Genomic DNA, 97,843 nt, shown 5'->3' with positions numbered 1-97,843 from the left:
GGCGATTCAACAACAAGACATACATACCAACGCCCACGGCTATCCTCTACAAATGAACCTGTTTTTAACGTGTATTTGCTTAAACCGTAGCTATCCCAAAGCTTAAATTGGTGTTTTCCATACTGGACATATCCATTGGCATATTTGATAGCCACCTTTTTAAAGGGAACCCATCCCAAAGAGCGCCTTGCTGATTTTTTATTGCTGACACGCCATTTCAGCTTTGCTTTTTTAAATTGCTTTCTTCGGGTGACTAATTCTTCAGTTACAGCCTGAATGGTTTGACTATGTAAATTACATTCTTTGGATGTGCCTTTCGTATATTTGGCAATATCAAAAGCAGAGAGAAATTCACCTTTCCGCTTCAAATGCCTAAACCCTAAATCATTGACATAATTCCAGACGAAGTTCACTTCTGATGCTAGTTGGTCTAACACCTTGCAATGTTTGTCTTTTATACGTAATTTAAGGGTTTTCATGTACTTATATTAACAATCAAAACTCAAGGAAAATAGTCCTTAGTTAAATCAAACGACACTTCATGTCGTGTCGCTTATATCTCTGACCTGAAGGACAGAGTTTTACGCTCCATTTGATAAAACAGCTGTGCCATCACGGCATTCTGTCTTGAAACAAAATTTTTCCGCTCATTAATCTGTAAACTGGCCTGCTCTCGTATAGCATCATATTCTGCCGTTGTGAGTTTTCGCTGATTCTTCCAGTGCGCATCAGGTACATAACCTGTTCCATAATGTACATTCAACAATGGCAATTCATGAAAATATTTTGCCGTCGCACGTTTTTCTTTGGCTGTTAAAATATTCAGATGAATCCATTCACTGCCAAGATGAATCGATGGATCACGCTTCATACCTTCAGCAATCCATTTTTTGGCTAGTGAAATATTGCCGATCAACTCATAAGCTGTGCCTAAATTCACTGCCGTCTTCGGTAAACCTGGATGCTCATTTTCAATTGCACGTAAAACCTTAATGGCTAAATCGTAACGGCCTGCGTAGATCTGATGTACGGCATAATCATTTTCTGCCTGATAGTCTATTGGGCTAGGATGCCTTGAGACAAAGTTCTTCAATTTTTCGTCATGATGTTCTTCGTGTTGATTTTCTTTTTCTGAATCAGATGTATAAAAATCTTCTACATAGGTATTTAAACATGCCCAACTTGGCATAGTGATGAGTAATATGCTGCTCAATAGCATGATTTTTTTATTATATTGTGTGTATAGACTGGACTATCCAATGTCATTTTCAAGCTTAGTTTTATCATCTAGTTATAATTCTGTGTGTTATTGGGTATTTTTAAATAATGACCATTCAAACATAAAAAAGCCACCCGAAGGTGGCTTTTTTCATTCAGCGAACTGAATTATTCATCATCTTTTTTTGCTTCGTCAGTAGGAGGTAAGTCCTTGACCGCTTCCGCAATTAGACCAAACATATAGTTGCCATAAGCATTTGTTTTGTCGTAATGGAAACGCAAACGTGGCGTAATACGTGTTTTGATACGACGGCTCAGTTCATGACGCAAGAAACCAGATGCTTTATTCAAGACATCTAAAGTTTCTTTATTTGCGGCTTCACTTTGCTCATCGCCTAGCTCACGACCCATTACAGTCACATAAACTTCGGCATATCCTAAGTCTGGGCTCACCTTCACGGCAGAGATGGTCACAAGACCACCTAAGCGTGGATCTTTCAGCTCCTGACGGATCAGTTCTGACAACTCACGTTGTACTGTATCCGCCATACGCTTCAGACGTTGACTACCCGCCATTAAAGACTCCGTTTAATCAATTGAACATCGTACACTTCAATCTTATCTTGTGCTTTGATGTCTTTATAGCCTTTCACCGCAAGACCACATTCCATACCGGCACGAACTTCTTCAACCACATCTTTGTAGCGACGAAGAGATTCAAGCTCACCTTGGAATACCACCACGTCATCACGTAATACGCGAATCGGTTTATTACGGTGTAATGTACCTTCAAGTACCATACAACCTGCAGCAGCACCGAATTTACTTGAGTGGAACACTTCACGTACTTCAGCAACACCAAGAATTGTTTCACGGTGTTCAGGCGCTAATTTACCGCTCATCGCATCTTTCACATCATCAATTAATTGATAGATGATCGAGTAGTAACGAATGTCGATACCATCAGCATCAGCTTTTTGACGTGCAGTATTATCAGCACGTACGTTAAAGCCGAGAAGAACCGCTTCTGATGATTCAGCAAGTGTTACGTCAGACTCAGTGATCGCACCAACACCTGAACCAATAATACGTACTTTCACTTCATCAGTTGCAAGTTCAGCAAGTGCAACGTGTAATGCTTCCAAAGTACCACGTACGTCTGTTTTCAATACCACGTTGACAATAGGCACATCTTTCTTGCCCATAGACGCCATGATATTTTCAAGACGCATCGCAGATTGACGCTCAAGACGTTTTTGACGTTCACGATCCATACGCGCATCAGCAACTTCACGTGCTTTTTTCTCGTCATTTACAACAAGAACTTCATCACCCGCCATTGGCGCTTCTGGTAGACCCAAGATTTCCACAGGAATCGAAGGACCAGCAGATTTAATACGTTGACCATTTTCATCTGTCATTGCACGTACACGACCGTATGACGAACCTGCAAGAACAAGGTCACCCACTTTCAATGTACCGTTTTGAACAAGAATCGATGTTACCGCACCACGTCCTTTGTCTACACGTGCTTCAATTACAACACCTTGTGCCGCACCCTCTTCAGATGCTTTAAGCTCAAGAAGTTCGGCTTGAATTGAGATCAAGTCAAGAAGTTCGTCGATACCTGCACCGCTGTGCGCAGAAACCATTGCCACTGGAACGTCACCGCCCCATTGCTCAGGTACGATTTCTTTCGTCGTCAACTCATTCAATACGCGATCTGGATCAGCAGATTCTTTATCCATTTTGTTGATAGCAACAATAATTGGCGTACCTGCTGCACGTGCATGGTCAATCGCTTCCGCAGTTTGTGGCATAACACCATCATCCGCTGCAACAACCAACACTACGATATCTGTAGATTTCGCACCACGTGAACGCATTGCAGTAAATGCTGCGTGTCCCGGTGTATCTAAGAAAGTAATAATACCTTTTTCAGTTTTCACATGGTAAGCACCAATATGCTGTGTGATACCACCTGCTTCACCTGCAGCCACTTTAGAGCGACGAATACGGTCAAGAAGTGATGTTTTACCATGGTCAACGTGACCCATAATTGTCACAACTGGCGGACGAGTGGTTTGGACACCACGCGCTTCTTCAGCTGCTTCAAGTAAGTTGTCTTCTGCTTGTGTATCCGAAACAAGTACTGGATTGTGACCCATTTCTTCAACAACAAGTGCTGCAATTTCTTGATCAATCGCTTGGTTTTGAGTAACCAATTCGCCCATTTTCATGAGTGATTTGATAACTTCGCGAACTTTAACCGCCATTTTCGCAGCCAAGTCAGCAACAACAATTGTTTCACCAATTTCAACATCATAAACTTGTTTTTTAACTGGTTTTTCAAAGCCATGCTTGTTCGCTTGACTTGTTTTTAAACCACGTTTATGTGAGTTATCACGGAAAGATTGCTCTTCACCACGACGACCACCTTTTTTAGGTGAACGTGAATTGTTGGTATTGGTACCACGTTTAATTTCACGGTCTTCTTTCGCAAATGAATCTTCATATGCCTGACCTACAAGGCCGGCAGCAAGCGGAGAATCATCTACAACACGAATGGTCGCAGTAGTGTCTTCGTTAGAATACTTAGACGCCATTTGACGCATTTGCTCAAGCGTACGTTGTTGCGCTTCTTCAGCGGCTTTACGACGCGCCGCTTCTTCTACAGCTTTCAATTGTGCTGCTTGAGCTTCACGTGCTTTTTTCTGTTCTAGAGTTTCAACAGGTTTTGTAATTGGCTTGTTGTTTGACTTACGTTTTACAACAACCGCAGCTTTCGGTGTTTCTTGCTTCGCATGTTCTTGCTTCGCAGCAGCACGCATTGCTTCTAAAGCTTGTTTCGCTTTAGATACTGGTTGTTGCTTCGGTTCTTCAGCTTTCGCTTCAACCTTAGGTTCCTGTTTACGTGCTTGTTGGTCAGCTTGTGCTTTCGCTAATGCTTCAGCTTTAATTTGCTCAGGATCCGGTTTAACAAATGTATGTTTCTTACGAACTTCTACATTAATCGTTTTTGCCTTGCCCGATGTACTCGCCACTTTAGCAGTACTGGTAGTTTTACGTTTCAACGTGATTTGTCCTGCATTGCCCGCATCCTGACCATGAACTTTTTTCAAATGGTTAACGAGGGCATTTTGTTGTTCAGTGGAGATAATATCTTCAGGTTTAGTTTGTGTTAAACCTGCATCACGAACCTGTTCCAGCAGCTTCTCAACTGGACGACCCACGCTGAGAGCTAACTCCTTAATCGACTTGTCCGTCATATATTACCTCCTAGTTAAACCATGATTCGCGCGCTTTCATAATAAGTTGACCTGCTTTTTCAACACCTAAACCTTCAATATCAGAGATATCGTCAGTGGCTTGATCTGCAAGATCATCTACAGTTACCACACCGCGAGCGGCAAGCGCATACGCGATTTCTTTAGTCACGCCTTCCATTGCAGCAAGCTCTTCGCTTGGCTCTTGGATGTTCTCTTGTTGTTTCAATGCATCAGCCAATGCAACTTCTTTTGCACGACCTTGTAGCATTTCAACAGTTTCAGCATCAAGTTCGATCTCATCGAATGTTTCCGCAGGAACATACGCGATTTCTTCTAATGATGTGAAGCCCATTTCAACCAACGCCATCGCTAAGTCTTCATCAATATCTAGACGTGTAACAAACATATCTAAATATTGTTGCGCTTCGTTTTGTTGGCGTGCGTGATATTCTTCTTCAAGCATCATATTGAGCTTGTAACCAGTCAATTCAGATGCTAAACGTACGTTTTGACCTTGAGAGCCAATTGCACGCGCTAACTGATCACTCGTTGCAAAAATAATATCTGCAGTACGTTCTTCTTCATCAATCACGATACCTGATACATCAGCAGGCTCTAAAGCACTTGCAATGTACTGTGCCGCGTCATCCGACCAAACGACTACATCAATACGCTCACCATTTAACTCTGACTGAACCGCTTGGATACGTGTACCACGCATACCAATACATGCACCTACAGGATCAATACGGTGATCGTTTGTTTTCACAGCGATTTTAGCACGAACGCCAGGTTGGCGTGCAGCTGCCTTAATCTCAATGATTTCTTCAGCAATTTCAGGAATTTCTTTCTTCATCAATGCGATGAGCATTTCTGGTTTAGAACGAGAAAGTAATAACTGAGCACCACGGCCTTCACGGTTCACATTAAACAAAATCGCGTTTACACGTTGTTTAGGACGTAGAATTTCTTTAGCGATCATTTCTTCACGCGCAAGATATGCTTCTGCATTGTCACCTAAGTCAATGATAAAGCCATCTTTGGTTTGTTTTTTCACTTCACCGTAGATGAGTTCACCAACTTTAGACTCGTAAGCATCTGCAATTAATGCACGTTCTGCTTCACGAATTTTTTGAACAATCACTTGTTTCGCAATTTGTGCCGCAATACGACCGAAATCAATCGATTCAACTTCAAGTTCACGAATATCGCCAATTGCCCATTTTGCAGGATCTACATCAGAGATCGCATCTTGGCATGCTGGCATTTCGTGATCTTCGTCGGCAACCACTTCCCATTGACGGAAAGTACGGTAATCACCAGTACGACGGTCGATTTCTACACGTAGACGAGCTTCTTCCGAGTGAGTTCCCTCATAGAATTTCTTCTTAGTCGCTGCAACTAAAGCTTGTTCAAGCGCTTCAAAAATTGCATCACGACTTACACCTTTTTCGTTACTAACCGTTTCTACTACGGTAAGAATTTCACGAGCCATAAGTCACCTATTCGTTCAGATTCTTATTTATTAAATTAATCTTGGAAAACCAGATTTGCTTTATCAATATTGTGGCTGTCAATATCCAACACTTGTTGCTTTTCAACTTCAACCTGAATCATTTCGCTTTCAAGGTCTACGCTTACAAGTTTGGCTTGGAATTTACGACGATTATCCACAGCACTGATCAAACGCAAAGCGACTTGCTGACCAATGTATGCCGTCATTTGTTCCAATTTAAAGAACTGACGATCCCAACCTGGAGATGACACTTCCAATGCATATTCGCCTGAAATTGGATCATGTACATCCAACATCGCACCCACTTGCTGAGTGACACGAACACAGTCCTGCACACCGATACCACGGCCTTGCTCAACTTCGCCATCTTCATTGATGACAGGTTCTGCATTTTCATCAACTTCACGGTCGATATAAATACGTAACAGTGAACGTTTTCCTTGAGGTTGGAAATCAATCCCCCAAAGTTCTACATCACATGCTTGCACCGCTGGGGCAATTAAGTCCTGAAGTGCTTGAGTTTTATTTGATAGCTTCATTTACTCTCGTCAAATTTGTGCGATTCGATGGTCGAAATGACCACTACAGACCAATGCAAAACTATAGTAGTAGTGAAACATGACGGTTTGACCAAAATACTGTCGACACTACACGATAGCCAATAAAAAAGGGCGTAAATCGCCCCATTATTACACAGAAAACCATAGTCCACTGTGCAAAAAGGCCCACCTAGTTGTGAGCCTCTTTTAGAAACTTGGTAGCGGGAGCTGGATTTGAACCAACGACCTTCGGGTTATGAGCCCGACGAGCTACCAGACTGCTCCATCCCGCATCAACATGCAAAAATTATATACAATTTCTTGGTCATTTTCAATCTAAAACAACCTGAAGAATTGCCCTACTGAGTTGCATCTCAGAGGATTGGTAGCGGGAGCTGGATTTGAACCAACGACCTTCGGGTTATGAGCCCGACGAGCTACCAGACTGCTCCATCCCGCATCAACATCACAATGACTTTCAGACAAACTGCTTATATAGATTGTGCGCTATATAAGATTGGTAGCGGGGGCTGGATTTGAACCAACGACCTTCGGGTTATGAGCCCGACGAGCTACCAGACTGCTCCACCCCGCATCAATATGCAAATAGTTCTCTCAGCTTTAAAAGCTGTCCATTTAAAAGTTTGCATCTTAAAAATAGAATTGATTGGTAGCGGGAGCTGGATTTGAACCAACGACCTTCGGGTTATGAGCCCGACGAGCTACCAGACTGCTCCATCCCGCATCAACAGAGTTTTGCTGCATACACCAACTTATGTTCTGGATTATAAGTTGGTGCGGAAGGGGGGACTTGAACCCCCACGCCCGAAAGCACTACCACCTCAAGGTAGCGTGTCTACCAATTCCACCACCACCGCAGCTGTGACGCATTCTAGTCGCAACACATCAAAAAAGAAAGCGTTAAATAAATTATTCAGAGCTTTTTGGTGCAGTTGGCGAAGTTTCAGCCGATTTTGCTGGCGCAGTCGGTACTGAAGAAATCGCATTCAGACTATAAGCATCTGTCGTTTGTTTCTTTGCAAACACAGCAAGTGTCAAGCTCGTAACAAAGAACAAAGCCGTTAAAATCGCAGTCAAACGGGTCATAAAGTTACCCGAACCAGATGCACCAAATACAGTTGCAGCACCGCCGCCACCAAAAGATGCACCCGCATCTGCGCCTTTACCATGCTGAACTAAAATCAGCACGATCATTAAAATCGCTAAGATAATATGTACCACCAGCACAAACGTATGCATGCTGAACTCCTAATTATTTTGTATTTGCAAATGCTTGAGCAATTTTATAAAACGACTCTGCATTTAATGATGCACCACCGACCAGCGCACCATTGATATCCGGACAGGCTGCCAACTCTACTGCATTTTCAGGTTTTACACTACCACCATAAAGAATCGCAGTATGAAGTCCCATTGGGGTGATTTGGCTTAAACCTTCACGAATTTTAGCATGCATCGCTTGTGCATCTTCAGGTGACGCTGTTTTACCTGTACCAATGGCCCAAATTGGCTCATAAGCCACCACAATTTGTTTCCACTGCTCTGCTTGTACGACAGCAGCGATATCACATATTTGTTGTAACACAACCTGTTCTGCTTGACCGCTTTCACGTTGTTCTAAGCTTTCACCCACACAATAAATCACAGTCAAACCTGCGTTTAATGCATTTTTTACTTTTTCATTAATGATATGCGGTTGATCAGCAAAAATTTCACGGCGTTCTGAATGACCAATCAGTACAAATTCAACACCATAATCTTTTAATAGCTCAGCACTGAGCTCACCCGTATATGCACCTGTACCTGCAACGCGAGAAACGTCTTGTGCAACAGTCATGATGTTACGGCTAGCTTGTGCTAATTCATTTTGCACCGTGGTCAGAGCAATAGCTGTTGGTGCAACCCCAATATGGCATGCCGCTTCAGCAATATTTTGTTCATTTAATAATTGCTTAAAATTCTTAAGAAGTGCGCCAGCATCGGCTTGCAATGGGTTCATTTTCCAGTTACCCACTACCCAAGGCGTAATCGTCGAACCCGACATATTTATCCCACATGACAAAGATGAAATCGGGCACATTCTACACGTAATTCATAATTTTGAAGATAAATTTCAACACATTTGCATCTTCGAACCACACCAGTCATTCCAAGATCTTCACTTTTCTGTAAAAAATTAAGCAGATTTAAGGACTGGTTCATGCTTTTTACCAATTCTTAGCTAGTGACAACACTTTAAGATATGGTATTTTTGTGCAACAAAAGTATAATTTTGCTATACCAATTATAAACAGACTGAAGCATAGGCAAGTAAAAGCATGACAGCAGTTCAAGGTTCTTCAAGATTTACGGGGTTTATTCGTCGCTTAGTTGACGAAGGGCATCTGTCTGCCGAAAAAATGCAAACAGCGCTGCAAAATTCAAAAAAGGCTCATCAAGATATCGTGCCGCATTTGATTCAGGAATATCAACTTTCAGCACGCCTGATCGCTGAAACCATCTCGATAGAGTTCGGTGAACCGGTTTTTGATATTTCGACTTATGACACCTCCTTAATTATTCGTGATGAATTTGAAGATAAGTTAATTACCAAGCATCGTATTTTGCCCATTTTTAAACATGGCAATTTATTATTCGTTGCGATCAGTAATCCCACCAATATTGAAGCAGTGGATGCCATTCGGTTTGGTAGTAAGCTGAATACCGAAACCATTATTGTTGAACATGACAAACTTGAAAAGTTAATTGAACAGAACTTCGCTGAAGAAAGTACTTTTGACTTTGATGATGACTTTGATCTTGATTTAGATAGTGAAACACCCGATCCATCTCAAGAAGATGAAGATGAGGCAACGGGTGATGAAGCGCCGATTGTTAAGTACATCAATAAACTACTAGTCGACGCAATTCGCATGGGTGCATCTGACTTACATTTCGAACCCTACGAAAAGACCTATCGCGTCCGCTACCGTGTCGATGGCGTGTTAAGAACAATTACAAATCCGCCCTTGCAGCTCGCTACTCGACTCGCTTCACGTTTAAAAGTCATGTCACAAATGGACATCTCGGAAAAGCGTATACCTCAAGACGGTCGTATCAAGTTAAAGCTTTCAAAGAACAAAGCTATCGACTTCCGTGTGAACTCTTTACCGACATTGTTTGGTGAAAAACTTGTTCTACGTATCCTTGATCCATCTAGTGCGATGCTAGGGATTGATGCGTTGGGTTATGAACCGGATCAAAAAGAACTGTTCATGCAGGCTTTAGAAAAACCACAAGGCATGCTACTCATTACCGGTCCAACGGGTTCCGGTAAAACCGTATCTCTATATACAGGTTTAAATATTCTCAACCGTGAAGATACCAATATTTCAACGGCCGAAGACCCTGTGGAAATTAACTTAGAAGGGATCAATCAGGTCAACGTAAATAATAAAGTCGGCCTCACCTTCTCTGCAGCCTTAAAATCATTCTTACGTCAAGACCCTGATATTGTGATGGTCGGTGAGATTCGAGATTTAGAAACGGCTGAAATTGCAATTAAAGCGGCTCAAACAGGTCACATGGTGATGTCTACACTGCATACCAATAGTGCACCTGAAACACTGACACGCTTACGCAATATGGGCGTGCCTTCATTTAACATCGCGACATCCGTGAACCTTGTCATTGCGCAGCGACTTGCGCGTCGCCTATGTTCACAATGTAAAGAAACAGTAGAGGTACCAAAACAAAGTCTACTGGAACTTGGTTTTACTGAAGACGATTTAAATACACCAGAATTTCAAATATACCAACCTGTTGGTTGTGCCGAATGCCGTGAAGGCTATAAAGGTCGTGTCGGTATATATGAAGTCATGAAAGTGACACCTGAAATTTCAAGAATTATTATGGAAGATGGCAATGCCTTACAAATTGCCGAAGCTTCAAATCAAGCAGGTTTTAACAATTTACGCCGTTCAGGCTTAATTAAGGTCATGCAGGGGGTGACTTCACTTCAAGAAGTCAATCGTGTGACCAGTGAGTAAGTGAATTAGTATTTAAAAATAAGGATAAATTCATGGCTGTAAAAAAAGCGCAGATGATGCCAACCTTCAGTTATGAAGGCGTGGATCGCAAAGGGGCGAAAATCAAAGGGGAAATGCCTTCGCGTAATATGGCTTTAGCCAAAGTCACTTTACGTAAGCAAGGCATCACCATTAAAACCATTCGAGAAAAACGCAAAAATATTCTCGAAGGCTTGATGAAAAAGAAAGTATCCACTTTGGATATCACGGTATTCACGCGCCAACTTGCAACCATGATGAAAGCCGGTGTACCGCTCGTTCAGGGTTTTGAAATCGTGGCGGAAGGCCTAGAAAACCCAGCCATGCGTGAAGTGGTCTTGGGGATCAAAGGTGAAGTTGAAGGCGGTAATACCTTTGCTGGTGCGCTGCGCAAATATCCGCAGTATTTCGATAACCTATTTTGCTCCTTGGTTGAATCAGGTGAACAGTCGGGTGCATTGGAAACCATGCTAGACCGTGTTGCCATTTACAAAGAAAAAAGTGAATTGCTTAAGCAAAAAATCAAAAAAGCCATGAAATACCCAGCAGCGGTCATCGTTGTCGCTGTTATTGTGACGATTATTTTGATGGTAAAAGTGGTTCCCGTATTCCAAGACTTGTTTTCATCATTTGGTGCAGACTTACCTGCCTTTACCAAAATGGTGGTCAACATGTCGGAATGGATGCAAAAATATTGGTTCTTCCTCATCATTGGAATTGGAGCTGTGATTGCTGGTTTCATGGAAGCGAAAAAACGTAGCAAGGCTTTCCGTGACTTCTTGGACAAAGCTGCACTGAAAGCACCAATTTTTGGTGATTTGGTTTATAAAGCAATTATTGCCCGCTATAGCCGTACCTTAGCAACAACCTTTGCCGCAGGTGTACCCTTAATTGATGCGCTTGAATCAACTGCAGGTGCAACCAACAACGTGGTCTATGAAACAGCGGTCATGAAAATTCGTGAAGATGTCGCGACTGGTCAACAACTGCAATTTGCTATGCGTGTCACCGATAAATTCCCATCTATGGCGATTCAAATGGTGGCTATTGGTGAAGAGTCTGGTGCTCTAGATGCCATGCTAGATAAAGTGGCAACGCATTATGAAAACGAAGTAGATAACGCCGTAGATGGTTTAACCTCGATGATGGAACCCTTAATTATGGCGGTACTGGGTGTCCTCGTTGGTGGTCTTGTGATTGCAATGTATCTTCCAATCTTCCAAATGGGTTCTGTGGTTTAATGCAAGAATTAATAACATATTTAATCAATACCCCAATTGCGATGTATATCGCAGTTGGGATTTTTAGTCTTTGCATCGGTAGTTTTTTAAATGTGGTGATTTACCGTACGCCAAAGATGATGGAACAAGAATGGCGCACGGATTGCCAACTGTTTTTACATCCAGACCAACCGATTATTGATGAAACAAAGATCACCCTGAGTACACCTGCTTCAACGTGTCCAAAATGCAAAACACCTATACGTTGGTATCAAAACATTCCAGTCATCAGTTGGATCGTGTTACGCGGAAAATGTGGAAGTTGCCAAAACCCGATCAGTAGCCGTTATCCACTGATCGAGCTACTCACCATGATCTGCGCGCTGATTGTTGTTGCTGTTTTTGGCCCAACCATCCAAATGCTGTTTGGTCTGGTGCTGACTTATGTCTTGATTGCATTAACATTTATTGATTTTGACACCCAACTTTTACCTGACCGTTATACCCTTCCTTTAGCTGCACTCGGGCTTGGCGTGAATAGCTATGCCATTTATACCTCTGCAACCTCAGCCATTTGGGGATATATCATCGGCTTCTTATGCCTATGGATCGTTTACTATTTATTTAAAATTATCACTGGCAAAGAAGGTATGGGCTATGGTGACTTTAAGCTTTTAGCTGCCTTGGGTGCATGGATGGGCCCTTTCCTGCTTCCACTGATTGTATTACTCTCTTCACTAGTGGGTGCAATCATTGGGATTATTTTGCTCAAAGTTCGTAAAGAAAACCAACCTTTTGCATTTGGTCCCTATATTGCCATCGCCGGATGGATCGCTTTTTTATGGGGTGATCAAATTATGAAAATTTATTTGGGTCAGTAAGGTCGTTGTATGACATTTGTCTTGGGTTTAACAGGTGGTATTGGTAGCGGTAAATCTGCTGCAAGCAATTGGTTTGAACTCCAAGGCATTCAAGTCGTCGATGCTGATATCGTTGCACGGGAAGTTGTCGAACCTGGTAAACCCGCACTGAATCAAATTCAGCAACAATTTGGTGATTGGGTTTTACTTGCAAATGGTGAGTTAAATCGGCGTGCATTACGCGAGCATATCTTTAAAGATCCTACAGCACGTCAAGCACTTGAAGCCATTACCCATCCAGCAATACGCCAGTCCATTATCCAACAATTAAACGAAGCCACCAGCCCCTATGTCATCTTGGTTTCGCCGTTATTATTTGAAACCAATCAACATGAATTGGCCAATCACACCTTGCTGATTGATGCCACAGAACAATTGCAAATTCAGCGTGCATCACAGCGTGATGGTCAAAATATCGAGCAAATCCAAAAAATTATTCAAGTTCAAATGTCACGTCAGGAAAAGCAAAAAATTGCAGATGATATCGTGCTGAATGATGGTCATTTAGATCATCTTTATGCGCAGCTTCGGCCGTTGCATCTCAAGTACTTAGCGCACGCTGAAAAAAGCTAAAGAAAAAAGCAGTCTTACTCAGACTGCTTTTTTTGTTGTTCGAGTTGCTGCTCTAGACTATCCTTTCGTCCCAACCATTTCCACGGTTGAATCGCTCCAATCCCCATCCCGACCAATCCACACACAATTGCAAAACTTAAGGGTTCATTCAGCAGCGGTACCGCTAAAATTGCAGCAATAAAAGGTGCCAAAGTTACGATGCTTCCGGCTTTAAATGCACCCAAGCGCTTGATCGCCTCTACATACGTTAAAGTCGCAATAATCACCACAAAAACACCGTGAAAGATGACTTGCCCAACGAGCTGCAGCGGCTCTGGTTCGGACCAATGTTTTGGGAAAAATAGTAGGTAAATTGGCACAAATACCACGGCGGACCAAATTGCAACCCCCGCCATGGCATGCCAAGCAGAGAGCTTCCATTGTTTAAGCAATACCGTAAATATCCCCCACCAAATGGCACTGATAAAAAACAGCAAATCACCGAGACCAAACGCTACACCGGTTTCCACATACATCAAATAGCTCATTAAGCTAATGGCAGAGACCATAATCACTACACTGATCCAGGTATGCTTATCGAGCGGCTGCTTGAAGATCAGAAATGCAGCTATAGCCGTACATAAGGGAATACAACCATTGAGGAAAATTGCCGCATGGGCCGCAGGAGCATAATGAAATGCACTATAGGCCGTTAAACAATAGGTCACCCCACCGAGCATAGCGAGGATAAAAGGCTCTTTCTTCCATAAAAAAGCCGTATCTTTTTTATAAATCAAAATTGGCATTAAGATGCAAAATGCCAAAGCAAACCTGAGCGCCGTGATATCCCAAGCACTGATTCCCCAATTGGCGCTTAAACGCGCCGTTAAGGTAAATCCACCCCAAATACACATGGTAATGAACACATATAAATAACCTTGCTTTTGAGGAGACATCATCACTGCTATTTCAATTTATTATTACGTTGACGGCATGCTTCATACAATGCCATACCGGTTGCGACACTGACATTTAAGCTTTGCAAATTACCAGCCATTGGAATGTAAACAGTTTGATCACATTGCGCCTGCGTAATAGGACGTAAACCTGTATCTTCAGCGCCCATCACCACACATACACCCGTACCTGTGAAGTCAAAATTTTGAATCGGCAAAGCTTTTTCATCTAGCATGGTGCCGACCACAAGTACATTAAAGTCTTCTTTGATTTGAGCCAAGGTACGTGCCAAGTTCGTCACCTGAATAAACTTCACTTTTTCAGCACCACCTGCAGCAACTTTACGGGCTGTTGGGGTAAGCGTCGCTGAACGATCACGCGGTGCAATCACAGCTTCAACACCCATGGCTGCCGCTGTACGAATGCATGCACCAAGGTTATGTGGATCTGTAATATGATCTAATGCCAATAGCAACGCATTTGGATTGGCTTGTAATAAAGCCTCTAAATCTTTTTCGTTCAAGACTGGATGTGGGCGTACAGCCGCAACCACACCTTGATGGAACGGTTGTCCCGCAAGTTTTTCCAAACTATCACGACTAGCTTTTTGAATGCTGACACCAAACGGTTCTGCAAGCTCAAAAATACGTTTTAAACGCTGATCATCACGTCCTTTTAACGCAAATAAAGTTAAAACGCGTTCTGGCTCAAGTTCCAGTAATGACTCCACTGAATGAACGCCATAATAATATTCCGGTTTCGCCATGAACGACCTCTAAATTGCAAACTTCGATAAACTTTTGAACAGGGTATGATATCCCTAGAGCACAGCATAGGCTGCCAAAAAGAAAAATCCTGCAAAGCAAGCTTTACAGGATTTATGCTATGACACATAGTTTAACCGATTTGAGGTTAAAAAACTGTGCCTAAATGGATTGAATCATTAGCCTTCTAAGTGGCACACATAATCCAACACTTCGTCTGTTTCAATTTTAAATCGGCTATTACCTGGCACGTAGAATGATTGACCCGCACGGAATAATTCGCTTTCTTCGCTATCTGCAATTTGAACACGACATTCACCTGAAATAATTTCCATACGTTCAGGTACATGGGTTTCAAAAGTCAGCGCTTGTTCAGTTGGAAGCAACACACCCAGTGTTTTCTTGGTTCCATCTTCAAATTGCACAGTGTGGCTGATACATAGACCGCCAAAATAAACATTTGATTTTTTGATGACTGATACATGATCAAACTGTGCTGACATGCGTTTTCTCCAGATAAAGCATATTTATAATATTTTGATCGATGTAGTTTAATTGTGCTGCAAAAACTAATCAATCAGTGTTGAAAATTTTGAGATAGATAATTACAAAAATCTGAGAAGTGGATATGTCCCAATACCATCTCACTATCTTGACATTGAGAATCTAAAACAAACTGTACTTTTGTACAAAATACTTTTTTTATTTCATCCACTAAAGTCCTAGTTAGGGTCTATAGAAACGCTGCAAAATCATTTCACAGATATACATGGATAATGAATTATATGGACGGATTTAAGAGACCAAATCATGACGTTTTATGGCAATAACACGCTAGATTAAATACAAGAATACATACACAAACGTGTTTTGTGAGGACTTGGCAGGACATTTGATGGTTTCAGCTCACGTTATGCAAGATCACCTACTCTTTACATCACAACACTGCATGGATACAGCGGATAAGAAACTAATTTCTTGTTAAACTGAAATTTAAGATAGAATTATGAGGTTTTTCGTCATCTTAAAATAAAACTTGTCTTGTGACCAAAACAAAACTTAATTATCTTTAACTAGAACTTTTCGCAGCTCGGATGCGTTTATGCTGACACATTTAACTCTGATCAATTTTGCATTAGCCGACCATTTAGCCATCGACATTGAACAAGGCTTTAATGTCCTGACGGGTGAAACGGGTGCAGGTAAATCTTTACTTCTAGACGCATTATCAGCTTGCTTAGGTGAACGTACAGACACCAACTACGTGCGCTATGGATCAGACAAAGCCGATGTGACAGCGACCTTTAGCTATCAAGAGCACAGCCCTGAAGCGCTTTGGCTCAAAGAACACGAACTAGATGATGAGTCTGGCGAAATCCATTTACGTCGCGTGATTTTTGCAACAGGTCGCAGCAAGGCATGGATAAATGGACGTCCGAGCAGCTTGTCCGAGTTAAAAGAAATTGGCCGCTTATTGGTACAACTTTATAGCCAACACAGCCAACAACAACTCTTAGAACCACCCTATCCAAAGCATTGGTTGGATCGTTATTATAATTTTTATCAGCCTGCTCAAGCCGTGCGTGATGCTTATAGCAAATGGCAAAAGGACATTCGTCAGCACCAAGCAGCACTCGACGCCCAAGCCACACGTAAGCAACGGATAGAAACGCTTGAACTTCAATTGGAAGAACTTGAAGACGTTGTGCAAACGGACTACAAAGAAATCGAGCAAGAATTTGACCGTCTCAGTCATCATGAACATATCATGCAAGATTGTAGCTATGGTCTAAATGCCCTCGATGACGCCGAGCAAAATATCAATCAAGAAATGGGCGCGATCATTCGTCGGATTGAATCGCATGCAGGACGTAGTGAACAACTTTCTGAAATTTATACGTCGCTACTGAACGCTCAAAGTGAAATTGAAGATGCGACAGCAAATTTACGTCAGTTTATTGATCGTCAAAGTTTCGATCCTGAACGTATGGACGAATTAAACACTAAACTCGAAGTTTTTCATCGCTTAGCGCGTAAATATCGTACTCAGCCTGAAGATTTAAAAAATGATTATGATGCGTGGCAACTTGAGCTAGAACAATTACATCAACTTGAAGATCCTGAAACCTTAGCTGAACAAGTAGAAGTGTCTCATCAAGACTTTTTAGCCAAAGCACAGCATTTGGATGATATTCGTCGTGAAGCGTCTACCCCATTGGCGAAGCAGTTGACTGAACAAGTGAAGCAGCTCGCGCTCCCAGAGGCTCATTTTGAATTTAAATTTGAGCCTCTAGAACAAGCTTCAAGTGAAGGTTTAAGCTTTATTCAACTGCTGTTCACCGCAAACAAAGGGATTCCTGCTCAGCCTTTAGCACGCGTGGCATCGGGGGGTGAATTGTCACGTATCGCCTTAGTCATGCAAGTAATGAATGCTGAAAAAACTGAATCCGAAGTCTTAGTCTTTGATGAAATTGATGTCGGGATCAGTGGCGGAACGGCAGAAATTGTCGGGCGCTTATTGGCTGATTTGGCACAGCATGTTCAAATTTTATGTATTACTCACCAAGCCCAAGTCGCTGCCCAATCTGACCAACATCTTTTAGTGAAAAAACGCCAAACGGATCCTGCAAGCAGTACCATTATCGAATTAGAAGAAGATGATCGGATTCAAGAGCTGGCTCGAATGACTGGTGGTGTGGAGATTAGTCAAACGACCTTACAACACGCAAAACAGTTGCGACAATTAAAATTTCAACATAGTTAATTTTTGATGTGTTCAAAAAAGCCTGTGGATTCAAAGTACACAGGCTTTTTTCTTAAACACACTATTTGACAGTCCCCTGATACACAAAGGCTTTCGAGCCTAAGCTATAGCGTAAATATTTATACTGCGGCTGATGTTGTTGATTGAGCAACATTACATCCACGTGTTTCGGACTGATTTTGAGATATTCATTACTGCTACGACGATCGGTTTCATAATGGCAGTCATAATCTACCGAGATTTGATCTAGTTTCTTTTGCTTAGTTTGAAATACATAAGATTTAAGTAACTGTTTTGGTCCAACTTCAACAGCTCTTAGATGATGTAGTCCACTGCAATTATCACCTTTATAATAACTCTTCACCAAATATACGGTTTTATTTTGGATGTTGACCGGCAAAATTTGATTGATATAGCCTGAGTCAAATTGATCTAAATGTTGCGTTTTTCCCGTTGCATATTGCACATAGCTGCTCCACTCCCCCATGGTGCCTCCGCCAGACACATCAAAACTATAAAATTTTAGTTTTTTATCTGGTGAATATTGCACATGAACAAAACCTTGCTTTTCGAGTTGCGTAAATCCGTAGTGAAAACTGCTCGGATCTGCCGCAATGACATCCACAATTTCACGTTCTATCGCTTCATTGACCTCATAAAAATTTAAGTTTTTATATTTTTTAATCACCTGAGATTCATGTTTTTGTAAGTCAGCGCTTCCTGCAAAGCCTGAAATAGGTAGGCTTGCACAGAGTGCCATCCCTATTATTTTTGAAAAATGTGTCATTGTTTTACCCTCAGTTTATCCTGCTATTTTAAGCAATCTCAGTCATCAATCACGTATATCTTCTCCTCGCTTTTGTACAGCTGTTGTTCAAATCACCAATCATCGCTTCACGATTCACCGCATTGTAGACCTGCCTTTACGATGAAGATTTTGATCATGTCCCTCACCGGTCGAGCATGACAAATATTGAATTTGCAGAAAAACTCATTGTTGAAAACTTGTGAGTCTAGTATGTTGATAAATACAACGTTATTCGAATGCAATTCACCCCAAGAATCAAACTTACCCCAATAAGGAGAAGCCATTAGGTGACTAAACAATACCTCACACACCGCTGCCTGATTGCTCCACCCGAAATGAACGATGAATTCTTTGCCAATACGGTGATTTATTTGGCGCGACATGATGAAGATGGCGCTCAAGGCATCATTATTAATCGTCCTTCAGGTTTACAGATCAAAGAACTCTTGAATGATTTGGAAATTGAGGCAGATAATGTGCATCCTCATGAAGTGTTGCAAGGTGGACCTTTGCGCCCAGAGGCAGGTTTTGTTCTTCATACCGGTCAACCGACATGGCATTCATCTATTGCTGTGGGTGAAAATGTCTGTATTACCACGTCTAAAGATATTTTAGATGCGATTGCACACAATGAAGGTGTGGGTCGTTATCAGGTGGCTCTAGGCTATGCCAGTTGGGGTAAAAACCAATTAGAAGAAGAAATTGCTCGGGGTGATTGGCTCATTTGTGACTCAGACATGGATTTAATATTTAACTTACCTTATGACGACCGCTGGGACGCTGCCTATAAAAAAATGGGCGTAGACCGCATGTGGTTATCATCTGAGATTGGACATGCCTGATTTACCACAATATCAAATGATTATGGCCTTTGACTTTGGCACACAAAAAACAGGAATGGCTGTGGGACAAGCCCTGATTGAAAGTGCAAATCCCCTACCACTCTTTCCCATGAAAGATGGCATTCCCAATTGGGATAATCTACTCAAGATTGTGAAACAGTATCAGCCGGATTTGTTTATCGTGGGTCTACCGCTCAATATGGATGATAGCGAATCTGAACTCTCCACACGTGCGCGTAAATTTGCACGACGTCTTCGCCACCAAACCAATATTGAAACCTTGATGGTCGATGAACGCTTAACGACACGTGAAGCGCGCGATGAATTAGATCATTATCAAGCCCAAGGCCGTGCGAAGAATCTTTCTGCCGACAGCCTTGCTGCAGCATTGTTTATTGAAAGTTGGTATCGAAACCCAGTGGGACTAAAGCCTTAAGCGCTTTCAACAAACAGGCAAATAAAAAAGCATCCGAAAAAGGATGCTTTTTTATGCGTAAAATTGATCACTCAATGCTACGCAAATGAAATGATTGGGGATAACTTAGTTTTTATCCACAATATGAATCGTGGTGGTTCGACCCGCGACAAAAGCCAACTGATCATGCGGCACTTCATCCAGTACAATTTTCACTGGTACACGCTGTGCCAAACGGACCCAACTAAAGGTTGGATTGACATTAGCCAGTAAACCATCAGTCGAGGTACGTTCACGGTCTTCAATCCCTGTTGCAACGCCTTGTACATGGCCTTTATAAACTTCAGAACTTCCCATCAGTTGGATTGTTGCTGGAGCGCCAACATAGATTTTATCCAGTTTGGTTTCTTCAAAATATCCCACAACATATAACTGTTGACGGTCAATTAAGGCCGCTACGGCTTGTCCTACTTTGACGTAATTCCCTGCTTTGAGTTCAAAGTTAGACAAAGTTCCATCTGTTGGTGCAACCACTTCTGAACGTTTTAAATTCAACTCAGCCAAATGCAAACTGCTATTGGCCGCTTCAATCAGGGCTTTTTGCTGCACCACACTGGCTTTGGCTTGTTCAATCGCTGCCTGAGTTTGTTCATGCTCTGCATGTGATTGATCACGTACTGCAAACATTTGATCTTGTTCTTGTTTTGAAATTGCACCGTCCATCAAACTTGCATAACGATTTGCATTTTTATCTGCAAGGTTGATATTGGCTTGTGACTTCACTAGATTTGCTTTGGCTTCAGCAAGCTGTGCTTCAGCCCCTGCCAGTCCTGCTTTGGCTTTCGCCAAGTCAGATTTGGCTTGCTCAACATCCAAGGCTTGACGTGCCACATCTATACGAAACAGCACTTGGCCTTTTTTCACTTGTTGGTTGTCTTGAACTAAAACGTCTGTGACCAAACCTGAAACATCCGATGACACTTGAATCACGTCACCACGTACCCGTCCATCACGCGTCCATGGTTCCGAATTGTAATAGTCCCAAATATGTTTCAGCGCAAGTAATGCGCCGCATAGCACGATTATCAACAATACAGGCCGAACATATTTTCGGACATTCAAATTGGTCATACGATTACCTCAATCATTTCATTTTTTTAGGGGCTTAGAACTGGCAGAAAATAAAGATTTCATGCACCAGCCAAAGCAACATCACAAATACACCCAAATAAAAAATATTGGGCATCGGCACCCAATCTTGCGCCATCCATCGGTCAAGCAAACGCATGATGATCCGCAATAACAGATAGGCCAATACCGCTTGAATCAATAGAATGGGCACATAGACGCCATACACATTTAGCTCACCCATGTTGTGCCTCGACCTGTAAATTATCTGGTGTTTGCTGTGTTAGGACATGACACAAACTGCTTTGAATATTGTTCAGTGAATACTGAATACGATGTAAAACATCATCATTCTCAATACCCTGAACGGCCTGATTCAATCGTTGAATTCGCTCTACAATTTGCTGTTTCAAGCTCATAGACACATTCTTTTGCCCTTGTTCCATGGCACGAAAATAGTCATCTAAATCTTGTTGTAACTCTTCGAGTTCGCTGAGCAGTGCATCATTCGGATCGAGTTTATTCATCAGTTCTTGCAAGCGGGTCAAATCAATCACCGCACTGGCTTCCACCAAAGCCCACTCGATCTGTTGTTTCAAGTTCCCTGATTGCACCATTTTGCTATTTAGGATGCCGATTCGGTCCAACATACTGCGTAAATGCACCCGAAACGGTAAGCCGTATGGCAGATATAAAGCCTGACGCAGTGCCTTGTAATGCTGTGAAAGTATGCGTTGGGCCGTCATATCTGGTGACATTGCACGCACTAAATGAATAATAAACACCGAAATAATGGGTCCCAAAACCGTCCCAATCGATGCATCAAAGAAAAACACCTGATCGAGGCTAAAGCGGTTTTGAAAATTCAGTCCCATGATGGTGCCCATCAAAAGCGGCAAGCTGATCCCAATCAAAGGCGGATGTAAAAACAGCATCAAACAGAACATCACAAACGGTGCTAACACCACGATCAACTGCCAAAAGGCGGTCACATGCGGGAAAATGCCATAGGCGTAGATAAAGACCACGACCGCTGCATACATATTCGCGCGAATAAACATTTTCAATGCAGGAACAGGATTATCCATTGCCGTTAAAATACAGGCACTGATCGCAGCCATTTCAGCCATCATAAATCCAGCTTTCCAACCACTAACGATCCAAAAACCCGTGGAAATTAAAATAATTAGACAAGCAGACACTCCGCCACGAATAGCAACCCCCGCATCTCGGTGCAAAGTCGGATAATGACTATTGCTCAAGGCGGTCAGTGTGGCTGGTAAAGTTGAGTCGCCTTGCTGTACCCGCTGCCAAAGCAAGCGAATCGCACGGATATTCTGAATAAAATGGCGAATATCCATTTTTAGACTGCCCAAAATCACCTGCTGTGATGGCAATGCCTGTGCATGAATGTGTTGAAAATCTTGCTCAAATTGTTCAGGTAATTGATTAAGTTCACTTTCCTCAATCTGATGTTGATCTAATAAAAACGCGACAATATGTTCATGGGCTTGCTTGAGTGCCGTCCGATAATGTGTGTCCAGACTGTCTAATTGTTTCATCTGTTCAGACATGGCCACCAAGTTACTGACCAACAAACTCAACTGATGCAAGATTTCCTGCAATGGACGTGTCATGCCTTTTAAGGTGGATTTTTCATAAGACAAATGCACCGCCATGACATGTATATCCGCGATATCTCGTGCAATATTGCCAAGATTTTTAGAATAATTTTCTAGCTCAGCAGGCTCTAATAAAATCTGATCAAAAATTTCTTTGGTATCGGCAAAGGTTTTGCTCACGCGTGTTTCGACTGCAGGGCCAATATGCATTGGAAATAATGTCGTGGTCACGATGGCACTACAGACCACACCCACCGTAATTTCGAGAAAACGCCCCAAAGCCATATCGAAAATCGAAGCGGTATCAATAAAATGCACCACGTTAAAACAGATAATGACCGTGGTATAACCCGCCAACATGGAAACATAACTACGAGGCGTACGGTCTAGCAGTGACAAATACAGGCAAAACCCAACCCAAACCGCCAAAAACACTGTAAACAGTACTGGCATATGGATGAGATGTGGCAGTGCCACCACCGACACGGCCGCCCCTAAGAACGTCCCTAATACACGATACAAACTTTTTGAAGACGTCATGCCTGAATATGGATTCGCGATCACGAAAACGGTGCCAATCGCCCAAATCGGATATGCCAAATTCAGTACAAAGGCCACATACAATGCAAGCATGCCCGCGATGAACGTTTTGGTCGCAAAAATCCAGTCCATTTTATTGGGCCGAAAAGCGAGTATTTGTTTCGTCAGCAGCATGATGGATCTCGGTGGCTTGCTTCTTTTTAGTGAAAACGGCCTCGTATCGAATGCTTAAACATTCGATAGCATAACCTGTATCACGGCACAGGAATGACTAGAAATTTCAATAAGTAAAGAAGCGATTCAAATCGTGTTTCAAACCATTTGAATACAAAAAGTAATGTACAACATTGCCTGCGCATCGAACAGATGGGCAATATTTATTCAATATAGGATATTTTCATAGCAATTTTGCTAAAAAAACAAACCGAAGTCAATGAAAATATCTTATTTTGATAATTCAACTATATTTTAAATGAGTATTTCAGGTTTTTACTATGCTTTTATCAGGATGACCCAAGAAACCCTGTGATATTTCAGATTTGTTTCATTTCCAGTGTAGAAAATCGCAACATCAGGCCGAGCAATTTGTTATAAAGTAACTTAACGATTCATTTTTTATTGTGACCAAGCAGGTTCTTATGGCGCTTTCCAGTTTTGGTAAAATTCTCACCGTACTCGACTTATTTTCAGTTGCTCGTCCCATCATCAATGTCGACATTATTAGTGAAGAATTAGGCTTATCTAAACCAACGAGCTATCGCTATTTAAAAGAACTGGTTTCTGCTGAATTATTGCAGCGCCTCAGTGGGACTTCTGGCGATTACACACTGGGTTCAAAAATTGCTGTGCTTGATTTTATTTCTCGCACCACCGATCCATTGGTGCAAATTAGCATTCCCTTCATGAAAGAAATTGTGGAACGCACAGAGTCTTGTTGCTTATTGACGCATCTGAATATCGACTCTTGTATTGATGTGCATCATGAACTTTACAAAGACTATACTGCCTTGGCTTATGGTCGAGGTAGCCCGCGTCCGATGTATAAAGGCTCATCATCTAAAGTGATTTTGTCCCAGTTACCCAAGCAACGGATTTTAGATTATTACCACCGTTTTGCAGATGAATTATCTCAAGTTGGTTTTGCGCATAATGAAGAAGAATTTATGCAGCAAATGAAAAAGATTAAAAAGCAGGGTTACTATTTTTCCAATGGTGAAGTTGACCCGAATATGTCGAGCCTATCGATTCCGATTAAGTTTTCCAGTAAAGAACCCCCACTTGCTTTGACCCTATTGGCGTCTAAAAATCGTTTTGAATTTATGAATTTTCAAAAAGTCGTAGAAATGATGCAAGACTGTACAGCGCGTATTGAGAAAAAATACAGCAGTATGATGGAAGAATCGGACGCCATTTAAATCTGATCTGTTTGCGCATAACTGATGCAATATTGTAAAGATGCTATTTAATTAATCTGATAAATCCATGTTGTTAATTGAATTTATTAATTATAAACTCCAGAAAGATTATCATAATATGATTATTGTTCTTTAGCAGTCATCTCAATCATGTGTTCCATGATTTCAGTTGATTGTCGCTATACTCTTCCTCAGAGAAAGAAAAAAGCTCATCTAGATATGGGCTTTTTTTATGGCTGTTGATCATAGAAATAACGAAAGGTTAAATTCACCCTCGGCTCGGTCACGTTCATCGACTTCATTAGGGCATGCTTCCAATACCGTTGGGTTTGCCCACGCATCACGATCAACTGTCCACTTTGCAGTAAAAGCTGTACTTTCTCTTGGGTGCTTTTATGTTTAAAGCAAAACTTTCGGCTTGCGCCAAAACTTAAAGATGCGATCACCACCTGCTGTGTGGGTGAAAGTAAAGACGGCTCATCATCACTATGCCACCCTACCGCTTGCGTACCATTTTCGTATAAATTGGCCAAACAGGAATTAAACGCCTGACCCACCCGTTGCTCAATATGTTGCTTTAAGCGTAGTAAAGCTGGATTCCAGATCAATGCCTGCTTTTGCATGCCTGAATAGTGATACTCATAATGAGCATCTCCATACCAAACCACTTTTCGTTCCGTTTGAAAATACTGTCCATGCAAAATGACTTCATCATGCTGCCAAGCCAACTGCGTGAGGAAATAGCGTAAATATTTTTCACTGTCTTCAGCATTGAAGATCAGTCCATAATCTTTAACTTCACCATCATAGGGCAGCAGATTTGCATGCGGTTCAGGTGCAAATAATTCAAAATTCATCGGTTCAACTCAACACTGTTAGGCGCAGCACCGTGATGCTGATGTCGTGAATAAATTTAAAAATATCTTAGCTGAAAAACGCTCGTCACAAATCAAAACATTGTCATCGCTTGTCGCATTGAATTTTCAGTCTTAGACTAAAGCTCATATTCACAATAAAAATAATTGCTTATGAACCTGTGGCAACTTTTCCAAAAATTACGCCCATTTGTACAGCCATACCGCTGGCTGGTGGTCGTGACGCTGATCTTGACCTTAATTGGCTCACTCACGGCACAGGTGAATGCCCTGACACTCAAATATGCCGTAGACAGCATCAATCAGCTTTTACAACAAGGCCTCGGTCTAGCCAATGGTTGGCATATATTAATCACCATCACCGTAGTCTTACTGGGAAAAGAAGTCATCAATGCCATCGTGCAATTTGGACAAAAATCGTTTGGTGAAAAGTTACGTATTTTAATTTCTCAGGATTTGTCCCAAGGCATTATTGAAAAATTTATCACCTATCGATTGGCATTCTTCGATCAACAAGACAACCAAGCAGGTAAGCTCCAAACTCGAATTGATCGGGGTGTCAGCTCGCTCACACGACTAGTTCAAATCTTTTTTATTGATATTTTACCATTATTTACCAGTGCCATTATTGCACTGGGCTTAATGTATTATGCCAATGTTTGGGTTGGTGTGGTGGCCACAATTATCGTGCCGATTTATTTTTGGCTGACCTTCAAACAATCACAAAAACTGGCAGGCAAACGCCGTGCCCTACGCGATAATTTTGAAAAGAAAAATCAGGGTATTCTGAGTATTATCAATTCGATAACGGTCATTAAATCTTTTAACAAAGAAGCCGTCGAATCGAAAAAACAATTAAATCTGCAAAAGTCGCTGACTGAAAACCAAATGCAGACACGGCAAACCAGTTATATCTTTGACGGACTCAAAACCTTTATCGAACAGGTCGGTGTGGTACTGATCATCATTCTGACAGCCTATTTTGTTTTGGATGGGCAAATGAGTATCGGGATGATTATGTATCACGTGTTGTTATTTAATAACGTCTCTGCCCCGATTCGCTCGCTGCATCGTATCTATGATGAAATTAACTCTGCGATGATTTATTCGGAAAGCTTCTTTAATATCTTAGAAGCGGATCATGAAATTGAAACCAGTGGCACTGCCCAACCTACGATTCAAGGTCAATTTGAATTGAGCAATGTCGACTTTAGCTATCCCAATGGTTTTCAGGCATTGCACCGCATCAACATGACCATCCAACCGAATAAAATCACCGCATTGGTTGGTTTATCTGGCGCTGGTAAATCGACATTAATTAGCTTATTAGATAAGTTTTATCATCCTCAAGCGGGCAATATCAAACTCGATGGCATCGACCTAGAACAAATTGATACGCAGTATTTACGTGAAAATATTGGTTTGGTTTTACAAAAAAATCATATTTTCCCAGGTTCAATTTTTGAAAATATTCGCTATGGCAAAAGTACAGCCACAGAGCAAGAAGTCTTTGATGCAGCACGAAAAGCCTCGATCCATGATCAGATCTTAAAACTTCCACATGCCTATGAAGCCGATGCCCTACTGCTTTCGGGTGGACAACAACAGCGCATTGCCTTAGCACGCATGTTCCTGAAAAATCCACCGATTATTTTCTTGGACGAACCGACGGCTAGTTTAGACGCGATCGCTGCTGAACAAATTAAAAATAGTCTGGATCAAATTAAACAAGGGCGTACCGTCATCATGATTTCACATAGTTTGTCGCAAATTATCGATGCCGATTACACCTATGTGATGAAAGACGGACAAATCGTAGAACACGGGGAGCATCATGATTTGTACCATCAAGAAGGTGCCTATAAGCAAATCTTCGATGCGATGGCGAAAAGTTTAAATATTGACAAAATTGCCCGGACTTTTGAGGAAGACGAAGAAACACATAGTTAATTTTAGACCGAAAAAAGCCCATCGTTTGATGGGCTTCGTTCATATTTGTTTTATTCAATTAACGCTGAACTTTTTGCTCAATTTCTTCAACACTGGTGTGACGGACATCTAGACCTTTCACCATATAAATCACCTGTTCAGAGATATTTCGAGCATGGTCACCAATACGTTCAAGTGAACGCAGCACCCAAAGTACATTCATCACCCGAGTAATATGGCGTGGATCTTCTATCATATACGTCATGAGGGTACGGGTTGCCGATTGATACTCGCGGTCAATATCAGCATCGGCCAAAAGGACACGTAAAGCCTGATCTACATCCAAACGTGCAAAGGCATCAAGCGCATCATGAATCATCACGCGGACTTGGTTGCCAATATGACGTGTTTCCATATAACCACGCGGTGAACCACCCTCTTCACACAAGCTTTGTGCAATACGGGCAATTTTTGCCGCTTCATCACCAATCCGTTCTAAATCGGTGTTGGCTTTCGACATCGCAATCACCATGCGTAGATCAATCGCAGCAGGATGACGACGCGCCAAAATTAGGGTGAGCGCTTCATCAATTTCAGTTTCCATACGGTTCACCGTATTGTCTTGAAATTGAACATCAATCGCCATCGTTGCATCCGTATCCAATAAGGCATGAATGGCATTTGCAACCTGTTGCTCCACCAAACCACCCATGGTCATAAATTTGGTATGCACATCCTGCAACTCTTCATTGAATTGCGAAGAAATGTGATGATTTAAAACAGGATTATTAGGCAAAGCGAGTCTCCACTACAACGTGAATCGGCAGATTTTAGTGCCATATTAAAGCATATTGATTGTGAAACTTTTATGACCATGGATTATTTCTTTAGTAGGATCGATGGCTGATTTTTCTGATCGACCAACCATGCATTCATTTCCACTAAATCAGCTTCCGTTAATTTCCCAACGGAGGCTTTGAGTTGTAATACATGTATTAAATAATCGTACTTGGAATTTAAATAATCTTGACGGGCTGAAAAGGCATTACGCTGTGCCAGTAGCACATCAACCATAGTTTTCAGACCTTCCTGATACTGGGCTTGTGATGCTAAAGACACTTGCGCGGAAGAATCCATCGCGGCTTTACGTGCCTGTAATTTACTTTGATCCGTTTCGACTTGCATATAAGATTTTTTTACATCGGTTTGTGCTTTTCGAATTGCTGCATCCACCTGTGCTTGGCTTTTTTCAACATTGATCGCTGCTTGCTTAATGGATTTCTGTGTCCGTCCGCCATTAAACACATTCCAGTTCATTTCAATCCCCACCTGATCAAATTGACCATCTTGCGACATGATGGATTGTGGACTTTGCTTGTTATAACCATAGGTCCCTACCGCTTCAATCTGAGGATATAAGGCAGCTTTTTCGACGCGTTTGCCATCTTCCGCATAACGTTGTTGCATACGCGCTTGTAAAATGCCTAGGTTCTGCTCCTGAGCCAGTTCTTCCCACGCTTGTACATTGTTTGGAATCGGTTTTTCAAAATGAAAATCTTCACGTAACACCGCCAAATTTTCTCGATATGGCCCAATCAACTGTTGTAATTGTTCCTGCGCCAAAACCAATTGAACATTAGTCGCCATGCGGTTGGCCCGAGCATTTTGATATTGAGCATTGGCTTCGCTGACATCACTTTTTGCCACCAAACCTTCTTTTAATTTAGCATTCATCATGCGCAGCTGTTCAGATAGCGCCTGTTCTTCTTGTAAGTTGGCAACCGTCAATGCTTGCTGACGTAGGACATTAAAATAAGCTTCGGATACATTTAAAATATGATCTTGTTTTTGAATCCGCAGATTGATTTCACTTAAATTAATCGAGGTCTTGACTTGCTTCAGCCCTTCCCATGCATCCCAACGAAAAATGGGCTGACGGGCAGTAAGCGCAATTTGTCTTGTTGTGGTGCTGTCTGGCATGATCAGCCCGGCTTGAGCGCCACTTTGGTTGGAATTTTGATTTTTTCGGGTCACATTTCCGGAGATTGTTACCGTCGGGAGTAAGTTCCCATTGGCAATCCCCAAATTCAATTTATCCGCTTCATATTGTAGTTTATTGGCTTGCCAATTGGGGTCTTCTTGTTTTGCACGTTCATAAGCTTGCACAAGGTCTAGCGCACACGCCCATTGACTCGTGAAAAGCAAACAAAGACCCACCACAACTTTTTTGTTCATTTTTTTTGTAAATTCCTAATATTCAAATACCCGAGATTGAATATTCAAGCCTAAAACTAAGCAGATACTAATCATATCCTTGCAAATTTCCGTATGATTTTTATTAATTTTTTATATCAAATGCGACAAAACCGGATAATTTCAGTCGTTTTCGGACACTACTCACAACGCTATAACAAAGAACTGTACAATAGTACACATATTGCACGTGTTTCATCTATAAAATAGTCGTCATTCCATCGGACAATACCACTTCTATAGCGCATCGAGTTCCTGTGTCAAAATTTTTTCAGCTGCCTGCAAAGTTTAGTGCAATGTTTTTATGTTTCAGTATGTTGAATGGATGCCAACAACAGCCTGAACCTGAACCTGCACCAGAGTTTCCCAACAATAAGACTGTTCAAAAAGAAGCAGTCGATTTGTCTTTGCTATGCAAAAAACTTGAAAAAAATATGCTGGAAATTGATGATCAACGCACAACTTTCGCTTTAGAACAAATCAACCAAGATCTCAAAGTCTGTCTGCCATTGTTAAAAGCGGACGAACAAAAAAAATTACTGCGCTTGTCCAATCAAATGTATCGCAACTTTTTACATGTTGAACGTACGGCTCAACAGCAAATGGCGTTCGAACAATTTGCCTTTGATATGGCTCAGCATCCCACCATTCAACAAAATCATTATGAGCAGCTCACCGCCCGAGATCAGTATTTACTGAAACATAAAGGCCAAGCCTATGTGGAATTGTTCGATGCAGGTGAAGGACAGTTACGCTATCGCCGTAGTCCTGAATATTTAGCCAAAATTTTTGCGCCTTATATGCAAGAATCTGAGCAAGTCTTTATTGAAAAACTGGCTGAACAAAATGCACAACCTGCCTTGCTGCAACAAAGTTTAGCCATTGAGCCACAAGAGATTGCGACACGTGCAATTTTTTGGGAAGACTATCTCAAACAATATCCAGATAGCCCCTACAAAAAAGATGCACAACAATTACTATATCAATATAGCCAGTTGTTATTTATTGGTTCGGCACATAGCCCAGTTTCTAATGATTTTTCAGACCGCCTCAGTATTCAAGCCAGTTCTTTAGAAGAAATTGAACGCTTGGCTCAATTAAAAAACTCCAAATTGGCAGATCAGGCGCGTTTATTTTTAAAATTATTAGATCAAAATACTGCTGCATCTAATCAGCGATCAGAAGCGCAGCTGTTGAATTTAATTGGTGTCCGCAATCCTGATCCGCATTATAAGAAAGACTGTTTTAGTGACGCCATCTGTGTAAATCAGTCCTCTACTTAGCCAATGCAAGTTCAATTGCACATGTGCCTAGCCAAAATTCTGCACTGCAAAATCGATGAAAAATAACACTGTTTTAAAACAGCCTTCATGCTAATATCCGCACAAAGCTTGACGGAGCGCAGGTAATTTCCTGCTGAGATCATCTAAATTTAGTTCGCTAAATTTAAGGATGAGTACCGTTGAACCTGATCAGGTTAATACCTGCGTAGGAATCAAGCCATCTAAAAACTTAAGCCCTTCTTATCTCTTGGTTTTACGCCTTTATTTTCAGGTGAATCCATCAGATAAACTGCCACGTTTTTGGTCGTGCTTGATTCGTTGATGTCATTCATAAGGATCATTGCAATGAACCAATTAACGAATCTCACCGCTTCAGATCGCGCTGCTCAACATGAACAAGATGCTAAAGATCTCACTCGTATTCTCCCTGCGTCAAAGAAAGTCTATATCCAAGGCTCACGTCCAGATATTCGCGTCCCAATGCGTGAAATTAGCCTTACAGATACGCCTACAGGTCTGGGTGGAGAAAAAAATCTGCCGATCATGGTTTATGACACCTCTGGTGCTTATACCGACCCCAATATTCAAATTGACCTGAATCAAGGTCTACCTAATGTCCGTGAATCTTGGATCGAGTCTCGAAATGATACGGAAATACTCGATACCTTAACTTCAAAATTTGGACAAGAGCGTCTTCGAGATATTCGTACTGCAGAGATTCGTTTTGCGCATATTTCAAAACCCCGTCGCGCTCGTCGTGGACACAATGTCTCTCAAATGCACTATGCCAAACAAGGCATCATCACCCCTGAAATGGAATACATTGCAATTCGTGAAAATCAGCGCCAGCGTGAAGGTGTTGATATGCGCCAACATGCCGGTCAAAATTTTGGCGCACGCAATTTAACTGAAATCACCCCAGAATTTGTACGTCAAGAAGTGGCTGAAGGTCGTGCCATTATCCCTGCCAACATTAACCACCCTGAATGTGAACCGATGATTATTGGTCGTAACTTCTTGGTGAAAATCAATGCCAACATTGGTAACTCAGCGCTCGGCTCAAGCATTGATGAAGAAGTGGCAAAAATGACGTGGGCAACTCGTTGGGGCGCTGACACCATTATGGATTTATCGACAGGTAAAAATATCCATGAGACCCGCGAATGGATTATTCGCAACTCACCTGTACCGATTGGCACCGTACCGATTTACCAAGCTTTAGAAAAAGTTGATGGTGTCGCAGAGGACTTAACCTGGGAAATTTTCAAAGACACACTGATTGAACAAGCCGAGCAAGGTGTCGATTATTTTACGATTCACGCAGGCGTACTGCTTCGTTATGTTCCACTCACCGCCAACCGTTTAACAGGTATTGTGTCACGTGGCGGATCCATCATGGCGCAGTGGTGCTTAGCGCATCATGAAGAAAACTTCCTGTATACGCATTTTGATGAAATCTGCGAAATCATGAAAGCCTATGATGTGTCATTCAGTTTAGGTGATGGTTTACGTCCGGGGTGTATTCAAGATGCTAACGATGAAGCTCAATTTAGTGAATTACGCACCTTAGGTGAATTGACTCACCGGGCATGGGAACATGATGTGCAAGTCATGATTGAAGGCCCAGGCCATGTCCCAATGCACATGATCAAAGAAAATATGGATCTACAACTCGAGGTTTGCAAAGAAGCACCTTTTTATACCCTTGGGCCGCTCACCACCGATATTGCCCCGGGCTATGACCACATTACCTCTGCGATTGGTGCGGCAATGATTGGTTGGTACGGCACCGCGATGCTGTGTTATGTGACCCCGAAAGAGCACCTTGGTCTACCAGATAAAAAAGACGTCAAAGATGGCATTATCACCTACAAAATTGCAGCCCATGCCGCAGACCTTGCCAAAGGTCATCCCGGTGCGCAGGCCCGTGATAATGCATTGTCGAAAGCACGCTTTGAATTCCGCTGGGAAGACCAATTTAATCTGAGCTTAGACCCTGATACAGCACGCAGCATGCATGATGAAACTATGCCGAGAGAAGCACATAAATCGGCCCATTTTTGTTCCATGTGTGGACCTAAATTTTGCTCGATGAAAATCACACAAAATGTGAGAGATTATGCAAAAAATCAGCAAGATATGCAGCTTTCTTCAGAATCTAATCCTGAAATTGAGACAGGTTTACAAAGCATGAAAGCGGCCTATCATGAACATGGTCAAAAGTTGTACCATAAAGTGTAAAGCTTAAAAAAAATCTTTTGTATTCAACAAAATCTCGGTTAGGATGAAATGGAAGATTTCATCCTAATTAGCGCTTATGAATATTATTAAACAGGCCACATATAACAAAAAAGATTACAGCATTGAAGGGCGTGAACATCTTTATAAAGGCTTTATTCAAGTTGAAAAAGTTCTGCTTCGACACCGCTTATTCCATCAAGACAGCATGATTCCAACCATTCAGCGTGAATTGATTCATCGTCCTGAAGCAGCAGGTGTGCTGATCTATAGTCATCAACAACAAAAATTTGCCTTAATTGAACAATTCCGCATTGGGGCGATTGATGATGAAACTTCGCCATGGCAACTAGAGATTATTGCCGGCGTGCTCGATGGTGATGAATCTGCTGAAAGCTGCATCCGCCGTGAAAGTTTGGAAGAATCAGGCTGTGAATTAGATGCACTACAGCATTTATTTAGTTTTTATCCCTCTGCGGGTGCCTGCGCGGAATTATTCCACCTTTATAGTGCTGAAGCAGAACTGCCTGAACATGGAGGAGTCTTTGGCATGCCTGATGAAGGAGAGAATATTCAATTGCATATCTTAAACTATGCTGATATTCCTGAATTATTAACCAATGGTCGGCTAAAAAACGCACCTGTCATTATGGCCTTGCAATGGTTACAACAACAAATACATACTACAAGGAATGTCTAAGGGGAAGGACATGACTTTAAGGGATACACCACAATACGACTGGACACTGATCCAGATCTCGGACACACATTTAATGGATCAGGAAGATCTTGAATTTGTCCGCATGAATCCAGAGCAGAGTTTTCACGATGTGATTCAACAAATTCAGTTGAACCATCATCACATCGATACGCTTGTCCATACTGGCGATCTTGCACAAGTGCCGGTAGAGCGTACCTATGCGCGTTATCTCGAATATATGCAACAGCAGCCGTTTCCGTTTTATCAGATTCCGGGGAACCATGACGAAACGTCTTGCTTCCCATTTCATCAACAGGAAGATCGTGCTCACTGCATCGCATTAGGCAATTGGTGTCTGATTTTACTGAACAGTGCGGTTAAAGGAAAAGTGGATGGTTGGGTATCACAACAGCAGTTGGAACAATTAGATCAGTTACTCACAGCACACCCACAGCAACACATCATTGTGGCATGCCACCACCACCCTTTTGCCATGCAATCGCATTGGATAGATCAGCATAAACTAAAAAATGCTGAACATCTCATAGATGTGCTTTCACGCCATGACAATGTCAAAATTGTACTATGCGGACACGTACATCAAGACTCGTCTAATCAATGGCGCAATATTCAGTTTTTATCGACGCCTTCGACCAGTGTTCAGTTCAAACCGCATAGTGAAAATTTTGCCTTAGATGAGGCTTTACCAGGGTATCGTGCACTCTATCTGAATGATAATGGTGAATTTAAAACTGAAGTTGTTCGGGTCAAATTGAAACAACCTCAAATTAATGTTGAAATTTCAGGTTATTAACTTTTCAATTTGATTTTTTTGCTTTACTTTATGCCTTCTAAAGGAAAAGTGATAGTTAGAATCCAAACATCAAAGACTATCAATAAGCAGAAAAAGTCTATATGATGACGACCCCCACAGAAGGAAACTCTGTGTTGGGTGGATAAAAAACTTGCATATCACCATATTTTTTGCGTATAGATATATGCATATGATGAGGAATGCCCTATATGGCGAATGACAACCAAAATCAAGTCTTAGACGAACAAACTGATGTAGTAGACGAAAAGTCTACCAAACGCGTGCGCAAATCAAAGCCAAAGGCGACTGAAGGTGGTTCTACTGCAAGCTTATTTGGTATTGAACCTTATCAGCCTAAAAAGAATGAAGAATACATGTCTGAAGGGCAACTTGAGCATTTCCGCCACATTTTATTGGCGTGGAAAGCTGAGTTAATGTCAGAAGTAGACCGTACTTTGAATACCATGCAAGACGAAAATACTGCGCTTCCAGATGTGAACGACCGTGCAACGCAAGAAGAAGAATTTGCGATTGAACTTCGTACACGTGACCGTGAACGTAAACTGATCCGTAAAATTGAACAATCAATTGAAGCGATCAAAAATGATGACTATGGTTTCTGTGAAACGTGTGGTATCGAAATTGGTTTACGTCGCCTAGAAGCGCGCCCAACAGCGACTTTATGTATCGACTGCAAAACACTTGCAGAGATCAAAGAGAAGCAAAATAACGGTTAATTGTGACTGTCGATGATTCCTTAGCTGAGCCTAGCTCAGCTCTTGCGCAGCGGCGAAACGATGTTTCGCTGACTCGCTACTCAGGTCGGTTTGCGCCATCGCCAACCGGCCCTTTGCATTTTGGCTCTTTAATTACAGCAGTCGCAAGCTACTGCGATGCCCGTGCCCATCAGGGGCAATGGGTGGTTCGTATCGAAGATACCGACATTCCACGTATATTTCCCGGCAGCGAAGAACACATCTTACGTTGTATTGATGCATTTCAATTCGAACCAGATACCGAGATCATTTTCCAAAAAGACCGCCTTGAAATCTATGAGCAAGTCATTGCGCATTTGCATGCCCAAGACTTGGTCTATGCTTGTCAATGCACCCGAAAAATGCTCGGTTCGAATCATATCTATCAAGGTACATGTCGTAATCTTGGTCTTCCCCTTCAGGATCAGGCCATTCGAATTAAAGTCGATGCACAGAACATTTGTTTTACCGACCGCTTACAAGGGACGCATTGCTCCAATCTGCAGCAAGATTTAGGTGACTTTATCTTAAAACGCCGTGATGGCATTATTAATTATCAACTTGCTGTCGTGGTGGATGACTACCTACAAGGGATGACCCATGTCGTACGTGGGGCTGATCTTTTGGACAATACCGAACGTCAAATTTGGCTCGGACAGGTTTTGGGTTATCCGCGCCTTGAATACATGCACTTGCCATTGGCAATGAATGATCAGGGACAAAAACTGTCAAAACAGAATATGGCTCAAGCTCTTGATTTAAGCCAAGCGGCACCTTTATTACAACAAGCATTGCAAGCCCTACACCAACCGCCAGTCGACTTGGATACGCCACGTATTATGCTACAACAGGCGATTGCGCAGTGGGATATTCAACAAATTCCCCATGGCACAGCATTGCCTCAAATCTATCAATAAACCCACATCCCTATCTGCGCCAATCACTCGATATTCAATTGAATTATGCTTTAATAAAGTGATCAATCGACCATTGGAGAGCCTAATGTTTTTTATTTTTGGATTTGGTCCGAAAACCAAAGTCATTGAAAAGAGCCAATTTACTTGCCCTGTGTGCCGCAGTAGAACTCAGTATGAGTTAAAACAGCAACGTAATTATTTTTCTTTATTTTTTATTCCATTGATTCCACTATCTAAAGCCAAGGCGAGCTTGGTCAAATGTCTCCATTGTGGAACGGAGATGCCGGCGAGTGTCCTCCACCATGCATCTCCCGATCCGCAACGAGATACGAATTTAGAAGCTTGATTCTTCTTTACTTGGGTTCACTTCTTTGGTCGTCGCATCGATCTTTAAGATCAGACTCACCATAACCGCACAGATAATCAGAGAAGACCCCCCATAACTAATAAACGGCAAGGTCAAACCCTTGGTTGGAAGCATGCCCATGTTCATGCCTGCATTCACCAAAATTTGCAGCAAGAAGATAATACTGATGCCATAAGCCAAGTAGCCTGCACGTAAGTATTGATGACGCAAGGCACGATGACCAATGCGAATACAGCAGACCAACATCACAAATGACAGCGTCAATACAGTCAAAATCCCAAAGAAGCCAAATTCTTCACCCAAAACCGCCAACATGAAGTCGGTATGTGCCTCAGGTAAATACGACATTTTTTGAATACTATGACCTAAGCCGACACCAAACCATTCACCACGACCAAAAGCCATTAATGCATTCGACAATTGGTAGCCTGCACCTAATGGATCATTCCATGGATTTGAGAACGACATCAACCGCTCTAAACGATAAGGTTCAAATAAAATCAAGAACACAAAGGCCATGATGATCGCACCAAAGGCAATTGCGAACTGAATCAACGGTGCACCTGCGAGGAAGAATACCCCTAGCATGGTTAAGGCAATCACCACCGTCGCCCCTAAATCAGGCTCTGCCATGACCAAACCGACAGTTGCAGCCATAATCACTGCCAAACGCACCAAGCCCTTAATATTATTACGGACTTCTTCGGCACGCCGTACCACATAGTCTGCGGTAAATATCGCCATCATGACTTTGGCGACTTCCGAAGCCTGTAAGGTGAAACCAGCGATCCGAATCCAACGCTTAGAACCATTGACTTCAGTACCTACCGCCAAAACGGCAGCTAACAGGACAATGGTCACAATCCATAAAAAGAAGGTGTTGTTAAACCAGACATTTAACGGCACTTTATAAGCGATATACGCAGCCATGGCGGCAGCGGCAATCGAAATCCCGTGTCGTGAAATGTAATGGAAGGCATTTTCATGCATACGCTCTGCATAAGGCATCGAAGCAGATGCCACCATGATCGAACCAATACACAACAATGCCAAAACACAGAACATTAAAACATTGCGCACGTTGACCTCGGCAGGTAACCGAGGAATCCAACGCTCTACAACTTCATTTATTCTATTTATGGTCGTCTGAGCTAACCCAGCCATACAACTTTCCTTATCGTTCTTTTAAACGAGTGCATTCACACAATCAACAAATTGGTGCCCACGCTCACTGTAGCCTTTAAACATATCAAAACTTGCGCACGCTGGAGACAATAACACCACATCATTGGCTACCGCATTTTGTTGGCACAGCTCAACCGCTTGTTTCAAACTTTCAGCATGAATCAGCGTGGTTGTCCCTTCAACCGCTTTTTCAATAATTGGACGATCTTCACCAATCAACACCGCAACTTTGGCATATTTTGAAAGTGAATCACGTAGCGCAGTAAAGTCCTGCCCTTTGCCTTGACCACCTAAAATAATCGCCACTTTACCGCCTTTGGCTTCAATCGCGGCACCTAGACCATCAATCGCAGCTAAAGTCGCACCAATATTAGTGCCTTTAGAGTCGTTATAATAACGAACACCATGCACTTCTTTCACAAATTCACAGCGGTGTTCTAAACCTTTAAAGGTTTTCAAAGTTTCCAACATGCCTTCTAGTGGCAAACCAATCGCTTCACCCAAAGCTAAACATGCCAAGGCGTTTGCCACATTATGTGTCCCTTGGATATACATGTCTGCACTTTTCAGTAAACGCTCACGGCCACGTGCCAACCAAATTGTGCCATCAGTATCGCGTAAAATACCGAACTGATTCATATCTGGTGCATTTAAGCCAAAGCTTTGCATTGGAGTAATATCTGGAACCAATGGACGTGTTAATGAGTCATCACGGTTATACACGACTTTTTTCACCGCTTGGAAAATACGATGCTTCGCAGTGTGATAGCCCATCATATCGCCATGACGGTCCAAATGGTCTTCACTCATGTTCAACACAACAGCCACTTCTGCGGCCAAGTTCGACGTGGTTTCTAATTGAAAACTTGAAAGCTCTAAAACATAAAGCTCTGGATCATCTTTGGTGAGATCCAAAGCTGGACGCCCTAAGTTGCCACCCACTGCCACTTTTTTGCCTGCATCTGCTGCCATAAGACCAAATAAAGTCGTTACGGTACTTTTCGCATTCGAACCTGTAATTGCGACAATCGGCTTATCTGTCGCACGACGTAAAATTTGAATTTCTGAAACCACAGGAATGTTGGCTGCAATGGCCGCCTGAATTTGCGGTAATTTTGGATCTAGCCCCGGGCTGATAATAATTTCTTCTGCTTGGAGTAATAAATCTTGGTCCAACTGACCGAAACTGGTTTGTACATCACTTGGAATTTGATCATGACCCGGTGGGACTGCTCGTGAATCGGTGACTGCAACGCGGTAGCCATGGCTATGTAAGAAATTCACTGCGGAAACACCAGAAATCCCTAATCCGGCAACAACCTTCAATCCACCACGCTGTATTAACATTTTCGCCCCATTTTTTGGTCGGTTTTTAAATCTGACAAAATGTTAGCACTTTGCTGTTTTGAATGCTTTTTATGTTTTCACTTTCTCGCAGTTTTTTTGTGTCCGCTCGTAAAAAAACCGCCCATCTTGGGCGGTTTCTTCAAGCAATTGACGGTGAGCTTATTTCCATTTCACCGCTTGTACTTCAGCTTTTTTTGCAGATGGATTATCCGAAGCTGAACATCCACAACCGCCTGCACAGCCTGCGACCATTTTGGGCTTTAACCATTTGGCTAAACTGTTCCAACCACGGTTTGCACAGTGCTCAGATAAAGTTGTGAAGACTGAGTTTGATGTTTTTGGAAATACCTTCTTAAACACCACGACAGCACTCCAAATCACCAATACCGCAATAATTATTGATTCAAGCATGTCTCTCTCCTTTGTTCAGCTTTTGCCATTCAAGATTCACTATCCAAAATAGCGTGTTGCAATTTGATACGTGATGAATGCCATTAAATAAGCCAAACCAAATAAATAGATGGTCATGAAACTCACCGTCTTCAAGGAACCAGTTTCACGTTTAACTGTCGCCAGTGTCGCCAAGCAATGTGGCGCATAAATAAACCACACCAATAATGATAGACCGGTTGCCAATGACCAACCCAATGACCCATCGCTACTAATTAAATTTGCCAGACCTTGAGACATGGCATCCTCATCTGTTGCAGACAAGGCATACACCGTACCCAATGCCGCTACAACAACTTCACGTGCAGCCATCGCTGGAATTAAGGCAATACAGATCTGCCAGTTAAAACCTAATGGTGCAAAGATCGGTTGTAGCACATGCCCAAGCATACCTGCCAATGAATAATCAATATCCGGCAAGGTTGCGCCTTCTGGCGGTTGCGGGAAGGTACACAAGAACCATAACAAAATCGATAAAGCGAAGATGATGCCACCAACACGTTTCAAGAAGATCTTGGCACGGTCCAGTAAACCAATCCAAACACTCTTAATATCTGGGAAACGGTAGCTTGGAAGTTCCATCAATAAGGCATGCTGCGATTTATCTTTTTGGAAGAATTTCAGTACTGTTGCCACAATTAAGGCACTCACAATCCCGGCTGCATATAATGCAAATAACACCAAGCCTTGTAAGTTAAAGACGCCCCAGACCATTTGCTGTGGAATAAATGCCGAGATCAACAAAGCATAAACCGGTAAACGTGCCGAACAGGTCATCAATGGAGCAACTAAAATCGTTACCAGACGATCTCGAGGGTCTTGAATACTCCGGGTTGCCATGATGCCCGGTACAGCACAGGCAAAGCTCGACAGCAAAGGAATAAAAGCACGTCCACTCAAACCCGCTTTAAACATCAGCTTATCTAGCAAGAATGCTGCACGTGGTAAATAGCCTGATTCTTCTAAAACCAAAATAAAGAAGAATAAGATAATAATTTGTGGGAGGAAGACAATTACGCCACCCGCACCTTCAATAATCCCTTTAACAACCAAGCTCTGTAGTAATGGATTGGAAATCATGCCACCTGCGGCTTCACCAACCCAATCCTGCACCCATTCAATACCTTCCATAAACGGCGCAGCCCACGCAAACACCGCTTGGAAGATAATAAACATCATCACCGCTAAGGTAATTAAACCAAAGACTGGATGTAGAAAAATTTTATCAAGGAAGTCTGAGCGTTTATCTTCATGATCAACAAACATCACCACGTCTTTTAAAATTTGTTCAATTTTTTCGTGGTTAGTTCCAGAAAGATTGGTATCACTTAATGACGCATCTGGTTTTCTGAAACCTTCAGCATCCAAAGCACCCATTAAGTTTTCAATACCCGCATTACGTACAGCAACGGTTTCTACAACAGGAACGCCCAAACGCTGAGACAGCTTTTGGGTATTGATTTGCATGCCACGACGGCGTGCTTCATCCATCATATTGAGGACAAGTAAAATTGGACGACCCAAATCGATCATTTCCATGACCAAACCGAGGTGCAATTTTAAGTTTGTCGCATCAACTACACATAAAAAGACATCTTGATGCCCTTCTTCTGCAATTTTACCTTGCACGACATCACGCGTAATGGCTTCATCAGGACTCGTCGCTTCTAAGCTATACGTCCCCGGCAAATCCAAAACTCGAACAGATTTACCCGATGGCAACGTAAATTGACCAACCTTGCGCTCAACCGTTACCCCAGCATAGTTCGCAACTTTCTGACGTGTACCCGTTAAATGATTGAATAATGAAGTTTTACCACAGTTTGGATTACCAACGAGGGCAATACGTAACGCATCACTCATGCTGATGCCCCTTCCATTGCTATTTCCACTTTTTCAGCTTCTATTTTTCGCAGTGCGAAACGAGTAAACCCAACTTGAATTAAAATCGGGTCACCACCAAAAATACCTTTGGTAATCACCTGTACTTTTGTTCCGGGAACAAAACCCAAAGTCTCTAAACGGCTAGCGACTAAATCAGCCGGAGCATTGTTGCCATTCTGGTTACGATGTACCTTATGAATGACTGCGCTTTGTTTCACTTTCAAATCAGATAATCGCACGCAACTAACCCTAAAAAATTTTGAATATTATACAAACAAATGAGAATAATTAACAAATCGGATTCGATTTCAATTCTCATTTAACAATCTAGCATCGACACGACTATTTTTTTAAATTACATTGCATTAAACCATTGTGATTTCTTGGTTTAATTTCGAAAATGAGCAGCACATGTTAAATAAAAAACCACGTATTCCAACCCCTGTCCAAATTCCAGAATCACTCAGTTTTTTACACGGATATCGTGATGATTTAATAGCTCAAACCGTCAGTCCACACACTCGAAATGCATATTTATCTGATTTAATTCAATGCAGTGGGTGTCATACGCATGTCATGACTGATTGGAGCAGTGACGACATTTCAGATGTCTTGCTTAGCCTGACTAAACAAGGAAAAAGCCCTCGCTCGATCGCCCGCTCACTTTCTGCACTGCGTTCATTTTTCAAGTTCTTGCGTGAACAAAAAATACGCAGTGACAATCCTGTTGCAATCCATAAAACACCCAAATTGGGTCGTGCCCTACCAAAGGATTTATCTGAAGCAGATGTTGAAGCCCTGATTAATGCCCCAGACCTCAACACCGCATTGGGTCTACGTGATCGTGCCATGCTCGAAGTGCTGTATGCCTGTGGTTTACGTGTCTCTGAGTTATTAAATTTAAGATTAGAACTGATCAATCTGAAACAAGGCTATTTACGAATTACCGGTAAAGGCAATAAAGAACGCTTAGTCCCTTTAGGTCAAATGGCGGTGGAATGGATCGAGAAATATTTAGCCGAAGCGCGCCCCGTCTTATACAAAAGCGCAACCGATGCTTTATTTCTCACTCAACTCGGTGGAATGATGAGTCGCCAAAACTTTTGGTACGCGATTAAACGCTATGCGCTCATTGCAGGCATTCAAGCCGAATTATCACCACATACCTTACGCCACGCCTTTGCCACGCATTTGCTCAACCACGGTGCCGACTTACGTGTAGTGCAGATGCTGCTCGGCCACAGTGACTTGTCTACCACGCAAATTTATACCCATGTCGCGCAGATTCGTATGCAAAAATTACATGCAGACTATCATCCGAGAGCTTAACGGCAGGAAATATCAGACCAAGAAGTTCTATCGTGGCCGATATTTTTTGCTATGCTTACTCACCTGTTTGATAAAGCTAAAAGAAAAGGGTTGTTTATGTTATTTACCCGTTCAAAAATTTTTCTCGCATCGACACTTGTTGCCAGTATGGCGTTAGTGGCTTGTTCTAATTCAAATAATGACGAAAAGAAAGACGCGACATTAACGGCAAGTACACCTGCAACTGGTGAAGCTTCGAATTTATCTGAACGTAATGCTCAGCAGCGTTTAATTGATACTTTGCAATCCAATTTGCAAAAAGCCAATATCAATGCCAAAGTCACTGGGGTGAAAGCGACTGAAGTTCCTAATTTGTTTTGGGTGAGTTTTGAAGGCATGCCTGCAGTCTATGCTACAGCTGATGGTAAATACATTTTCCAAGGCGACGTGGTTCGTTTGGGTGAAAAACAACTCTTTAATGTAGGCGATACGCTACAAGCAGACGCCAACAAAAAACTATTTGATCAATTAAAAACCGAAGACTTACTAATCTATAAAGCCAAAGGTAAAACCAAACACGTGGTTTATGTGTTTACCGATGTCAGCTGTCCTTATTGCCATAAGTTACATGAACAAATGGATGATATTAATGCCCGTGGCATTGAAGTCCGTTACATCGCTTGGCCACGTGGTGAACAACACATGCCAATGATGGAAACTATCTGGTGTAGCAAAGACCGTCGTGCCGCATTTGATAAAGCCATTGCCGGTGAGCAAATCGAGCCAGCATCATGTAAAAACCCAGTGCGCAGCATGTATGAAATGGGTCTAAATATTGGTGTGAATGGTACGCCAGCGATCTATAACGCAGAAGGCAAACACATCGGTGCTTACATGTCGGCTTCCGAACTTGAAAGTGCGCTTAAATAACTAATTTTTATAGGCTAAATGAATGTTTTTTATGGGTGGGAATAAAGTGATTTCTACCCTAGAGTCCGAACGTTTTTTTAGCTATGATCTAAACTCACTTAAAGCAATGATGAAATAAATGGAGTGTGACGTGAAACCAGTTCGTCTGGCAATCCTCGGTCTTGGTACTGTGGGTGGTGGTGCCCTTAAACTACTAAAAGAAAATGCTGCTGAGATTAAACGTCGCACCGGTCGTGAAATTGAAATTACCCATGTGGGTACGCGTCGCCCTCGTCCTGATTTAGAACTACCTGCTTCAGTGAAGCAAAGTGCTGATTTATTAGATATCGTCCGTCAACCCGATGTAGACGTTGTGGTTGAAGTTATGGGCGGCATTCACCCTGCGTATGAAGTAATTCGTGAAGCAATCGTTCATGGCAAACAAGTGGTTACAGCCAACAAAGCTTTATTAGCTGAACACGGCAATGAATTATTTAAATTGGCCGATGATCATCACGTTCAGATTGCTTATGAAGCAGCTGTCGCAGGCGGTATCCCAATTATTAAAGTCCTCCGTGAAGGTTTGGCAGCCAATAAAATTGACTGGCTTGCAGGTATTATTAACGGTACAGGTAACTTTATCCTGACTGAAATGCGTGAAAAAGGTCGTGCCTTTGCAGACGTTCTCAAAGAAGCGCAAGAACTCGGTTATGCCGAAGCAGATCCAACTTTCGACGTCGAAGGAATCGATGCAGCGCACAAGTTAACATTGCTGGCTTCTATTGCTTTTGGTATCCCACTCCAGTTTAACAAAGTCTTCACTGAAGGCATCAGCAAAGTCACTGCGCAAGATGTCAAATATGCAGAAGACCTTGGTTTCCGTATTAAACATTTAGGTATTGCACGTCGTGCTGCAACGGGTATTGAGCTTCGTGTTCATCCAACGCTGATCCCTGAAGACCAACTGATTGCCAATGTAAATGGCGTTAAAAATGCTGTATTGGTTCAAGCCAATGCTGTTGGTCCAACGCTTTACTATGGCGCAGGCGCAGGTGCAGGCCCGACAGCATCAGCGGTGGTTGCTGACGTTGTCGATATTGTCCGTGACATCTCATATACCGAAGATGGCGCAGGTACAATTCCACAGCTTGCTTTTGAAGCACTGACCGATTTACCAATTCTTCCACGTGAAGAAATGACCACAGGATACTACATCCGTATTAATGCCGAAGATCAAACTGGCGTTCTTGCTGATGTCACTACGATTTTAAGCCGTGCAGGAATCAGCATCGATGCGATCATGCAACAGCCGCGCTTAAAAGACCTTATTCCTATCGTGATTCTGACTGATCCAGTCAAAGAATCTAAAATGGATGAAGCCCTTCAACAAATTCAAGCATTGCCTGTCATTCATGGCGAAATTGTACGAATTCGTTTAGAATCGCTTGATAATTAATCGGGTCGAGGGGAATATTTCAGTTCCTCTCGCCAAGCTCTACACACAATTGGAACATCATCATGTCTAATGCCAATCGTTATACTGGTTTAGTTGACCGCTATCGCGACCGTTTACCCGTATCTGCAACTACTCGCGCAATTTCTTTGGGCGAAGGTAATACGCCACTGATTAAGCTTGAGAACATTCCACGCATTATTGGCAAAAATGTTGAAATTTATGTGAAGTACGAGGGCTTAAACCCGACTGGTTCATTTAAAGACCGTGGTATGACCATGGCCGTAACAAAAGCAGTGGAAGCAGGCTCAAAAGCGATTATTTGTGCCTCTACAGGTAATACATCTGCTGCCGCAGCGGCGTATGCTGCACGTGCGGGTATTAAAGCATTCGTGTTAATCCCAGAAGGCAAAATTGCCATGGGTAAAATGGCACAAGCGATGATGTATGGCGCAGTAACGATGCAAATCCACGGTAACTTCGATGACGGTATGCGTCTTGTAAAAGAAGTTGCGGATCAAGCACCAGTTACGATTGTAAACTCAATCAACCCATACCGTCTGCAAGGTCAAAAAACCATTGCTTACGAAATCGTTGACGAATTAGGTCGTGCACCAGACTACCACTGCCTACCTGTAGGTAATGCGGGTAACATCACAGCACATTGGATGGGTTATACCGAAGCTGTGGCGAATCAGCCTAAAGAAGAATTTGTACAAGTAGTTTATGATCCTGAAACTGATCAATTCACAGGTCCAAAACCTGCGGGTCTACCAACAATGGTGGGTTACCAAGCTGCTGGCGCGGCACCATTCCTACGCGGCGCACCTGTAGAAAACCCTGAAACTGTAGCAACTGCGATCCGTATTGGTAATCCACAAAGCTGGAACCATGCTAAAGCCGTAGTCCGCGACTCAGAAGGTTGGTTTGACGAACTGCAAGATGCTGAAATCTTAGAAGCACAGCGTCTACTATCTATGTACGAAGGTGTATTCGTAGAACCTGCTTCTGCAGCTTCTATCGGTGGCGCGATTCGTGACATCAAAGCAGGTAAAATTGCTGAAGGTTCTGTGATCGTATGTACTGTAACAGGTAACGGTTTAAAAGATCCTGACACTGCCATCAAGCAATGCCAAGATGCCGTAATGTTGTCGATTGATGCAACTATGGATCAAGTTCGTGATTCAATTCTGTCAAATATGTAATTTATATGCTGACTGAATAAAAAAAAGCCCTGCTCTTGCAGGGCTTTTTTTATATCTTGCATTCACTTCAGCATTTAAACGTTGAGTAAATCTAAATACTGAAAGAATGAAAAATCTGAAATCTTGTTAAATACGTTTTGGTAACTGGCTCGCCCAGTTCATTAAACGAGTCGCATCATTGGTTCGTGCCACTGAAGAATCCGCACCCAATAACACCACCACCGCTGGACGGTTATTCAGTGTGGTATGCATCACAACACAGCGCCCTGCTTCATTAATAAATCCTGTTTTTGAAATATTAATATTCCAACCACCATTACGCACTAACGCATTGGTATTGTTTGATTTCAATACGCGGTAACCCAAATTAAAGTCATAACTTGGTGTGGTTGAAAATTGACGAATCAAACCATACTGCGAAGCGGTATTCACCAAAATCCCCAAGTCACGTGCCGAAGCGACATTACCAGGGTGCAAACCTGTCGATTCCATATAATGTGTCGAATTCATCCCTAATGAGCGTGCTTTCGCATTCATCGCTGAAATAAATGCAGAACGACCACCTGGATAAGTACGTGCTAATGCCGAAGCCGCTGGGTTTTCAGATTTCATCAAAGCAAATAGCAAAGCTTCTGCACGGTTCATACTGTCGCCAGCACGCAGCGTTGAACTTGAACTTTTACAGCCTGAACATGAAAAATCAGCCTGTTGTAAGGTAATCTTTTCAGACATGTTTAATCGGGCATCTGAAATCACTACTGCTGTCATGAGTTTGGTAATTGATGCAATCGGTAAAGCGGTATTGCTATTTTTGCTATATAGCACTTCACCAGTTTGACCATCCATAACCAGTGCTGCACGCGCATTTACAGAGGGCTGTCCTGCGTATTGATTGGTATCAATAATACGGACCGTTTTCGATGGTGCTGTCTGTACCACACCGCCTGTACTACGTACAGAAGTAGTCACTTTCGTTGACCCTTGAGGAGATGGCTCTTCAGCGCTATAAGACACGTCACCGTTGAGTAACTGGTTTGCATCTTCAGATGACCAGCTAATATTTGACTGCTGATTTGCAGCACTATTCATCACAATTTCAGCAGAACTGAAACTGCTCATACTGAATAAAATTGACATGCCCAAAACGTGCATGAAGGATTTATTTAATTTTTTCACCATTGCTCACTCAACTCAGGATACTAAACATTTGCGCAAGACCAGCAATATGCCGTACATTGGTCACAACTACGAACATTTTTTGCTCACACATTGTGTATGAAGTTTTTCATTTCATATAAGAATAGGATTGCTAATTTTGTCGTTTCATTGCAAGCTTATTTTGCTTTATGTAACAAAAAAAACAGATTTTGATTTGAGGGAGAGTGTAGGTGATCACAGTTTTGGTGGTAGATGACCATGAATTAGTCCGTACTGGTATTTGCCGTATGCTCGAAGACCATGCAGATGTCCAAGTCATTGGACAAGCCGAATCTGGTGAAGATGCGATTACACTTGTTCGCCAACACCATCCAAATGTTGTTTTATTAGATGTCAATATGCCAGGTATCGGGGGTGTAGAAACCACACGTCGCCTACTTCAAACAGCGCCAGATACAAAAGTCCTCGCAGTCAGTGGACTTGCTGAAGAACCCTATCCGTCTTTATTGTTAAAAGCAGGTGCCAAAGGCTATATCACCAAAGGTGCACCAGTCACTGAAATGGTCCGTGCGATTAATAAAGTGATGCAAGGTGGCAAATATTTCAGTGCAGACATTGCGGAACAACTGGCCAGTTCATATTTGTCTGATACCCAACAATCACCTTTTGACGCCCTGTCTGAGCGTGAAATGCAAGTTGCCATGATGGTGGTCAATTGTATTAGCGCACAAGAAATTTCCGATAAATTATTCGTTAGCGTTAAAACAGTGAACACCTACCGTTACCGCATTTTTGAAAAACTGAATATTGATAGTGATGTCAAACTAACTCACTTGGCGATTCGCTACGGGTTAATCAAACCTTAACACAACGTACATCCTGTTACTTATGACACAGCGTTCAATCCATAGTGAATTGAACCAGTATCATTTGGGCCTTTGGTACAGTGCTTATCGCTTTATCATCAGTGCCTGTCTGTTACTGGTCTTTTTACTGACCTACACTCAATTCAGTTCAGATTATGAATACCCACGTTTATACCTATATGTATTGACGATTTATTTGCTGTTTACCAGCATTCAATTCATGTCACTTGGACGTTTCAAAGTCCGGATCCCAAACCAGTTACTACTGTTATTCATTGTAGATGTCATTTCGCTGAGCTTACTGACCTTAGCCATCGATGGACCTAATTTACATTTGAGTTTGCTGTTTGTGATTACGATTTTTGCAGCATCCCTGTTATTAGATGCCCAAAAAGCTTTGGTCATCACCCTCATCGCTGTGATTTGCGTGGTGTATCAACTGTTTTTAGGTTCAATTCTTGAATTTACCTCACTCAAAAATTTAACCAACAGTGCGATTTTGGCTTTTTTATTTTGTGTGGTGTATGGCAGTGCGCAAATTGCCGTGAAACGTTTCCAGTTACTAGAAAATCTGAATTTTTCGCAATCCTTAGAGCTACATCGACTACAAAACATTAACCGCTATATCTTGGAGCAGATTGATACGGGCTATTTGGTGTTGGATGAAAACTGTCATGTGGTGCTGAGTAATCCTGCTGCTTGCCATTTACTCGGCATGCCAAATTTTTATCATCATGATCAATATCCACTGTATACCACGCAGCCCGATTTATTTGAATTACTCAAATTTGAAGATTTAAAAAGCGGTGAAAAATTCCAATTTGAATCCCAACAAAGCCAATACCACATTCAGGTACTCGTACAAAAACTCGTTGTGCCGCATCAAATGCTGACCTTGCTGATTTTACAAGATGCACAAAAACTCAATCAGCAAGTGCAACAACTAAAATTAGCCGCTTTAGGGCAACTCTCCGCCAGTATTGCACATGAAATTCGTAATCCTTTAGCGGCGATTGTGCATGCCAATGATTTATATCCGCAAAGTGATACCGAACAACAGCACATGTTGAATCATATGATTTCACGTCAAGCGGTGCGGATTGACCGAATTATTCAAGACACCCTAAATATGGTGCGCAATAAGGAAACCCATCCGACTCGTCTGAATCTAGAGCAATTTTTACCGTTGTTCCTGCAAGAAGATCTGGCAGACATTCAACAGAACATTCGGCTCAATGTACAAGCCAAGACTTTAATCGATTTTGATGAGGCACAGTTCAGACAAATTTTAATCAACCTAATTCGTAATGCGATTCGCCATAACAATCCGGACATGTCGTATATCGAAGTGGTGGCGCGTACGGATCAGAAAAAAGTCCAGATCGATGTCCGAGATTTCGGTCATGGGGTTGCTTTACAAAACCGCGCACAGTTATTTCAACCATTTTTTAGTACCGAAATTACTGGAACTGGTTTAGGATTATATCTTGCTCATAGCTTCTGTGAAGCGAATCAAGCACAGCTTTCCTATGTAGAACAAAAACAGGGAGCTTGCTTTAGGATTGAGTGCTTACAAGCTGTTATTTAATTGTTTTTAGGGGAAAACTGTGGATTCACAACCACTGGTATTGTTAGTTGATGACGAAGAAGACTTATGTATGCTGATGCAGATGTCTTTATCAAGGATGGGGGTTAAAACGCATGTTGCACATCGCCTCGACGAAGCTAAAAAAGCCTTGTCTACCTATAGCTACGATGCCTGCCTAACCGATCTCAACTTACCCGATGGTAATGGTCTACAGCTCTTAGATTGGATGAATGAACACTGTCCTGCCCTACCCGTTGCTGTGCTTACAGCCTATGGCAACATGGACATTGCCATTGCCGCATTAAAGGCGGGAGCATTCGATTTTGTCAGCAAACCGATCAATCCCAAACATCTTGAACAACTGCTACAAAAAGCCCTGAATAAGCCATTGGCCGAAGACATTACTTCGCAAGATGCTTTAGAACATAAAATGTTGATTGGTGAATCGCTTCCAATCCAGCAATTGCGTCGAACTCTAAAGAAAATTGCACGTTCACAAGCACCTGTTTTTATTACGGGTGAATCTGGTACGGGTAAAGAGGTCGTGGCCAATTTGGTTCACCGTTTAAGCAACCGTAATGAAGGACCCTTTATTGCCATTAACTGCGGGGCAATTCCCACAGAGTTAATGGAAAGTGAACTTTTTGGCCATAAAAAAGGCAGCTTTAGTGGTGCCACCCAAGACAAACAAGGTCTGATTCAATCTGCACATGGCGGTAGCTTATTTTTGGACGAAATTGCCGAACTACCTTTAGCCATGCAAGTTAAATTGCTACGCGCAGTACAGGAAAAACGTATTCGTCCTGTAGGTTCAGACTGTGAAATTGACGTTGATTTCCGTGTGATCAGCGCCAGCCATCAGGACTTAGAAGCACTCGTCCAACAAGGTCGCTTCCGCCAAGATTTATTCTTCCGCATCCATGTGATGGATTTAGTGTTGCCTGCCTTACGTGAACGTGGCGACGATATCCTCTTATTGGCTCAACATTTTATTCAAAAAATTAGCCATGAATGGGAAATTGCCACTAGGCCTCTAACTGAACGTGCGAAGAGTTTCCTGCTCAGCCAATATTATCCAGGTAATGTGCGTGAACTCCGCAATATTATCGAACGCGCTATGACCCTCTGCGATGATGATCAGATTGATCTTCAACATCTGCAAAGTGCGCCATTAAGACAACCAAGTGCTCAGTTCAATTCCGCTCCAACAACGAATGAATCCGCTCAGCTAGGTGCAAACAGCAACGAACAGAGTGTGGTCCCTCGCAAACTACCTGAAGAAGGCTTAGAGCTCTTTTTAGAAAATATCGAAAAAGAAGTGCTCATGAATGCGTTGAACATCACCCACTGGAACCGAACCCTTGCCGCAAAAAAATTAGGCATGTCATTCCGTTCATTGCGCTATCGTTTGAAAAAATTCGGTTTAGATACCGAAGACGAAGAGTAAAAGCTTTCCAGCGTATTGCTGTTTATTTTTGATTCAGCAATAACTCTGCAACATGATCGACATAGTGATCTTCACGTGCATCATGTTGCAGCGGATAGTTATAGTCTGGCTGCACCCCAATTCCTTCAATCATTTTGCCATTCGGTGTCAGATATTGCGACACAGTCATTTGTAAAGCCGCACCATTACTCAATGGAAATAGTTTTTGAACCACACCTTTACCATAACTTTTCTCACCCGCTACCCATGCACGTTTATGCTCTTTTAATGCTGCGGTAAAGACCTCTGCGGCAGAAGCAGAACGATTGTTGATTAAAATACCAACTTTCATATTTTGAAATTCAAAACTCGGTAAAGCCTGAAACTGTTGGTCACCCTCAGATCGACTTCGAGTCGACACAATAATGCCCTGATTCAAAAATAAATCGGCGGACTCCACTGCTGCGGACAGTAACCCCCCAGGATTATTTCTTAAATCAAACAATACGGCTTTGACACGCGAACCATGACTTTCAATTAAACGCTTAATTTCATTGGCAGTATCTTGTTGAAAAACTTTTACGTGTAAAACTAAAACCTGATTATTTAATAATTTAGATTCTATATCTGTTTCAACTTTAGTGTTTCTGACCAAATTGATCGGTTGACTTGCAGTTATCAGCTGTAGATTCAGCGTTGAGCCTATACTGCCGGTGAGTAGGTGTCGCACTTGATCTTGATTGAGTTTTTTGAGTTCTTGATCATCAATTTTAAACACCGCCGCGCCATTTTTCAGACCTAGCTTTGCTGAATCGGCATCAGGCTTTAAATTGGTGATGACCCATTGCTGCAAACCTGCATCAAAGCGCAAATTGAAATCGACACTCGCAATATCCCCTTCGGTGTATTGCAAAAGCTGCTTATAGTCTTCAGGTGAAAGATATCGTGAATAACGGTCTAAACCACTGACCATGCCTTTGATGGCTTGTTGGAATAATGCATCGTCATTTTTTTCAACTACATAATTATCTTTGACAATGCCGTAGATTTGAACAAATTGTTGAATCGATTCGACAGGTACTTCGGCATAACTTTGTTCATAGCTGCCATCAAACTCATCGAAAGCCGACTTTGCTTTGTCGGCTCCCCATGTCGAATGACTAGAACACAGCAGCAAGGCTGTAAGGCTTACAACTGACGTCCAGTGTGCTTTAGTCATTCATGCTTCCTTACATTTTAAGCTTCAAGAGTAATCAAGTTACGACCTTGCATTTCTGTTGGTACAGGAATGTGCATAAGCGTTAACATTGTCGGCGCTACGTCAGCCAAAACACCACCTTCTGCAATTGTTGCATGGGTCGGACCAACATAGATAAATGGCACAAGTTCAGTGGTATGTTGAGTATGCACCTGACCACTTTGGTAATCCTGCATTTGCTCTACGTTACCATGATCGGCAGTCACTAGCATGTGACCTTTATTTGCCATCACAGCTTCATATACACGGCCTAAGCACGTGTCTACAGCTTCAACCGCTTTGACTGCTGCATCAAATACACCAGTATGACCAACCATATCACCATTGGCATAGTTCACCACGAGTAAGTCGTACTCACCTGAATTAATTGCGGCAACCAACTCATCAGTGACTTCATAAGCACTCATTTCTGGTTTTAAGTCATAAGTCGCAACGTTTGGTGATGGAATCAAAATACGTTTTTCACCCGGATATTCATCTTCACGACCACCACTGAAGAAGAAAGTCACGTGTGCATATTTTTCAGTTTCGGCAATACGCAGTTGTGTTTTACCCAAATGAGACAGGTATTCACCAATCGAGTTATGCAACGCTTCTGGCATATAAGCCACAGGTGCATCAATTGTTGCTTGGTAACGTGTCAACATGACAAATTTTGATAAAGCAGGAACCACTTTACGTTCAAAACCTGCAAAATCTTTTTCCACAAAAGCTTTGGTAATTTCACGCGCACGGTCAGCACGGAAGTTCATGAAGACAACGCTATCACCATCTTGAATCGGTGCTAAATCACCAATACGCGTCGCTTTCACAAACTCATCTGATTCTTCAGCAGCGTAAGCCTGCTCTAGACCTTCAACAGCAGTCGCTGCTGTACGCACAGCTTCACCTTCAGTTAAAAGACGATAGGCTTGCTCAACACGATCCCAACGGTTGTCACGATCCATTGCAAAGTAGCGACCAATCATGGTTGCAATACGACCTTGACCCGGATACTGAGCAAACAGCGCATCTAATTTTTCAAGCGAAGGTTGTGCGCTTTTTGGCGGTGTATCACGACCATCAAGGAATGCATGAAGATACACTTTTGCACCACGTTTTAATGCCAATTCAGCCATCGCCACAATGTGATCTTCATGTGAATGCACACCACCTTCAGACAACAAGCCCATAATATGTACAGCACGGTTTGCAGCTTTGGCTTTTTCAACCGCATCGACTAATACATCATGTTCAAAGAAGGCACCGGTACGAATATCTTTGGTAATACGAGTAAAGTCTTGATACAGCACACGTCCTGCACCAAGGTTCATGTGGCCCACTTCAGAGTTACCCATTTGACCATCAGGTAAACCAACGTCTTCGCCAGAGCCTGAAATCAATCCATGCGGATGCTTTTCCTGCATTGCAGTCAAGTTTGGTCGTTTTGCTGCTAAAAAGGCATTGTCCTCGACCGCTTCGCGATGACCCACACCATCCATAATTACTAATACGTGTGGGATTTTGCCAGCAGTTGCATCCGTCATAATGAACACTCTTTCGTTTATAAATTAATCATACTATCTTACCGAATTTTCGGTGAAGACTCTATGTGACAACCATGGTTTATCTAGGTCATCAACATTGTTTTACTCAATCTTGCATGCACTTAACGTGCGCGGTGCAGCAGGTAGCCACCCGCTACAAACATCAAAATAATTGGTATAAAGACGAACCATGCAGGCGATGGCGCGTACACCAAACTTGCATAACCTAAGAAATCTTGTAAGTAGTAAAAACCCAGTCCAGCAAATAAGGCAATCACCAAGCGAAAACCCATCGACTGTTGACGTAAAGGTCCAAAAATAAATGAACACGCAATTACCACCAAGGCAATTAAAGCAAAGGGCGAACCAAACTTTTGCCAAAACGCCAATTGGTAAGTTTTCGGGACTTGGCTATATTCATGCATATAGCTCATAAAGCTCACCAATTGACTCGGTGATAAATCTTCAGGGTCAATGGTAACCATATGCACATATTTAGGTTGCAAGGCCAATGAAAGCGGCTGTTCAGCATTTTGCTTCGCCACGGCATCACCCGTCGCTAATAGATCCACTTGGGTTGAATTTTGCAGCGACCAAGAGCCATTTTTGACAAAATTCCCTTGCTCCGCATCCAAAGTGCCTCGCAAACGATATTTTTCATCAAAATCAACAACCTGAACATCTTTAATTTGACCTTGTGAATTGGCATAGTCAATATAAATAAAGCGCTGGCCTTCACGTGACCAATAGCCTTTGACTTCGCCCAGTTCAGCCGCAGTGCGGTGACTTTTGACGCTTTTGGCTTGTTCATTGGTATAGGGAATGACCCATTCGCTTAATGCAAAGGATAAAACCACCAAAATGAGTGCCGAACGAATCACCCAGCCCACAATCCGCCAAAGGCTGATGCCGACCGAACGCATCACAATCAATTCACTGTTTGAAGCTAGAGTCCCTAAACCCAGTACCGCTCCAATCAAGGCTGAAATTGGTAAAATTTCATATAAATAATTCGGTGAACTCCATAACACATACTGCAAAGCATTCCATGCGTTATAGCCTTCTTTCAGCGAGCCCAATTCACCTAAATAAGTAAAAAGCACTTGTAAGCCAGCCAATACCGCGGTCGCACCAAGCATGGCTAAAGCAGTAGTTTTGGTCACATGTTTTGCAACTATACGACGTGCCAACATTTTAAGACCTCACTCGCTGAATTTGTTTCTTAATTTTGGGCGCTAATTTTTGTTTACGCGAGAACAATGCTGCTGCAATACCGTAAATCACTAAGACCAGTGGATAAGCCCAAATCCCCATTTCATCTTTACTGATTCGCGTTTTGATCGCCATTAAAGCTACGATTAAACTGGCAAAAATAAGTAAGGCTGGGAACAGTTTTAGGTAACGCCCTTGACGAGGACTTACCTCAGACAAAGCGGTGGCAAGCAATAACGCCACCAAAATAGCGAACGGCACAAAAATTCGCCAACCAAGTTCACTGGCAACCACAGGATCATGACGGTTATCCCATAACTTCGAGGTTGGCAAAGCTTCTACTTCGGTACTTTCAAATTTTGCTTCTTTATCATTTTCTAAACGTAAACGATAGTTTTGGAATTCAGCTTGAGAATAGCGTGGTTGTCCCGGATAGATTTCGTAACGGCGACCTTCAACTAAATCAACAACATTGGCATTATCATTGGGCACTTCGACGCGGGTCGCTTCTTTTGCCAAAATAATGACATCAGGCTTACCCTCTTTTTCTGCACGCTGATAAAAGAAAATATCTTTTAAGTTTTTACGGTCTTCTGACAAGTCCCCTGCATAAATGGTATAGGGCCCAGAGGAAATAAACTCTTTTGGTCGAACCAAGTCAAAGCCTGTTCGTACCGCTTGCGAAGTCGTTAATGCTTCAAACTGACGGATGCCCCAAGGCGACGCCCACAGCATCAAAAATGCTTGAACAGCCATAAAGACCACAGTCATCGGCACCAATAAACGTGACAATTGATTTCGACTGACACCACTACCATTAAGCACAGCCATTTCATGATCGACATACAGACGACCAAAGACCAACATCAGACCAATAAAGAAACCGAGCGGAAGAATTAAGGTTAAAAATTCAGGCAAACGGTAGCCAATAATGCTAAATAAAATACTTGCATCTAAACGACCTTGCGCCGCCACACCAAAGTACTTGATCAAACGACCACCCATCATGATCAAGGTCAATAAGGCAATCACAACCAGTGATGTCGACACCACTTGCTTGACCAGATAACGCCGAATAATCAAATTAATTCTTCCAAAAATAGGGCCAATAAAAACTAGCGTTAGTTTACCCGAATGTAGAAAATATAAAACCTATACCCTTGTTGCTCATTGAAACTCTATTCATATAAATGTTTCAATGGTTTAATGGTTTATAAATTTAAAAAGGCATAAATACCGCACATGAAACTTTCTATTAATACGTCATTCCAAGCGAATGCGTCCAGCCAATATTTGTTGATATTAGTAGATTCTGAGTACGTTACAAATGCAGCTACTTCATATCAAATCAATGATTTAGATAATTTAATTGAAGCGACTCAATTTAAAGCAGCACTCAATGAAAGCCTGCCTTTGGTGGCGAACATTGCCGCTTGTCGCAATAGCGCTCTTTTAGGCCTCGGCAAAGTTGCTGAATTACAGGTCAATAAATTTGCAAAAATTGCACAAACCATTATTAAAGCGTCACAAAAAAAATTCAAACAGATCAGTGTCGATATCTCTGCCCTACCACAAGAACAACATTATTTATTTGCACTTAGCCTGACGCAAGCGGCTTATGCATTTGATGAATACAAGTCTAAGAAAAATGAATTTGTTTTGGAGCAGATCCATTTAATCGCTGCTGAAAGTCCATTAACCACTGCACAGCTTGACTTAATTTCTGCAGTACAATCAGGTCAAAGTTTTACCCGTGACCTAGGTAACCGTCCGGGCAATATCTGTTTCCCTGAATATTTAGCCGAACAAGCTCAAGCGCTTGCAGCTGAATTTCCGGATCAACTCAAAGTGACTGTACTCGATGAACAGCAAATGGCTGATCTCGGTATGGGTGCTTTCCTTGCTGTGAGCAAAGGTTCTGACCGTCCAGGCCGTATTATTACCATCGAATACCTTTCAAACCGTGAAGAAGCACCTGTGGTGCTTGTTGGTAAAGGCGTGACTTTTGATACGGGTGGTATCTCACTTAAACCGGGTGCTGGCATGGACGAAATGAAATTCGACATGTGCGGTTCTGCATCAGTTTTGGGTACCATCCGTGCGCTGTGTGAAGCGAAATTACCAATTCATGTTGTCGGCGCAATTGCTGCTGCAGAAAACATGCCGTCTGGTCATGCCACTCGCCCGGGTGACATCGTGACAACCATGAGCGGTCAAACCGTTGAAATTTTAAATACCGATGCCGAAGGTCGTTTGGTTCTGTGCGATACCTTGACCTATGTAAAACGCTTTAACCCTGCACTGGTGATTGATATTGCAACCCTCACTGGTGCATGTGTTGTGGCATTGGGTTCAGTCCTTACTGGTATGTTCACTCCGGATGATGAACTTGCGGCTGAATTGACTGCTGCAGGTCAACATAGCTTTGACCGCGTATGGCGCATGCCCGTAATTGAAGATTATCAAGAACAACTTGATTCTCCATTTGCAGATATTGCCAACATTGGTGGTCCAAAAGCAGGTTCTGTAACAGCTGCATGTTTCCTTCAACGCTTTACGCGTGAATATCGTTGGGCGCATTTAGACATTGCTGGTACTGCATGGAACTCAGGTGCAAATAAAGGCGCAACAGGTCGTCCTGTGCCATTATTAATGCAATTCTTAGCGAATCGTGCTCAAGCGAATGGCTAAAGTTAGCTTTTATTTATTTGAAAAAAGTCCTGAACGACAAGTCGAAAGCACTTGTCGTTTATGCCGTAAGATTCTGCGTCAGCCTGTACGTATTTGGCTACATTGTGCTGACCCAGACTTACAGCAACAACTTGATGAACGCCTGTGGAGTTTCGATCACACAGGTTTCATTCCCCATGGTATCGATCAAGCCGAGGCAACGGTCTGTATTTCTGCCCAATTGCCTGAGCAAGCCGACTGGATTGTGTTTAATTTTAACGATCAAGCACTTGAACAGTTCGCAAGTTTTAGTCACATTATCGAAATTATTGAAAATAACGAACCCGCTAAAATTATCGGGCGTGAAAAATATAAACAATATCGACGTTTGGGCGTTCAACCACAGACCCACAAACTTTAACGTGATATTGGTTTTACCCTATTTGCAAGGAGATGCACCATGGCATTGAATGTCGGTCCAGACTTTAAACAGCGCTGGTTAAAAGTACCTGAAGCTATTCGTCAGACCTTTATTGATGACCTTGGTCGCGTTTGCGATGTCCTCAATCCCAGTACAGACATTCAACACTGGCTGGTCAATGACCAACAGCAACAGCAAGTGTCTTTTGACAAAATTGAGTCTGCCTATGCAGATTTAAAAGCACAGTTGATAGAAGATGCTCGTATTCGTAAACAATTGGCTTTAGAAAAAGCCTTAGAAGAAAAACGTGAAGCTGAACAAGCCTATGCAGAACAACTGAAACGTGACGAAGAGTTACGCTTTGCTGCACAAACACAAGCGCTCACCATGATGCAGCATAATCTTGATCGTGAAGTACAACACTATGCCGCTCGCTATCATAAAAACCCTGAAACGGGTTTAGCGGGATTAAGTCAAAGCTTATCGGTCAGCGAAGGACAAATGTTGTCAGAACTTGAAAGTGTACGCGTGCGTTTGGAACTTGAGGCAGAAACGCAAATCGAAATAGCCGTCAGTGATTTCCGTGCAAAATTGAAAGCTGCCGCACAAGAAGAAATTGACTATATCTTAGAAAATTCTAATTTTTCGACAGAATCTACATCATCCCAAGCATCGTAAGCTGTCGATCGAAGTCTGGTCACTGTCATTAAACTGACATGTATTTGCAACATGATGTTCATATGGCTGAAGCATTGTCCCTCAAAACACAATGCTTCAGCCATCCTAAAAATATAATCATGCATCCAGATGGGAATTCAATATGGACATCATTCACCAGATTACCCAGAAAATATCCTCTCTATCTGCTGGAGAACAATGGGACATTCGTGCCAAAGATCTTTGGCTGAGTCATTCAGACTTTCACAGTATTTCGGTGTATCTCAGCCGAGAATCAGAAAAAGGGGGTTTTAGCATTCAGCAACCGCCCCAAAGCTCGATTTTTCAAACTCTTGATGTGGTGACCGTTACAAAGCACTAAATTGTCATCTACTCCATAAAAAAAGCCCACAACTGTGGGCTTTTTTTATGTTTAAGTTTGGCTTAGACCAAATCTGCAACTGCAGAAACGGTATGTCCTAGGAAATAACCGATACCGAGTAATAATCCAATCCAGATAAAACCACCTAGCACATTATAAAACATAAATGTGCCAAGACTCATGCGTGCAGATCCAGCGGCAAAAGGCGCAAAAGAACGTACAAAAGGTACAAAGCGTGCGACTAAAATCGTTTTACCGCCATGCTTCATAAAATATTTATTGGTTTTGACCATATATTCGGGCTTAAAGTAACGTGTGTGCTTATTAAAGTACTTAATGCCTAACACGCTGCCCGTATAGTAATTGACGCAGTAGCCCAAGACCGATGCGACAAATAACATCAGCCCCATGGTGTGTAAATGCACCACTTCCGTCGTTGAGCATAATGCGCCAATGGCAAGCAACAGGCTGTCTCCCGGCAGGAAGAACATAAATACTGAACCCGTTTCTGAAAATATCACCAGAAATAAAATGGCATAAATCCACACACCATAATTTTCCAATAACATGGGTAACCACTGTTCCAGATTCAGTAAGAAATCAATCATTATCACCTGTCTGATTATTCATCATATATGTCATTCCGCGACGCATTATCACCAAAAATAAAAAAACAGTCTAATTTTTCAATCAGACTGTTTGGTTTTCTTCGGTATCAACTTATTTCAAGAAGCCATTTTCAGCGAGAAAATCTAAGCTAATTTTAGATTGCGCTGTGGTCTCAGCGGCTTTATCACCAAGCAATAAACGCTCAATATAACGTGCTAAAACATCCACTTCTAAGTTCACTTTAGCCCCAGCCTTCCACGTACCGATATTGGTTCGTTCAGCCGTGTGCGGAATTAAATTTAAGCTCAGCACATTGCCACGTAAATGGTTAATTGTCAGGCTAATACCATCCACGGTCACAGAGCCTTTTTCCGCTAAATAGCGTGCAATTTCTTTCGGTGCGGTCACTTCAAAATAAATAGAACGCGCATCTGAACGAACTTGAGTGATTTCACCCACGGCATCGACATGACCACTGACAATATGTCCACCAAAACGCGTAGTCGGCAACATGGCTTTTTCCACATTCACCGCCTGCCCTGCTTTCCAGTGCTCCAAGGTGGTCCGATTTAAACTTTCACGTGAAACATCGGCTGCATACCAATTACTGCCAAAGTCAATCACGGTTAAGCAAATGCCATTGGTGGCAATAGAATCCCCCAAATGCACATCCGACATGTCTAAATCTGTCTGGATACGTAAGCGGACATCGCCACCCACGTTTTGAATGCTTTCAACTTTACCTAGACTTTCAATAATGCCTGTAAACATGTTCAATCCCTGAAAAATATGGGGCGATGATTTTTACCACAAATCAAGTTGCGTACTCACACCAGAGGTATCGACACCACCCAATTCTGCAAAATGGTGCAATTGACTCAACAACTGACGGATCGGTGGACCTGATTTGGCATGCGTATCCGTGATGACAATAAACTCTAGTACGCGTGCACGTTCAGACTGACGCTGCTTACTCACGCGGTAACGTGGTACATCTTGCGTCAATAAGCTTACTCGGCCACGTTTTAAATTGGCTTGTAACAAATCTGTGGCGCTGATATTACCATCGGTTGAATAGCTCGTCAGGATGTAACGTGCATTGATGGTTTCTAATAATTTTTCATAAGCTTCTTTCGCATGCTTCGAAGAATTATATGGACTTGGACGTTCTTTACGCCATGCACGATCGATTCCGCTCTTAAAGCCTTTGGTGTCTGGTGTTGGTAAATCCACCTGATCCCATAACGTTAAGGCATTCAACACATGGTAGTTACTGCTGTAAGCGTGCTGGTTATATGGTGGATCGAGATAAGCCACATCTACTTCAAAGCCACTCATTTGATTAGCCAAATGCTGTGCGTCGACACACCACATTTCCGCGGCGGGTTTTTTCGGATCACCAATTTCACAAAAACGACTTGGGGTCAGCCATAACAATGAACCGATACGATCTAAGGCTGCTTGGGTTTTACCACCCCAACCATGATGAAAGCTTTTAAATACACCGCTGGTATTGCTGACAAAACTTGCTGAATACAATAACGGTGCCAACAAAGCACTCATTTCCACATCATCAATCGCGCCTTGAGCCTGCCAAGTTGCAATTTGCTGACGAATCGCATCGATACGCATACCATTACGACGTTTAAAGAATAAACGGTCACGTGCCGGATCGTAGATTTCATCATTACGTGGACACAAGTTATGGGTCACCCAACCTTTAACTTCTGGCAAACGGTTCAGATAATCAATCGCTTTCTGATAGCCACCCAACTCTTTAAAAGCAGGTGCTTCAACGCAAGAGAGAATCGCGCTGTTCAAGGCATGGCTGTAGGGTTCCCAGTCATTGGCAATAACACGATAGCCGTTTTGACGAGCCAACCGTGATACCACACCCGAACCTGCAAAAAAGTCTGCAAATATCGGCGCACGACCATCTTCGCGTTTTAAGGTTCCCGTTTGCTCAAGTGCTTCTAAAATCAGATGTAATAGGCGGCGTTTGTTTCCCAAATAAGGAACCAACTGATGGAAAAGATATTCGTCTGTGGTACGAGCCGCATGACGACGTTTGTGATAAACCGTAGACTCTGAATTCATAGCGTCTCTTGAGAAGGGATTAACCTTAAGCGAATGTCATCACCCAATTGAGTGACATCTTTCAGCTTAAATCGAAGCTGCTCTGCCATGCGGTCAAATTCCGCATTAAACATCGCACGTGCTGACTGACCCAACAAGGTCGGTGCAACATAACTGATCATTTCATCGATCAAATGTTCTTGTAAGAAAGCGGTCGAAAGTGTCGCACCGGCTTCCACAAGGACATCATAAATTTGGAACTGTTGAACGCATGCTGCTAACAGATCGGCCAAAGGCTGAATTTCAAATTGTACCACGCCCAAGTCAGCAAGTTCCTGACGATATGGCCCCATGACCATCACGGTTTCAGGTTGCTGCAATATTTTTGCGCTTAATGGCAAGCGGCCTTGGCGATCTAGCACGATACGTTTCGGCTGAACCACGCTTCGCATATCAACAGCATCATCGAGTTGACGTACGTTGAGTAAGCAATCATCTGCTAATACTGTTTCCATCCCAGTAATCACAGCACCTGATATCGCACGCCAATGCTGTACATCTTGTCGCGCCATTGCACCGGTAATCCATTTAGACTCACCCGAGGCCATGGCAGTACGCCCATCCAGGCTCGATGCGACTTTGAGCCGGACATAAGGCATGCCCGTCGCCATGGCTTTTAAAAAGCCCAAGTTCAATTGATGCGCTTCTGCTTCACAAATACCTGTGATCACTTCAATGCCAGCATCACGTAGGATTTGTACACCTTTACCCGCAACCAATGGATTCGGATCGGGACATGCTACAACGACTTGAGCAACACCTGCTTCTACCAAACCTTTGGCACAAGGTGGCGTACGTCCATAGTGTGCGCAAGGCTCTAAAGTCACATAAGCGGTTGCGCCACGTGCGGCCTCACCTGCATCACGCATTGCAAAGACTTCAGCATGTGGTTGACCCGCTTTGGGATGAAAGCCTTCACCAACCAATTGACCGTCTTTGACAATCACACAGCCCACATTGGGATTGGGACGAGTGCTGTATTGCCCCTGCTGTGCCAATGCAATTGCACGCCGCATCCACTGTTGATGCTGCTGCAAAGTCACTTGATCTAACTCAGACATGTAATCACTCATGATAAAAATGGAAGCAGATGTGCATTAGTGCTCACGCTGCTGCATTTGTTCAATTTGACGACGAAAAGCTTCTACATCTTGGAAGTCTTGGTACACAGAAGCAAAACGTACATAAGCCACATGATCTAAAGCAAACAATGACTGCATGACAATTTCACCAATGGTGCGTGATTTCACATCACGTTCACCCAAACGGCGAATTTGCAATTGAATATCACTGAGTACCGTTTCAATTTGCTCTTGCGTTACTGGACGCTTTTGCAAGGCATGCATGAGCGAGCGGCGTAACTTGGCTTCATCAAAAGGTTCGCTCTTTGAATCAGACTTGATGACACGCGGCATCACCACTTCATAGCTTTCAAAAGTTGTAAAACGTTCACCGCAACTAATACATTCACGGCGGCGGCGTATCTGACAGCCTTCAGCAGCAAGACGTGAGTCAATCACTTTACTGTCTTCAGCGTTGCAAAATGGACAATGCATAGCGGTTAAATTGAACAAATCCGAATGGATTTAGAGTGTAGCAAAAATTTTGAAATTTGTAGAGCTTTACGCTAGATATGGAAAAAAAACAGCCCTTTCGGGCTGTTTTACACAATATATTGATTTACTGTGATCTTATTATTCTACACGTTCGCCATGTTGACTTAAGTCTAGACCCATACGTTCGTCATCAGCTTCAACACGGATGCCAATCACCAGATCAATCACTTTCAAGATAATGAATGTCATCACAGCTGAGTAAGCAATTGTCGCTATTACACCTTCGACTTGAACCCATAATTGATGCATTAAGTTACTCGGTGCATTGTCACCCATGATGAATTCGCTGGCAAAGAATGCTGTAAGGATCGCACCCACGATACCACCGACACCATGTAGACCAAACGCATCCAAAGAGTCATCCGCTTTCAACGCACGTTTCAGTGCAGTAATACCCCAGAAGCAAACCACACCACCAATCAGACCCATCGCTAGAGCGCCGCCAACTGTTACAAAACCAGCCGCAGGTGTAATCACCACAAGACCTGCTACCGCACCAGAAGCACCACCCAAGACAGACGCTTTACCACGAACTACTTTTTCAGTAATTAACCATGCCACTGCTGCTGCCGCTGCTGCAACTTGTGTTACCACCAATGCATAACCAGCCGAACCATTTGCACCCAGTGCAGAACCACCGTTGAAACCGAACCAACCTACCCACACAAGGCTTGCACCGATGACGGTTAAAGTTAGGTTATGTGGTGCCATAGATTCACGGCCAAGCCCCATACGTTTGCCAAGCATGTACGCTGCAACGAGACCCGCAACACCTGAGTTGATGTGAACTACTGTACCACCCGCAAAATCAAGCGCACCGTCGTTACCTAACCAACCACCACCCCATACCCAGTGAGTAATTGGTGCATAAACCACGACACTCCAAATTGCGATAAAAGCAACAAAAGCACCGAATTTCATACGTTCTGCAATCGAACCACTAATAATGGCAACGGTAATGATGGCAAATGTCATTTGGAAAATAACAAAAAGAATCTCTGGAATCGTACCCGTCAACGCTTCTGTAGTGATACCCGACAACATAAATTTGTCTAAGCTACCGATAAAGGCATTGCCTTCACCAAATGCTAAGGTATAACCCACAATCACCCACGTTAAACTCACGACACCCGCAGCAACAAAACTGTGTGCCATGGTGCTGAGTACATTTTTCTTACGGACCATACCGCCGTAAAACAATGCTAAACCGGGAATTGTCATAAGTAGAACAAGTGCAGTGGATACTAAAATCCATGCTGTATCACCTGTATCGAGCTTAGGTTCTTCTTCTGTAGGTGCTGGTTCCGCAGGTGCTGGCGCTGCTTCAACTGGAACTGCAGCTTCTGTTGTATTTGCAGTATCAACTACTGTGACTTCTTCTGTAGGTGCTGTTGCGCTTTCTTCAGCCCACGCAACAGAACCACCTAAAAGTGCACTGGACAAGCCGAGTGCAATTAGCATTTTTTTCATTCGTATCCCCCGACCTGATTTTCTGAGTTATTAGCTACTCAGCAAACTTCATGCCAATTTTTTAAACGGCATCTGCACCTGTTTCACCAGTACGGATACGGATGACTTGTTCCAGATTGCTTACAAAAATTTTACCGTCGCCAATTTTTCCTGTGCTTGCAACACGAGTAATTGATTCAATTACGGTATCGACCATTTCATCACTGATTGCGATTTCGATTTTTACTTTTGGTAAGAAATCAACCACATATTCAGCACCACGATAAAGTTCAGTGTGACCTTTCTGGCGACCGAAGCCTTTAACTTCAGTGACAGTGATCCCTTGAACACCATTTTCAGAGAGTGCTTCACGCACGTCATCTAATTTAAAAGGTTTTACAATTGCAGTTACGAGCTTCATGTTTTGTTTTCCTTCGGCTTATTTCACCTGTAAGGTTTTATGTTCAATTTTCATGCCAATATGACTACAGTCGGGGGAAAATAGTCAGCCCAGCATGAGATTTCTTTATAACCTATTTTATACGGATAATCTTGCGTATGCTTATAAAAATAGACGTTTTTACTAGAAGAATTACGATTTTACTGATCGATTAAACGCATATTTAAATAAAAGCACTATGGTCATGAATGTGGCGATGTTAAACTGCTGCCACCAATTCACTGAGGATGGTCAAAACAATGATTGAAACCTTATTACAAGCGATATTAGAACAAATCGATCAGCCGAAAAAAGACGTCGAACATAATCTTCGCAGCTTACTCAATGAAGCTGTGAGCAAAATGGATCTCGTATCTAAAGAAGAAATCGAACGCCAACGTACTGCACTGAATAATGCCAATTTACGTTTAAATGAATTGTTGAAACACGTCGAAGAACTCGAACAAAAAATTCAGAACAAAAAATAAGCACCTTTTTAGTGCAACAAAAGACGCATAACGATTAAAAATAATGCACCATAACGGAACAATAATATGTCTTTTGCCAAAATCTATACTCGGGGTTTGCTCGGCTTAAATGCACCCCAAATTGAAGTTGAAGTTCATGTCAGCCAAGGCCTGCCTTCATTGACCATTGTGGGCCTACCTGAGGCCGCCGTCCGTGAAAGTAAAGACCGTGTCCGCTCTGCGATTATTAATAGCGGCTTTCAGTTTCCGACCAAACGTCTGACCATCAATCTTGCACCCGCAGATTTACCCAAAGATGGTTCACGTTTAGATCTCGCCATTGCTTTAGGGATTCTGATCGCGTCGGGACAACTTCCTGAAAATGCAGCAGATGGTTTTGAATTTATTGGAGAATTGGCACTTGATGGTTATTTACGACCTGTCAGTGGCATCTTAAGTATAGCCATTGCCTGTCAGCATATCGGGCATCATCTGATTCTACCGGCACTCAATGCCGATGAAGCGGCGCAACTGCCGGAGTTCCAAGTCTTTCCTGCTCAGCATCTTAAGGATGTATGTGAACATTTGAGTCGTTCAGCCTTAATCAGCAGCCACCCTTCAACATCGTCAGCTAATCAACACAGTTACCCTTTTGATTTATCTGATGTGAAAGGTCAACTGAGACCACGTCGTGCTTTAGAAATTGCGGCGGCTGGCGGTCATTCCCTGCTATTTCGTGGCCCTCCAGGCACAGGTAAAACTCTACTCGCCTCGCGTTTAGCCAGCATTCTTCCGCCCTTAGATATGCAAGAAAATTTGCAAGTCGCGAGTATTTATTCCATTGCAGGTGCAAATCATCATTTTGGGCAACGTCCATTTCGTGCGCCACACCATACGGCATCTGCGATTGCCCTCGTCGGTGGAGGATCAAATCCTAAACCGGGTGAAATCACCTTGGCACATTTAGGGGTTTTATTTTTAGATGAGCTGCCTGAATTTGATCGAAAGGTGTTGGAGGTATTACGGCAACCACTCGAATCCAAAGAAATTGTGATTTCACGGGCTTCTCGTCAAATCACCTTCCCTGCGAATTTTCAATTGATCGCAGCAATGAATCCTTGCCCATGTGGCTATGCCTTTAACCAAGACAGCCGTTGTCAATGTAGTGCTGAAAGTATTAAACGCTATCAAAACCGTATTTCAGGTCCATTATTAGATCGTATTGATTTACATATAGATGTCCCGCCACTGGCAGCGCATGAATTACAAAGTTCGCAAGAGGTTGAAAGTTCAAGTACAGTTAGGCATCGTGTCATTCAAGCTTATGAGTTACAAATAGAGCGTCAGCAAAAATCCAATATGGCGCTCACGCCGACGCAATTGGAGCAACAAGCGGTTTTGGATGCTACTGCGCAGAATATTTTACAGTTAGCACAGCAACGAATGAATTTATCTGCGCGTGCTTATCATCGCGTATTACGTGTTGCCAGAACCATTGCCGACTTAGCTCAAAGTGAACACATTCAAGCTCAGCACGTTTCTGAAGCACTGTCCTATCGAAGCCAGCTCAATACTTAAAAAAATGGCGACCCTAGGTCGCCATTTTTAATGCTTTTTAACATTAGAATTCGTATTTCAAACCAAATACGACTTTATTCTTTTGTTTTTCATCCGCACGGTCATAACCACCAACTGTGTAATTCATGCTTGCGGTAACACCTGTATCTGCTAAAGGCTTGCTTAGACCAATATCAAAGTGACGGAAACCAAAGCTTTCTGTTGTTCCTAAATTATCTTCAAAATCACCTGAATCTTGATATGCATATAAACCAAGCGCGGTATCTAGACTGAAGTCTTTAGGAAGTGCATAGCTATATGATGCTTTGATATAAGTATCACCTGCATTACCCCATGAAACATCTTCAAGCAAAGTTTGCGCTGTTAAGCCAAAATCTTTATAGCTTAGCCCAAGCATTGTTTCTAAACCGTTTGCATCACTTGTATCAATATCATAGTAATAGTAGTAAGTTAGACCTGCTGTGTAACCAAGATCATCATTAATTGAACCGTTATAGCCCGCATAAAAATCATTTTCAAAACCATTCGGTAGGTCATCACCATAGTTTAATGTTGAACCCCACCAACCCGCATAGAAGCCTGATGCATGGCTATAATCCAAACCACCTTGGATTGTCGCATCTTTATTTTCAGGCACATTGGTAATACCACGTAAATTATAGCTAGATAGTACGCCGATATTTCCAGATACAGAATGCTCTGAAGCAGGTGCTTCAGCAAATGTAAACGTCGATGCTGCTCCAAGTACAGCGATTGATAAAGCTTTAAGTGCAAATTTCATGGTTTGTTCCCCCACATCGTGCGACGACGTATTTTTTGGTTATTTCGTTGAACTCAATGAGGTATTAGCAAGCGCTGTGCCATGTTTAAAAATAAGCGCATATTTTTTTTATAAAAGTCACCATTTTGGTTTATCAAAAACCAATATATTACTGTTTTTATTTATTATTTTTTAATTATCCTATTTGGCCTTTTTTCTCTTTAATTTATTTTAGAATGCAGATTTTCATCTATTTAGATTATTTAAATCTTCGGGTTGATAGATGTAACAGGATTTTAAAAATGCGCTTTTTTGAGTATATTTTTTCTACACCGATCTCAAAAATGCATAAAAAAAGTGCACAATCACCATTATGCACTTTCAAGAATATGACCGAATACGGTCAACTCGTTAATGTTAGAAAGAATAGGTCAATCCAACCACAACGTTATCGTCTAATTGCTCGCCTTCACGATCTTTACCGCCCCATACATAATCAGCAGCAATTTCAAACCCAGTATCTACAATCGGTTTACTCAAGCCTAAACGTGCTTCAGTGAACACCACATCTTCTGTGGTTGTTAATAGGCTATCATCACGACTGTCATTAAAAACAGAAACACCAAGCGATGAATTTAATGAAACATCATAAGGTAATGCATAGCTATAAGTAGCATTCAGATATACATCACCTGCGTTGCCATAATTAACATCAGACAACAATACAGCCATGCTTGCAGTTAAATCTTTATAACTTATGTCCTGAATAAATTCGACGCCCGTTGTGCGACGCTTTTCAGATCGGTCGTCGTTATACACTGAACCGCCACCTTGATAGACATAGGCCATCACTTGTGACTTATAACTCCAATCTTCATTCAGTTCACGTCCATATCCGACATAGAAATCATGTTCAAAACCATGTGACTGACTGTCGTCCGTAGGGTCATAGTTGAGTGTAGAACCCCAATAGCCCGCGAACAGCCCACTGTTGTGTGCATATTCAAGTCCGGCTTGTAATGCCGCTTGATCATTTTCTTCACTCGCACGGTACACATATTTGTTTACCACGCCCAAACTTCCAGACCAATTCCCTTGTGCAGTTGTGGCTTGTTCAGTTTGTTCTGCAAATGCAGGGACTGTACCTAGGGTCACTAAAATACTTAAAATGGCTTTTTTATAAAATTGAATCATGTTTAGTCCCCACATCGGATCGATCGTGGATTGGGTTGAGTAAAATTTAGCGCCGATTTTAATCGATTTTACCGCACTGTATAGCCCCTTTTTCTTATTTTGATCAATTAAATCATTTAAAAACAAAGGTAAGATTATATAAAATAGTAAAAAATAAGCTATTGATTCATAAAATATCTTTTATCGTGTTCCAGTCTTTAACAATGATTTAATGTTTTAATTTATATGTATATATCACGATTATTATCATCTTTTATTGAGCTAGATTTTAAGGAAAACATTTCTGACGACTTCGCTAAAAGTCATTCTCTATTTACAAAAAAAACACGCCAACAGTGCTTACTTAGCCTGAACATTGATGCCATGCACCTCAGCAGTTTTTATACTTTTTGATCAAAATACCAATTTAAATTCAGCACAAATTGTCGCGAAGAGTAATGATAAATCAGCAAGTTAAATGAAAGTTTTTACCGTTTTTTATATTTTTTTATGATAAGCAATGAAGAAACTTCTCTTTAGCTTAATATATATTCAATTTAAATAAACTATTTGTTAAACAACAATAACATACGAAACATTTGCTTATTACAGATTGACCGATGATCTGAATGTTTTCTAACTTTAGTGTAATAAGCGCATTAAAAATAGTGATTTTTTTAAGAAAAAATATACAATCGCACTACATATTAACCAAATTTGCATGAGGCTCTCTCCCAATGCTTAAAGCTCAACAACTAACACTTGCAGTATTAGTAAACGCTGCTCTTATTTCTACTGCTTTTGCTAGCGAACAAAGTGAATCTAAAGGCTTTGTGGAAGATGCTGAAGGCTCTGTATTGTTCCGTACAGGTTACATCAACCGTGACAAAACCAATTACATTGACAATGATACTAGTGCAGTAAAACGAGTAACAGATACCAGCTCAGCTGCTCAGTCTGCGATTGTAAAACTTGAATCTGGTTTTACAAAAGGTATTATCGGCTTTGGTGTAAATGTTACTGGCGACGCTTCATTCAAATTAGGCAGCAATGATAATGCTGGCAATGGCATGATTCCGCTTCATAACGGCGGAGCTAAAGATGCAAATGGTGATGTAGACGCCTATGACCATTGGGCGCGTGGCGGAGCTAGCGTTAAAGCACGAGTATCAAATACAACTGTTGAATACGGTACCCAAGTTCTAGATCTTCCTGTACTTGCGTCTAATACAGCACGTATGGTTCCAGAATATTTCACTGGTGTTCTTGCGAAAAGCCGTGAAATTGAAAATCTAGAATTGGTTGCTGGTAAATTCACAGAGAATCAATATTCAGATCAAATCAATACTGATGGCCGTCATCTAGATAATGCAATCGTTTGGGGTGCAAAGTACAAATTTAACGATCAGCTTAATGCATCTTACTATGGCTTAGACAGTGAAGATGCGCTTGAACGTCACTACATCAATGCAAACTACACATTGCCTTTAGCTGAAAAACGCTCATTAAATGTAGACTTCAATGGCTACCATACTGAATGGGACGAGCAAGCTGGAACTTATTCTTCAACAATTGGTAATAAAAATGTTGACGGCCGCAGCAATAGCATCTGGTCTCTTGCAGGTACATTAAACCAAGGCGCTCACTCAGTCATGCTAGCTTACCAACAAAATACAGGCAACACTGGTTATGACTATGGCGAAAATGCTGATGGCGCACAGTCAATCTATGTAGCTAACTCATACTTATCTGACTTTGTGGGGAACCATGAAAAATCGGCACAAGTTCAATATAACTTAAACTTTACTGATTATGGTGTGCCAGGCTTGAACTGGACTTCTGCATTCGTTTATGGCTGGGATATTAAAGTCAACAATTCAGCAAAAGAAGGTCAAGAGCGCGAATTCTTTAACCAAGTGAAATATACTGTTCAATCTGGTTTTGCTAAGGACGCAAGCTTACGTGTACGTCATTCTTACTACCGCGCAAGTGATAACTACCAAGCTGGTAACTATATCGGTGATACAAACGAATGGCGTTTATTCTTAGACATCCCTGTGAAATTATTTTAATTTCGCAACTACTCTAAGATAGCGAAAAAAAACCTGCACACTGTGCAGGTTTTTTTTATGAGCATCGTTTTCATATAACAACGATGCTCAGCTTAAAACAATATTATTTGTTCGCAGCTTTGTAAGCTTCAATTGAGCTAAGTACTTCTTGTTTCGCAACATCAGCACCTTCCCAACCACTTAACTTAACCCATTTACCAGGTTCTAAGTCTTTGTAGTGTTGGAAGAAATGTTCAATTTGATTGATCAATAATGCAGGAAGATCTGTATATTCTTGAACATCTTTATAAAGCGGAGTCAATTTGTCGTGTGGAACAGCAACGAGTTTTGCATCAACACCACCGTCATCTTCCATGTTCAATTTACCAACAGGACGGCAACGAATTACAGAACCTGGTTCTACTGGATGTGGAGTTACCACAAGTACGTCTAGTGGGTCACCATCCAAAGATAATGTATTTGGAACATAACCATAGTTCGCTGGGTAGAACATTGCAGTACCCATGAAACGGTCTACAAATAACGCATCAGAATCTTTATCGATTTCGTATTTGATTGGTGCTGCATTTGCAGGAATTTCAATAATGACATAGATGTCGTTTGGTGCATCTTTACCCGCTGGGATATTGCTGTAGCTCATAGCATCACTCTTTAAACAAAGTTAAATCTTTTAATCCGGCACAATTATAACGGTTTTATCGCTTTTTTTGTGATTTTAGCGATCATGCTGATAATTTAATCATCAAGCAGAACATTTAGCTTAATTTAATGACCAATAACATCAGACAAATTGGGCATAACATCGACAAGGTCCAAATAATTGAACGTAAAGTTGCCCAATTGGCTAAATAACATAACCCATAAATGACGCGTAAAACGAGATAGGCAATCCCAAAGGTCATGATGTATTGCTGATGAATCACCATGTATTCGGCCATTAGAATAGCCGCAATAAATAAAGGTAAACTTTCAAAACTATTTTGCTGCACTGCATGTGCGCGGCTCGCCAATCCTGTAGAGCGCGCTAAAACTTCACGTGGATTTTGATTATCACTCGACTTAAAACCTGCAGCTCGCTTCGCAATAAATGTAAATACATATGGCAATAAACAAGCGGCCAAAATGAGATAGATGATCCCACTGATGCTGTGCATGTGTTTTTTCTCAGGAAGATTTTTATGGCTGCTATAATACCATGGCATTTCGTGAATAATTTTTGTTAAATATAGTGTTTTTATAATCGGCAGATGAAAGGATCCTCTATGAGTACTTCTGATCAAGATCAATTATTTGAAGTTCTTGAAGAGCAAAAACGCCATCAGCTTCGCGTCGATCGTGTCTTAAAAATTGTCATTCCAGTGACTGCATTTTTACTTGCTGTGATCTGCGCCAACTTAAATGTCTGGTCGACTGTTTTCAGCTTTGTCATCATGTGGATTGCATTCTATGCAGTTTCCATCAAGCAACTTCCCCTTTGGCATTGGGTCATTGTCATTGCACTATATTGTTTAGTCGACAATATTTTAACCTATGGCAGCTATAACCAATCTGGCTTTAGTCGTCAGTTCGGCGCGATGTTTATTTTCTTAGGTGTTTTTGGTGTAGGACGTCGCTACTTTGATCGCTGGTCGATGAATAAAGGCAAGCTTTAATGAACTAAATTTAAAGCGATAAAAAAAGCGCCCGAAGGCGCTTTTTTATGCATCGTATTATGCTGTTTTACGCAAATCTTTACGTAGAATTTTACCGACGTTCGATTTTGGTAATTCATCCATAAATTCAACATAACGTGGGCGTTTATAGCCAGTTAAGTTTTCTTTTGCGAATGCCAAAACTTCTTCAGTTGTTAAAGATGGATCTTTTTTCACAACGAATAATTTAGGTACTTCACCTGATTTTTCATCAGGAACACCAATCGCAGCAACTTCTAGTACTTTTGGATGTTTTGCAACAACTTCTTCAATTTCAGAAGGATAAACGTTGAAGCCAGACACCAAAATCATGTCTTTTTTACGGTCTACAATCTTCACATAACCGCGTGGATCCATGACACCAATGTCACCTGTACGGAAGAAGCCGTCCGCCGTCATTACTTTGGCAGTTTCATCTGGACGGTTCCAATAGCCTTTCATGACTTGAGGACCACGAATCGAAATTTCACCTTGCTCACCTTGAGCAACTTCATTGCCATCATCATCTAAAATAGCAACTTCAGTCAGTGGCAATGGAATACCAATCGTACCGCTGAATTCCATTGATGCTGGAGGGTTTGCGGTTGCAACAGGTGAAGTTTCTGATAAACCATAACCTTCGATAATATTGGTACCTGTAACTTTCTTCCACGCTTCTGCAGTCGAAGGAAGCACTGCCATACCACCACCCATCGCCATTTTTAGCTTACTGTGGTCAAGTTGCTTGAACTCTTCATTGTTCACCAAAGCATTGAACAATGTGTTCACTGCTGGGAAGAATGAAGGTTGGTATTTACGTAATTCTTTCATTACCGCAGGTAGGTCACGCGGGTTAGGAATCAATACGTTTGCCTGACCTTTGTACATACCGTAAAGTGCACACACCATAAATGCAAAGATGTGATACAGCGGTAATGCACAGAAGATACGATCATCTGGCTGACCATCTTTCTGACCAAATTTACTTTGGAAAATACCATCACACTGCAACATGTTTGACACAAGGTTACGATGGGTCAATTCTGCGCCTTTAGATACGCCAGTTGTACCACCGGTATACTGAAGTACAGCAGTATCACTTAAAGTTAAGTTTGGACGTTTGTAATTGTTTGCACTCACTTTAGACATTGCTGCATTAAAGCGAATATGACCTGGAATGTTCCAAGCTGGAATTTGTTTACGTACTGAACGTAATACAAAGTTAACCAATGTACCTTTCAGCGTACCAAGCATGTCACCCACAGATGCCACGATCACGTGTTTTACTGGGGTTTTACCAATAATCGCTTGGTAAACAGATGCAAAGTTTTCAATAATAACAAGAGCTTCTGTTCCAGAGTCATTCAATTGATGCTCAAGTTCACGAGAGGTATACAGTGGATTCACGTTGACCAATACCAGGCCAGCACGGAATACACCCAATGCGACAACAGGATATTGAAGAACGTTCGGCATCATGACTGCAACGCGTGAACCTTTGGCCAAACCTAAACTTTGCAAATAAGTTGCAAATTTACGGCTAGCTTCATCAAGTTCTTTAAAAGTTAAGACTTTATCCATAAAGATAAAGGCATCTCTTGAGCCAAACTTCTGGAAATTACGCTCAAAAATATCGACCAATGAGGTATTTTCTGCGGGTAATTCTACAGTTTCTGGAATCCCTGTCTTTTGGTATTCAGCGAACCAAATCTTTTCCATAACGCCCAATTCTCCTGTCGTAATCCTTAATAATCCAACTGTTTTTTTTCAATATTAAGCGGTCATTATTTAACTTGTTTGTGCTTAATATTGCATCCATTTCACGAATAACAGCATATATAACGTATTTCGTTCCATGGATGCTAGTATTATCTTTGAATGAACAGTTTATTTGCTTTTTGATATCCACGTGGTAACAACACACCTTTCGATGCACGTTTGCCCACATATTTTTGCAGATCGTCGCCTTTAAGCTTTAATTGTTGATTTCCTGCAAGCACTTGAATTATTTCATCTAAATTCAAAGTTGTCATGGATACAATTTGATCTTTTGCCTCAAGTTGTATCAATTTATTACCTTTACCCTTATTCAATACTGGTAATTCATCAAGTTCAACCAACAGCAAACGACCCGCAGAACTGAGGAGTGCAAGGTGTGTTGCATTCTCAATTGCCGTTAAATTCATGACCGCCGCCCCTTCAGACAAGCTAAGGAAGGCTTTACCCGCTTTTGCATTGGTATCGAGGTTTTTGGCTTGGGTTTTAAAGCCATAGCCTTTACTACTCATCGCCAAGACTTCTGTTTCATCTTCGGCAATAAACACTTGTTTAAAGCCGACACCACTTGCAGGTGCAAGTTTAGAACTCAGAGGCTCACCTAAACCACGCGCGGATGGTAAAGTATTGATGCCCAAAGCATAGCTACGACCGGCATCATCTAAGACATAAACGCGTTGATTTGATTTACCTTGCGCATGGCTGAGATATTGGTCACCTGCACGGAAATTTAAGTTCTCAGCATCGACTTCATGCCCTTTCGCCGAGCGAATCCAACCCGCTTCAGACAACACCACAGTCACAGGATCTGCAGGAAGCATATCTTGTTCATTAATCGCATGGGCTTCAGCACGTTTCACAATTGGAGAACGGCGGTCATCACCAAATTTCTTCGCATCTTCTTTAAGTTCATTAATGATCAATGCTTTTAATGATTCAGGATTCGCCAATTGTTCACGAATAATGGCAGCTTTGGCTTCCAATTCTTCTTGTTCACGGCGCATTTCCATTTCTTCAAGTTTTGCCAAATGACGTAACTTGAGTTCTAAAATGGCTTCGGCTTGAATTTCATCGATATTAAAATGCGTCATTAACACCGGTTTAGGCTGATCTTCTTCGCGAATAATACGAATCACTTCATCAATATTCAGATAAGCAATGATCAAGCCTGCAAGTATATGTAACCGTTTTTCAATTTTATTCAGATGATAAGTCAAACGACGTGTCACGGTATTTTTACGGATTTCGATCCATTCCAACAAAATACGGCGGATCGATTTCACTTGCGGACGACCGTCAGCGCCAATCATGTTCATATTGACACGATAGCTCGACTCTAAGTCAGTGGTTGCAAATAAATGACTCATCACCGATTCAGCATCAATACGATTCGAGCGCAGGACAATCACTAAACGTGTTGGGTTTTTATGATCTGACTCATCACGTAAGTCCGTGACCAATGGCAACTTCTTCGCCTGCATTTGATCTGCAATCTGCGTGATCACTTTTGAGCCTGAAACCTGATACGGCAGCTCCGTAATCACGATTTCATTTTTCTCAATGCTGTACACTGCACGAGTTCGATAACTACCGCGACCCGTGGTTTGAATTTTGAGTAATTCTTCTGGAGAAGTAATAATTTCCGCACGTGTCGGCAAATCAGGCGCAGGAATATATTCTGCGACTTTCTCATCGGTTAAATTTGGATTGCGAATTAAGGCGATGGTGCCCTTCACCACTTCACGTAAGTTATGCGGTGGGATATCGGTTGCCATACCCACAGCAATGCCCGTTGTGCCGTTGAGTAAAATATTCGGCACACGTGCAGGTAAATTCACGGGCTCTTTCATCGAACCATCAAAGTTATCCTGCCAATCACAGGTTCCTTGTCCTAACTCAGACAATAATAAATCACTATACGCAGACAGTTTTGCTTCGGTATAACGCATCGCTGCAAAGGATTTCGGATCATCTGGTGAACCCCAGTTTCCCTGACCTTCAATAAATGGATAGCGATAACTAAACGGCTGCGCCATAAGCACCATGGCTTCATAACAAGCAGAGTCACCGTGAGGATGGTATTTACCCAGTACATCACCAACCGTACGTGCAGATTTTTTTGGCTTACCCGTTGGCTTTAGCCCGAGTTCGCTCATCGCATAGACGATACGACGCTGAACGGGTTTTAAACCATCACTGATATGTGGCAATGCACGATCCATAATCACGTACATGGCGTAGTTGAGATATGCTTGTTCGGTAAATTCTGCTACGGAACGGTTTTCTGTCGCATGATGCGCAAGGCTTGTCATAACAACCTGTAATCCTAAATTGTTCGTTCTTTATTGGGTTCTTATGCTATGTCGCAGGTGTCCCCTATACAAGGGGATGATCTAACACTCTGCGACAAATTGTGTCTTATGGCGTAAAAATATCCATTTTATTCACCATGATCAACTAAAAATTCAACAGTCTTTATAGACCGATGGATTCTAAAGTTTTGCCCTTGGTTTCCTCACCTAAAACCAGAATCACCACGGCAACGGCAATTAAGACTGCAGTAAACATCATAAAGACATAGCTAAAACCATGATCCATATCCATCATATGTGTCACAGCAAAAGGCGCGGCAATGCCCCCGATCCGACCAATGGCACCCGCCCAGCCCGAACCAAAGGCACGAATATTGGCCGGATATTGTTCTGGTGTATAGGTATAAAGTACGCCCCATGCACCGAGATTAAAGAAGGACATTAAACAGCCCCAGATCACGATCTCTGTCACACTGCCAGACTGTCCGAAGAAATATGCCGAAATGGCACACATCCCAATGAAGCCCGCCAAAGTAGCTTTACGACCCAATTTTTCGACCAACCATGCCGCTGCAATATAACCTGGCAATTGTGCCAAAATCATGACCAAGACATATTCAAAGGATTGAACAATGGTGTAGCCTTCTTTGACCAATAAACTTGGTAACCACGTAAAAATGCCATAGTAAGAAAAGACGATACCGAACCAAATGAGCCACAGCATTAAAGTACGTCGTGCAAAAATGCCTGACCAAAGCTGTGAAAAACTGATGTTGTGCTTTTCTGCAACCGGTTTGACCTCAAAAATTTCAACAACTTGTACACCACATTTGGCTTCAATCTTTTTCACCAATGCATGTGCTTCATCAAAACGTCCACGGTTGATTAAATAAGGCACCGATTCGGGCACCATTTTCCAAATCACGATCGCATATAACGCAGGAATACCGCCAATCAGGAACGCTGCATGCCAACCAAAATCAGGAATAATAAAGCGTGAGACCAACGCTGCAACCAACCAGCCCAGTCCCCAAAAACTTTCTAGTAAGACAATAAAACGACCACGCACATGCGCCGGAATATATTCACTGACCAAAGTCACCGCGACTGGGAGTTGCCCCCCTAAACCTAAGCCGACAATAAAACGAAACACCAACAACCAAGTTAGATTAGGTGCAAACGCACATGCAGCGGTGGCTAAGCTATAAATCACCAATGTCCATGCAAAGACTGTTTTTCGGCCAAAGCGATCTGCCAGTCCTCCAGAAAACACCGCGCCAATCGCCATCCCAACAAAACCAATCGAGACCACCCAACTTTTATCATTTGGCGTCATGGCCCAATCTTCAGCCATTTTCGCTAAGATAAAAGAAATGAGCCCCGTATCCATGGCATCAAACATCCAGCCAAGGCCAATAACCCAAAGTAAAGTGTAGTGAAACTTACCGATGGGTAAGCGTTGTATACGTGAGACTAAGTCCATAACAAGATCTCTGAACTGGTGGAAGGATGAACACTGCTTTCCCAACAGGATGTATGATTTTGCGTTTTTTAGTATAGATCCATGCAAAAGACCGACCATTGATCCGTCTTTTCAGCATTTTAATGTGATGTTATAGCAACGCGGCTATGACAAATCTTTTGAAGATACCGACTGATCATCATCATCTTTATAAATAAATTTAGGCATTTCTAAGCCAAAGTAAATGGCGATCAGACGTAAGGTGAAACCGAAAATGAGCGTCGCAATGACGGTCAATTCTAGCGATAAGCCAATCTCAATGCAGAGCCAATAACAAATCACGGACACAAAAGAAATACTGGCATAAAGTTCACGACGGAACACCAGCGGGACATCGTTACAAAGGATGTCTCGTAAAATACCGCCAGAGACGCCCGTTAGTACCCCTGCTACCGCAGAAACCACAAAACCATGTCCCATTTCTAAAGCGATTTGACAGCCAATAATGGTAAAGCCAATGAGACCAAGGGCATCGAGAACTAAGAAGATATTACGAAGATGACGCATCCACTTTGCAATCAGGATGGTGACAAATGCAGCAAAGCAGGTCAGCATGAGGTATTCGGGATGCTTAACCCATGTCAGTGGATAGTGCCCAAGTAGCACATCACGAACCGAACCGCCCCCCAGTGCCGTGACACAGGCAATCAATGTTACCCCAAACCAGTCCATACTCCGCCGACCCGCAGACAATGCACCTGTCATTGCTTCTGCCGTGATTGCGATAATATAAATAACGGTAAGTAACATCGCCCTTCTTCCACTGAGGGTTGAGATGCGCGCTATTCTAAGCTAAATCTGCTCAAATGTTATAAAAATTGCGCACAACATTGTTTAAATTTTCGTCCAGAACCACAAATACAGGGCTGCTTCATGGTGATTTGCATCTCTGTGGTCGGATCAAGGAAATACCAGCGCTGCTCGAACTTCACAAAGTGTGAAATTTCATGATGTACCTGCGCTTGCTGCCCATCGTGATAATGGGCTTTAAATTCAACTTGAGCATGGTTTTTATCGAGTTTTTCTTGAGCCTGTACCACCTCAAGTTTTAACCACTGATTGGCCTGACTCCACGCTGCAATGGCACTGACATCCAAGGCTTGCTGCTGTCCAAACGCAGTTGTTTGTACAATATAATCAATCTTATGCAGTGCAAAAGCACTATAACGTGAACGCATCAACTGCTCTGCAGTCTGTGCATTTTCACGCCCCGTATGTAAGGGCTGACAACAGCTACCATATTCACCTTTGCCACACGGACACTGGACTTGTGACATGTTTGTTTCCATAAAAAAATAGCCTGACAATGCAGGCTATTTTAACGGATCTTTCCACACAATTTTCATCAGTAGATCCGTATCGATTCAAATAAAAGAATGATACACGGTAAGGTCATCCGCAAGTGTTTGAGACAGGACTACTTCTAATCAAAAATGTTTTTGCAATGCTTTGAATAATTTGACGGTAGTGAACGAGTTTTGCGGATGACAATGGTTTTGGGTACTTTTGCCGAAACAAAAGTACCTCCAGCCGAAGGCTAATCCCTTTATTTAAACCCTAGATGTAAGACTCCGTCGAATAGACTTAAAAATCATTTTAAAAATGCGTAATTACTTTTACGTGCGTAACATCAGTGATCTATATAGATTACCCCCCGATACGCAACTTAATCTTCAGTTGGCATGGGAATGACATGCACTTTTTCGATCTTATGACCATCCATTGTGACCACTTCAAAGATGTGTTCATCCGCTTTGAATTTTTCACCATTGGCTGGTAAACGGCCCAAATGAAATAAGATATATCCGGACAATGTCGAATACTGTTCAGCATCATCCACCAAGTCACGACCCAACAATAAAGACACGTGGCGAATATCGGTTGAGCCATCGAGTAACAATGAACCATCATCGAGACTTTCTGCTGCCGTCTCTGGTTCATCTTCATCGGGGAACTCACCTGCAATCGCTTCTAAGACATCAATCGGTGTTGCAATCCCTTCAATTGAACCGTATTCGTTCAACACCAAAGCCATTTGCAACGGCGCTTGACGCAATTGTTCCATCACCATCAAGACTTGTGCATTTTCATGCACCACCACTGGCTCACGGAGATGTTTTTCGAAATCGAGTACGCCCGTTTCAATATAGTCATTCATGACTTTATGAGTCAGTACCGCACCCGCAATATTGTCAAGCTCACCATGTGCCACAATTAAACGTGAATGCGTGGTACTGAGTAATTGAGCACGAATCGCCTCAGGTTCTTCATCTAAATCAATCCATTCCAGTTCAGGACGAGGTGTCATCACGGACTTTACTGGACGCTCAGATAAACCCAGTACCCCTTGTACCATGACACTGTGGTAAACCCCGTTGTCTTCATCAAAGACTTCATCAGCAAAAGCACGTGTTGCAAGCACATCTTCATTTTCATTTTGATTGTCTGCAACATTTTTCCCACCGAGCATACGCATCACAGCTGAGGCTGTGCGATAACGTAAGTCTGTGGTTGTCACCATTTTTTCTTGATTATGACGCATGGTTTGGTTCAAGAACTCAATCATGACAGAGAAACCAATGGCCGCGTATAAGTAACCTTTTGGAATATGGAAACCAAAGCCTTCGACTAAGAGCGAGAAACCGATCATCATCAAGAAACACAGACACAGAATCACCACCGTTGGGTGACGGTTCACGAAGTTCATCAGTGGTTTAGATGCCCACAGCATAATGCCGACAGCAATAATGACCGCAATCATCATGACAGAAAGGTGTTTCACCATCCCGACAGCGGTAATCACGCTGTCGAGCGAGAACACGGCATCAAGCACCACAATCTGCACAATCACCATCCAAAACGTCGCATGCACAGGATTTTCTTCCTTTAGCATCGGCTTGTTTTCAAGACGTTCACGCAGTTCCATGGTGCCTTTAAACAGTAAGAACACCCCACCAAACAGTAAAATTAGATCTCGACCGGAAAATGGATGGTCGAAAATATGGAACAGTGGGTTGGTTAGAGTCACCACCCATGCAATCGAGGCCAGTAAGACCAATCGCATACACAGTGCAAGCAATAAGCCGACAATCCGTGCGGTATTACGCTGTTCTGGCGGTAATTTTTCCGCAAGAATCGCAATAAAAACCAGGTTATCGATACCTAAAACAATCTCAAGCACCACCAGTGTCAATAAACCCACCCATGCAGATGGGTCGGACATCCATTCAAAGATCATAATTGTATCTCCTGAATGTTATTCACACGTGGATCATGCTGATTTGAAGATGAAATGCATTGGACATGCGCAAACGCTTTTAATGGCGTTCTTTCTAATATTTTGATGTGTGCTGAGTGACAACAACCACTACCCATGACGGTTCTTTAGCTTAAAATGAAGTTTTAAGTATAGCAAGTTAAGGTAAAAATTCACCCTTTTTTACCAAAGTACAATCTCTGTATGGAAGAATTTAAACCCAGTGATGACATTAAATTGTCATATTTAGCTGCCAATGTAGTGTCATAAAAAATAACATGCTAAGGTAAAATTAAAACGTAATGAATAGCGGATTAAAAATGACAGAAAAACGTGGTAATCCTTCTCCTGCTACAACACAACCTTTAATCGCACTGTATTGCGGCTCCCGCTCTGGTAACAATCCAATTTATCAAGAAAAAGCCATCGCATTAGCGCAAGGCTTGGCTGAACATGGTTTTGGTCTGGTCTATGGTGGTGCCAGTATTGGCCTGATGGGTCAAGTTGCTGACGCTGTGGTCGAACATGGCGGCGAAGCCGTGGGTGTGATTCCTGAGTTTATGTTGGATTATGAAATTGCACATAATCATTTGACTGAATTACATGTCGTGCGCAGTATGCATGAGCGTAAAGCCATGATGGCAGAACGTGCAAGTGCCTTTGTTGCCCTGCCCGGTGGTCTTGGCACATTTGAAGAAATTTTAGAAATCGCCACTTGGGGACAGTTGAATCAACACCAAAAGCCGATGATGCTTTATAACGTCAATGGCTTCTATGATGCACTGATTGCACAATTAGACCATGCGGTCGCTGAAGGTTTCTTGCCGCCGCAGCATCGTGCCAAACTGATCGTATGTAATTCTTCGAAGCAGATCTTTAGTGCACTGAAAAATTTAGATTGCCCGAAAAATTTCGTGGTTTAACTGTATTTTAGATGTCAAAAAGGGGAATAAATTATTCCCCTTTTTTTATTGCTCGATGTCCTAATTCAAATCGAGATCGTGCCGACTTAACCCGACACCACACGATAGAACCATGGCAATGTTGTCGCTAAGAAAATACTCATCAACAAACCAAGCATCAATTTCATCGCATCTTTGCTGACATTTCGTGAAGTTCGATATTTATTCACTTCATGTAAATGCATGGACATAGCAAATTCACGTCCTGCGAGTAAGCCCAAGAACACCCAAGTGGTACTCATTGGAATATTACTCCACTCTTTGAACACCAATAAAATCAAAGCATACATAAAGTCGATAATGGTTGCCGAGCGGATATCAGCCACACCCGTTTTGGTGTCGATAATGCCCTGAATCGCCCCGCCACGTTGGTACAAAATGATCCCAAGCAGTACGATAAACACCACAATTGCAAAAATCAGGAACTCCAGCGGCACCTGACGAGGGACGTAGACAAAAATATTGGCCAAATCCTGAATCAGCCACTGACTCCATAAAAATGCCGTCGAAACCCACTGTAGTCCCACCCAAATATTCGAGGGTGTTTCATCACGTGTTTTACTGAAATAAACCGAGATGCCTTTAATCACAAATCGATAAACAATAATCGCAACAACAAAAGCTACCGCATAACCCATCATCGACTTGGTTAACATCGACCCAAGACTACTCGGAGAGAAAATCGTTAACACTAAGAATGTGGTGCTGACCGGAATTCCGTAGCGAGTCAAAATGATCAGTAAGATCGGTGGCACAATATAGAGCCACGTGACCCCTTCTGCGGGAAATGGAATCGTTTCTAAACGACCATAAGATGCATCCCCCACGCCAGAACTGTACCAACCATAAACCAATACAATGGCTAAAATACTGCTGACATAGATCCACAACAGCCACCAAGGGCGATGCGCATTGGATGAAATAAAGGTTCCCAATGTCTGTGGCACATCATTACCGACAATAGAATAGGCCGCGAGACAGAAGCCTATGACCATCAGAATTTCGATTGTCATGAAAACAAAACACCTTTGCCATAAAGAAAAAGCCCTCCAATAAATGAAGGACTTGAGCGCATTATGACAGTTTATCTGGCGTTCATACAATTTCGCGCCGTGCATTTCTCGATACTAAAATAAAAACCTCAAATAAAACAAATGCTTTAAAGTTTAATTATTTCAATTTAATCTGATAAACCGCAGTGCTACCGCTCACTTCATTTCCAACCACCAATAAAGGTTGAGCATTGGGCGAATCTTTGGCCGCAATAAAAATCAGACCTTCGGGCCCTAAATCGCCCTGCTTAGTTATATCGGTTTGCGCTATATCTCGTGTATTAAAATACTGAACAAATTTCGCCTGTTGCGGCTGTGTGATGTCATACACCATGATCCCGCTAGCCCGCTCTAGCCCGATAAAGGCATAGGTTTTTTGACCAATTTTACCCAGTGTGATACCTTCAGGTTCAGGGCCTTTATTGTCACTACGATCATCAAATTTAAAGGCTTCATGATTACTATTAAATTGGGCTGGGAACAATTCAGCAATTTTGCGTTCAAACTCACTGCCAGAATCCCAAACAATTTTTCGACTGATGGGATCGACGATACTGAACGAGCGCCCACCATAGGTATAAAGTTTGTCATAAACCAACTTACCGTCGTCCAATACAGGTTTTCCGGCAGCATCACGTTTAAAACCTTGTGTCCAACTGATGGTTAAACGGCCAATCTGTGCATCTTTGATCAGGTTATCTGCACAAATTTCTGTCGGCGCTGTGGTGGTACAAGCTTTAAAGACGCTCGGGTCGAGTTTTGCACCAACGACACCAGGCACCAGATGACGTAAATGTGCTGCATAATCCCCTTTTGCATCAAAGCCAGCTTTTTTAAACAGATGCTTAACTCGAATTTCTTCGGCATAGCCTTGGCTTAAATCTTCGCCCGTAAAATACTGTGTTTCGTCTTTTAGCCATTCTCGGGCATCGCCTTCATTGGCGGTGACCAAATAACTTTTTCCATCCGCTTGATAATGTGCAATGGCATCAGGCATATACATACCATACAGCCCAGGCCATGCCTGAATATTGATCATCCCAGCATCTTTGGCACAGCTCTCGACCTGACGACCTAAGCTGTCTGTCGCACCAATCACACAATCACGATCACTGCCATCAAGTGCATTTTCAGGCAAGCTGTGATCTTTATAACCCATCGGAAAAATATCGATAAATTCTGCTTTCACTAGATCGAGCACGGCAATCGCATTGTTCTCTTGTAAGCTCACCCATGCCGTTTGACCATCTTGGCTCACCGCAATGTACTCAGGTTCTAGGTCTTGAGCCACACTCGTGGTTTGTACACCTTGCGTCTTCACATCGGCATATTGTGCGGTGTCGGGTCCAAAAATGCGAACGCCCGCATCAATTAGCTCTTGTTTTCGTGTATTCCACGCACGGAAATCCACCAATTTCGCCGTTGGCTTTTCAATCTGAGTTAGATCAATAATACTGACTGAACCTTCAGGGTCGACTGCATAACCTTCATTTGGTTCGCCTTCATTAGCGACCAATACTTTTTTGCCATCTGGGCTAAAGGTCAGCATGTCTGGCAAAGCCCCAACTTCGACCTGACTGATAAAACTTAAATCTTGTGCTTTAAAAAAGGCCACGATGCCCGGCTGCGTTTTATCGGCCGCTTGCACCGCGAGTGCCACGATGCCATTGTGTACAGCAACGCTATTCACTTCAGAATCGGCCAAATATTTTTTAGCATCTAAAGATTGTAAATATGTAGGCTGTGCTGGTTGTTTTAAATCCAGTACATCAACCACACCAGCTTTGGCATTGACCACAAATACGCGCTGACTTTGAGCATCATAAGCAGGAATTTCTGCTGCACTCGCGCCAAAAATACCCGATTCATAACGCCCAATCTGTTCCAACGCGATAGTGTTTGGCGTGACTTCTTCGACCACTGGAGGAGGTGTTTGCACTTGCGCATCATCATTGCTGTCATTACACGCCACTAGCCCCACAGACAACATGGCACACATCAGCGCCGAAATTTGTAGTTTCATGTTTTCATTCGTCTTTTATTAAAATATGACCAATTTATAAACATTAGGTTGCATAGAGATGAAACTTTCATTGCATTTTTCTTGCAATTTTTTGGCTCAATTATGCAAAGCTTTTACTACATCCGAATGGCAATATTCATTTAAACTGTTTAAAAATCTCAGCTTTATTGACTTATGAATAGCACGCCAACGCATCAGGCTTTACAACCCGAATTTAGACTTCTTGTGCTATTGGTCTCTATTGGCTTTTTTATGCAAGGGCTGGATACGACCATCGTCAATACAGCAATCCCAGCGATGGCAAGAAGTTTGGGCGAAGACCCGCTACAAATGCATAGTGTGGTCGTGGCCTATGTCTTGTCCGTTGCGGCGTGTATTCCTTTAAGTGGTTGGTTGGCCGATCGTTTTGGTGTACGAAATACGTATTTCACAGCCATTATTATTTTTACGTTAGCATCGCTAGGCTGCGGCATGGCCAATAGCCTGAATGAGCTGCTGGTTTATCGGGTAATTCAAGGTATAGGTGGCGCATTACTGCTGCCTGTTGGGCGTTTGGCGATGCTCAAAGTGATTCCTCGGACACAGTTTTTATCGGCTATGAGTCTGATGAGCCTTGCTGGTTTAATGGGCCCCTTAATTGGTCCTACCCTTGGCGGTTGGCTGGTGGAAGTCGCAACATGGCATTGGATCTTTTTAATAAACATTCCAATGGGACTGTTAGGAGTACTTATTACCTTTAAAGCCATGCCCAATGTGACCGAACCGAGCGTACAACGCTTCGACTTTATGGGTTTTGTCTTATTGGTCGTCGCCATGGTGGGGTTATCGTTAGGCATTGAAAACTTTGCCAGCCCGCATCTGCCGCTATGGTGGAGCCTGCTTTTAGTCGCAGCAGGCATCATCGCCAGTTTGATCTATGCCTTTCATGCACATACCCACGCCAATGCGCTGTTTCGCAGTAAATTATTTCAAAATCGGATCTATGCCATCGGTATTATCGGCAACTTCTTTGCCCGCCTTGGCGGCAATGCCATGCCATTTTTGATTCCCTTAATGCTACAAGTGGCTTTTGGCTTTGAGCCTTTTATCACAGGTTTATTGATGATACCGACGGTACTCGGTTCATTGGCATCAAAACCGATTATTCGTCAAATCATTCAACGCTTTGGCTATCGTAAAGTGTTATTGGTAAATACTTTCTTGGTCGGTGCCTGTATTTGCAGTTTTGCACTCTCTACGGCTGAAACCCCCACTTGGTTACGTGCCTTACACTTTTTTATTTTTGGTATTTTAAACTCGCTGCAATTCGTTTCGATGAATACCTTAACCCTCAAAGATTTACCCCAACAAGATGCCAGCAGTGGCAACAGTTTCTTGTCTATGATTATGATGGTTTCGATGAGTATCGGTGTGGCTTTGGCAGGGACTTTAGTCAACGTGTTTACGGCCTATTATGGTCCTGCACAAATCGAAACAGCATTCCATAGCACCTTGATTTTACTCGGCTGCATTAACCTGATTACCGCAGCGATTTTTTGGCAGATTCCTAAACATGTGGATGTCTAAACCTGTGTCATCGGGCAAATCTATGACAGCTCAACCTTTAAAGGGTTATGATAAAAGGGATACTTGGATACATTTTCATGCCTAAAAAAGCCAAATCACGTACCTCTAAAAGCTCACTCAAAAAATACAGCCCGATTATTGCACTCAGCGCTATCAGCGGCGTCATAGTGGTGGCTGGATTAGGTTATTTAGCCGTGATGCCGCATCGCCCTGCATCTGCAGAAGAATATCCCGTCAAAGGTTTTGATGTTTCTCATCATCAAAAAGATATTCAATGGTCAAAAATTTCACCTAAAAAATACCAATTCGTTTATCTCAAAGCCACAGAAGGTGGTGATTTTAAAGATCGAAAATTTCAAGACAACTGGTTACAAGCACGGGAAAACGGCTTTTTAGTTGGGGCCTATCATTTTTACCGTCTGTGCCGTGATGGCAAGATTCAGGCTGAAAATTTTATTGCTTCCGTGCCGAAAAAAGCCGATGCCCTTCCTCCCGTGATTGATTTGGAATATGACACCAACTGCATTAACACCTACAGCAAAGAGCAGTTACTCAAAGAAATCAGCTATATGCATGATCGCTTGCACCGCCATTATGGCAAACAACCGATTTTTTATACCTCGAAGTCTTTTTATAATATTGTCTTAGCTGGCGAGTTTAAACAGACGCCGCTGTGGGTCCGCGAATATAAAGGCCCACCCGATCTAAAAAACAATCCGAAATGGCTGATTTGGCAACATACTAATCAAGGAAAAATTCAAGGCATCTCGACCACCGTCGATTTAAATGTATTTTCAGGTGATGCTAAGGCTTGGACTGATTTTTTAGACAAAAATGGCGTTTCCCCGATCAAACCTCGTTGATTTATTCACCGACTCAGGACAACATCGAACAAAATAATCCGTGAAAACTGAGTCGCAGGATGCGTATTTTAAAAATTTTTCTTATTATATTTTCAGTTTTTATGATCCTCGCCATCGGGATATTGGCATATTTGATCCAACCTTCAGGGACCTTGGCAGCGTTTAAAACGTGGCATTATCAACTTCCCACACAAAGCACTACAGATACTCACTCAGCGGCACCCTATCACGTAAAATTCTTTGGTGTTTCGACCTTACTTTTTGACGATGGCCAAGAGCAAATCCTAATCGATGGCTTCTTTAGTCGGCCATCGCTCAGTCGAACCATATTCACTCAAATCCAAAGTGATCAGCCTTTATTACACAGCTATATCGACCAATACGACTTAAAACGCACTCGTGCTATTTTCGTGACTCATTCACATTATGATCATGCGCTTGATATTCCAATGTTGGCCCACCAGCTCCCCAAGGCCATGATTGTCGGCTCTAAAAGCACCTTAAATATCGCACAGGCAATGCCAATCGCTGAATCACAATTACACGAAGTTCAAGCTTGGCAACCGATACAAATCGGTAAATTCACCATTACTGCCATCCCCTCGCAACATACTCCGCCAACGGCCGTTAATGATGATTTGGGGGAAGAAATTTCGCAGCCACTGCAACTCCCTGCACATTTTAGTCAGTTTAAAGAAGGTGGATCATATGACTATCTCATCCAACATGGGCCGCATTACAGTTTAGTCAAAGCCAGTACAGGTGCTGTGCCCAAACAGTTGCAAAAACTAAAAGTCGATACTTTATTTTTAGGCATCGCTCAGCTTTCCAAGCAAACGGCAGCATTTCAACAGCAATATTTCAAAGAAACCTTAGCGACTCTTCAACCCAGCACCGTGATTCCAATTCACTGGGATAATTTTTTCAAACCACTGAATCCAGAGCTCGAATTTTTACCTCGCTTTGCCGATGACACTCCTCAAAGCCTAAATCTATTGATACAGTCGGCAGCAGCTCAAAACACCAAGGTGGTTTTACTCAGTCAACCTGTGTCGTTCGAGTTAAAAAATTGAGGAAAGCGCTGGATTGACTGTGCGATACTGAAATTCAATTTTTAGGCACTGATTTATCTAGGCATGAGGAAAATCATACATATCGACATGGATGCATTCTTTGCATCAGTAGAGCTGCGGGAACGCCCCGAACTCAAACAGCTTCCTGTTGTTGTGTCTTCACATCACCCTCGTGCGGTCATCTGTGCCGCGTCCTATCCTGCACGTGAATTTGGTTTACGTTCTGCGATGTCGATGGCACAGGCCCGTAAACTCTGCCCACAGGTCGTGGTGATTGAACCGAATTTTGAAAAATATCGTGCCGTTTCGGCGCAAATTCATACCATTTTTCAACGCTATACGTCGCTGATTGAGCCACTATCCTTAGACGAAGCTTATTTGGACGTCACAGTAAATTTACAACACATTCCGAGCGCCACCGAAGTCGCTATACGAATTCAGGCAGAGATTTTACAAAGCACTGGTTTAACTGCCTCTGCAGGTGTCGCGCCCAATAAATTTTTGGCTAAAGTCGCTTCTGATTGGAACAAACCCAATGGCATTTATATTATCAAACCATCACAAGTTCTGCATTTCATCCATGACTTGGCACTGAAAAAAATTCCTGGTGTGGGAAAAGTGACTCAAGAAAAATTAAAAGCCATGCAACTCAATACATTAGGTGATTTACAACAAATTGAAGAAGCCGTTCTGATTCATCATTTCGGTAAATATGGACGACAACTCTATCTGTATGCACAAGGCATTGATGAACGACCGGTCCAATCTAGCCGTGAACGTCAACAGATTTCCAAAGAAACCACTTTTGATGATGATCTCACATTGAGCCAATGTCAGCCCTATTGGCCCAAACTGATTGACCAAGTCTGGTCTAGTTTAGAAAAAAAGCAGTTAAGCGCGCGCGGTGTATCGGCCAAATTAAAACTCAAAAATTTCCAAGTGCTACAGCACAGTAAGAGTTTTAAAACATCGCTGAATAATCGTGAAGACCTTGCGCAGGTGTTACAGCAATTACTGCATGAAATGCATATTTCTGAGGAAGATCAATTTCGCCTGATTGGCATAGGGGTCTATCAATTAAGTGCGCAAAACCAAGAAGCACAACTTTCGCTGCTCTAAAAACTTCAAGAAGATCGTATTTGCTTAAGATTTAGGCAGAAGAACAAAATTAAAGCAATTTGCTATTCACAAAGCCTAAAATTAGAGTACTCTATCAGCGCACTACATTATCCGTGTATGCGCTGAGATGCTGAAAATCACCTTTACTTTCAGCATGCTGTCCTGTGATTGGCGTGACGATCAAATCCGAATATTACAGGGCAACTCTGTTGTCAATCATGGAATACCCCGCTGTATGCCTTCTGCAAAATCTGCTCCAAATCCTCAAAATATTTCACAAAATCAAGAACAACGTGCGCGTAAAGCCGCATTAAGTAGCTTCATTGGTGCCGTAGTCGATTGGTACGATTTTTTACTTTATGGCATTGTTGCCGCACTCATTTTCAAAGATCAGTTTTTCCCCATTATTGGCAACAATATGGGAACCTTGGCAGCCTTGGCGACCTTTGGCGTCGGCTTCCTGTTCCGCCCCTTAGGCGGCATTGTGTTTGGACATTTTGGTGACAAGCTGGGTCGGAAAAAAATGTTGGTGCTCACCGTCATCCTGATGGGGATTTCGACGGTCGGTATCGGTTTATTACCCAATTTTGCGGCCATCGGTTGGTGGGCCCCGATCCTACTCGTAACACTTCGGGCAATACAGGGTTTTGCTGTCGGTGGTGAATGGGGCGGCGCTGCCCTGATGGCTGTAGAAAATGCCCCGAAAGGCAAAAAAGCCTTTTACAGTAGTGGTGTACAAATTGGCTATGGCGTCGGACTCGTTCTGGCAACAGGCGCTGTGTCTTTGATTATTGCCACTTTGGGTGAAGATGCTTTTGCTGATTGGGCGTGGCGAATTCCCTTTATTGCCAGTATTGTCTTGCTGGCTATCGCAATGTGGATTCGACGTGATCAAGACGAATCACAAGAATTTGTCGACCATGTGGTCAAAGCTCAGCAAACGCCGCAAAAATTACCGATTCTGCAAGCGATTAGCCAACACCCCAAAGCCTTTTTCTACATTATTGCGCTGCGCTTGACCGAGTTACTCACCATGTATTTGGTGACGAACTTTGCACTGAATTATTCCACCGCTCAATTGGGCATGGACAAACAGTTCTTCCTCAATATCACCTTAATGGTTGGTGCCATTAGCTGCTTCAGCATTCCCCTCTTTGCGTGGCTAGCAGATCGATTTGATCATCGTAAGATGTGTGTATTGGGTGGCTTAATTGGTGCGCTTTCGGCCTTTCCTTTCTTTATGGCCCTTGATGCACAAAATACTTGGCTGATTATTGTCGGTGCAATTTTCCTTGCCAATATTGCCCATGATATGGTGGTGAGTGTACACCAACCGATTTTTACCTCCCTGTTTGGTACCGCCTATCGCTACAGTGGCGCAGGTGTCGGTTATCAAGTGGCTAGTATTATCGGTGGTGGCTTTACCCCAATGATTGCAGCAGCTTTGGTGATTTGGGGTGATGGTTCATGGCATTATGTGGCAATCTACCTTGCTGTCGGCTGTTTATTGACGGCCTTAGTTGCAGCTACGATGCCTAAAACTCAAGATTAAGTGACCTTTTTGCTTTCAGGATATTCCGCATGACCATCCAACGCCTGCATGTTTCAAAACGCTTTTCCGAAATCGCTATTTCTGGTCAATTGGTTCATTTGGCAGGTCAATTGGCAACAGACCTTGATTTAGACATCAAAGGACAAACACAGCAAACATTTGAGATCATTGATCAATTTCTTGCAGATGCCGGTACAGATAAAAGCCACATTATGTCAGTGACCATTTATCTTAAAGATATTGAACAGGATTATGCCGCATTCAATGAGGTATGGGATGCGTGGGTGTCAGACATTGAAGCATTACCCAGAACTTGTGTTGAAGCCAAATTATACGACCCGCGTGTACGGGTAGAATTAACGGTCGTAGCCATTAAGCCTGAATAACCATTAAGCCTGAATTACAAAAAAAAGCATGTCTAAAGACATGCTTTTTTTTGTAAAAGATTTTGCTCTTTGAATCCCTAAGATCCAATAATTTTGATCTTTTTACGTTCCAAATCTGAATATAAATGATATTTTTTCAGATCATTAACCGGCACAAATGGCGCTTGTACACGCTGCTCATTCAAGAAATCTTCGCGTAATTGAACGTACTCAGGCACATCATCATAACGAATGACCCGATAGCCTGCCAAAGCGAGCAAAGCATCTTGATATTGCGACTGCTGCATCCGTTTTAGCACCATTGGATCATCTAAAGCGACGATCGCCAAGATCTGATGCTGTTCATCTAGGACGACAAAGTCCGCCACCATATTTCGATACTTATTCCGCGTACGATAGTATTTCGTGGTCAACAGTGCATCAAAAGACACGTGCGCAAGGATCGTATGCTTAGGCAAAATTTCTTTTAAACGCGTGTAGGTTAATTGCTCATTAATGTTGAAAATAGCACGTTGTTTCAATGCGCTATCTTGTTGCTTAGAATCACCTTCTAAACTTTTCCAAGCCATTATGAGCACACAGAAGAGTAAAATACTCCCTATTACTATGTATATAGTCATCTCATAATCCTTTATATTTCTTATATTTTTGGTTTTTGACATACTTCTTTTGAAGACGAAGTATACAACCAGTATTATTTTTTTAATTTCCTATTAAAAAAAATAACTCTAACTTTCACACAATACGTATTTAAACTGACAAAAAGTTGCAAACTTAAAGCGTCAAACATCACATGCCACTTCGTTCAGAGTAATAGCATCCATTGCTATATACAGATACTTTAGATCATTCGCTAAAACGACAGCAAGTGCATTTCCTCTCACTGTCAGACAATTCCGATAAGCTGTCAAATTTTGCTCGTATTTCATTGAGATAACCGACACACATATGGCATTGAGCTTGTAACAGCATATAAAAATGCAAACTGTCTTATGCTGCCGAGCATAACACCCATAAAAAAAGACACCGAAGTGTCTTTTTTTATTTAATCATTTTAAGCGCGTGATTTAGGCTTCGATTTTCCTTTGGGTTTCGGACCGCCAAAAGGTTTTTTCGCATCACCCGTTTCACGCGGCGGCAGACCAGTATGCTGCGTCAAGATTTGACCGCGCTCAGGACGCTTCTTGGTATTTGAAGGACGCGATTGAGCAGCCTTAGTCCGATTACCTTGTTCGCCTGTACGTTTTTGTGAATCACCCGCAATGCTTGAGTTCTTTTTACGTGCAGATTGGTATTGGCCCTCAGCACTACCCGCAGGCTGATACGTCGGAATCAAATGCTGTTTTGAGTTACCAATCAGATCCTGACGCCCCATTTCTTTGAGCGCTTCACGCAGCAATGGCCAGTTGTTTGGATCATGATAACGTAAGAAGGCTTTATGCAAACGGCGGCGTTTTTCACCTTTCACGATATCGACATTTTCAGTATAACGCGCCACTTTAGCCAGCGGGTTTTTACCGGTGTAATACATGGTCGTTGCAGTCGCCATTGGTGATGGATAAAAGGTTTGCACCTGATCGGCACGGAAACCATTCTTCTTCAGCCAAATTGCCAAGTTCATCATGTCATAGTCAGTCGTACCCGGATGCGCTGCAATAAAGTAAGGAATGAGATACTGCTCTTTCCCTGCTTCCTTACTGAAACGATCAAACATTTGTTTGAAACGGTCATAGGTCCCGATCCCCGGTTTCATCATCTTCGATAATGGACCTTTTTCGGTATGTTCTGGCGCAATCTTCAGGTAACCGCCAACGTGATGTGTCACCAATTCTTTGACATATTCTGGGTTTAACACCGCAAGGTCATAGCGTAAACCGGAACCGATCAGAATCTTTTTAATCCCCGGCAATGAACGCGCTTTACGGTATAACTGGGTTAAAGGCGCATGATCGGTATGTAAGTTTTGACATACACCCGGGAATACACACGACGGCTTACGGCAGTTCTTTTCAATCTCAGGATCTTTACATGCCAAACGGTACATATTGGCCGTTGGACCGCCTAAGTCAGAAATGATCCCAGTAAAACCCGGTGCGGTATCACGAATTTTTTCAACTTCACGCAAAATCGATTCTTCAGAACGGTTTTGAATGATACGCCCTTCATGCTCTGTAATTGAGCAGAAGGTACAGCCGCCAAAACAGCCACGCATAATGTTCACAGAGAACTTAATCATGTCAAAGGCAGGAAAACGCGCTTCACCATACGCAGGATGTGGCAGACGTGCATACGGCAAGTCAAACACATAATCCATTTCTTCTGTAGTCAAGGGAATCGGCGGCGCATTCAGCCAAACATCACGTTCACCATGCTTTTGCACCATCGCGCGCGCATTGCCCGGATTGGTTTCCAAATGCAAAATACGGTTGGCATGTGCATACAGCACAGGATCATTCGCCACATCTTCATAGGCAGGCAAACGAATCACCGCCAATTCACGCGGCGGCAATTTATGCTTAATGGCTTTTGATGCAGGCTGCAGCTGCACGATTTGCGTGTCGGCGTCTAAGTTATCACCTTCACGAACAATCGGATTTGCTACCGCTTCTTTTTGGAAGCCTTGATATTGCGTAACGCTGTCTTTGCCTTTTTCGATTTCACAGCCTTCAAGGTCTTCGGTCATCACATAAGGGTTAATGATCGGATCGACACGGCCAATCGCATCGACATCATTCGATGCAATTTCAACAAACTTCGCTTTTGAAGCCCGGTTATTTTTATTCACAATAAATGCCGTACCGCGGACATCCGTAATCTCTTGGATTTTTTCACCGCGGGCCAAACGATGCATGATTTCCGTGATTGAACGTTCACCATTACCATACATCAATAGATCGGCTTTCGAGTCCATCAATACTGAACGGCGGACTTTGTCTGACCAATAATCATAATGTGCAATACGGCGCAGTGAGGCTTCAATACCGCCCAATAATACAGGCACATCTGGATAAGCTTCACGCACACGTTGGCAATATACCGTTGCTGCACGGTCTGGACGTTTATTCGGTTGATTATCCGGAGAATATGCATCATCCGAACGGATTTTACGGTCTGCCGTATAACGGTTGATCATCGAATCCATGTTGCCGGCAGTCACGCCCCAAGCAATATTTGGTTTACCCAATACACGGAAGGCTTCTACATTGGTCCAGTCTGGCTGAGCAATAATCCCGACACGGAAACCTTGTGCTTCAAGGGTACGGCCGATAATGCCTGAACAGAATGACGGATGATCGATATACGCATCACCACAAACCAAAATAAAGTCGCAGCTGTCCCAACCGAGTTGATCCATTTCTTCGCGTGACATCGGCAAAAATGGCGCAGGGTCAAAACAAGACGCCCAATATTTGTCGTAATCAAACAACGCTTTTGGCGCAGTCTGCATAGTATAAGCAGTAGACATGGCTAGCAATTCTCGGCTGGCAGATGGAATGATCTGAAAAAAGATCAAAGAAGATGAAAGCCGATCATTTTACCATGAATTCCATTCATCATGCTTGATTATAATTTATACAATAGCTACAGAATCATTGAATTGTTTTATATAGACATCAGATGTAATCGTGCTGTAGCACAACTATAAAACAAGATTTAAATAAATCATTTGTAACTTTGCTTTAGTTTAAATCAATCTAGAATGTGCCATGAGTTATCGCATTTTTATTCAACATTAAAGCCTGCGCCTGTTGAAATTGAATATGCATTTCAGGTAAATATTTTTCAATATAAATCTTACGCTTATCTATACTGTCTTGATTCATCAATGGTTTTACATCAAGCATTTGACGGCGTGTCATTTCCTGCTGATATTTTTGCCAAAAACTCAATGCTGCATTTGGGTCAAAGCCCGCTTTCGACATCAGATCAAGTGCAAGGACATCTGCTTCCAGTTCAAATTTTGAAACTTTAGGCAAAAAACAGCTTGCCCAGTCACACTACTGGCCGCAGTAGCAAGCGCGCCGATACCCGCAGTTGAAGAAATCATCGCCACCTGACTAGCAAACAGCAAGGAAATCTTCTCACGATGATGATCACGTAATGCATGTGCCATTTCATGCGCCATCACAAATGCCAATTCATCTTCAGTCAGCTTTAAACTCCAATACAAACCCGTGTTAATGACAATTTTCCCACTTGGAAAACCATGTGCATTTAAATCTTTATTTAAATTCCCACTGACTTGCCAATCCCATTGACTCGAACCTTGACGGTAAAACTCCGCATTTTGCTTAAGTTTATTTAAAATTTGATCAAATTTCGGATCTATGATCAAAAGTTGCTTGTCTTTCGCCTGATGAATAAATTGTTGATAGGTTCTATCTGCCTGTTTAGTTAATAACTTTTGAGGAACGATAAAAAACTGTTTACGCTCTGCGCCTGCTGTCCCTAAATTCGTGGTACTTGCACAAGCTGAGATTAAGATAAAAACCAAAGCCATCATTAAAATAGTTATATTTTTCATAAACACCTTCAGTTTAAAACGGCTTTGTTGCACAAAGATTTGAAATACAAAGCCCCCTAATTGAGCCAAATTTAAGGCGTAACTTGGGTAAGTGGTCGACCTAATTCCGTAAATCTGTTGAGGACTGCTACACGTGCATGAATTTCATTGACTTGGCTATCAAATTTTCTTGCACTGAGTTTATCCCCCAATAATTTGATGCAATGCATCTTAGTTTCGACCAAACTTCGGCAATGATAGCCGGACCATTTTTTCCATAATGTCCTGCCTGAGAAGCACTGCTTCGCAAGATTAA

88 protein-coding genes, 5 tRNA genes, 2 pseudogenes and 1 riboswitch are annotated in these 97,843 nt (G+C 42.4%); of the genes and pseudogenes, 38 read left to right on the top strand and 57 right to left on the bottom strand.

Going from position 1 to position 97,843, the window contains the following annotated elements; genetic code table 11:
- From FTV03_RS03655 to tpiA, 13 genes and pseudogenes are all read right to left on the bottom strand, one after another.
- Positions 1-479, bottom strand: a pseudogene (locus FTV03_RS03655) (RNA-guided endonuclease TnpB family protein); the annotation flags it as partial.
- 74 nt (positions 480-553) lie between these two features.
- A complete protein-coding gene (locus tag FTV03_RS03650; protein ID WP_180039978.1) occupies positions 554-1,219 on the bottom strand; it encodes a M48 family metallopeptidase in 666 nt (221 codons plus the stop codon).
- Between the two features lie 167 nt (positions 1,220-1,386).
- Positions 1,387-1,794, bottom strand: coding sequence for a ribosome-binding factor A (locus FTV03_RS03645; protein ID WP_078189413.1), 408 nt, complete (start codon positions 1,792-1,794; stop codon positions 1,387-1,389).
- Entirely contained in the window at positions 1,794-4,487 is a 2,694-nt protein-coding gene (gene infB, locus FTV03_RS03640; protein ID WP_168378201.1) for a translation initiation factor IF-2, read from the bottom strand. Before infB ends, FTV03_RS03645 begins: the two co-directional genes overlap by 1 nt.
- 10 nt (positions 4,488-4,497) lie before the next feature.
- Positions 4,498-5,982, bottom strand: a complete 1,485-nt coding sequence (gene nusA / locus FTV03_RS03635) for a transcription termination factor NusA (protein WP_180039976.1) — start codon at positions 5,980-5,982, stop codon at positions 4,498-4,500.
- A gap of 35 nt (positions 5,983-6,017) precedes the next feature.
- Positions 6,018-6,542 (bottom strand): ribosome maturation factor RimP, encoded by a 525-nt coding sequence (gene rimP / locus FTV03_RS03630; RefSeq protein WP_078189416.1) that lies wholly within the window; start codon positions 6,540-6,542, stop codon positions 6,018-6,020.
- A gap of 216 nt (positions 6,543-6,758) precedes the next feature.
- Positions 6,759-6,835: transfer RNA gene (locus tag FTV03_RS03625), tRNA-Met, on the bottom strand.
- A 90-nt stretch (positions 6,836-6,925) separates the two neighbouring features.
- A tRNA-Met gene (locus FTV03_RS03620) sits at positions 6,926-7,002 on the bottom strand.
- A 58-nt stretch (positions 7,003-7,060) separates the two neighbouring features.
- A tRNA-Met gene (locus tag FTV03_RS03615) sits at positions 7,061-7,137 on the bottom strand.
- 73 nt (positions 7,138-7,210) lie between these two features.
- A tRNA-Met gene (locus tag FTV03_RS03610) sits at positions 7,211-7,287 on the bottom strand.
- 48 nt (positions 7,288-7,335) lie between these two features.
- Positions 7,336-7,420: transfer RNA gene (locus tag FTV03_RS03605), tRNA-Leu, on the bottom strand.
- 52 nt (positions 7,421-7,472) lie between these two features.
- Positions 7,473-7,802, bottom strand: a complete 330-nt coding sequence (secG, locus tag FTV03_RS03600) for a preprotein translocase subunit SecG (protein WP_078189417.1) — start codon at positions 7,800-7,802, stop codon at positions 7,473-7,475.
- Between the two features lie 13 nt (positions 7,803-7,815).
- Entirely contained in the window at positions 7,816-8,607 is a 792-nt protein-coding gene (tpiA, locus tag FTV03_RS03595; protein WP_180039974.1) for a triose-phosphate isomerase, read from the bottom strand.
- A gap of 274 nt (positions 8,608-8,881) precedes the next feature.
- Here tpiA and pilB point away from each other — a divergent pair, with 274 nt between their 5' ends.
- The 4 genes from pilB to coaE are packed head-to-tail and all read left to right on the top strand — an operon-like array spanning position 8,882 to position 13,322.
- Entirely contained in the window at positions 8,882-10,591 is a 1,710-nt protein-coding gene (pilB, locus tag FTV03_RS03590) for a type IV-A pilus assembly ATPase PilB (protein ID WP_168378203.1), read from the top strand.
- A gap of 32 nt (positions 10,592-10,623) precedes the next feature.
- A complete protein-coding gene (locus tag FTV03_RS03585; protein ID WP_078192563.1) occupies positions 10,624-11,850 on the top strand; it encodes a type II secretion system F family protein in 1,227 nt (408 codons plus the stop codon).
- Positions 11,850-12,710, top strand: a complete 861-nt coding sequence (locus tag FTV03_RS03580; RefSeq protein WP_180039972.1) for an A24 family peptidase — start codon at positions 11,850-11,852, stop codon at positions 12,708-12,710. The genes FTV03_RS03585 and FTV03_RS03580 overlap by 1 nt, the downstream gene beginning before the upstream one ends.
- Positions 12,711-12,719: 9 nt before the next feature.
- On the top strand, positions 12,720-13,322 hold the full coding sequence (gene coaE, locus FTV03_RS03575; RefSeq protein WP_180039970.1) for a dephospho-CoA kinase: 603 nt from the start codon (positions 12,720-12,722) through the stop codon (positions 13,320-13,322).
- Positions 13,323-13,336: 14 nt separating this feature from the next.
- On the opposite strand, the gene FTV03_RS03570 is transcribed toward coaE, so the two are convergent.
- The 3 genes from FTV03_RS03570 to FTV03_RS03560 all read right to left on the bottom strand — a co-directional run bounded on the left by FTV03_RS03570 (position 13,337) and on the right by FTV03_RS03560 (position 15,525).
- The gene (locus tag FTV03_RS03570; protein ID WP_373685266.1) at positions 13,337-14,257 is read right to left on the bottom strand and encodes a DMT family transporter; all 921 of its coding nucleotides are present in this window, start codon (positions 14,255-14,257) and stop codon (positions 13,337-13,339) included.
- An 8-nt stretch (positions 14,258-14,265) separates the two neighbouring features.
- Positions 14,266-15,024, bottom strand: coding sequence for a 23S rRNA (guanosine(2251)-2'-O)-methyltransferase RlmB (gene rlmB / locus FTV03_RS03565; protein ID WP_180039966.1), 759 nt, complete (start codon positions 15,022-15,024; stop codon positions 14,266-14,268).
- A 177-nt stretch (positions 15,025-15,201) separates the two neighbouring features.
- A complete protein-coding gene (locus tag FTV03_RS03560) occupies positions 15,202-15,525 on the bottom strand; it encodes a pyrimidine/purine nucleoside phosphorylase (RefSeq protein WP_067763086.1) in 324 nt (107 codons plus the stop codon).
- A 599-nt stretch (positions 15,526-16,124) separates the two neighbouring features.
- Between FTV03_RS03560 and recN the strand changes: the two genes are divergently transcribed.
- A complete protein-coding gene (gene recN, locus FTV03_RS03555) occupies positions 16,125-17,786 on the top strand; it encodes a DNA repair protein RecN (RefSeq protein ID WP_078189423.1) in 1,662 nt (553 codons plus the stop codon).
- A 61-nt stretch (positions 17,787-17,847) separates the two neighbouring features.
- Here the strand turns inward: recN and FTV03_RS03550 are convergent, their stop codons facing one another.
- Positions 17,848-18,573, bottom strand: coding sequence for a hypothetical protein (locus FTV03_RS03550; RefSeq protein ID WP_180039964.1), 726 nt, complete (start codon positions 18,571-18,573; stop codon positions 17,848-17,850).
- Positions 18,574-18,881: 308 nt separating this feature from the next.
- Here FTV03_RS03550 and FTV03_RS03545 point away from each other — a divergent pair, with 308 nt between their 5' ends.
- Positions 18,882-19,436 carry a YqgE/AlgH family protein gene (locus FTV03_RS03545; RefSeq protein WP_180039962.1) on the top strand — a complete coding sequence of 185 codons (555 nt, stop codon included), beginning with the start codon at positions 18,882-18,884 and terminating at the stop codon, positions 19,434-19,436.
- Entirely contained in the window at positions 19,429-19,872 is a 444-nt protein-coding gene (ruvX, locus tag FTV03_RS03540; RefSeq protein WP_078192570.1) for a Holliday junction resolvase RuvX, read from the top strand. Before FTV03_RS03545 ends, ruvX begins: the two co-directional genes overlap by 8 nt.
- Positions 19,873-19,977: 105 nt before the next feature.
- Here ruvX and FTV03_RS03535 read toward each other — a convergent pair whose 3' ends face one another.
- Genes FTV03_RS03535 through FTV03_RS03525 form a run of 3 tightly spaced genes read right to left on the bottom strand, consistent with a single transcriptional unit; the run spans position 19,978 to position 23,315 of the window.
- On the bottom strand, positions 19,978-20,982 hold the full coding sequence (locus FTV03_RS03535) for an HlyD family secretion protein (protein ID WP_078189427.1): 1,005 nt from the start codon (positions 20,980-20,982) through the stop codon (positions 19,978-19,980).
- A 34-nt stretch (positions 20,983-21,016) separates the two neighbouring features.
- A complete protein-coding gene (locus FTV03_RS03530; protein WP_078192571.1) occupies positions 21,017-21,223 on the bottom strand; it encodes a DUF1656 domain-containing protein in 207 nt (68 codons plus the stop codon).
- Entirely contained in the window at positions 21,216-23,315 is a 2,100-nt protein-coding gene (locus FTV03_RS03525) for an FUSC family protein (protein WP_180039960.1), read from the bottom strand. Before FTV03_RS03525 ends, FTV03_RS03530 begins: the two co-directional genes overlap by 8 nt.
- Positions 23,316-23,779: 464 nt before the next feature.
- Here FTV03_RS03525 and FTV03_RS03520 point away from each other — a divergent pair, with 464 nt between their 5' ends.
- A complete protein-coding gene (locus FTV03_RS03520; RefSeq protein WP_180024252.1) occupies positions 23,780-24,556 on the top strand; it encodes an IclR family transcriptional regulator in 777 nt (258 codons plus the stop codon).
- 230 nt (positions 24,557-24,786) lie between these two features.
- Here the strand turns inward: FTV03_RS03520 and FTV03_RS03515 are convergent, their stop codons facing one another.
- The gene (locus tag FTV03_RS03515) at positions 24,787-25,413 is read right to left on the bottom strand and encodes an alpha-ketoglutarate-dependent dioxygenase AlkB (RefSeq protein WP_180039958.1); all 627 of its coding nucleotides are present in this window, start codon (positions 25,411-25,413) and stop codon (positions 24,787-24,789) included.
- A 171-nt stretch (positions 25,414-25,584) separates the two neighbouring features.
- Here FTV03_RS03515 and FTV03_RS03510 point away from each other — a divergent pair, with 171 nt between their 5' ends.
- The gene (locus FTV03_RS03510) at positions 25,585-27,381 is read left to right on the top strand and encodes an ABC transporter ATP-binding protein (protein WP_180004685.1); all 1,797 of its coding nucleotides are present in this window, start codon (positions 25,585-25,587) and stop codon (positions 27,379-27,381) included.
- A gap of 58 nt (positions 27,382-27,439) precedes the next feature.
- On the opposite strand, the gene phoU is transcribed toward FTV03_RS03510, so the two are convergent.
- Complete coding sequence (gene phoU, locus FTV03_RS03505; protein ID WP_078189433.1) at positions 27,440-28,156, bottom strand: phosphate signaling complex protein PhoU; 717 nt, start codon at positions 28,154-28,156, stop codon at positions 27,440-27,442.
- 83 nt (positions 28,157-28,239) lie between these two features.
- Complete coding sequence (locus FTV03_RS03500) at positions 28,240-29,595, bottom strand: TolC family outer membrane protein (RefSeq protein WP_180039956.1); 1,356 nt, start codon at positions 29,593-29,595, stop codon at positions 28,240-28,242.
- A gap of 314 nt (positions 29,596-29,909) precedes the next feature.
- Between FTV03_RS03500 and FTV03_RS03495 the strand changes: the two genes are divergently transcribed.
- The 7 genes from FTV03_RS03495 (at position 29,910) to FTV03_RS03465 (ending at position 36,666) form a co-directional block, all read left to right on the top strand.
- Positions 29,910-30,896, top strand: coding sequence for a hypothetical protein (locus tag FTV03_RS03495; protein WP_180039984.1), 987 nt, complete (start codon positions 29,910-29,912; stop codon positions 30,894-30,896).
- A gap of 102 nt (positions 30,897-30,998) precedes the next feature.
- A riboswitch (TPP riboswitch) is annotated at positions 30,999-31,125 on the top strand.
- Between the two features lie 116 nt (positions 31,126-31,241).
- Positions 31,242-33,137, top strand: a complete 1,896-nt coding sequence (gene thiC / locus FTV03_RS03490; RefSeq protein ID WP_180039954.1) for a phosphomethylpyrimidine synthase ThiC — start codon at positions 31,242-31,244, stop codon at positions 33,135-33,137.
- A gap of 76 nt (positions 33,138-33,213) precedes the next feature.
- Positions 33,214-33,834 carry an NUDIX domain-containing protein gene (locus FTV03_RS03485; RefSeq protein ID WP_180039952.1) on the top strand — a complete coding sequence of 207 codons (621 nt, stop codon included), beginning with the start codon at positions 33,214-33,216 and terminating at the stop codon, positions 33,832-33,834.
- A gap of 10 nt (positions 33,835-33,844) precedes the next feature.
- Positions 33,845-34,648, top strand: coding sequence for a 3',5'-cyclic-AMP phosphodiesterase (cpdA, locus tag FTV03_RS03480; RefSeq protein ID WP_180039950.1), 804 nt, complete (start codon positions 33,845-33,847; stop codon positions 34,646-34,648).
- Positions 34,649-34,857: 209 nt separating this feature from the next.
- Positions 34,858-35,385, top strand: a complete 528-nt coding sequence (gene dksA, locus FTV03_RS03475; RefSeq protein ID WP_078189438.1) for an RNA polymerase-binding protein DksA — start codon at positions 34,858-34,860, stop codon at positions 35,383-35,385.
- Between the two features lie 2 nt (positions 35,386-35,387).
- Complete coding sequence (gene gluQRS / locus FTV03_RS03470; protein ID WP_180039948.1) at positions 35,388-36,320, top strand: tRNA glutamyl-Q(34) synthetase GluQRS; 933 nt, start codon at positions 35,388-35,390, stop codon at positions 36,318-36,320.
- An 85-nt stretch (positions 36,321-36,405) separates the two neighbouring features.
- Positions 36,406-36,666, top strand: a complete 261-nt coding sequence (locus FTV03_RS03465; protein ID WP_180022060.1) for a zinc-ribbon domain-containing protein — start codon at positions 36,406-36,408, stop codon at positions 36,664-36,666.
- Here the strand turns inward: FTV03_RS03465 and ftsW are convergent.
- The 5 genes from ftsW to FTV03_RS03440 form a co-directional block, all read right to left on the bottom strand.
- The gene (ftsW, locus tag FTV03_RS03460; RefSeq protein WP_078189440.1) at positions 36,655-37,851 is read right to left on the bottom strand and encodes a putative lipid II flippase FtsW; all 1,197 of its coding nucleotides are present in this window, start codon (positions 37,849-37,851) and stop codon (positions 36,655-36,657) included. The two genes, FTV03_RS03465 and ftsW, sit on opposite strands and share 12 nt — an antisense overlap.
- 21 nt (positions 37,852-37,872) lie before the next feature.
- Positions 37,873-39,219: a UDP-N-acetylmuramoyl-L-alanine--D-glutamate ligase gene (gene murD / locus FTV03_RS03455; protein WP_180039946.1), complete on the bottom strand. Its 1,347-nt coding sequence runs from the start codon at positions 39,217-39,219 to the stop codon at positions 37,873-37,875.
- 159 nt (positions 39,220-39,378) lie between these two features.
- The gene (locus tag FTV03_RS03450; RefSeq protein WP_180039944.1) at positions 39,379-39,630 is read right to left on the bottom strand and encodes a DUF6587 family protein; all 252 of its coding nucleotides are present in this window, start codon (positions 39,628-39,630) and stop codon (positions 39,379-39,381) included.
- 39 nt (positions 39,631-39,669) lie between these two features.
- A complete protein-coding gene (locus FTV03_RS03445; RefSeq protein ID WP_180039942.1) occupies positions 39,670-41,532 on the bottom strand; it encodes a ferrous iron transporter B in 1,863 nt (620 codons plus the stop codon).
- A complete protein-coding gene (locus FTV03_RS03440) occupies positions 41,529-41,792 on the bottom strand; it encodes a FeoA family protein (protein ID WP_111884859.1) in 264 nt (87 codons plus the stop codon). Before FTV03_RS03440 ends, FTV03_RS03445 begins: the two co-directional genes overlap by 4 nt.
- 172 nt (positions 41,793-41,964) lie before the next feature.
- Between FTV03_RS03440 and xerD the strand changes: the two genes are divergently transcribed.
- The 4 genes from xerD (at position 41,965) to thrC (ending at position 46,428) form a co-directional block, all read left to right on the top strand.
- Positions 41,965-42,882 (top strand): site-specific tyrosine recombinase XerD, encoded by a 918-nt coding sequence (gene xerD, locus FTV03_RS03435; RefSeq protein WP_180039940.1) that lies wholly within the window; start codon positions 41,965-41,967, stop codon positions 42,880-42,882.
- A 96-nt stretch (positions 42,883-42,978) separates the two neighbouring features.
- A complete protein-coding gene (locus FTV03_RS03430; protein ID WP_180010679.1) occupies positions 42,979-43,791 on the top strand; it encodes a DsbC family protein in 813 nt (270 codons plus the stop codon).
- A gap of 130 nt (positions 43,792-43,921) precedes the next feature.
- The gene (locus tag FTV03_RS03425) at positions 43,922-45,226 is read left to right on the top strand and encodes a homoserine dehydrogenase (RefSeq protein WP_180008061.1); all 1,305 of its coding nucleotides are present in this window, start codon (positions 43,922-43,924) and stop codon (positions 45,224-45,226) included.
- Positions 45,227-45,288: 62 nt separating this feature from the next.
- A complete protein-coding gene (gene thrC / locus FTV03_RS03420; protein WP_078189447.1) occupies positions 45,289-46,428 on the top strand; it encodes a threonine synthase in 1,140 nt (379 codons plus the stop codon).
- 126 nt (positions 46,429-46,554) lie between these two features.
- Here thrC and FTV03_RS03415 read toward each other — a convergent pair whose 3' ends face one another.
- Positions 46,555-47,604, bottom strand: a complete 1,050-nt coding sequence (locus tag FTV03_RS03415; RefSeq protein WP_180039982.1) for a serine hydrolase — start codon at positions 47,602-47,604, stop codon at positions 46,555-46,557.
- A 212-nt stretch (positions 47,605-47,816) separates the two neighbouring features.
- On the opposite strand from FTV03_RS03415, the gene FTV03_RS03410 reads away from it, so the two are divergent.
- Genes FTV03_RS03410 through FTV03_RS03400 form a run of 3 tightly spaced genes read left to right on the top strand, consistent with a single transcriptional unit; the run spans position 47,817 to position 51,487 of the window.
- A complete protein-coding gene (locus FTV03_RS03410) occupies positions 47,817-48,452 on the top strand; it encodes a response regulator (protein WP_078189449.1) in 636 nt (211 codons plus the stop codon).
- A 22-nt stretch (positions 48,453-48,474) separates the two neighbouring features.
- Positions 48,475-50,040 carry a PAS domain-containing sensor histidine kinase gene (locus tag FTV03_RS03405; protein WP_180039937.1) on the top strand — a complete coding sequence of 522 codons (1,566 nt, stop codon included), beginning with the start codon at positions 48,475-48,477 and terminating at the stop codon, positions 50,038-50,040.
- Positions 50,041-50,059: 19 nt separating this feature from the next.
- Positions 50,060-51,487: a sigma-54 dependent transcriptional regulator gene (locus FTV03_RS03400; RefSeq protein ID WP_180039935.1), complete on the top strand. Its 1,428-nt coding sequence runs from the start codon at positions 50,060-50,062 to the stop codon at positions 51,485-51,487.
- A 22-nt stretch (positions 51,488-51,509) separates the two neighbouring features.
- Here FTV03_RS03400 and FTV03_RS03395 read toward each other — a convergent pair whose 3' ends face one another.
- From FTV03_RS03395 to lptF, 4 genes are all read right to left on the bottom strand, one after another.
- Positions 51,510-52,685 (bottom strand): S41 family peptidase, encoded by a 1,176-nt coding sequence (locus tag FTV03_RS03395; RefSeq protein ID WP_180039933.1) that lies wholly within the window; start codon positions 52,683-52,685, stop codon positions 51,510-51,512.
- A 17-nt stretch (positions 52,686-52,702) separates the two neighbouring features.
- On the bottom strand, positions 52,703-54,250 hold the full coding sequence (gene gpmI / locus FTV03_RS03390) for a 2,3-bisphosphoglycerate-independent phosphoglycerate mutase (protein ID WP_180039931.1): 1,548 nt from the start codon (positions 54,248-54,250) through the stop codon (positions 52,703-52,705).
- A 122-nt stretch (positions 54,251-54,372) separates the two neighbouring features.
- Positions 54,373-55,443: an LPS export ABC transporter permease LptG gene (lptG, locus tag FTV03_RS03385; RefSeq protein ID WP_180039929.1), complete on the bottom strand. Its 1,071-nt coding sequence runs from the start codon at positions 55,441-55,443 to the stop codon at positions 54,373-54,375.
- A 1-nt stretch (position 55,444) separates the two neighbouring features.
- A complete protein-coding gene (lptF, locus tag FTV03_RS03380) occupies positions 55,445-56,545 on the bottom strand; it encodes an LPS export ABC transporter permease LptF (RefSeq protein WP_180039927.1) in 1,101 nt (366 codons plus the stop codon).
- 159 nt (positions 56,546-56,704) lie between these two features.
- Between lptF and FTV03_RS03375 the strand changes: the two genes are divergently transcribed.
- The 4 genes from FTV03_RS03375 (at position 56,705) to FTV03_RS03360 (ending at position 59,592) form a co-directional block, all read left to right on the top strand.
- Positions 56,705-58,153 (top strand): leucyl aminopeptidase, encoded by a 1,449-nt coding sequence (locus tag FTV03_RS03375; protein ID WP_180039925.1) that lies wholly within the window; start codon positions 56,705-56,707, stop codon positions 58,151-58,153.
- On the top strand, positions 58,146-58,553 hold the full coding sequence (locus FTV03_RS03370; protein ID WP_078189457.1) for a DNA polymerase III subunit chi: 408 nt from the start codon (positions 58,146-58,148) through the stop codon (positions 58,551-58,553). The genes FTV03_RS03375 and FTV03_RS03370 overlap by 8 nt, the downstream gene beginning before the upstream one ends.
- Positions 58,554-58,592: 39 nt before the next feature.
- Positions 58,593-59,231 (top strand): hypothetical protein, encoded by a 639-nt coding sequence (locus FTV03_RS03365; protein WP_180039923.1) that lies wholly within the window; start codon positions 58,593-58,595, stop codon positions 59,229-59,231.
- Positions 59,232-59,373: 142 nt separating this feature from the next.
- Positions 59,374-59,592, top strand: coding sequence for a hypothetical protein (locus tag FTV03_RS03360; RefSeq protein WP_180039921.1), 219 nt, complete (start codon positions 59,374-59,376; stop codon positions 59,590-59,592).
- Positions 59,593-59,654: 62 nt separating this feature from the next.
- Here FTV03_RS03360 and FTV03_RS03355 read toward each other — a convergent pair whose 3' ends face one another.
- The 7 genes from FTV03_RS03355 to glnK all read right to left on the bottom strand — a co-directional run bounded on the left by FTV03_RS03355 (position 59,655) and on the right by glnK (position 65,823).
- Positions 59,655-60,200 carry a VTT domain-containing protein gene (locus FTV03_RS03355; RefSeq protein ID WP_078189460.1) on the bottom strand — a complete coding sequence of 182 codons (546 nt, stop codon included), beginning with the start codon at positions 60,198-60,200 and terminating at the stop codon, positions 59,655-59,657.
- A 112-nt stretch (positions 60,201-60,312) separates the two neighbouring features.
- Positions 60,313-60,972: a riboflavin synthase gene (locus tag FTV03_RS03350; protein WP_078192598.1), complete on the bottom strand. Its 660-nt coding sequence runs from the start codon at positions 60,970-60,972 to the stop codon at positions 60,313-60,315.
- Between the two features lie 33 nt (positions 60,973-61,005).
- Positions 61,006-62,298: a DNA adenine methylase gene (locus FTV03_RS03345; RefSeq protein ID WP_078189462.1), complete on the bottom strand. Its 1,293-nt coding sequence runs from the start codon at positions 62,296-62,298 to the stop codon at positions 61,006-61,008.
- Positions 62,295-63,398 (bottom strand): bifunctional diaminohydroxyphosphoribosylaminopyrimidine deaminase/5-amino-6-(5-phosphoribosylamino)uracil reductase RibD, encoded by a 1,104-nt coding sequence (ribD, locus tag FTV03_RS03340; RefSeq protein ID WP_180039919.1) that lies wholly within the window; start codon positions 63,396-63,398, stop codon positions 62,295-62,297. The genes FTV03_RS03345 and ribD overlap by 4 nt, the downstream gene beginning before the upstream one ends.
- Positions 63,399-63,434: 36 nt before the next feature.
- The gene (nrdR, locus tag FTV03_RS03335; RefSeq protein WP_067763170.1) at positions 63,435-63,893 is read right to left on the bottom strand and encodes a transcriptional regulator NrdR; all 459 of its coding nucleotides are present in this window, start codon (positions 63,891-63,893) and stop codon (positions 63,435-63,437) included.
- Between the two features lie 138 nt (positions 63,894-64,031).
- Positions 64,032-65,423: an ammonium transporter gene (locus FTV03_RS03330; protein WP_180039917.1), complete on the bottom strand. Its 1,392-nt coding sequence runs from the start codon at positions 65,421-65,423 to the stop codon at positions 64,032-64,034.
- A gap of 61 nt (positions 65,424-65,484) precedes the next feature.
- Positions 65,485-65,823: a P-II family nitrogen regulator gene (glnK, locus tag FTV03_RS03325; RefSeq protein ID WP_067763174.1), complete on the bottom strand. Its 339-nt coding sequence runs from the start codon at positions 65,821-65,823 to the stop codon at positions 65,485-65,487.
- 278 nt (positions 65,824-66,101) lie between these two features.
- Between glnK and FTV03_RS03320 the strand changes: the two genes are divergently transcribed.
- Together FTV03_RS03320 and FTV03_RS03315 are read left to right on the top strand one after the other, a co-directional pair.
- On the top strand, positions 66,102-66,329 hold the full coding sequence (locus FTV03_RS03320; protein ID WP_078189551.1) for an accessory factor UbiK family protein: 228 nt from the start codon (positions 66,102-66,104) through the stop codon (positions 66,327-66,329).
- Between the two features lie 66 nt (positions 66,330-66,395).
- Complete coding sequence (locus FTV03_RS03315) at positions 66,396-67,886, top strand: YifB family Mg chelatase-like AAA ATPase (RefSeq protein ID WP_180039915.1); 1,491 nt, start codon at positions 66,396-66,398, stop codon at positions 67,884-67,886.
- Between the two features lie 43 nt (positions 67,887-67,929).
- On the opposite strand, the gene FTV03_RS03310 is transcribed toward FTV03_RS03315, so the two are convergent.
- Positions 67,930-68,667, bottom strand: a complete 738-nt coding sequence (locus FTV03_RS03310) for a TorF family putative porin (protein WP_180008086.1) — start codon at positions 68,665-68,667, stop codon at positions 67,930-67,932.
- Positions 68,668-69,063: 396 nt separating this feature from the next.
- Positions 69,064-69,840: a TorF family putative porin gene (locus FTV03_RS03305; protein WP_180039913.1), complete on the bottom strand. Its 777-nt coding sequence runs from the start codon at positions 69,838-69,840 to the stop codon at positions 69,064-69,066.
- A 716-nt stretch (positions 69,841-70,556) separates the two neighbouring features.
- On the opposite strand from FTV03_RS03305, the gene FTV03_RS03300 reads away from it, so the two are divergent.
- The gene (locus FTV03_RS03300; protein WP_180039912.1) at positions 70,557-71,891 is read left to right on the top strand and encodes an OprD family outer membrane porin; all 1,335 of its coding nucleotides are present in this window, start codon (positions 70,557-70,559) and stop codon (positions 71,889-71,891) included.
- 103 nt (positions 71,892-71,994) lie between these two features.
- On the opposite strand, the gene ppa is transcribed toward FTV03_RS03300, so the two are convergent.
- Both ppa and FTV03_RS03290 read right to left on the bottom strand, forming a co-directional pair.
- The gene (ppa, locus tag FTV03_RS03295) at positions 71,995-72,531 is read right to left on the bottom strand and encodes an inorganic diphosphatase (RefSeq protein WP_078189469.1); all 537 of its coding nucleotides are present in this window, start codon (positions 72,529-72,531) and stop codon (positions 71,995-71,997) included.
- 115 nt (positions 72,532-72,646) lie between these two features.
- The gene (locus tag FTV03_RS03290) at positions 72,647-73,045 is read right to left on the bottom strand and encodes an MAPEG family protein (protein ID WP_078189470.1); all 399 of its coding nucleotides are present in this window, start codon (positions 73,043-73,045) and stop codon (positions 72,647-72,649) included.
- Positions 73,046-73,153: 108 nt separating this feature from the next.
- Between FTV03_RS03290 and FTV03_RS03285 the strand changes: the two genes are divergently transcribed.
- Positions 73,154-73,543, top strand: coding sequence for a hypothetical protein (locus FTV03_RS03285; protein WP_078189471.1), 390 nt, complete (start codon positions 73,154-73,156; stop codon positions 73,541-73,543).
- Positions 73,544-73,600: 57 nt separating this feature from the next.
- On the opposite strand, the gene FTV03_RS03280 is transcribed toward FTV03_RS03285, so the two are convergent.
- From FTV03_RS03280 to FTV03_RS03255, 6 genes are all read right to left on the bottom strand, one after another.
- Positions 73,601-75,280, bottom strand: a complete 1,680-nt coding sequence (locus FTV03_RS03280) for a long-chain-fatty-acid--CoA ligase (protein WP_168378241.1) — start codon at positions 75,278-75,280, stop codon at positions 73,601-73,603.
- 149 nt (positions 75,281-75,429) lie between these two features.
- The gene (parC, locus tag FTV03_RS03275) at positions 75,430-77,649 is read right to left on the bottom strand and encodes a DNA topoisomerase IV subunit A (RefSeq protein ID WP_180039910.1); all 2,220 of its coding nucleotides are present in this window, start codon (positions 77,647-77,649) and stop codon (positions 75,430-75,432) included.
- A gap of 163 nt (positions 77,650-77,812) precedes the next feature.
- Positions 77,813-79,132, bottom strand: coding sequence for an MFS transporter (locus FTV03_RS03270; protein WP_168378243.1), 1,320 nt, complete (start codon positions 79,130-79,132; stop codon positions 77,813-77,815).
- Positions 79,133-79,276: 144 nt separating this feature from the next.
- Complete coding sequence (locus tag FTV03_RS03265) at positions 79,277-79,921, bottom strand: trimeric intracellular cation channel family protein (RefSeq protein ID WP_078189475.1); 645 nt, start codon at positions 79,919-79,921, stop codon at positions 79,277-79,279.
- Between the two features lie 59 nt (positions 79,922-79,980).
- Positions 79,981-80,448: a YchJ family protein gene (locus FTV03_RS03260; protein WP_180022084.1), complete on the bottom strand. Its 468-nt coding sequence runs from the start codon at positions 80,446-80,448 to the stop codon at positions 79,981-79,983.
- A 389-nt stretch (positions 80,449-80,837) separates the two neighbouring features.
- The gene (locus FTV03_RS03255; RefSeq protein ID WP_180005207.1) at positions 80,838-82,409 is read right to left on the bottom strand and encodes a TerC family protein; all 1,572 of its coding nucleotides are present in this window, start codon (positions 82,407-82,409) and stop codon (positions 80,838-80,840) included.
- A 320-nt stretch (positions 82,410-82,729) separates the two neighbouring features.
- On the opposite strand from FTV03_RS03255, the gene FTV03_RS03250 reads away from it, so the two are divergent.
- Positions 82,730-83,350: a TIGR00730 family Rossman fold protein gene (locus FTV03_RS03250; RefSeq protein WP_078189478.1), complete on the top strand. Its 621-nt coding sequence runs from the start codon at positions 82,730-82,732 to the stop codon at positions 83,348-83,350.
- 86 nt (positions 83,351-83,436) lie between these two features.
- Here the strand turns inward: FTV03_RS03250 and FTV03_RS03245 are convergent, their stop codons facing one another.
- Positions 83,437-84,402 (bottom strand): hypothetical protein, encoded by a 966-nt coding sequence (locus tag FTV03_RS03245; protein ID WP_078189479.1) that lies wholly within the window; start codon positions 84,400-84,402, stop codon positions 83,437-83,439.
- A 157-nt stretch (positions 84,403-84,559) separates the two neighbouring features.
- Positions 84,560-86,464 carry a choice-of-anchor I family protein gene (locus FTV03_RS03240; RefSeq protein ID WP_180039908.1) on the bottom strand — a complete coding sequence of 635 codons (1,905 nt, stop codon included), beginning with the start codon at positions 86,462-86,464 and terminating at the stop codon, positions 84,560-84,562.
- Positions 86,465-86,638: 174 nt separating this feature from the next.
- Here FTV03_RS03240 and mdtD point away from each other — a divergent pair, with 174 nt between their 5' ends.
- The 6 genes from mdtD (at position 86,639) to FTV03_RS03210 (ending at position 93,023) form a co-directional block, all read left to right on the top strand.
- The gene (gene mdtD, locus FTV03_RS03235; RefSeq protein WP_180039906.1) at positions 86,639-88,030 is read left to right on the top strand and encodes a multidrug transporter subunit MdtD; all 1,392 of its coding nucleotides are present in this window, start codon (positions 86,639-86,641) and stop codon (positions 88,028-88,030) included.
- A 77-nt stretch (positions 88,031-88,107) separates the two neighbouring features.
- A complete protein-coding gene (locus FTV03_RS03230; protein WP_180039904.1) occupies positions 88,108-88,893 on the top strand; it encodes a GH25 family lysozyme in 786 nt (261 codons plus the stop codon).
- 59 nt (positions 88,894-88,952) lie between these two features.
- Positions 88,953-89,966, top strand: coding sequence for an MBL fold metallo-hydrolase (locus FTV03_RS03225; protein ID WP_180039902.1), 1,014 nt, complete (start codon positions 88,953-88,955; stop codon positions 89,964-89,966).
- Positions 89,967-90,029: 63 nt separating this feature from the next.
- Positions 90,030-91,085 (top strand): DNA polymerase IV, encoded by a 1,056-nt coding sequence (gene dinB / locus FTV03_RS03220; protein WP_180039900.1) that lies wholly within the window; start codon positions 90,030-90,032, stop codon positions 91,083-91,085.
- Positions 91,086-91,320: 235 nt separating this feature from the next.
- Positions 91,321-92,637, top strand: coding sequence for a shikimate transporter (gene shiA / locus FTV03_RS03215; RefSeq protein ID WP_180039980.1), 1,317 nt, complete (start codon positions 91,321-91,323; stop codon positions 92,635-92,637).
- A 29-nt stretch (positions 92,638-92,666) separates the two neighbouring features.
- The gene (locus FTV03_RS03210; protein ID WP_180039898.1) at positions 92,667-93,023 is read left to right on the top strand and encodes a RidA family protein; all 357 of its coding nucleotides are present in this window, start codon (positions 92,667-92,669) and stop codon (positions 93,021-93,023) included.
- A 77-nt stretch (positions 93,024-93,100) separates the two neighbouring features.
- Here FTV03_RS03210 and FTV03_RS03205 read toward each other — a convergent pair whose 3' ends face one another.
- From FTV03_RS03205 to FTV03_RS03190, 5 genes and pseudogenes are all read right to left on the bottom strand, one after another.
- Positions 93,101-93,643 carry a DUF2726 domain-containing protein gene (locus tag FTV03_RS03205; protein WP_078189487.1) on the bottom strand — a complete coding sequence of 181 codons (543 nt, stop codon included), beginning with the start codon at positions 93,641-93,643 and terminating at the stop codon, positions 93,101-93,103.
- A gap of 434 nt (positions 93,644-94,077) precedes the next feature.
- Positions 94,078-96,489, bottom strand: a complete 2,412-nt coding sequence (locus tag FTV03_RS03200; protein ID WP_078189552.1) for a YgiQ family radical SAM protein — start codon at positions 96,487-96,489, stop codon at positions 94,078-94,080.
- A 229-nt stretch (positions 96,490-96,718) separates the two neighbouring features.
- Positions 96,719-96,946, bottom strand: a complete 228-nt coding sequence (locus FTV03_RS17870; protein ID WP_257220660.1) for a hypothetical protein — start codon at positions 96,944-96,946, stop codon at positions 96,719-96,721.
- The gene (locus FTV03_RS03195; protein ID WP_257220659.1) at positions 96,946-97,548 is read right to left on the bottom strand and encodes a M48 family metalloprotease; all 603 of its coding nucleotides are present in this window, start codon (positions 97,546-97,548) and stop codon (positions 96,946-96,948) included. The genes FTV03_RS17870 and FTV03_RS03195 overlap by 1 nt, the downstream gene beginning before the upstream one ends.
- Positions 97,549-97,619: 71 nt before the next feature.
- Positions 97,620-97,843: pseudogene (locus FTV03_RS03190) on the bottom strand (hypothetical protein); the annotation flags it as partial.

It is taken from the genome of Acinetobacter sp. YH12218 (assembly GCF_013417925.1).
GTDB classification, from domain to species: Bacteria; Pseudomonadota; Gammaproteobacteria; order Pseudomonadales; family Moraxellaceae; genus Acinetobacter; species Acinetobacter amyesii.
Note: the sequence above shows the minus strand (reverse complement) of the source record. Positions and strands in the feature narration are given on the sequence as shown.

Excerpts from the sequence above, each read along its gene's own strand:
- recN (WP_078189423.1), top strand. The coding sequence starts at position 16,125 with ATGCTGACACATTTAACTCTGATCAATTTTGCATTAGCCGACCATTTA.
- rimP (WP_078189416.1), bottom strand. The coding sequence starts at position 6,542 with ATGAAGCTATCAAATAAAACTCAAGCACTTCAGGACTTAATTGCCCCA.
- dksA (WP_078189438.1), top strand. The coding sequence starts at position 34,858 with ATGGCGAATGACAACCAAAATCAAGTCTTAGACGAACAAACTGATGTA.
- FTV03_RS03650 (WP_180039978.1), bottom strand. The coding sequence starts at position 1,219 with ATGCTATTGAGCAGCATATTACTCATCACTATGCCAAGTTGGGCATGT.
- FTV03_RS03255 (WP_180005207.1), bottom strand. The coding sequence starts at position 82,409 with ATGATCTTTGAATGGATGTCCGACCCATCTGCATGGGTGGGTTTATTG.
- FTV03_RS03305 (WP_180039913.1), bottom strand. The coding sequence starts at position 69,840 with ATGATTCAATTTTATAAAAAAGCCATTTTAAGTATTTTAGTGACCCTA.
- parC (WP_180039910.1), bottom strand. The coding sequence starts at position 77,649 with ATGACAAGCCTTGCGCATCATGCGACAGAAAACCGTTCCGTAGCAGAA.
- murD (WP_180039946.1), bottom strand. The coding sequence starts at position 39,219 with ATGTTAATACAGCGTGGTGGATTGAAGGTTGTTGCCGGATTAGGGATT.
- mdtD (WP_180039906.1), top strand. The coding sequence starts at position 86,639 with ATGAATAGCACGCCAACGCATCAGGCTTTACAACCCGAATTTAGACTT.
- ribD (WP_180039919.1), bottom strand. The coding sequence starts at position 63,398 with ATGTCTGAGTTAGATCAAGTGACTTTGCAGCAGCATCAACAGTGGATG.
- FTV03_RS03430 (WP_180010679.1), top strand. The coding sequence starts at position 42,979 with ATGTTATTTACCCGTTCAAAAATTTTTCTCGCATCGACACTTGTTGCC.
- thiC (WP_180039954.1), top strand. The coding sequence starts at position 31,242 with ATGAACCAATTAACGAATCTCACCGCTTCAGATCGCGCTGCTCAACAT.
- FTV03_RS03310 (WP_180008086.1), bottom strand. The coding sequence starts at position 68,667 with ATGAAATTTGCACTTAAAGCTTTATCAATCGCTGTACTTGGAGCAGCA.
- FTV03_RS17870 (WP_257220660.1), bottom strand. The coding sequence starts at position 96,946 with ATGTCGAAAGCGGGCTTTGACCCAAATGCAGCATTGAGTTTTTGGCAA.
- lptG (WP_180039929.1), bottom strand. The coding sequence starts at position 55,443 with ATGTTGGCACGTCGTATAGTTGCAAAACATGTGACCAAAACTACTGCT.
- FTV03_RS03525 (WP_180039960.1), bottom strand. The coding sequence starts at position 23,315 with ATGCTGCTGACGAAACAAATACTCGCTTTTCGGCCCAATAAAATGGAC.
- ftsW (WP_078189440.1), bottom strand. The coding sequence starts at position 37,851 with ATGGCTGGGTTAGCTCAGACGACCATAAATAGAATAAATGAAGTTGTA.
- FTV03_RS03445 (WP_180039942.1), bottom strand. The coding sequence starts at position 41,532 with ATGAGTGATGCGTTACGTATTGCCCTCGTTGGTAATCCAAACTGTGGT.
- FTV03_RS03645 (WP_078189413.1), bottom strand. The coding sequence starts at position 1,794 with ATGGCGGGTAGTCAACGTCTGAAGCGTATGGCGGATACAGTACAACGT.
- FTV03_RS03580 (WP_180039972.1), top strand. The coding sequence starts at position 11,850 with ATGCAAGAATTAATAACATATTTAATCAATACCCCAATTGCGATGTAT.
- FTV03_RS03290 (WP_078189470.1), bottom strand. The coding sequence starts at position 73,045 with ATGCACAGCATCAGTGGGATCATCTATCTCATTTTGGCCGCTTGTTTA.
- ppa (WP_078189469.1), bottom strand. The coding sequence starts at position 72,531 with ATGAGCTACAGCAATATCCCAGCGGGTAAAGATGCACCAAACGACATC.
- FTV03_RS03195 (WP_257220659.1), bottom strand. The coding sequence starts at position 97,548 with ATGAAAAATATAACTATTTTAATGATGGCTTTGGTTTTTATCTTAATC.
- tpiA (WP_180039974.1), bottom strand. The coding sequence starts at position 8,607 with ATGTCGGGTTCGACGATTACGCCTTGGGTAGTGGGTAACTGGAAAATG.
- FTV03_RS03230 (WP_180039904.1), top strand. The coding sequence starts at position 88,108 with ATGCCTAAAAAAGCCAAATCACGTACCTCTAAAAGCTCACTCAAAAAA.
- FTV03_RS03210 (WP_180039898.1), top strand. The coding sequence starts at position 92,667 with ATGACCATCCAACGCCTGCATGTTTCAAAACGCTTTTCCGAAATCGCT.
- glnK (WP_067763174.1), bottom strand. The coding sequence starts at position 65,823 with ATGAAGCTCGTAACTGCAATTGTAAAACCTTTTAAATTAGATGACGTG.
- nusA (WP_180039976.1), bottom strand. The coding sequence starts at position 5,982 with ATGGCTCGTGAAATTCTTACCGTAGTAGAAACGGTTAGTAACGAAAAA.
- FTV03_RS03405 (WP_180039937.1), top strand. The coding sequence starts at position 48,475 with ATGACACAGCGTTCAATCCATAGTGAATTGAACCAGTATCATTTGGGC.
- FTV03_RS03315 (WP_180039915.1), top strand. The coding sequence starts at position 66,396 with ATGTCTTTTGCCAAAATCTATACTCGGGGTTTGCTCGGCTTAAATGCA.
- FTV03_RS03585 (WP_078192563.1), top strand. The coding sequence starts at position 10,624 with ATGGCTGTAAAAAAAGCGCAGATGATGCCAACCTTCAGTTATGAAGGC.
- FTV03_RS03510 (WP_180004685.1), top strand. The coding sequence starts at position 25,585 with ATGAACCTGTGGCAACTTTTCCAAAAATTACGCCCATTTGTACAGCCA.
- FTV03_RS03550 (WP_180039964.1), bottom strand. The coding sequence starts at position 18,573 with ATGACACATTTTTCAAAAATAATAGGGATGGCACTCTGTGCAAGCCTA.
- FTV03_RS03370 (WP_078189457.1), top strand. The coding sequence starts at position 58,146 with ATGGCTAAAGTTAGCTTTTATTTATTTGAAAAAAGTCCTGAACGACAA.
- FTV03_RS03515 (WP_180039958.1), bottom strand. The coding sequence starts at position 25,413 with ATGAATTTTGAATTATTTGCACCTGAACCGCATGCAAATCTGCTGCCC.
- FTV03_RS03285 (WP_078189471.1), top strand. The coding sequence starts at position 73,154 with ATGAGTACTTCTGATCAAGATCAATTATTTGAAGTTCTTGAAGAGCAA.
- FTV03_RS03225 (WP_180039902.1), top strand. The coding sequence starts at position 88,953 with ATGCGTATTTTAAAAATTTTTCTTATTATATTTTCAGTTTTTATGATC.
- FTV03_RS03265 (WP_078189475.1), bottom strand. The coding sequence starts at position 79,921 with ATGTTACTTACCGTTATTTATATTATCGCAATCACGGCAGAAGCAATG.
- rlmB (WP_180039966.1), bottom strand. The coding sequence starts at position 15,024 with ATGGCGAAACCGGAATATTATTATGGCGTTCATTCAGTGGAGTCATTA.
- nrdR (WP_067763170.1), bottom strand. The coding sequence starts at position 63,893 with ATGCATTGTCCATTTTGCAACGCTGAAGACAGTAAAGTGATTGACTCA.
- cpdA (WP_180039950.1), top strand. The coding sequence starts at position 33,845 with ATGACTTTAAGGGATACACCACAATACGACTGGACACTGATCCAGATC.
- infB (WP_168378201.1), bottom strand. The coding sequence starts at position 4,487 with ATGACGGACAAGTCGATTAAGGAGTTAGCTCTCAGCGTGGGTCGTCCA.
- FTV03_RS03240 (WP_180039908.1), bottom strand. The coding sequence starts at position 86,464 with ATGAAACTACAAATTTCGGCGCTGATGTGTGCCATGTTGTCTGTGGGG.
- FTV03_RS03350 (WP_078192598.1), bottom strand. The coding sequence starts at position 60,972 with ATGTTTACAGGCATTATTGAAAGTCTAGGTAAAGTTGAAAGCATTCAA.
- FTV03_RS03270 (WP_168378243.1), bottom strand. The coding sequence starts at position 79,132 with ATGGACTTAGTCTCACGTATACAACGCTTACCCATCGGTAAGTTTCAC.
- FTV03_RS03495 (WP_180039984.1), top strand. The coding sequence starts at position 29,910 with ATGTTTTTATGTTTCAGTATGTTGAATGGATGCCAACAACAGCCTGAA.
- FTV03_RS03375 (WP_180039925.1), top strand. The coding sequence starts at position 56,705 with ATGAAACTTTCTATTAATACGTCATTCCAAGCGAATGCGTCCAGCCAA.
- FTV03_RS03450 (WP_180039944.1), bottom strand. The coding sequence starts at position 39,630 with ATGCTTGAATCAATAATTATTGCGGTATTGGTGATTTGGAGTGCTGTC.
- FTV03_RS03280 (WP_168378241.1), bottom strand. The coding sequence starts at position 75,280 with ATGGAAAAGATTTGGTTCGCTGAATACCAAAAGACAGGGATTCCAGAA.
- FTV03_RS03395 (WP_180039933.1), bottom strand. The coding sequence starts at position 52,685 with ATGACTAAAGCACACTGGACGTCAGTTGTAAGCCTTACAGCCTTGCTG.
- thrC (WP_078189447.1), top strand. The coding sequence starts at position 45,289 with ATGTCTAATGCCAATCGTTATACTGGTTTAGTTGACCGCTATCGCGAC.
- xerD (WP_180039940.1), top strand. The coding sequence starts at position 41,965 with ATGTTAAATAAAAAACCACGTATTCCAACCCCTGTCCAAATTCCAGAA.
- FTV03_RS03345 (WP_078189462.1), bottom strand. The coding sequence starts at position 62,298 with ATGAATTCAGAGTCTACGGTTTATCACAAACGTCGTCATGCGGCTCGT.
- FTV03_RS03560 (WP_067763086.1), bottom strand. The coding sequence starts at position 15,525 with ATGTCAGCACAGTTTGATCATGTATCAGTCATCAAAAAATCAAATGTT.
- pilB (WP_168378203.1), top strand. The coding sequence starts at position 8,882 with ATGACAGCAGTTCAAGGTTCTTCAAGATTTACGGGGTTTATTCGTCGC.
- ruvX (WP_078192570.1), top strand. The coding sequence starts at position 19,429 with ATGCCTGATTTACCACAATATCAAATGATTATGGCCTTTGACTTTGGC.
- FTV03_RS03360 (WP_180039921.1), top strand. The coding sequence starts at position 59,374 with ATGGACATCATTCACCAGATTACCCAGAAAATATCCTCTCTATCTGCT.
- FTV03_RS03260 (WP_180022084.1), bottom strand. The coding sequence starts at position 80,448 with ATGTCACAAGTCCAGTGTCCGTGTGGCAAAGGTGAATATGGTAGCTGT.
- FTV03_RS03530 (WP_078192571.1), bottom strand. The coding sequence starts at position 21,223 with ATGGGTGAGCTAAATGTGTATGGCGTCTATGTGCCCATTCTATTGATT.
- shiA (WP_180039980.1), top strand. The coding sequence starts at position 91,321 with ATGCCTTCTGCAAAATCTGCTCCAAATCCTCAAAATATTTCACAAAAT.
- FTV03_RS03570 (WP_373685266.1), bottom strand. The coding sequence starts at position 14,257 with ATGTCTCCTCAAAAGCAAGGTTATTTATATGTGTTCATTACCATGTGT.
- FTV03_RS03520 (WP_180024252.1), top strand. The coding sequence starts at position 23,780 with ATGGCGCTTTCCAGTTTTGGTAAAATTCTCACCGTACTCGACTTATTT.
- FTV03_RS03300 (WP_180039912.1), top strand. The coding sequence starts at position 70,557 with ATGCTTAAAGCTCAACAACTAACACTTGCAGTATTAGTAAACGCTGCT.
- FTV03_RS03205 (WP_078189487.1), bottom strand. The coding sequence starts at position 93,643 with ATGACTATATACATAGTAATAGGGAGTATTTTACTCTTCTGTGTGCTC.
- FTV03_RS03200 (WP_078189552.1), bottom strand. The coding sequence starts at position 96,489 with ATGTCTACTGCTTATACTATGCAGACTGCGCCAAAAGCGTTGTTTGAT.
- secG (WP_078189417.1), bottom strand. The coding sequence starts at position 7,802 with ATGCATACGTTTGTGCTGGTGGTACATATTATCTTAGCGATTTTAATG.
- FTV03_RS03330 (WP_180039917.1), bottom strand. The coding sequence starts at position 65,423 with ATGAAAAAAATGCTAATTGCACTCGGCTTGTCCAGTGCACTTTTAGGT.
- FTV03_RS03245 (WP_078189479.1), bottom strand. The coding sequence starts at position 84,402 with ATGACAATCGAAATTCTGATGGTCATAGGCTTCTGTCTCGCGGCCTAT.
- FTV03_RS03320 (WP_078189551.1), top strand. The coding sequence starts at position 66,102 with ATGATTGAAACCTTATTACAAGCGATATTAGAACAAATCGATCAGCCG.
- FTV03_RS03485 (WP_180039952.1), top strand. The coding sequence starts at position 33,214 with ATGAATATTATTAAACAGGCCACATATAACAAAAAAGATTACAGCATT.
- FTV03_RS03535 (WP_078189427.1), bottom strand. The coding sequence starts at position 20,982 with ATGACCAATTTGAATGTCCGAAAATATGTTCGGCCTGTATTGTTGATA.
- FTV03_RS03365 (WP_180039923.1), top strand. The coding sequence starts at position 58,593 with ATGGCATTGAATGTCGGTCCAGACTTTAAACAGCGCTGGTTAAAAGTA.
- coaE (WP_180039970.1), top strand. The coding sequence starts at position 12,720 with ATGACATTTGTCTTGGGTTTAACAGGTGGTATTGGTAGCGGTAAATCT.
- FTV03_RS03500 (WP_180039956.1), bottom strand. The coding sequence starts at position 29,595 with ATGAACAAAAAAGTTGTGGTGGGTCTTTGTTTGCTTTTCACGAGTCAA.
- dinB (WP_180039900.1), top strand. The coding sequence starts at position 90,030 with ATGAGGAAAATCATACATATCGACATGGATGCATTCTTTGCATCAGTA.
- gpmI (WP_180039931.1), bottom strand. The coding sequence starts at position 54,250 with ATGACGGATGCAACTGCTGGCAAAATCCCACACGTATTAGTAATTATG.
- FTV03_RS03250 (WP_078189478.1), top strand. The coding sequence starts at position 82,730 with ATGAATAGCGGATTAAAAATGACAGAAAAACGTGGTAATCCTTCTCCT.
- FTV03_RS03355 (WP_078189460.1), bottom strand. The coding sequence starts at position 60,200 with ATGATTGATTTCTTACTGAATCTGGAACAGTGGTTACCCATGTTATTG.
- FTV03_RS03465 (WP_180022060.1), top strand. The coding sequence starts at position 36,406 with ATGTTTTTTATTTTTGGATTTGGTCCGAAAACCAAAGTCATTGAAAAG.